Genomic DNA, 108,106 nt, shown 5'->3' with positions numbered 1-108,106 from the left:
GCCGGGCGGCTCCCAAAGGGAGATCCGAACCGTACCATCCGCAAAGGATCTGATCAGATGAGCTTCAAGGTCGCAGTCGCCGGGGCCACCGGCAATGTGGGCCGCGAGATGCTGGACATCCTCGCCGAGCGCGCCTTCCCCGTTTCAGAAGTCGTGGCCCTGGCCTCAACGCGCTCGGTCGGCACCGAGGTCTCGTTCGGTGACAAGACGCTGAAGGTGAAGGCGCTCGAGCATCACGATTTCTCCGACACCGATATCTGCCTGATGTCGGCCGGCGGCGAGATCTCGAAGGAATGGTCCCCCAAGATCGGCGCGCAGGGTTGCGTCGTGATCGATAATTCCTCGGCCTGGCGCACCCATCCCGACGTGCCGCTGATCGTGCCCGAGGTGAACGCGGCCGCCGCCGCGGGCTTCACCAAGATGAACATCATCGCCAACCCGAACTGCTCGACTGCGCAGCTGGTCGTGGCGCTGAAGCCGCTGCATGAGCGCTTCGGCGTCAAGCGCGTCGTCGTCTCGACCTACCAGTCGGTCTCCGGCGCCGGCAAGGAGGGCATGGACGAGCTCTTCAACCAGACCCGCGCCGTGTTCTCGGCCGGCGAGGTCACCACCAAGAAGTTCCCCAAGCGGATCTCCTTCAACCTCATCCCGCAGATCGACGTCTTCATGGAAGACGGCTTCACCAAGGAAGAGTGGAAGATGATGGTCGAGACCAAGAAGATCCTCGACCCCAAGATCAAGCTGACCGCGACCTGCGTGCGCGTGCCGGTCTTCATCGGCCATTCGGAGAGCGTCAACATCGAGTGCGAGAAGCCGGTGACCGCCGAGGAGGCGCGCGAGGTGCTGCGCACTGCGCCGGGCATTCTGGTCATCGATAAGCACGAGCCCGGCGGCTACATCACCCCGCACGAGGCCGCCGGCGAGGATGCGACCTATATCTCGCGCATCCGCGAGGATTCGACCGTCGAGAACGGCCTCGCCTTCTGGTGCGTCTCGGACAATCTGCGCAAGGGCGCCGCGCTCAACGCGATCCAGATCGCCGAGGTGCTGGTCAACCGCAAGCTGATCCAGCCGCGCAAGCAGGCGGCCTGAGACGGTCCGGCTTCGGCCGGTAGCGGACGGGCCCGCGCCGGGCCCGTCCTGTCATCTTCGGTCCTCGGCGGCGGCACGGGGCGCGTGCCGGCCCCGCGCATGCGCGCTGCGCCGAGTTTGCGCAGCGGCTCGCCGGCACAGCGGCTAGATTGCGCGAGCCGATGCGTATCGCTTTGCACCGGCCCGCCCGCCTTTCGCACCCCGGACCTCTCTTTGCCCCAGCCCGATCTGCCCGAGACCGCTGCGCTTGCGCCGCCCGCTTCGCCGAGGCGCGAGAATGCTTTCGTCGGCATGGCGATCATGCTGGTGGCGACGGTGTTCCTGTCGGCGGGCGATGCGGCCTCGAAATATCTGGCCGCGGATGTGCCGGCGCTGCACATCGTCTGGCTGCGCTACATCACATCGGCCGCGATCCTTCTTGCGATCGTCGCCGCGCAACGCGGCCAGGCGCCGCTGCGCACGAAGCGCCCCGGCCTGCAACTGCTGCGGGGGCTGGCCGCCATCGCCGCCTCGATCTTCTTCGTGTCCTCGCTGCGCTCGCTGGCGATCGCCGATGCCACGGCGACGGGCTTCGTCGCGCCGCTGTTCGTCACGGCGCTGGCGATGCCGCTGCTGGGCGAGAGGGTAGGCTGGCGCCGCTGGCTGGCGACCATCACGGGGCTGATCGGTGTGCTCATCGTGGTGAGGCCCGGCGGGAGCGGCTTTCAGCCCGCCTCGCTGCTCCCTGTGCTCTCGGCGCTCGCCTGGGCGCTGTCGCTGATCATCACCCGGTTGATGAGTGGGACCGAGAATCCGCTGGCGACCCTGACGTTCTCCACGGTGTTCGGCGCCGTGGTCGCGACGCTGCTGCTGCCGCTGCACTGGGTGCCGCCGACGGCGCAGATCGCCTCGGTCGGGCTGTTCATCGGCGCGGTCTCGACCGCCGGGCACTGGCTGGTGATCACATCCTTCCGCCATGCGGGCGCCTCGCTGCTCGCGCCGCTCTCCTATATCCAACTGGTCTGGGCATCCGTCTTCGGCTTCCTGCTCTTCGGGAGCCTACCGGATCTGTGGACCTGGGTCGGCGCCGCCATCATCGCCGCATCGGGCCTCTATACCGCGCATCGCGAGCGCGTCCGGGCGAGGGCGATCCTGGGGCGCTGAGCGATGCGCCCGCGCCGGCGCAGCTTCAGTCTATCGTCGATGCTCAAACCGCTCCCAAGGCGATCAAGCGAGCGCGGTCCCGTAGCGGGCCATGAACATCGCGACCGCCGAATCGACCACCCTACCGATCTCGTCCTCGCTGGGCGGGGTAGGTACGGCGTTGAACAGCCGCGGCCGGGTCAGTGTGCTCTGGCACAGATCGAGAAACTGCACCGCAGCGAGATAGGTGTCCTCGATCTCGAGCTGGCCCTCTGCGACCCTGCGGTCGAGATAGCCGGCGAGTTGCAGGGAGCCGAGCATCGGGCCCTTTTCGTAGAACTCCCTGCCGAGCTCCGGCATGCGCTCGGCCACGCCGATCACGACGCGATGGGCGCTGACGGCGAGTTCGCTGTTGATCATGCGGGCGATGCAACGCCCGAAATTGGCGAGGCCGCGCCTGGGGTCCGCATCGTCGTTCAGGGCCTCGACGGCCGTGCGCTTCTGCGCTTCGCGCTCGCGCTGGATCAGCGCGACGAAGAGATGCTCCTTGTCCTCGAAATAGACGTAGAGCGTGCCCTTGGAGACCTGCGCCGCCGCCGCGATGTCGCTCATGCTGGCCGCGTCGAAGCCGCGCGCGGTGAAGACCTGCAAGGCGCCGTCCAGAATCTGCCGCCGCTTGTCGGGATCGGTGCCGGCGATGCGCCGGTTTCGAGCGCCTGTCTTTACGATCGGTTCGGAATTGCTGTGCATGGTCCGTGGGCAGGGTGCGACCGCTCGCCGCAGGCATGAGAAAGAATCGAACCAAGTGGTTCGATCGAGCTTGATATGCGTCAAAGCCCGCGCTAATTCAAGCGCCATCGAACCGCTTGGTTCGAATTGAACGCAGGACGCGCCATGTCTGCCGATACCGTTTCCGAACCGCGCCGCGATCGCCTGAAACTCGTCGATCCCGCGGCCGAGAGCCCGCAATCCGAGCCGTCCATCGCACGCGAGCAGAGACAGGCCCCGGCGCAGGAGCAGTCAGCCCCCGCTGGCGGGACGAAAGCGGAGACGAAGCAGGGGGGCAGCGCATTGAAGCGTGGCGCGCTGATGCTGATCGGCGTGGCGGCGGTCGGCGCCGGACTCTGGTACGGGATCGACTGGTGGCGCAATGGCCGCTTCATCGTTTCGACCGACGACGCTTATGTCGGGGCCGAGATGGCGACCGTTTCGGCCAAGCTCGCCGCCAATATCGCGACGGTCGGCGTCGTGCAGAACCAGGAAGTGAAGGCCGGCCAGCCGCTGGTCACGCTCGACGACGGCGATTGGCGCATCGCGCTCGACAGCGCCCGCGCCAAGACCGCGACGGCGCGCGCGACCCTGGCCCGGATCGACAGCCAGATCGAGGCCGGGCGCGCAGCCCTGCAGCAGGCGCAGGCCCAGCAGGTATCGGCCGAGGCGGCCGTCACCCGGACCAGCGCCGATTACGAGCGTGCCAGCAGCCTGGCGGCCAAGTCCTATGGCTCGCAGGCGACCCTCGATGCCGCCACCGCCGCGCGCGACCAGGCGCAGGCCTCGCTGGTGAGCGCCAAGGCCGGGGTCGCGCAGGCCGATGCCAATATCAAGGTGCTGCAGGCGCAGCATCTGGAGGCCGCGCGCCAGATCGACGAGCTCAAGGTGGCCGAGCAGAAGGCCGAGCGCGATCTCGGTTTCACCCGCATCAACGCGCCGATCGACGGCGTCGTCGCCAATACGAATGTGCAGCTCGGTGACCTCGTCAGCTCCGGCAAGAGGCTGATGTCGATCGTCCCGCTCGATCAGGTCTATGTCGACGCCAATTTCAAGGAGACGCAGATCGCGCCGCTGAAGATCGGCGACAAGGCGACGATCAGGGTCGATGCGCTGCCGGACCAGGTCTTCCACGGCACGGTGAGCGGCATCGCCGGCGGCACGGGGTCGGTCTTCACGCTGCTGCCGCCCGACAATGCCACCGGCAATTTCACCAAGATCGTGCAGCGCGTGCCGGTGCGGCTGACGCTCGACAAGGCCGAGACGGCGCGCCATCTGCTGCGGCCCGGCATGTCGGTCGTGGTCTCGATCGATCCGCGCTCCGAAAAGCAGCGCTGAACGGCGCTGTCTTCGCCCTGTCGGGCGCGGGACGGGCCGGCCGCCAGCGGTTTGAACTGTGCCGGTCGATGCCGGCGAGAATCCGCATCCGCTGCCGCATCGTCTCGGGACGACGGCGCGGTTCGCAACGAGGACAGGCCGCCATGGCCACTGCGACGCTCGATAGCCCCGCCGGACGGCCGGCCCCCGATGCCATCCCGATGCGGCGCATCTTCGCCTTCATCGCCATGGTGTTCGGCATGTTCATGGCGATCCTGGACATCCAGATCGTCTCGGCCTCGCTGGCGGAGATCCAGGCCGGGCTTTCGGCCTCCTCGGACGAGATCGCCTGGGTGCAGACGGCGTATCTCATTGCCGAAGTCATCATGATCCCGCTCTCGGGCTATCTCAGCCGGGCGCTCTCGACGCGGGTGTTCTTTTCGATAGCGGCAGCGGGCTTCACCATCTCCAGCGTGCTGTGCGCCATGTCCTCCTCGATCAACGAGATGATCCTGTGGCGCGCGGTGCAGGGCTTCATCGGCGGCGGCATGATCCCGGGCGTCTTTGCGGCGGCCTTTACGATCTTCCCGCCGTCGAAGCGGCCGATCGTCTCGCCGATCATCGGTCTCGTCGCCACGCTGGCGCCCACCATCGGCCCGACCGTGGGCGGCTATCTCAGCAACGCCTTTTCCTGGCACTGGCTGTTTCTCGTCAATGTCGTGCCCGGCATCGGCGTGACGATCGCGGCCTGGACACTGATCGATTTCGACAAGCCCGATCACGGCCTGCTTAAGCGCTTCGACTGGCTGGGCCTTGGCAGCATGGCGGCCTTTCTCGGCAGCCTCGAATATGTGCTCGAGGAGGGTACGCGGCTGGACTGGTTCGAGAGCGAGGAGATCGTCGTCTTTTCGGTGGTGATGGTGGTCGGGGCGGTGGTGTTCTTCTGGCGGGCGCTCACGCGCGATGATCCGCTGGTGGATCTCTATGCCTTCAAGGACCGGAATTTCGCCTTCGGCTCGCTGTTCTCCTTCTGCATGGGCATCGGCCTTTACGGGCTGACCTATCTCTATCCGGTCTATCTCGGGCGCATCCGCGGCTATGACGCGCTGATGATCGGCGAGACGATGTTCGTCACGGGCCTGTGCATGTTCCTGATGGCGCCGATCGCCGGCCGCCTTTCGGCCAAGCTCGATCCGCGCATCATGATGATGATCGGCTTCAGCCTCTTCGGCTTCGGCACCTGGATCGCCTCGCACATCACCTCGGACTGGGATTTCCACGAGCTGCTCTGGCCGCAGGTGCTGCGCGGTTGCGGGCTGATGCTGTGCATGGTCCCGATCAACAACATCGCCCTGGGCTCACTGCCGCCGCAGCAGCTGAAGAACGCCTCCGGCCTCTACAATCTCACCCGCAATCTGGGCGGCGCGGTCGGGCTCGCGGTCATCAATACCCTGCTGAACACACGAACCGATCTGCACATCACCCGGCTGCACGCGATGGTCTCCGCCGGCCGGCAGGTGGCTGAGGAGGCGATCGCCAACACTGCGCGCAATTTCGCCGATTTCGGCGATGCCGCGCAGACCATGGCGCTCCAGGTGATCAGCCAGCGGGCGCACAAGCAGGCGATGATCCTGGCGTTCGGCGACGTCTTCTTGGCGCTGACGGGCATCTTCGTCGTGCTCGTGGTCCTGACGCTGTTCCTGCGCAAGCCGCCCGCGCCCAAGCCCGGAGCCGCCGGAGCGGGGCACTGACGCCGGAGGCGCCGCAGCACCGCTCGCGCCGATGGCCTGCGACAGGGCTGCGACGTCGTCGCCATTGACTTAACCCGGGCCATGCGTCAAATATGTTAACAATATCAGCAGTTTAGACGATTTCTAAACTGTGGCGCCGGGCGGATGGCGCGAGACGAGGCGTTTGGGAAGGCGTTTGGAATGAGCATGTTGGGCGGAAAGGATCGCGAGCGGCAGGCCGTGGCGGCGGAGCATATTCCGTGGCCGCAGAAGAGCCCGACCTCCTGCCCGATCAGTTCGGTGAAGGCGCGGCTGCGCACCGCCGGCCTGCGGCCGACGCGCCAGCGCATGGCGCTGGGCTGGCTGCTCTTCGCCAAGGGCGACCGACATGTCAGCGCCGAGATGCTCTATGAGGAGGCGCTGCGCGCGCGCGAGCCGCTCTCGCTGGCGACCGTCTACAACACGCTGCGCCAGTTCTCGGAAGCGGGGCTGCTGCGGCAGGTGTCCGTCTCCGGGCCGAAGACCTTCTTCGACACCAACGTCTCCGAGCACCATCACTTCTACAACGAGGATGATGAGACGGTGACCGACATCCCGGGCTCGATGATCCAGGTCTCGGGGCTGCCCGAGGCGCCCGAGGGTATGGAGATCGCATCCGTCGAGGTCATCGTTCGCCTGCGCCAGGCCGATGGCACCATCGTCGAGCGCAAGCGGGTTTCCGGCCAGCACGCTTGACCCCGAAAGCCGGGATGGTCCGCCGATGATCGTCTGTTCCTGCAACGTCATCTCCTGTCGCCAGATCAAGGGCACGATCGCCGCCGATGGCAGCGGTCCCAAGACGGCGGGCGAGGCCTATGACTGTCTCGGCTGCAGCCCCGATTGCGGGCGCTGCGCGCGCGCCGTGAGGGCCCTGCTGGCCGAGGCGCGGGCGGGTTGCGCGAGCCAGTGCGGCAGCTGCGCCAGCCGCGACATCGCCTGCGCCGTCCATGTCAGCGTCGGCAAGATGCTGGACGATCTGCCGCGGCTGGACTCGGCCGCGGCCTGAGGCTTCCGCGCGCCGGTCGGACGGCCCGTGCAGGGGACCTCTCGGCGCCATCCTGCGACGAGCTGCATTTTTTTCTTTCCAATTGTTCAAGTCTCTCTTAGCTTCTCGTCCGTATCATTGGGTAGGCGAGGAGCATTCCCGTGCAGGGTGATAAAAAAGTCATCGAATACCTGAATAGAGGTCTTCGCTCGGAACTCACCGCGATCAATCAGTACTGGCTTCACTACCGGATGCTCGACAATTGGGGGCTGAAGGAGATGGCCAAGACGTGGAAGAAGGAATCCATCGAGGAAATGGTCCATGCCGACCGTTTCGTCGATCGCATCCTCTTCCTCGAAGGTTTCCCGAATTTGCAGACGCTGGACCAGCTGCGCATCGGCGAGAACGTCAAGGAGGTCATCGAGTGCGATCTGGCCGCCGAGGTCGAGGCGCGCGCGCTCTATCAGGAAGCGGCCCGCTACTGCCGCGAGATCGGGGACTATCCGTCGGAAGACCTGTTCAAGGCGCTGATGAAGGATGAGGAAGGCCATATCGACTTCCTCGAGACCCAGCTCGACCTGATCGGCCGGATCGGTCTCGAACTCTACACGCAGAAGCATGTCGGCGGGCTCGAAGGCGACGACGGCCACTGAGCTTGCCGATGCAGGCAGGCGCTGCGATTCAGCCGGTTCCGCCATGCGGGGCCGGCTTTCGCTTTTCAACGGCCGATGCGAGGACGTTCCGGGGGGGGTGCATGACGGCGATGGTGATTTCTGTGAGCGCGGCGAAGGGCCATCGCTTCAGCAAGCCGGTGCTCGGCGCGATATCGCTGCTGAAGGGACTCGGCGTGGCGGGGGACGCCCATTGCGGTGAGACGGTGAAGCATCGCTCGCGCGTCGCCATCGATCCGACGCAGCCCAATCTGAGACAGGTCCATCTCCTCCACGCGGAATTGCTGGAGGAGCTGAACGCTGCGGGCTTCGGCGTCGCGCCGGGTGACATGGGTGAGAATGTCCTGACCCGAGGGATCGACCTGCTCGGCCTGCCGACCGGCGCCCGGCTGCGGCTGGGCGAGACCGCCTGCGTGGAGATCACGGGCCTGCGCAACCCCTGCGCTCAGATCGATGCCTTCCGGCCCGGCCTCCTCAAGGCGGTGCTCGTCCGCGATGGCGAGGGCCGGATCATCCGCAAGGCGGGGGTGATGGGGATCGTATTGGAAGGGGGCGAGGTGCGCCCCGGCGATCCGATCACGGTGACGCTGCCGAGCGGGACGCACCGGCCGCTGGAGCGGGTCTGACACCGCCTCCTCGTTTCCATGAAAAAACCCGCCGGCTTGGCCGGCGGGTGAGAATGCCGTCGTGAGACGGTTTCGTCTCAGATGAAGCTGACGTTCGCCGCTTCCGGGCCCTTGCGGCCGGCACGGATCGAGAAGCGCACGCGCTGGCCGTCCATCGGCGGCTGCAGGCCGCTGCGGCTCAGCGAGGAGACGTGCAGGAACACGTCCGGCCCACCCTTGTCCGGCGCGATGAAGCCGAAACCGCGTTCCGAGTTGAAGAATTTGACGGCGCCGTCATAGGGGCCTTCCAGCGGGCCGCTGTCGCGATCCTGGAAGCCGCCGCCGCCACGCGGGCCGCGATCGCCGCCGCCGAAGCCGCCACGGTCGCCGCCGAAGCCGCCGCGATCACCGCCATAACCCCCGCGGTCACCGCGGTCGAAGCCGCCGCCGCCGAACTGGTCGCGCGGGGGACGGGGCGCGAAACCGCGCGGGGCGGAGGCGCCGCCCGGGGTCGCGGTCGAGGCGTCGATCTCATGGACCGTGACGACCTGCAGGCCGCGGCGACCTTCGCCGAGGTCGACGATGATGGTGGCACCCGGCTGAAGGTCCTGCTGATCGAGCGGGCCAATCGCGGACACATGCAGGAAGACGTCGCCAGAGCCGTCCGACGGCGAGGCGAAACCGAACCCCTTCTCAGGGTCGAACCACTTGATCTTGGCTTCGATATTTTCGTGCGTGACGAAAGGCTGGGCAGCAGCAGGCTTGCGACGATCGAACATGGAGCTTCAGGACTGGAGTGACCGGGAGCCCGCAACTTAGCTCATGCCGGGCGCGCCGTCATCGGGGTGACGATGAAATTATTGCATGGGATTTTCGTGGCCGACAGTGCTTTTTTCCGCGCCGTCCCCAGATCAACGCAGACGAAGAGCCTGCATGATTGCATCAATTCTTGGCAGTCAGGATGGTTCTGCGCCGACAAAAGGCATGACTGCCGTCATTTCGATCTTGGAAAAGCCGCGATCAGACGCAATGTGAGCCTCGCGCACGGCTCCGTCGCGCTTTGCGATGGAGCCGGCCAAGCAAGGCTCTAGGGAAGAACGCCTCCTGTTCGATAGCGCGCTGCGCGGTTCGGGAGATGAGAACGTGAAAGACATGACGTTGACGGCCGCTTCGTTCGGTCGAGGTGAATTCCGCCGGCTCTGGCTCTCCGAGCGCGAAGTGTTCATCGAGCACCTGCTGCGGCTCGACCCGCTGACCCGCAGGCAGCGGTTCGGCACGGCGGTGAACGACGCATTCCTGCAGAATTACGCCGTCACCACCTTCGGGGTCGGCGGCATCGTCTATGCCTATCTCGAAGACGGCATCGTGCGGGGTGCTGCCGAGTTGCGCGGGCTGGAGGATATCGCCGATCGCAGCGGCGAGGCGGCCTTCAGCGTCGAGGGGGGCTGGCGCCGCCGCGGGATCGGCGGCGCGCTGTTCGAGCGGCTGATCACGGCCGCGCGCAATCGCGGCATCCGCACGCTGTACCTCACCTGCCTGCCGCAGAACGCGGCGATGCGGCGACTGGCAGCCAAGTTCGAGGCCGATCTCGTCGGCGGATACAGCGATGTCGAGGGCGTGATCGCCACAGGCGGGCCGACGCCCTTCACCGTGCTCGACGAGGCGCTGGACCACGCGCAGGGCTTCGCGACGCTGGCCCTGACGATTCAGTCGCGCTTCTGGCCGGCGCGGCTGTTCGTGCGCGCTCTGGCCCCCTGAGGCGCCACCGCCTCAGGGGGCCGACCCGTTTCTCGAACGTCGCGATCGCGTGCCTTCGGACACGCGATGGTCGAGGGACTCAGCGGTTCATCGAGAGCGAGGCGCCGGATTTGGTGACGGCGCCGTCGAGCCCACCGCCCGACGAACGCAGGCGGGCGGCTACCGTGCCGCCCTGCTGGTAGAGATAGACCTCGCCGTCGCGATAATCCCAGGCCGAGATCTTCTGCAGATCGCGGTTGGCGCAGCCCGACGCCGAGGCGCGGTAGAGATCGAGCGTCGGCGTGCTGGACAGAACGACGCGGCAGGTGCCGCCGGTCGCTTCGCGCGCCGTCCAGCCGCCGATCAGCCCGTCGCGGCCGCTGGGGCGGGAGCTGGCCGGCGGGCTCGCGGTGGGGGCGGGCCCCAGCCCTGCGACCTGCCCGCCCGCCGCGACCGGCGCCGAGGGAGCGGCCGCGGGGGGCACTCCGGGCTGCCCGGCCAGCGGTGGCTGGCCCGGCGGCATGCCGGGGGCAGGGGTGTAATAGGGGTCCTGCGGCGGGGGCAGAGCGCCGCCGGCCGTGGCCGAGGACGGCGCGGCGGGATAACCGCCCGGAGGCGGCAGCGGCTCCGAGGTTACGGGGGCCGAGCTGATCGCGGGAGCGGGCGGCAGCGGCTGGCTGTAGGACGGCGCGCTCGCAGTTGGACTGGAGAAGCGCTGGGAGCCGGCACAGGCGGTCAGCGCCAGCAGCGGAAGCAGCGCCGCGGTCTTCGCGAACGTGCTCGCAAAGCTCCTGGCCGTTGTCATGCTCTTGGCATCCGTCTTCATGCAGCGCATCCGCTCCCACCCGCCAAACTCTGCGTCATCGTCGCTTCATCCCGATGAACGCGGCATGACAACGCTGTAGCGCACAGCGCCCCGCTTGCGAACCCGCCGCAAGCCCCCGGGTTCCCGTGTCGAAGCGAAAAAGGCGCGTCGCGGGCGGCGCGCCTCGTCTTGCGTGCGACAGGGCTCTGCGGGCTGCCAAAGCCTGGCCGGTGCGGGCGCGTCAGCCGGCCTTGCGCTTGTTCTGGCGGTGCTCGATCAGGTCGTCGACCACACCGGGGTCGGCCAGGGTCGAGGTGTCCCCCAGCGCGCCGAATTCGTCCTCCGCGATCTTGCGCAGGATGCGGCGCATGATCTTGCCCGAACGGGTCTTGGGCAGGCCGGGGGCGAACTGGATGAGGTCCGGAGAGGCGATCGGTCCGATATCCTTGCGCACCCAGGCGACCAGCTCCTTGCGCAGCGCCTCTGTCGCCTCCTCCCCGGCCATCAGCGTGACATAGGCGTAGATGCCCTGGCCCTTGATGTCGTGCGGGTAGCCGACGACCGCCGCCTCCGAAACCTTGGGATGGGCGACGAGCGAGGATTCGACCTCGGCCGTCCCCATGCGGTGGCCGGAGACGTTGATCACGTCATCGACGCGGCCGGTGATCCAGTAATAGCCGTCGGCGTCGCGCCGGCAGCCGTCCCCGGTGAAGTACTTGTTCGGATAGGTGGAGAAGTAGGTCTCCTCGAAGCGCTTGTGGTCGCCATAGACCGTCCGCATCTGGCCCGGCCAGCTCTCGGCGATGACGAGATTTCCCTCTGTCGCGCCCTCCAGCACCTTGCCCTCCGCATCGACGATCTGCGGCTCGACGCCGAAGAAGGGCCGCGTGGCCGAACCGGGCTTCAGGCGGGTGGCGCCCGGCAACGGGGTGATCAGGATGCCGCCGGTTTCGGTCTGCCACCAGGTGTCGACGATCGGGCAGCGATCGTCGCCGACGACGCGGTGATACCACTCCCAGGCTTCCGGATTGATCGGTTCGCCGACGGAGCCCAGCAGGCGCAACGAGGCGCGGCTGGTCGTCTTCACCGGCTCCTCGCCGGCGCCCATCAGCGAGCGGATCGCGGTCGGCGCCGTGTAGAAGGTGTTGACCTTGTGCTTGTCGATGACCTCCCAGAAACGGGAGATCGAGGGATAGGTCGGGATGCCCTCGAACATCAGCGTCGTCGCGCCGTTGGCGAGCGGCCCGTAGAGGATATAGCTGTGGCCGGTGACCCAGCCAACATCGGCGGTGCACCAGTAGATGTCGCCGTCATGATAGTCGAACACGTATTGATGCGTGATCGAGGCATAGACGAGATAGCCGCCGGTGGTATGCAGCACGCCCTTCGGTTTGCCGGTCGAGCCCGAGGTGTAGAGGATGAAGAGCGGGTCTTCGGCATTCATCGGCTCGGGCGCGCATTCGGCCGAAACCTTGGCCGCTTCCTCGTGATACCAGACATCGCGGCCTTCCTGCATCGCGATGGGGCCGCCGGTGCGGCGCACGACGATGATGGTCTCGACCGCGGTCTTCTCGGCGGCGGCATCGACATTGGCCTTCAGCGGCACCTTGCGGCCGCCGCGCAGCCCCTCGTCGGCGGTGATGACGACGGCCGATTCCGCGCCCTCGATCCGGCCCGAAAGCGAATCCGGCGAGAAGCCGCCGAAGACGACGGAATGGACGGCACCGATGCGGGCGCAGGCCAGCATCGCATAGGCGGCTTCCGGGATCATCGGCAGGTAGATGGTGACGCGGTCGCCCTTCTTGACGCCCTTGGCCTTCAGCACATTGGCGAATTTGCCGACCTCGGCATGAAGCTCGCGATAGGTGATGCTGCGGGATTCGGACGGATCGTCGCCCTCCCAGATGATCGCGACCTGGTCGCCGCGCTTGGCGAGATGCCTGTCGATGCAGTTATGGGCGACGTTGGTGATGCCGTCCTCGAACCATTTGATCGAGACGGCGCCGGGCGCGAAGCTGCTGTTGCGGACCCTGGTATAGGGCGTGAACCAGTCGATGCGCTTGCCATGCTCGCCCCAGAAGGCGTCCGGATCGGCGATCGAGGCGGCATAGAGCTCCTGGTATCGGGCGTCGTCCAGATAGGCCTTGCGCGCCCACTCGGCGGGGACGTCGTAGATCTTCTCGGACATGAACGCTTCTCCTCGGCCCTAGTCTTGCGGAGCGCGAGCGAGAGGCGCCGGCTCCATCGTTCTTGCGCGGTCCATCGGCAACGGATCGCTTCGATTGGGCGGCATCATAATCCGCGCGGCCCGACCGGCAAGGCGGAGGGCCATCGCACTTTGGTGTCACAGACTTTCGGCGGTGCAGCATGGACGGCGAAAGCCGCCGGGCACGGCGATCAGAGCCCGCCGAGCTTGCAGACGATGTCCCATTCGGCATCCGTCACCGGCTGCACCGAGAGGCGGAAGGAGGTGACGAGAGACATCTTGGCGAGCTTCGGCTCGGCCTTGACCGCAGCGAGCGGGACCGGCTTCGGCATCGGCTTCACCGCCTTGAAGTCGACCAGCACCCAGGGCGGGCCGGCCTCCTCCCAGGGATAGGCCTCCTTGATCACCTCGACGATGCCGACGACGTCGAGCCCTTCGTTGGAGTGGTAGAAGAAGACCTGCTCGCCCTGCTTCATCGCCATCAGGTTGAGCTTGGCGGTGTGGTTCTTCACCCCGTCCCAATGCGTGCCTTTATCGCCCGCGGCGACCTGCTGGTCCCAAGACCATTTCGACGGTTCGGATTTGATCAGCCAGTGAGCCATCAGGCCTCGTCCTCCTTCAGCGGCACGGGCGGCTGCGAGGCCGCCTCGCCCTGCTCGTTCCAGAACCGCACCATCTCGCGGGTGAGTGCCGCGTAATCCTTCGGGTCCAGTTCGACCCGGACCTCGCCCTCGCCGAAGGGCAGGATCAGCACGAAGCGATGCGTGCCCTCGGCGCGGCGCTTGCGGTGCTGGATCACCGGTGTCGCGATCCGCCCTGCGAGCGGCACGGGTCCGCTTTCGGCGACGAGCTCGGAGCCGGTCGTCTTCTTCACCTCTGCGATGCCGCGGGCGATGCGCTTGCTGAGATCGGAAAGCTCTCCGGCCATGCTGGTCTCCTAGATTTCCGCGCGGATGGGGCGTGCGAGCAGGCCGGCCACGGCCTCGCGCACGCCGGTTTCGCCGGCGATGATCGCGGCGACGGCGGTGGCGATCGGCATCTCGATGTCGCGGCTGCGGGCCATCTCGGCCAGGATCGGGGCGGTGAAGGCGCCTTCCGCGAGTTTGCCGCCGGCCGCTTCAGCCGGGGTCCGGCCCTGGCCCAGCGCCAGGCCATAAGCGAAATTGCGCGATTGGGCGGAAGCGCAGGTGAGCATCACGTCGCCCAGGCCCGAAAGCCCCATCAGCGTCTCCGGCTCGGCGCCATGGGCCTCGCCGAAGCGGCGCAGTTCGGCGAAGCCGCGGGCCACCAGCGCGGCGCGCGCGCTCTCGCCGAAGCCGAGGCCGATGGCGATGCCGGCAGCGATGGCGAGCACGTTCTTGGCCGCTCCGCCGATCTCGACGCCGCGCACGTCGCGGGCATGGTAGATGCGGAAGGCCGCGGAGCTCAGGCTTTCGGCGAGCCTCTGGGCCAGGCCGGGCACGGTGGCCGCCAGCGTCACGGCGGTCGGCAGGCCGCGGCCGATATCCTCGGCGAAGCTCGGGCCGGAGAGGATCGCGGTCTCTACGCCTGGCCAGCTGCGGGCGATGATCTCGGTCGCGAAGAGACCGCTGGCCCGCTCGATGCCCTTGGCAGCGGAGATGACGGGCGCTCGGCGCGGCAGGCTCGCCGCCATGGCAAGGCAGGCCTCCCGCAGGTTCTGGGTCGGCACCGCGACGATCAGCGCATCGCAGACGGAGAGTTCGGCGAGGTCGCCGGTCGGCCGGATGGCCTCGCCCAGCGCCAGGCCCGGCAGGCGCGGCGCCTCGCTCCGCTCGCGCATGGCGGCCACGGCCTGCGGGTCGCGCGCCCAGAGCCGCACATTGCGCCCGGCGCGCGCGGCGGCGATGGCGAGCGCGGCGCCATAGGCACCGGCCCCGACGATGCCGATCTCGGAGAAGGCCGGCGCGTTGGTCATGCCGCGCTCGCCGGCTCCGGCGCAGGCGATGAAGGTCCTAGCATGTCGAGCGGCCAGCGCGGGCGCGCGATCGCCGACATGTCGTCGGTCAGGCCGAGGCGCAGCCGCTCGAGACCCGCCCAGGCGATCATCGCGCCATTGTCGCCGCAGAGGTTCAGCGGCGGCGCGACCATGGGCAGGCCTGCCTCCGTCGCCAGCCGCGACAGGCCGGCCCGGATCGCCTGGTTGGCGGCGACGCCGCCGGCGACGACCAGCGTCGAGGGCGCGATGCCGGCGGTCTTGCAGGCGCGCAGGCCGGCGCGGGTGCGGTCCACCATCACATCCACGATCGCGGCCTGGAAGGAGGCGCAGAGATCCGCCACGTCGTTGTCGGAGAGCGGTGCGATCCGCTCGGCCACCAGCCGCACGGCGGTCTTCAGGCCCGAGAGGGAAAAATCGGGGTTCTGCCGGCCCTGCAGCGGACGCGGAAAATCGAAGCGCTCGGGATCGCCTTTGGCCGCCTCGCGCTCGACGGAGGGGCCGCCCGGATAAGGCAGGCCGAGCATCTTGGCGATCTTGTCGAAGGCCTCGCCGACCGCGTCGTCGATGGTGCCGCCGAGCTTGAGATAATCCCCGACGCCGCGCACGGCGAGCAACTGGGTATGGCCGCCCGAGACCAGCAAGAGCAGATAGGGAAAGGACAGGTTGTCGGTCAGCCGGGCGGTGAGCGCATGGGCCTCGAGGTGGTTGATCGCGATGAAGGGTTTGCCTGTCGCGAGCGCGATGGCCTTGCCGGCGGTCAGGCCGACCATCACGCCCCCGACGAGGCCGGGGCCGGCGGCGGCGGCGACCGCGTCGATCTCGCTCGGCGTCAGCCCGGCCTTGGCGAAAGCGCGTTCGATGATGCGGTCGATCGCCTCGACATGGGCGCGGGCCGCGATCTCGGGCACGACGCCGCCATAGGCGGCATGGGCCGCGATCTGGCTGAGGACTTCGTTCGACAGGATCCTGCTCTCGCCCGAGCGTTCGAGCGAGACGATCGCGGCCGCCGTCTCGTCGCAGGTCGTCTCAATCCCCAATACGCGCATGATCGCTCGGTCTGTCCTGCTGGCGGGCCCGCGCGCAAAAGGCGCGGCCGGCGGTAGCCCGCCGGCATTTCCACCGTATAGTGCCTGCCGAGCCGGAAGGCCAAGGCCCAGGGTGATGCGGGGCCTGCCGGCCGGCCGCCGATGAAGAAAGAGAGGGGTTGCCGCCGATCATCGTTCTGCCGCAATGCGAGATGATCGCGGGAACCGATCCGGTTCGCGGCACGTCCTGTGATTGTCGGCCGCCCGTCAGGAGCTGTGAATGCGCGTTCTCGTCTTTCGCCCCCGGAACGATGCCGAACGGACGGCGCGTGCGATCGCGTCGCACGGGTTCGAACCCCTGGTGGCGCCGCTGTTCGCGATCGCGCGCCTGCCGGTTTCGCCGCCGGAGGGCGACTTCGCCGCGCTGGTGGTGACGAGCGGCAATGCGGTGCCGATGCTGGCCGAGGGGCCGGCCGCGTGGCGCGACCTCCCGGTCTTCACCGTGGGCGCGGGCACGGCGGCCAAGGTCCGTGCCGCCGGGCTGGAGGATGCCCGCAGCGCCGATGGCGATCGCAACGACCTGATCGCGCTGATCGAACGCACGCTGCCGGCGCCCTCCCGTGTGCTTCTGGTCGTCGGCCGCGATCGCAAGGAGGATGTCGCGGATCGGCTCTCCCAGGCGGGGTACGAGGTCGCGCTCTGGGAGGCCTATGCAGCCGAGGCCGTCGAGGCCTTGCCGGACCCGGCGCTCGGCGCCCTGCGTGACGGGCAGGCGGATGCCGCGCTTCACTACTCGGCCCGCGGCGCGGAAACCTTTCTCAAGCTTGCCGGCGCGGCCGGTGTGACCGGTTCGGCGCTCGAATTGACCCATGTCGCGATCTCGGCCGAGGCCGCCGCTCCGCTCATCGCGGCCGGTGCGAGCACCGTGCTCGTGGCCGAGCATCCCGAGGAGGCTGGCATGCTGGCGGCGCTGAAGGAGGTGTCGCGGCGTGGCGATGCTCCGGCGATCGAGCCGCCGCGCGCGAGCCCGCAACGTGTGCCGCCGACGATCGAGCTGAGGCCGGAGGCGAGCGTCCAGGAAGAGCCGCCCGCTCAGACGTCCGCGGCTGACGCAGCCACCGGCGCGGAGGCGCTGGCGCCGAGCGAGGCCTTGCCTCGAGAATTCACTCCGCCGCCGGCGAGCGCCACCGCGGAGGCAGAACCCAAGCCTGCAATGGCTGCCGAGCCGCCGCGCCGGAGCCTGCCCTGGGCGGCGCTCGCGGCCTGCGGCCTGATCGGCGGGCTCGTCGGGGCGGGCCTCGTCTTTTCGGTCCTGCGGGCCAATGCGCCCGGTGTCAGCGCCGACCAGCTGGCGGCCCTTGCAGCGCGGATCGACGGGCTGCAGGGACAGGTGACGAGCAGCGCCGGCAAGAGCGATGCGGCTGCACAGCAGGCGGCGAAGCTCGGCTCCGACCTGCAGGCCCTCTCCGGCCGCATCGGGTCGCCGGGGCAGGGTGCCGATGCCGCCGCCGTGCAAAGCGCGCAGGCCGCCGCGACCGCCGCGGCGCAGAAGGCCGACCAGCTCGCGGCCCGTCTCGCCACGGTCGAGACGGCTGCCCGCTCGGCTGCCGGGCCGAGCGCGGAAGCGATGGCCGCGGCGCGGATCGTGCTCTCAGAGAGGGTCGTCCGGGCGCTGGCGGATGGAAAGCCGTTCGCGGGAGACGTCGCGGCGCTGGCCAAGGCGGGGATCGCTCAGGCCGAACTCGCTCCGCTTTCGGCCGTCGCGGCCACGGGTGCGGCGACGCGCGCCGATCTTCAGGCCGGCTTCCGCAGATACGGCGCGATGTTCCAGCGCGAGGTCACGCCGCAATCGCAGAGCTGGACGGATACGCTCTGGGGGCTGGCGAGCCGCGTCGTCACGGTTCGCCCGGTCGGCGACAATGGCTCCAGCGATCCGGCGACGCTGCCCCTGCGGATCGACGGCGCGATCGCGGCCGGAGACATCGGCAAGGCGGCGGCGCTGTGGGCACAGTTGCCGGAGCCGGCGCGCCGTGCGAGTGCCGATTTCGGCGAAGCGCTGCAAAAGCGCGCGGCGGCGGATGGCGCTATCGCCAAAATCGGTCAGGATGCGGTCGCCGGGCTGGGCGCAGCCGGCTGACGGGGGTAGACAGGTCCATGCTTCGCGTTCTCGTCTATCTCGTCATCTTCGCCGCTCTCGCCGTCGGTGCCGTCTGGCTCGCCGACCGGCCGGGCGAAATCTCGGTGATCTGGCAGGGCTACCGGGTCGATACCAGCGTGGCGATCGGCGCCATCGCCGTGGTTGTCCTCGCCTTCTTCGTCATTCTGATCTGGGCGGTCCTGCGCTTCGTCTTCGGGCTGCCCTCGGCCTTCAACATGTCCTCACGCTCGCGCCGCCGGGCGCGGGGCTTCGAGGCGGTGTCCCGCGGGATGGTGGCGATCGGCGCGGGCGATCCGGTCGCCGCCGGGCGCTACACCAACGAGGCACGGCGCTTCGTGCCGAACGAGCCGCTGACCCTGCTGCTGGAAGCGCAGACGGCGCAGCTCACGGGCAATCGCGCCCAGGCGGAGGCAGCTTTTAAGGCGATGCTCGACCGTTCCGAGACGCGCGTGCTCGGCCTGCGCGGCCTCTTCGTCGAAGCGAAGCGGCGCGGCGACATGGCTGCGGCGCGGGCTTTCGCGGATGATGCCGTGCGCCGTTCGCCCTCGCTCGCCTGGGCGAACGACGCGCTGCTGGATTTTCATACCAATGCGGGCGACTGGCAGGCGGCACGCACCGCCGTCGAGCGGCGCGCAGCGCTGCGGCTCGCGGACAAGGCGGAGGCGCGCCGCCAGCGGGCGGTGTTGCTCGCCGCCGAAGCGATGGAAGCGCGCGACAGCGAGCCCGAGCGGGCTCTGGCGGCGGCGCTGGAGGCGGTGAAGCTCGCGCACGGCCTGACGCCTGCGGCCACGCTCGCCGGCCGGATGCTCTCCGAGCGCGGGGATGTCCGGAAAGCGGCGAAGATTCTGGAGGCCGCCTGGCGCGAGGCGCCCCATCCCGACATCGCCGCCGCCTATCTCGATGTGCGGCCGGGGGATTCCGCGCTGGACCGGCTCAATCGCGCGCAGATGCTGGCCAAGCTGCGTCCGGCCGATCCGGAAAGCGTGATGGTCGTCGCCGGCGCCGCGATCCATGCCCGCGAATTCCAGAAGGCGCGCGACGCGCTCAGGCCGCTCCTCGCCGGCGGCGCCTCCGTGCGCGCCTGCCTGCTGATGGCCGAGCTAGAAGAGGCCGAGCATGGCGAGGCCGGCAGGGTGCGCGAATGGCTGGCACGGGCCACGAGGGCACCCCATGACGCGGCCTGGGTGGCCGATGGGCTGGTCTCGGACCGCTGGATGCCCGTTTCGCCCCTGAGCGGGCGCCTCGATGCCTTCGTCTGGACGGTGCCGCCCGCGACGCTGGGCAGCCGCCCGACGCAGATCGACGATGTGCTCGCCGACCTCGACGATTCAACGCGGCTGATCGAGGCGCGGGCTGAGCCAGCCGCCACGATCGAACCCGCGACCATCGCCACCGAAACCCCCTCCGTCGTTCCTCCGGCAGCCCCCGCGGCCGCTTGGGTGCCGGAGGCGAAGACGGTCGAGGCCGCTGCTGCTCCGCCCGCCTCGCCTGCCCCCGCGCCCGTCAAGCCGCCCGCGGGCGAGGCGTCGCCGGCCGCAGCGCCTGCGGCCGTGGCCGCAGTTCCCAAGCCCATGACTGGTGCAGCCAAGCCGGTGATCTTCCCGGTCGCGCATGCGCCGGACGATCCGGGCCCGGACACCGAAGGGCTGGACCCGGCCAAGAAGAGCGGCTTCAAGCTGTTCGGCTGATCCGCTCGAAAAGGCGTGCAGAGGAGGCGGGCGCGCCGTATAGCGGCGCGATGACCTCTTCCAGCGCGTCGCACGATCCCACCGGCCTCGTCACCCTCACGGTGACGAACGAACAGGCCGGCCTGCGCCTCGACAAGGCGCTGGCGCTGCTCGCCGGCGAGATCTCGCGGGCGCGGCTGCAGCAGGTGATCAAGGAGGGTGGGGTTTCGCTCAACGGCGCCATCGTGACCGATGGCAGCCGCAAGGTCGCGGAGGGAGACCTGGTCGCCCTCGCCATGCCGCAGGCACGGCCGCCCGATCCGATCGGGCAGGACATCCCGCTCGACGTCGTCTACGAGGACGAGCACCTCATCGTCATCGACAAGCCGGCCGGGCTCGTGGTGCATCCGGCCGGGGGGCATGAGGACGGCACGCTCGTCAACGCTCTGATCGCCCATTGCGGAGAGAGTCTCTCCGGCATCGGCGGGGTGAGGCGGCCCGGCATCGTCCATCGGCTCGACAAGGACACCAGCGGGCTGCTCGTCGTCGCCAAGAACGACCGCGCGCATCAGAAGCTCGCCAAGCAATTCGCTGATCACGGCCGCACCGGCCCGCTGCAGCGGGCCTATGTCGCAATCACCTGGGGCTGTCCGCGCCTGCGCGAAGGCACGATCGACGCCCCTATCGAGCGCTCCACCCGCAACCGCGAGAAGATGCAGGTGGTGAAGGAGGGGCGTGGGCGAGAGGCGATCACGCATATCACGCTGATCGAGCGCTATCCGCCGCTGATGAAGGGGCTGGACGAGACCGAGCCGCTGGCGAGCCTCGTCGAGTGCCGGCTCGAGACCGGCCGGACGCACCAGATCCGCGTCCATATGAGCCATATCGGGCATCCGCTGCTGGGCGATGCGCTCTATGGCTCGGGCTTCGCGACCAAGGCCGCCCGCCTGCCGGAGCAGGCGCGGGAAGCGCTCTCTGCCCTCGGCCGGCAGGCCCTGCATGCCGCGGTGCTCGGCTTCGCGCACCCCGCCACGGGCGAAGAGATGCTGTTTCAGTCCGAGCCACCTGAGGACTTTGCGAATCTGCAAGCCGCACTCGCGAGTCTGTGACGCGATCTGGCGTCGCTGCCACCTTTCCGCCAGAGTGGGATCGCATATAATGGGGTTCTCGGATGCGGATGGCCAAGGGGGCGCCGCATGCGGTGGGGCGACGCGGACCTCTCTCGGCTGAACTTTCCAGCCAGACGCGCGTTGGACCTGCTTGCATCATCCGAAACCTGCGCGAAGGTTGATCGCGCGGTGGGCCTGCCGCCCAGCGGGGGCCACGATGAGGAGACACGCGCATGGCGAGTGCTTCGCTGCCCGTCCTGTCCGCCGAAGGCGGGCTGTCACGGTATCTCGACGAAATCCGCAAGTTCCCGATGCTGGAACCGAGCGAGGAATACATGCTGGCCAAGCGCTGGCGCGAGCATGGTGACCGCGATGCGGCCCATAAGCTCGTCACCTCGCATCTTCGCCTCGTCGCCAAGATCGCGATGGGTTATCGCGGCTATGGCCTGCCGATCGGCGAGGTCGTGTCCGAAGGCAATGTCGGCCTGATGCAGGCCGTCAAGCGCTTCGAGCCGGAGAAGGGCTTCCGCCTCGCCACCTACGCCATGTGGTGGATCAAGGCCTCGATTCAAGAGTATATCCTGCGCTCCTGGTCGCTGGTGAAGATGGGCACCACCGCCAACCAGAAGAAGCTGTTCTTCAACCTGCGCAAGGCCAAGAGCAAGATCTCGGCGCTGGGGGAGGGCGATCTGCGCCCCGATCAGGTCAAGCAGATCGCGACCAAGCTCGGCGTCAACGAGCAGGATGTGATCGACATGAACCGCCGCCTCGGCGGCGACGCCTCGCTCAACACCGCCGTTCGCGAGGATGGCGACGGCGAGTGGCAGGACTGGCTGGTCGATGATTCCGAAAGCCAGGAGCGTCGCCTCGCCGATTCCGAAGAGGCCAGCAACCGACACACCGCGCTGCGCGAGGCGCTCGACGTGCTGAACCCGCGCGAGCGGCGCATCTTCGAGGCGCGCCGCCTCGCCGAGGATCCGATCACGCTGGAAGAGCTCTCCGAGGAGTTCGGCGTGTCGCGCGAGCGCGTCCGCCAGATCGAGGTGCGGGCCTTCGAGAAGGTACAGGAGGCCGTCAAGAAGGCCATCACACGCATCGAGGCGCCGCGCGCCGCCTTGCCGGCGGCCTGAGCCGGCGCGACGTATGAGTTGAGAAGGGGCGCCCCGGCGCCCCTTTTTCTTGGGGCTCAGTAAAGCGGCTGCATGGGCTTCAGCGGCAGGCGGAACGGCCCGACGAAGGCGCGGCCGTCGCGGAGCACGATCGGCGGCAGCGGCGTCAGGCCCGGCGCGGAGGCCGCCGGGGGGCGCCCGCCCAGCAGCCCGCCGAGACCGCCGAGCAGATTGCCGATCCGGACCCCGCCGATCTGTTCGATGCCGGCCGCGGAGAGCTGCAGCGTGCCGCCGATCGTGTGCGTGGGGTCGAGCAGGAGCTGCCCGCTGCCGTCGATTCTCGCAGTGCCCTTGGCCGCCGAAAGCCGCGTCAGGTCGAGCGCGCCATTGGCATTGCGCCAGTTCTCCAGCGCATCGGGATTGAAACCGGCGCGGAAGGCTTGCGACTGGGTGAGCGTCGCGGTGAGATCGATCGTTCCGGGGTCCGTCGTGCCCAGCAGCACATCGACGAGAGGCAGGACGGTGCCGGTGGCCGAAACTGCGATGTCGACCGCCTGATCCGCGGCTGCGCGCGTGGGGTTGCGGCGCAGATGCAGCTCCAGCGTCTGCGCCCGCCAGGCCTCGGTGCCGATGCCGGGCGTTGTGAGGGTCAGACTCGGCTCGGAAGCGACGAGGGCGAAGCGCTCCGGCTCGCGCCAGGCGAGGCTGGCATCCAGCTGTTTCCACGTCACGTCGAGGGTGCGGCCCTCCGGCAGGGTCGCCTTGGCAGGGCCCTTCGCTTCGAGAATGACGAGGCCGGGCGAGTAGACCTGCCCCACGACGACCGCCGGGCCGGCTTCGATCCTGACCGCGTCGCCCCATCGCGTGGAGGTGAGGGCCAGCGCGTCGCAGCGCAGTTCGATGCGGAAGGGAAATCCGCCGACGGAGCGATTGGCGCAGCTCCAGGTCCGGCCCTGCGCGGCTTCGCGCGCCAGCGCCTTGTCGAGTTCAGCCACCACGCGGCCATGGACATGGACCCAGAAGCCGGACCAGGCCGCCGCCAGAAGAGCGAGGAGCGCGAAGGGGGCATAGAGCCAGAAGCGGCTGCGGCGGCGCGGCGGCAGGGGGGCGGTCATGCGGCGGGCGTTCCTTGCGCGGATGCGGCCCGCTTGTTAGCTCGCAACATGCGTCGCTGCCAATGCCGAGGCCGTGGTCGGCTCCGCTTGGCAGACGCAGATGGCCAAATGATGGGGCGCCGATGACGGAGAGGAACGAGGCGGGGGATCTCTGGGTCTTCGGCTATGGCTCGCTGATCTGGCGGCCGGGATTCGCATTCGCGGAAAGCCGTCAGGCGCGGCTCCACGGCTATCACCGCTCGCTCTGCATCTTCTCGCACGTCCATCGCGGCACGCCCGAGCAGCCCGGCCTCGTGCTGGGGCTCGATCGCGGCGGCGTCTGCCGGGGTCTCGCCTTTCGGGTGCAGGCAGCGCAGGCGCCGGAGACCATCGCCTATCTGCGGGCCCGCGAGCAGGCGACATCGGTCTATGTCGAGCGGCATGTCACGGTGCGGCTCGATGACGGGCGCCATGTCAGGGCGCTGGTCTATGTCGCCGACCGCAAGCACCTGCAATATGCCGGCAAACTGCCTCAGGAGGAGCTGCTGAGGCTGGTGCGCCAGGGGCGTGGGGAGTCCGGCGAAAACCCGGATTATGTGCTGCAGACCGACGATCATCTGCGCCGGATGGGGATCTTCGACCCGGTGCTCGCCGCCTTGGCCCAGCAACTGGTGCCGGGATTGGGGGCGCCGCATCCGCCGGTCGGCAAGGTCTGATCAGCCCGCTTCCGGCATCAGATCGAGCAAAGCGGCGCGACGGCTCACCCCATCCTCGGCCAGCAGATGGACATGGATCTCGCAGGCGCCGGCCTGCATGATGCTCCGCTGCCAGCGGCCGAGGGCCGCCTCGACGCCGAAGGGGCCGGAATCGCGCGCGGCGATGACGCGCCGATCGGCCGAGACCGCCAGCAGCACCGCATCGGTGAAGCCCAGCGCATGGCTGTCGTCCACGGAAAAGACCGATGCGACATAGCGGCGGCCGGAGCGGCCACGCCAGGCGGTGAAGCGGCGCTCGCCGAGGCTGGCGGCGCTGCGCAGCGGGGCTTCGCGGACATCGGCGACGGTGTCGAACAGATCCGGCGTATAACGATAGGCGAGAGCGGCCATGTCCGTTCCTCCTTTGCTGTGAACAAAATGGGAACGTGGCGGGGATAAGTCAAGCGACGCCGGGGCTGGCGCGGTGCGATGCTGTCAGTCCGTGTCAGGAGCCGGCGAGCGGGTCGATGCCGCGCGCGGCAAGTTCTGCCCGTCCCTGCGCCAGCAGACGGTCGCTCGATTCCTCGATGGCGTCCTGAAGCTGCTGCTGGAACGCGACCTTGTCGAGGCCGGGCATGATCGGCGGCCGGATGTCGATGACGATCGTGCCGGGCCGGCGCAGCACATGCCGCCGGGGCCAGTAGAGGCCGGAGTTCAGCCCCACCGGCAGGCAGGGCACGCCGAGCTCGTGATAGAGATGGGCGACCCCGAACTTGTAGGCCGGCGGCGCGCCCGGCGGGCGGCGGGTGCCTTCGGGAAAGATGATGAGCTGGCGGCCGCGCTCGCCCAGCTCGACTTTGGCGCGGCGGGTGACGTCGGCCAGGGCGCGGGCGCGCCCGCCGCGATCGACCGGGATCATGCGCAGCTTGCCGAGGGCCCAGCCGAAGACCGGGATGCGGGTCAGCTCGCGCTTCAGGATGAAGACCGGATTGTCGAACAGGGTGACGAGGGTGAAGGTCTCCCAGAAGGATTGGTGCTTGGCGGCGACGATGAGGCCGCCGCTGGGGATGTTCTCCAGCCCCCGAACCTCGAAGCGCGTGCCGGCGACCACCCGTTGCAGCCAGAGCGCGCTCCTTGCCCAGCTCTTGGCCACCGCCCAGAGCGCCCGCTCCGGCAGCAGCAGGCAGGGCAGCACTGCGAAGGCCAGCCAGAGGACGAGGTTGGCGTAGAACAGGATGTTGAAGGCGAGGGAGCGCAGCAGCATGGCGCGCAAAGAGCGCGAGACAGGGCCGCGGTCAAGCGCCGCGGCGCAAGGCCGGCGTCAACCCTGCGGCGGCGACGGACCGCGCAGATGGGAGCGCTTTTCGGCGTCGGGTCCGATCAGCTCGGCCGGCTTGGGCGAGACGGGCTTGCGGCCGCCGATGATGACCGACAGGCGCGAGCTCTCCGGGTCGCTTTCGAACAGGCTGCGCAGCCTCGCGACGCGGAACTTCACATATTCGGGGACCATCACCTTGACGCTGGACCAGCGGTGCCACCAGCCGGTGGAGTCCATCTGATCGGTGACGACGGGGTGCGCGACCAGGCGCAGCTCCGGCATGGCGTGGGCGAACTCCGAGAGCACGCGCGGCATGTGGTAATTCGATGTGACGACCAGCAGCGAACGGAACCCATGCTGGCGCACCCAGCGCCGGGTCTCGATCGCATTGCCGATGGTGTTGCGGGCGCGGTAGTCGAGATCGACGCAGCAGGCCAGGAGGTCGCGCGAGGCCGGGTTCAGCCGGGCGAGCTCCTCGCGGCTGGTTCGCTCGTTGACGCCGCTGATCAGGAGGCGGGCGCCGCGATCGGCACCGAGCAGGCCGATCGCATCTCCCACACGCTGCGAGCCGCCGGTCACCACGACGATCGCGTCGGTGCGCGGCGTCGCCACCGGCTCGCGGGCCTCGATGCCCGCGGCGAAGCGCGCATAATCCCAGCCGAGCGTGAGCAGGGCCGCTGCCACGGCCAGGGCAGCCACCAGCCCGAATTTGCGCAAGCGAGCAGCTCCGCCGGTCCTCGCGGCCGGTTCGCGGGCCGTGGCCGCACCGAGATGCTCATTGCCGCTGCCGATCATCACCATGCTGGCCCCGACATAGGCCGACAATCGGGCATGATCGGGGCAATGGGACGCGCTGAGGCGGATCGGGGCCATCTGCGCGGCCTAGCCAGGATCATGCCAGCCGCCATCATGCCAACGCCCGCAGATAGTGACGCACAGTCACGCGGGAGACGATGCCGGCAATGCCCGCCACGACGAGAGCGACGGCAAGGACCGCGCCATAGCCTGCCCAGCCGATCTCGAAGGCGCCGAACAGGGCCTGAAGCTGCTCGGCCTCGGGGGCGCTGCTCCACCAAGATGACACAAGACCCAGCACGGCGATCGCCAGGATCGCGGCGCCGCCGCCGCAGGCGCCGCCGCGCAGGCCGAGCCGGATGAAGCGGCTCTGGAATTCGCGGGCGATGAAATCGTCGTCGGCCCCGACGAAATGGAGCACCTCGACGCTTTCGCGGCTGCCGGCCATGGCCCCGCGCGTCGCGAAGGCGACGGCGAGGGCGGCGGCGGTGAGCACTAGCAGCACGATCATGAAGCCCGAGACGATGATCGTGCTCGCCATGGCCGAAAGGCGTCGGACCCAGATGCGGTGATCGTCGAGGATCGCGGTCGGCACCTCCTTGCGCAGGGCGGGGCCGAAGCCGCCGAGGTCGGGCGTCGCACCGGGCTTGAGCTTGAGCACGATCAGCCGCGGCACGGGCAGTTCGACGAGATCCAGCCCGGTGCCGAGCCAGGGCTCGAGCAGCTTGTCGGATTCGGCGCGGGGCACAGGCCGTACGCTGTCGATGCCGCCCAGATCCTGCGCCATGCGGACGGCGCGGGCGATGTCGGCCTCGATGTCGCGCTGCGAATCGGGCCTGATCTGGATCGTCATCTCGTTCGAGACGGCGCCGCGCCATTGCTCCGAGGCGCGGGCCGCCAGCACGGCCGCGCCGGCGCTGATGGCGGCCAGGAAGGTCAGGATCGCGATCACCGCCATCAGGGCGCGGCCGGCAATGCCATCCACCGGGACGAGCGGCTGGTCGCGGCGCAGATTGGCCGGGAGCGCACGCTCGTTCTCGGCGTCCTCGTCCATTTTCTCAGGCGTCGACATGCAGATGCCCATCGACGAGAACGAGGCGCGGCGCGTCGTAGATCTCCATCAGGTTGAGATCATGCGTCGCGATGACGACGGCCGTGCCGAGCTGCTGAAGCTCCATGAACAGGCGCAGCAGGCGGCGGCCGAGGCCGGGATCGACATTGCCGGTGGGCTCGTCGGCCAGCAGCAGCTCGGGTCGGGCGATCAGCGCCCGGGCGATGGCGGCGCGCTGCTTCTCGCCGCCGGAGAGCACGGCCGGCACCGCATGCATGCGCTCGCCGAGGCCGACCCAGCGCAGCAGCTCGACGACCTCGGCACGGTAGCTCGCCTCGTCCTTGCCGATCACGCGCAGCGGGAGGGCGACGTTCTCGTAGACCGTCAGATGATCGAGCAGGCGGAAATCCTGGAACACCACGCCCATGCGGCGGCGAAAGGCGGTGAGGGTCTGGGCGTCGAGACGCGAGACATCCTGCCCGAAGAGCTCGACCATGCCGCGCGTCGGCTTCAGCGCCATCAGGATGAGGCGCATCAGCGTGGTCTTGCCGGCTCCCGACGGCCCGGTGAGATACTGGAACGAGCGCGGAGCGATGCTGAAGTTGATGTCCTTCAACACCTCCGGGCCCATGCCGTATCGCAGGCCGACATTCTCGAAACGAACCAAAGCTGCCTCTCAGCTGCCGATGCGGAACGCGCCCCGCGCAGGCGCCGCGTCACCTGCGGACCGGCGCGGCCGAGCGATCATGGCGTGGCAAGTCTTCACGAGGCGTTAACCATAAAGCGCGCCAATGCTGGAGTCCGCCTTGCCGTGATCGCGGTAGGCGGGGAGAAGGCCTTCGCCGGGCGCGGCCACAGGCGGCACCGAGGATCATATCGCGTCATGCTGATCGTCTGTCCCTCATGCGCGAGCCAGTACGAGCTGGACGCGGCCAAACTGGGGCCGGAAGGCCGCAAGGTCCGCTGCGCCAAGTGCAAGACACAATGGCATGTCGATTCCAGCTCCGATCTGCCGCCACCGCCCTCGCCGGAGGAGACGCAGGCCCTGCTCGCCAAGGAACTGGAACGCGCGGCGGCCATCGACGCCGAGGTCACCGCCGTCGCGGCCGAGGCGGAGCGACTGATCGCCGCATCCGACGAGGCCCCGCCAGAGCCTCCGCCGGTGGAGCCGCAGCGGCGCAAGCCGGCCAAGGGCAAGGGAAAAGGCAAACTGCCGAAGGCATCGCTGCCGGCGATGGACAAGGCCGTCGCCGTGCCGGCGGCCATTGCCGCTGTCGGCGTCGTGCTGCTGCTCGGCCTGGTCTGGCAGCGCCAGGCCGCCGTGAGGGCCGCACCGCAGCTCGCCGGGCTGTTCGCGGCGATCGGGATGCCGGTGAATGTCCAGGGCCTGACACTGGGCGCGATCGACAGCGGGCTGATCGACGATGGGGCCAATCGCTTTCTCGTCGTCGAGGGCGACGTCACCAATATCGCCAAGGGTAAGACGCAGGTCCCACCGATCCAGGTCGCGGTGCGTGACGAGGCCGGCCAGACGCTCTACACTTGGACGACGGAGCCGCCCCGCAGCACGCTGGAGCCGGCCGAGCTGATGCGCTTTCGCGCGAGGCTGGCCTCGCCGCCCGAGAAGGGCCGCACCGTGCAGGTGCGCTTCGCGGCCGCCAAGGATGCCGCGCCGGCAGGCCACTGAAGCCTCCGCTCCCGCTCGCCAACAGCTTCCTCGCGCACGAGGTTTGCCGCGGGCGTGCGGTGCGGTATCAACCTCGAGGGATCCGACGCCGAGCCCGGGCTGGTGCTGGGACGCGTGCCTCATTGCGAGAAGACGGGACAGGCCATGCCGGAACGGCGCATCAGGGTGCTTTACGACGAGGCGGCGATCGCCCGCCGCAACGAGGAGATCGCGCAGGCCGTGGCGGCCTCGCAGCCGAAGGATCTGCTCGTCGTCGCCGTGCTGAAGGGCAGCTTCATGTTCGCCGCCGATCTGATCCGGGCGATGCACCGGGCCGGGCTCGCGCCCCAGGTCGAGTTCGTGCATCTGTCGAGCTACCGCACCGGCACGGTCTCGACCGGACAGGTTGAGATTTTGCGCGACGTGCAGAGCGAGGTGCGAGGGCGCGACGTGCTGCTGGTCGACGACATTCTGGAATCGGGCCGCACGCTCGCCTTCGCCAAGGATCTGCTGGCGGCGCGCGGGGCCGCGAGCGTCTCGACGGCGGTGCTGCTCGAAAAGCCGAACAAGCGCGCGGTGAATATCCGGGCGGACCATGTCGGCTTCGAATGCCCGGACTATTTCGTCGTCGGCTACGGCATGGATGTCGCGCATTCCTACCGGCAGCTGCCCTTCGTCGGCGTGATCGAAACCGAAGACCAGGCCGGCCTGCCCGGCATCTAGGACGAACCGATGTCGCGTATTCTGGTGGTCGACGACGAAGAGCCCTTGCGCACGCTTGTGGCGCGCGGGCTCGGCATGGACGGCCATTCCTGCGTCATGGCGGCGGACGGGGCGGAGGCGCTCGACATCCTGGTGGCAGAGCAGGGGCATTTCGACCTGCTGCTGACCGATATCCGCATGCCGCTGATGGACGGAATCGCGCTGGCGCTCGCCGCCAAGCAGCAATTTCCCGATCTCACGATCATGCTCATGACCGGCTATGCCGAGCAGCGCGAGCGCGCCAAGAGCCTCGAGGCGATCGTCGAGGAGGTGATGACCAAGCCCTTCACCATCGCCGAATTGCGCGAGACGGTGATGAAGGTCATCGAGCGCTCGATCGGCTGAAGGCTTCGCCTCAGCGGTTCAGCCACCAGATCGAGCCATTGAGGAGCGTCGCGAAGCCCACCCAGGCGAGATAGGGCCAGAGCAGGCCGGAAGCGAGACGGTCCAGCGGCCTGAAGGCCGTGATGGTCGCGACGATCGCGATCAGCAGCGGCACGATCACCAGGAGTCCGCCGACCGGGCTGTTGGCACCGAAGAAGGCGAAGGACCAGCCGAAATTCAGCAGCAGCTGCAGGTGGTAGAGCACCAGCGCCCGGCGCCGGCCCGGCGTGCCGACGGGCACGCGCAGGATGCGGAACACCGCAAAGGCCATCAGCGCGTAAAGCGCCGTCCAGACCGGCCCGAAGATCCAGTTCGGCGGGTTGAAGGGCGGCTTCACCAGCCCGGCATACCAGCTCGGAATCTGCGGCACGGTCGCGGCGCTGCCCGCGATGGATACGGCCACGACCGGCAGGATCGCGATGGCCACAGCCGCCCAGATCGGTGGGCGGCGGTCGAAGAGGGTGGTTCCGGGCAGGGCTGTCATGAGCGGAAGATGTGGGATGTGTGAGCCTGCCGCAAGGCGAGCGGCTTGCGTCCCGCATGCTCCTCGCGCCAGATGGCATGTCCGTTCTTCATGGAACCTTTCCGGATCAGCCCATGCCCCAACGCCCGCTTCATCCCCGCTCCCTGACCGCGCAGGCGATGGGCAAGATCGACCATGAGACCCGGGCGGTGGTGCCGCCGATCCATGTCGCGACGACCTATATCCGCGACCCCGACAACGGCTATTCCTCCGGCTTCATCTATGGCCGGCCTGACAACGAGACCACGCGCGAGACCGAAAGCGTGCTCGCCATGCTGGAGGAGGCCAAGGCCGGCGCGCTGCTCTTCGGCTCCGGCATGGCGGCGGCGACGGCGGTCTTCCTCGCGCTTTCGCCGGGCGACCATGTCGTCGCCTCCAAGGTGATGTACTGGGCGCTGCGCAACTGGCTCCTGACCGAGGCCACCCGCTGGGGCCTCAAGATCGATTTCGTCGAGACCGACGATCTCCAGGCGCTGAAGGCGGCGGTGAAGCCGGGCGTCACCAAGCTGGTCTGGATCGAGACGCCCTCCAACCCGCTCTGGACGATCACCGATATCGCGGCCGCTGCCGCGATCACGAAGGCTGCCGGGGGGAAGCTCGCGGTGGATTCGACCTGCGCCTCGCCGGTGCATACCCGCCCGCTGACGCTCGGGGCCGATGTGGTGATGCATTCGGCGACCAAGGTGCTGAACGGCCATTCCGACGTGATCGCCGGCGTTCTCTGCGCGCGCGAGGACGACGAGTTCTGGAACCGCGTCAAGACGGTGCGCAAGGGGCAGGGCGGCATCCTCGGCCCGTTCGAATCCTATCTGCTGATGCGCGGCCTGCGCACGCTCCATGTCCGGCAGGAGCGGCAATCGGCGGCGGCGATGGAACTGGCGCAGCGGCTTTCGGCGCATCCGCTGGTGGCGCGCGTGCTCTATCCCGGCCTTCCGCAGCATCCCGGCCACGACATCGCCGCCAGGCAGATGGAGAACGGCTTCGGCTACATGCTTTCGGTGCAGGTGAGCGGCGGCGAAAAGGCCGCCATCGCCACCGCCGCGCATGTCGAGCTCTACAAGCGCGCGACCTCGCTCGGCGGCGTCGAGAGCCTGATCGAGCACCGTGCCTCGATCGAGGGGCCGGGCACGCCCTGCCCGGCGGATCTGCTGAGGCTCTCGACCGGGATCGAGGACATCGACGATCTCTATGCGGATTTCGACCAGGCTCTGAAAGCCGGGCACCGCTGAGGGGGCGATCCCGCCGTCGGCGGTTCAGCCGCCGACGGCGACGTATTCGGTTTCGATGGAGGAGGCGTGAACCTCGTGGTCGAAGCCATAGATATGGATCGAGATCGCTTCACCGGGCCCGAAATTGCGCATGCGGTGAATGTTAGGGCCGCTCGGCAGCATGCAGGCGACATAGCCCGCCTGCCGGTGCTGCTCCTCGGTCGGCACCGCCCGTCGCGCATCGATGGCGCGATACCAGGTCTCGGTGACGGTGCCGGAGACGACGCCGAAGCAGCATGAGCAGTGATGGTCATGGATCGAGGTCGTGGCCCCCTCGCCCCAGACGATCGCCCAGACGCTGACGCCTTCGTCACCGGCCAGAAGATTGCGGGTATAGGTGCCCGCCTTGCGCTCCAGCGGCAGGCGCCGGATCAGATCCGGCACGGCGACGAGTTCCCGCAGCACATGGCTGGCGGCGGCTAGATAGTCGCGCGTCTGCGTTCCCTCATTGCTGCGCAGGCTGGCCAGCACCGCATGCTGCCGATCCGCATTGAGAAAACCCTGCATATCTCCAGCCCTTTTCCCTATCCATCGGCGGCGATGGAGGAATCCTAGCTGCGGCGGTGGAGAAGCGGCTTGCGAAGATCGAGATATTTCATCTCTCTTTGGAAACTGATACCCTTTTATCTGCGAAAATAAGATTGAGATTCCCAATCTTGATCTCGCAGGCGCAATCTGATTCTGAATTTCGGGGTTTGGCAATGCCGAAGCTGGACGCCTTCGATCTGCGCATCCTGGCGCGGTTGCAGGAGGATTCCGATCTGCCGCTGGCCGAATTGTCGGCTGCGGTCGGCCTGTCGCCCTCGCCCTGCTGGCGGCGGGTGCAGAAGCTGGAGGAGGCTGGCTACATCAAGCGTCGCGTCGCGCTGCTCGACCGGCAGAAGCTGAAGGCCGGCGTTACGGTCTTCATCGCGGTCAAGACGGCGCGCCATTCGATGGAATGGCTGGAGCGCTTTCACAAGGCGGTCCACGACCTGCCCGAGATCGTCGACTTCTACCGGATGAGTGGCGAAATCGATTATCTGCTCAAGGCCTATGTCAGCGACATCGCCGCCTATGATGCGCTCTACAAGAAGCTGATCTCGCGGATCGATCTCAGCGACGTGACCTCGATGTTCGCGATGGAGGAGCTGAAATCCACCACCACGATTCCCTTGGGTTTCGTCGAGGGCTGACGCGAAAGGGGAGCGGCGCGCCGCTCCCCTTGCTCCCCTGCCGAAGCGATGGCGGCGGTCAGAACTTGTAGGTGACGCCCGCGCCGATCAGCCACGGATCGATCTTGACCTTGCCGGAGATCAGGCCGTTGTTGACCTTGACCTTCGGCTCTAGGAAGATCTTCTTCACGTCGACGTTGATCCCCCAGTGCTGGTCGATCATGTAGTCGAAGCCGCCCTGGAGGGCGAGGCCGAAGCTGTCCTTCAGGTCGAAGGAGGCGAAGCCGCCCTTCGCCTTCTCGTTGAAGAAGACGGTGTAGTTCACGCCCACGCCGACATAGGGCTTGAAGGCGCCGAAATCGGTGAAGTGATATTGCAGGGTCAAAGTCGGCGGCAGCAGCCAGGCGGAGCCGATCCTGGCGCCGGCCAGCACGCCAGCGCCCTTCACATTGTGCGGGGTCACGCCGAGGATGAGCTCGACTGCGATGTTCTTGGTGAAGAAGTAGCTGATGTCGAGCTCGGGCACGACCGAGTTCGAGATGTCGACCTTGCCGCCGACGATCGGCGCGCCGCCGATATTGAGGCTGGCCTTCTCCTGCGGGATCACGGCCAGCGCGCGGCCGCGGATCATCCAGGGGCTCCACTGTGCCAAGGTCGGCAGGACGGGCGCCGCCTTGCTCGAGGGCAGATCGGCCGCATGAGCGGTGGTGAGCGCGGTCGCGCCGAGCAGCGCGGCGGCGAGCGCAAGGCGAATCGAATGTGCAGTCATGGCGTCAGCCCCAGAGGTGATGGGCTGTTCGCGTCGGTTGCGCGATGAAGCCCGTGGCCCCATCAGCGCGCATTCGCCTCTTTGGTGTTTGATGGAGATCAAGAGGTGCAATCTGCCCTCGGCCCTGTCTCCGAAAAGACACAGCCCGCGCAGCCGCACCTCAGGCCTTGGCGACCTTCTGGTAGTCCTTCACATCCGAGAACGTCACGTCGGGCGCGCGCTCGGCGTCGTATTTCAGGGTGAACTGGGATGAGGCCATGAAGACCGGGTCGCCGTCGAGATCGTCGGCCATGGCGGAGGGCTTCAAACCCACGAACTTCGCCAGCGCGGCCTTGTCCTCCGACGAGACCCAGCGGGCGATGGAGAACTGGCAGGGCTCGAAATCGACGGGCAGCGAATATTCCGCGTCCATCCGCTCCTTCAGAACGTCGAGCTGGAGCGCGCCGACGACGCCGACGATGGCGGGCGCGCCGTCATGGGGCAGGAAGAGCTGGACCACGCCCTCTTCGGCCATCTGCTGCAGCGCCTCGCGCAGCTTCTTGGCCTTCATCGCGTCCTTGAGCTTGACGCGGCGCAGGATTTCCGGCGCGAAGCTCGGCACGCCCTTGAAGACGATATCCTCGCCCTCGGTCAGCGTGTCGCCGATGCGCAGCGTGCCATGGTTCGGCAGTCCGACGATGTCGCCGGCATAGGCTTCCTCGGCGATCGAGCGGTCGCGGGCGAAGAAGAACTGGGGGGCGTTGAGCGGCATCGGCTTGCCGGTGCGCACCAGCTTGGCCTTCATGCCGCGCGTGAGCTTGCCCGAGCAGACGCGCATGAAGGCGATACGGTCGCGGTGATTCGGGTCCATATTCGCCTGGATCTTGAAGACGAAGCCGGTCATCTTCGGCTCGCCGGCTTCGACCGGGCGCTTGTCGGCCACCTGCGCGCGGGGGCTCGGCGCGAAGGCTCCGAGCGCGTCGATCAGGTCGCGCACGCCGAAATCGCGCAGTGCCGCGCCCCAGTAGAGCGGGGTCAGATGGCCCTCCCGGAAGGCCTGGAGGTTGAAGGGCTTCAGCCCTTCCGAAGCCAGGAACACCTCCTCGCGCCAGGTTTCGGCGCCGCCGTTGGGCAGCAACGCGTCGAAGAAGGGGTCGTCCCAGCCATTGACGCGCTTGTCCTCGGTGGTCTCGTCGCCCTTTTGATTCTGGCGATAGGTCGCGTTCTTCAGGTCGTAGGTGCCGGTGAAATCGCGCCCGCGCCCGACGGGCCAGGTCATCGGCGCGACCTCGAGCGCCAGCGTGTTCTCGATCTCGGCGATGAGGTCGAAGGGGTCGCGCGTCTCGCGATCGACCTTGTTGATGAAGGTGACGATCGGGATATCACGGAGACGACACACCTCGAACAGCTTCTTGGTGCGGTCCTCGATGCCCTTGGCGGCGTCGATGACCATCACGGCCGAATCGACGGCGGTCAGGGTGCGGTAGGTGTCTTCGGAGAAGTCCTCGTGACCGGGCGTGTCGAGCAGGTTGAAGACATGGCCGCCATATTCGAAGGTCATCACCGAGGTGACGACCGAGATGCCGCGCTGGCGCTCGATCTTCATCCAGTCGGACGAGGTCTGGCGGCGGCCCTGCTTGGCGCGCACCTCGCCGGCGAGCTGAATGGCACCGCCGAAATAGAGCAGCTTTTCGGTCAGCGTCGTCTTGCCGGCGTCCGGATGCGAGATGATCGCGAAGGTGCGCCGGCGCGCATGCGGCGCGCCATCCTGGTTCGAAAAATCGGTCATGGCGCGCTTGAAGACGGATGAGGGCGGGAAGTCAATCGTGGGCCTCGCCACCTCGTCCGTCATTGCGAGGAGCGCAGCGACGAAGCAATCCAGAGGGCGTGGAGCGGTGCCGCTCCTGGATTGCTTCGCTACGCTCGCAATGACGGCCCTGAATGGGCTGCCATTTCAATTCTTCAGCCGGTACCCGGTGTGGAAGATCCAGCCTACCACCGCGATGCAGCCGACGAGGAAGACCAGCGTCATGCCCAGGCTGATCCCGATGCTGACATCGGCGACGCCGTAGAAACTCCAGCGGAAGCCGCTGATCAGATAGACCACCGGGTTGAACAGCGTCACCTTCTGCCAGAAGGGCGGGAGCATCGCGATCGAGTAGAACGACCCGCCGAGGAAGGCGAGCGGCGTCACGATCAGCAGCGGGATGACCTGCAATTTCTCGAAGCCATCCGCCCAGATGCCGATGATGAAGCCGAACAGGCTGAAGGTGGTCGCGGTCAGCACGAGGAACAGCAGCATCATGACCGGGTGCTCGATCCGCAGCGGCACGAAGAAGGCGGCCGTCAGCAGGATGATGAGGCCGAGCGCCATGGATTTCGTCGCGGCGGCGCCGACATAGGCGATCACCGCCTCCCACCAGGCGACGGGTGCGGAAAGCAGCTCAAAGATCGTGCCGGTGAATTTGGGGAAATAGATCGCGAAGGAGGCGTTGGCGATGCTCTGTGTCAGCAGCGAGAGCATGATCAGACCGGGCACGATGAAGGCACCATAGGGCACGCCCTCGATCGACTGCATGCGTGAGCCGATCGCTCCGCCGAAGACGATGAAATAGAGCGAGGTCGACAGCACCGGCGAGACGATGCTCTGCAGGGGCGTGCGCCAGGTGCGCGCCATCTCGAAGCGGTAGATCGCCGCGATGGCGTGAAGATTCAGGCCGGTCATCAGTGGCGGTCCTTCACCAGGCTGACGAAGATATCCTCCAGCGAGCTCTGACTGGTGCTGAGATCACGGAAGCGGATGCCGGCCTCGGTCAGGCCGTGCAGCAGGGTCGAGATGCCGGTGCGCTCTGCCTTGGTGTCGTAGGTGTAGACGATCTCGTCACCGGTGGGGGACAAGGTCAGGCCGAATTCGGCCAGCGAGGGCGGCAGCGCCTGGAGCGGCTGCTGGAGTTGCAAGGTCAACTGCTTCTTGCCGAGCTTGCGCATCAGCTCGGTCTTCTCCTCGACGAGGATGATCTCGCCCTTGGAGATGACGCCGATGCGGTCCGCCATCTCCTCTGCTTCCTCGATGTAGTGCGTGGTCAGGATGATGGTGACGCCATTCTCCTTGAGCCGGCGAACCATCTGCCACATGTCTTGCCTCAGTTCGACATCGACACCAGCGGTCGGCTCGTCGAGGAAGAGGATGCGCGGCTCGTGCGAGAGCGCCTTGGCGATGAGCACGCGCCGCTTCATGCCACCGGAGAGCCGGCGGATCTGGGTGTCCTTCTTGTCCCAGAGCGAGAGATCCTTGAGCACCTGTTCGATCAGGGCGGGGTTCTTCGGCTTGCCGAACAGGCCGCGGCTGAAGCTGACCGTGCTCCACACCGTTTCGAAGGCGTCGGTGGTCAGCTCCTGCGGCACGAGGCCGATGGCGGAGCGGGCGGCCCTGTAGTCGCGCTGGATGTCGTGGCCATCGGCCAGAACAGTGCCGCTGCTCGGTCTCACCAGCCCGCAGATGATGCTGATCAGCGTCGTCTTGCCGGCGCCGTTGGGGCCGAGCAGGGCGAAAATCTCGCCGCGCCGGATCTCGAGATCGACCGTCTTCAGCGCGGAAAATCCGCTGGCATAGGTTTTCGAGAGACCCGAGACCGAAATGATGGGCGGTGCCGACATGGCGGGAACTCGTCCGGTTTCTGGCGCCATTGCGGCGGAACCGTCATGTGGCGACGAAGCGCGATCCTGCAAGGTAGGCGGCGCCGGAACCGTCATGCATGCGGACCATGGCCGTCACGCCATCGTGCATCCGGCTGACACCACGAAAAAAGGCCGGGCAATCGGCCCAGCCTTTGCTCGTGGTCGACAGATCGCCTCAGCGCATGAAGAACCACAGCAGGATGATCACCGGGATCGGAACACCCAGCAGCCAGAGCAGGATCGAACGCATCGCAGCACCCCAGTTTCGGCAAAACAATGCTGCGGCAACGCTGGCACGAGCCGAAAGGTTCCTAGAGCGCCGGCTCGTGGATGGTCGTGTGCCAAAGCGGACGGTATCCGTTCGCGAGCGCCGCCAATGTCGTCGGCGGGGTCAGCACGGCGACCGTGCCCTGCGGGCGCGGCAGCGGCGCGCCATAGCCGGCGGGCGACCAGGGGAAGGCATAATCGCCGCGCAGCGCGACGGGAGCCGGACTCTCCGCGATCTCGACCATGGCTCCGTCCGGCAGAGACCATGCCGGCAGGAGATGCCGGCGCTTGAGAAACCCATCGCGCCGCTCGGCATCGAGGCGCGCATCGATCTGCGGGAACAGCGGCGTGTGCGCGAAGACATGCCCCCGCACCAGCGCCTCGCGATAGGCCAGCGCATCGGCGCGGCGGCATTCCATGCAGGGCCGATGGCCGGCGGCGAGCGCGGTGACCTCGTCGCAGAAGAACAGCTCCGTATATCCCGTGCCCCAGACCTGCCGCCGCCGACCCTTGAAGGAGAGCACGCAGCAGATCCATTGCCGGCTCGCCTGGATGCGACGCGGCAGTGCCCGGGTCGAAGGGTCATGGAAGCGCCCGCCACGATTGCCGAGCAGAAGCCCGCGTGCCGGATCGGCCATGAGAGACCCGTCTGGCCGGATACGGTTGGGCAGCGGCATGTGGCACCTCGTCCCGCGATTCCCGGGGCAAGGCCGCGACATTCCGTGTCAGCAGCGCCCTCTACTCTTCCTTGTAGCCGTATTCGGGAATGCCCTGCTCGTTGCCGTAATATTTGTAAGGCAGGAACTTGCCGGACATGGCGATCTTGACCCGATCTCCCTTGGGGTTGGGCTCCCTCTCGAAGGCGACGTTGAAGTCGATGGCGGACATGATGCCGTCGCCGAATTCCTCCTCGATCAGCGCCTTCCAGGCGGGCCCGTTGACCATCACCATCTCGTAGAAGCGATAGATCAGCGGATCGGTCGGCGGCATGGGCGTGCCCGTGCCGCGATAGGGCACCTCGTTGAGCATGCGCTCCTCGATCTCGCTCAGTCCGAAGAGCTCGCGGGCGGCCTTCGCCAGCGGCTTGGGCAGCTTCATCTGGCCGAGCAGCGCGCCGACGATCAACACCTCGGACATGCCGCCGATCTCGGAGGTGATGTGCTTCCAGCTCCAGCCCTTCTCCCGCTTGATGTCGAGGATCTTCTCGGTGAGGTCTTCGCGCTTCATCAGGGGCTCCCGCTCTCGGCTTGCCTCCGACGAGGACGCAAGGATCGGGCCGCTTCGCCCGGATTCTGCGATCGCGGCAGGCTCCCCTTAACGCTAAGCACAACTCAGGCGCGTCTCCTAAGCTCTCATAAGGATTTCGGCGGCATTGCTGATGCCCGAGACAGCAACGGAACCGACGCAGCCGGATGAACGCCTATATTCCCCTGATCCTCTTCACGGTGCTGACCAACGCGGCAGCACAGCTGATGCTCAAGCGCGGTATGAGCGGTCTCGGCGGTCTCGACATCGCTGCCGACGGGGTGATCGGCACCGTGTTTCGGGTCGTGTTCAACCCCTTTGTCTTCGCCGGTCTTTGCACCTTCGTCATCAGCATGGCCTCGCATCTGGTCGTGCTGTCGAAGGTGCAGATCTCCTATGCCTATCCTTTCCTGAGCCTCGCCTATGTCGTGGTCGCGGCCTACGCCTATGTCGTCTTTCACGAGGATCTGGGGCCCGCGCGCCTTGCCGGCATCGGCTTCATCGTGATCGGCACCATCTTCATCGCACAAAGCTGAGGGCACCATGGATCTGATCGTCCGTCTCTTCCTGCGTCTGGGTGCCATGCTCGAGCCGCCCGCCGCGCCGCAGCCCGTCCCGGTGCGGGTCAGCGAGCGGAGGGCCCCGCGGTGAAGCACGTCATCATCGGTGGCGACGGCTTCGTCGGCGCCCGGCTCGCGGCCGATCTTTCGGCGATGGGCGAGGCGGTGCTCGTCGCCGACATCCAGAAAAGCGCCCATCCCCATTACGCCACGGTGCCGTTCCAGCGCATCGACGTGACGGTGGCCGAAAGCGTGGACAGCCTTCCGCTGGCGCCGGAGGATGTGGTCTACAACCTCTCCGCCAAGATGCTGTCGCCGATCGTCACGCGCGCCGAGCGGCATGAATTCTTCTGGCCTGTGAACTACCACGGCACGCAGAACATCCTGAGCTGGATGGAGAAGAACGGCGCCAACCGCCTCGTCCACTTCACCACGGACATGATCTATGGCCATTCGGTCACGGTTCCGCAGGACGAGACGCATCCCGCCCGGCCGCTCGGCGAATATGGCGAGAGCAAGCTCGCGACCGAGCGCCTCGCCGACGCGTACCGGGCCAAGGGCTTCCGCATCCCGATCTTCCGGCCGCGGCTGATCATCGGCCCGGGTCGGCTCGGCATCCTCGTCAAGCTATTCAAGCTGATCGACATGAACCTGCCGGTGCCGATGATCGGCTCTGGCAAGAACCCCTATCAGTTCATCTCGGTCTTCGACTGCGCCAGCGCCTGCATCGCGGCCTGGAAGGCGGATTTCCCGAACGAGGCCTATAATCTGGGCTCGGACGATCCGCCGCCGGTCCGCAAGCTGCTCGGCGACCTCATCAGGCATGCCGGCTCGAAGTCGATCCTGCTGCCGACGCCCGCGCCGCTGGTGAAGCTCACGCTCGATGCGCTGGATGCGGTGAACATGCCGATCATGGACCCCGAGCAGTACAAGATCGCCGACGAGATCTGCATCCTCGACACGTCGAAGGCCAAGCGCGAGCTCGGCTGGACGCCGCAATATCGCGACGAGGACATGCTGCTCGCCGCCTATACCGAATATCGCAAGGCCAAGGAGGCAACCGCCCCGGCCAGCAGGAGCCTCGCCGCATGAGCATGCCCGCCTTCAAGGATGACAGCCCCGTCGCGCAGCGGCCCAAGCTCTATACGGTGGAGGAGGCCAAGGCCCTCGATGTGGGAACGGTGAAGGACCTCTTCGCCGCCCATATCAATCCGGGCCAGCTGCATTTCCTGAAATTGCTCGGCTTCGACAGGATCCTCGTCGAGCGGGCCGAGGGCATGCACTACATCACCCGGGACGGCCGCCGGATCCTCGATTTCTTCGGCGGCTTCTGCTCGGTCGCGTTCGGGCACAACCATCCGCGCATCGTCGCGGCCCGCAAGCGCTTCCAGGATGAGAACCGCCATGAGATCTGCATGGCGTTCATGTCGCAATATGCCTCGGCACTGGCCGCCAATCTCGCGGCGATCGCGCCGGGCGATCTCGACATGGTCTTTCTCGGCTCGACCGGCTCGGAGGCGATGGAGGCGGCGCTGAAGGTCGCCGAGCAGGCGCAGGGGCCGGACAAGTCCAAGATCCTGCACGCCGCGAATTCCTTCCACGGCAAGACCAAGGGGGTGCTGTCGGTCACCGATTCCACGCTCTATCAGTCGCAGTTCAAGCTGGTGGAACACCGGGTGAAAGTGCCATTCGGCGATATCGCGGCGGTGCGCCAGGCGTTGGAGAGCGACCCGTCGATCGGCATCGTGGTGATGGAAACCGTGCAGGGCGGCGGCGGCATCGTCGAGGCGCCGGCCGGCTTCTGGCGGGAGCTGCGGGCGCTTTGCGACAAGCATGGCGTGCTCTGGGTCGCGGACGAGGTGCAATGCGGGCTCGGCCGCACGGGCCAGTTCTTCGCGTTCGAGCGCGACGGGGTGGTGCCGGATGTGACCGCGCTCGCCAAGGCGCTCGGCGGCTCGAAAGCCGCGATGGGCGCCATGATCGCGCGCCGCGAGATCTATATGAAGGCCTATGGCAAGCCCAAGAGCGCGCTGATCCATGCCCAAGCGACCTTCGGTGGCATGGGTGAGGCCTGCATCTCGGCGATCGAGGCGCTCAACGTCCTCTATGACGAGGATCTGATGGGCAATGCGAAACGTCAGGGCGATTACCTGATCGAGAAGCTCAACGGCCTGCGCGTCAAATACCCGTCCCTGCTCAAGGAGATCCGCGGGCGCGGCCTGATGATCGGCATCGAGTTCCAGGACATCAGCGAGACGATGCCCTTCGGGTTGAAGCACATGGTGGCGCTCCTGGACGACAAGCTGAAGGGCTCGCTCTGCGGCTTCGTCGGCGCGCTGCTGCTGAAGGAGCACGACGTGCTGGTCGCCTTCACCGAGTACAACCGCAACGTCATCCGGCTGGAGCCGCCGCTGATCGTGACGCGCGAGGAGTGCGACCAGTTCATCGCCGCGCTCGACGCGGTGCTGTCGCGCGGGGTCACCGGCATCGTCACCGGCTATCTGCGCAAGGTGGCCGCCTCCAAGGGCTGAGCCAGGCGGCATCCTGCGACAATCGAAAGGCCGGCGCGAGCCGGCCTTTTTGCGTTGCAGGCCTTGGACGGGTCCCTTCGGCGGGCGAAGCCTGTCGGCAAGGTCAGTCGCGTGAGACGCGGCGCCAGAAATCGGAGGTGAAGCCGGGGTCGCATTGGGCGGCGAAGTCGCGCCATTGCGGGAAGGACCGGCGGAAGGTCTCGGCCGGCATCCGGGCATCCTTGTAGGGGTTCACCCGTCCCCCGGCTTCCAGGACGACGATGTCGAGATCCGCCAGCAGCCGGTCGGTGCGCTGACCGCGATAGGGGAAATCGAGGGTCAGGGTCGCGCCTGGGATCGGAAAGGACATGAGGCCAGGCGAAGGCTTGTCGCCGAAGAGTTTCAGCACCGTGAGGAAGGAGGCCTCGCCCGCCCGCAGCGTGCGCCTCAGCAGGGAGTCCACCGCCTCGCGCGCGGCCGCCATCGGCAGGGCGCATTGGAACTGCCGCAGCCCTTTGGGTCCATAGGCGCGGTTCCAATGCCGGATGCCGTCGAGCGGGTAGAAGAACGGGCGATAGGGCACGGCGTGACGCGCGCCCGGCCTGGCCTGGCCGAGGCGATAGGCGCGGTTGAAGAGGCTCAGCGTCGCCCGGTTGATCAGTGAGAAGGGCGGCTGGAACGGCATCGACAGCTTGCCCGGCGCAGTGGTGCCGAGCGATCCGGGCGCCTGCGCATGGTTGGCGCGGAAGAAGAGCCCACGGCCGAAATTCCGTCCGTCCGCCAGGGAATCGATCCAGGCGACGGTATAGTCGAAGCGGCTGTCGGATTGCGCGGCGATCTCGAAGAAGCGGTCGAGGCCCGTGAAGGGCAGCGTCTCCTGCTCCATCAGCGCCGAGCCGATCGGCCTCAGCTGCAGCGTGATCTGGGTGACGAGGCCCGTGAGGCCATAGCCGCCAATGGTGGCGGCGAAGATGGCCGGGTGCAGCTCCGGCGCACAGAAGAGCCGCCGCCCGTCGGAGCGCATGAGCTCGAAGGAGCGCACATGGTGCCCGAAGGTGCCGGCGGCGTGGTGGTTCTTGCCGTGGACGTCGTTGGCGAGCGCCCCGCCCATCGTCACGCAGGCGGTTCCGGGTGTGACCGGCGGGAACCACCCGGCCGGGACCACGATTTCGAGAAGTTTTTCGAAGGAGAGGCCCGGCTCGCAGGTCACGATTCCCGTATCGCGATCGAAAGCGAGAACCGTATCGAAGCGGCTGGTATCGAGCAGAGTACCGTCGCTGACCAGGCAGCTGTCGCCATAGGAGCGCCCCTTGCCGTAAGGCAGGAGCGGCTGGCGAAAGCGCTCGGGCCGCTCCACCCAGTCCCGCGCATCGACGACGCGGGAGTCGCGCCCGGCCAAGCCGCCCCAGGAGCGATGGAGATCGGCGGTTGCGGTCACGGCAGCAGCGTGGCGGCGGCCATGATGGCGGCGACCACCAAACCCATCAGCTGGCTGCGCCAGTCGCGGATCATGAAGACGAGCGGGTCATCCGGCACCTGTCCGCGCCGGGCGAGAAACCAGATCCGCGCCATCTGGTAGAGGATGATGGGGCAGGTAAGCCAGATCAGCTCCGGGTGGCGATAGAGCTGCCTGACGGCATCGCTGTCGACATAGAGAGCCAGGATGAGCGCGCAGGTGCAGCCCGACGCCATGCCCAGCTGCGAGAGCGCCTCGATATCCTCGGCGTGATAGCCGCGGCCTGCCTTTTTAAGCCCCGACTGATCCTGGGTGATGCGCAGCTCGGCATAACGTTTCACCAGCGCCAGGCTCAGGAAGAGGAAGATCGAGAAGGCGAGCAGCCAGGAGGAGAGCGGGATTCCGGCGGCTGCGTTGCCCGCCAGGATGCGCAGCGTGTGCAGGGCGGCGAGTCCGAGGACATCGACCAGCAGCTTGCGCTTGAGAAAGAGCAGATAGGCCAGAGCCAGAAACAGATAGCTCGTCAGCGCGAGAACGAAATGGGCTGGTTTCGGCAGCAGCGCGGCGAGGCCGAAGGCGGCGAGCAGCAGCGCCGGCACGGCCATATAGGCTTGCTTCACCGTGATCTCGCCGGCGGCGAGAGGGCGCTTGCACTTGGTCGGGTGGCGGCGGTCGGCCTCCACATCGCGAATGTCGTTGAGCAGATAGATCGCCGAGGCGAGCAGGCTGAAGGCGACGAAGGCGACCGCGCCCGCGAACAGCGCCTGCAGGTCGAAGACATCGTGGTTGAGAACGATCGGCACGAAGACCAGCCCGTTCTTCAACCAGTGATGCGGACGCATCGCCCTGATCAAGGCGCCTGCTGACATGGCCCGACCCGTCGCTCCCGTGCTGGCGCGCCCGCAGGGTGCGGCGCGCGGCCGGCTGTGCCGGCCCGAGCGGTTATCGGGGCTGAATCCTAAGCCGGGGTGCATGACGACGTCCGAAAAGCCGGATTCGGGCGCCTTGCTTAATGGGGGCTTGTCTCTAAGCCCGAATATCGGGGAATTTCAAGTCTTTGCGGCGCTGGCGGCCGCGTCGATATTCGAGACGAGCTCGGCATCGAGACCCAGGGCGCCGGCCAGACCGGCGAGGAAATCCTTCTCCGCGGGGGTGTCCGGATCGATGGCCAGACGCGCGGCGGCGTAGATCTGCGTCGCCAGTTCCGGGCTTTCCGCGGCCTCGACGAGGTCGTCGATCGAAGCCGGCCGCGCCATCTCGCCCGCGAGCCACTGATGCGCCTCGGCATCGAGGCCGGCCTCCTTCAGCCCGGCCAGGATGGTGCCGCGTTCGGTTTCGTCGATGGTACCATCGGCGGCGGCGGCGGCGATCATCGCGCGGATGAAGGTGAGGGCGGCCGTGTCGCTCGCCGCCTGCGGCTCGAAGCCGGAGCCGGCCGGAGCGGGGACGAGCGTGTGCTGGCCGGCATCGGTCAGCGGCTTGCCGGCCTGGTAGTTCTGGTAAGCCTTGTAGGCGAGGCCGCCGATCAGCGCGATGCCGCCCAGCTTGGCCGCCGACATCGCGAGGGAACGGCCGCTCTTGGAGCCGAGGACAAGCCCGCCGAGGCTACCGAGCGCCGCGCTGGCGAGCTGGGGATTGTTCGCGAAGATCGTCTTCGCCTGCGCCAGCAGCTGTTCGGCATCGAGACCGCCCGCGCCGGGCGCCCGCTGGGTGCCGCCCGGCTGGGCAACAGACCCGCCGCCCTGGCGCGCCTGGCCCAGGATCTGCCCGGCGAGGTTGCCGAGCCCGCCCGAGCGCTGCACCTGGCCGGCGATGTCGCCCAGAACGCCGCCGAGGCCGCCCGGTTGCGTCCCGGCCTGCCCCGTGCCCTGCTGGCCCGCGCGCGCGGCAGCTTGTGTGCCCGCGCTGATGAGAGCGTCGAGCAGCGATTTCGCGTTGAACATCGTCGGATCCCCCTGCCTGACGTCGTACGACCTTCTTCGTGCCGATCACGCATGCAAAAAAGGCATGACGATGACAGGTCGGCCAGCGGGGACTGCTGCTTTGGTTAACCGGCCTTGCCGCTCCCGGGCGGCACCGGGGTCTCCGGCACCGGCGTCCTGGCGCCTTGGCCGGCGAACCATGACGCCAGATTATCGACGACGAGCTGGCCCATCTGCTCGCGCGTATGGACAGAGGCGGAGCCGACATGGGGCAGCAGGACGACATGGTCCATCGCGATGAGCTCGGCCGGCACGCGCGGCTCGTCCTCGAAGACGTCGAGGCCGGCGGAGAGAATGGTCTTGTCCGCCAGTGCCGCGATCAGGGCCGCCTCGTCGACCACCGTACCGCGGCCGACATTGATCAGAATGCCGTCCGGCCCCAGCGCCTTCAGCACCTGCGCATTGATGATGTGATGCGTCGAGGCGCCGCCCGGCGCGACCGAGATGAGCGTATCGACATCCGCCGCCATCTCGACCAGCGAGGGATAGTAGCGGTAGGCGACGTCCGACTGGCGCGAGCGGCCATGATAGGCCACCGGCAGGCCAAAAGCCTCGATGCGATGCGCCACCGCCTTGCCGATCCGCCCCAGCCCCACGATGCCGACCTTGCGCTTGCGCAGCGAGGTCGTCAGCGGATAGGCGCCCTTAAGCCATTTGCCCTCGCGCAGATAGCGGTCGACCTGCGGAATTTGCCGCACCGTCGCCAGCAGCAGGCCGATGGCGAGGTCGGCCACCTCGTCCGTCAAAACATCGGGCGTGTTGGTCACCACCAGGCCGCGCCTGCCGGCCTCGGCCGCATCGACATGGTCGTAGCCGACGCCGAAGCTGGAGACGATCTCAAGCTTCGGCAGTGCGTCGAACAAGGCCGCATCGACTCTGGCATGTCCGCCGCCGGCAGCGACCCCTCGCACGCGCCCCGCGATCTCGGCGAGGAAGGCGTCGCGATCGGCGGCCTTCCACAATTCGTGGACGACGAAGCGCTCCTTCAACTGATCGGCAGCATAGGCCATCAGCGGACCCGTCATCACGATTTCAGGGGCATTGGGGGAAGCCATGGCGAGGATATCCGTAGGTTGCGGCGAAACGAGGAGCTGGCGGCTCTGAACCGATTTAAATGACCTTAGACGCCGGAAAGGTCACTTGTCATCCCGCCTTGGGACTAGCCGGCCCGCTATAAGCCCTGCTCAACTAGTATGTTTAATTCGCAGGATCTTGGCGGCCATCCCCTCGGTGCCGAGCGAGGAGAGGGTCGTGTTCAGACTGTCGATGACGAGGCCGGCCATACGCGCGGCCGCCAGATCGCCGTCGCGTTCGATGATCGCGGCGAGGACATGTTCGTGATCCGGCAGCGATTCGAGATAGGCGGCTTCGTCGCCGGTCTTCAGCAACATCGACCATTGCAGCGTCGCGATCACGGCGCTGGACAGGCAATGCAGGGCGGCGTTCTGGGCCGCGCTGAAAATCGCCTCGTGGAAATCGAGATCGGCGCGGATGGTGGCCTCGGCATAGGGCGGGTTTTCGACCATGGCCCGATAGGCCGCCTCGATCCTCGCGATGTCGGTGGCGGTGCGGCGCTGGGCGGCGAGCCGCGCGGCGCTGGGCTCGACGAACCGGCGCAGCTCGAACAGATCGCGAATGAATTTCTCGTTCGGATCGGCCTCGAAATGCCAGGAGAGCACATCCGGATCGAGCAGGTTCCAGCGCTCCCGGGGGGCTGCGCGCGTTCCGCTCTTGGGGCGCGCTTCCACCAGCCCCTTGGCGGTCAGCACCTTCACGGCCTCGCGATAGGCGGTGCGCGAGACCGAGATCTCGGTGCGCAGATCCTCTTCGTCGGGCAGCAATTCGCCGGCGCGGATGGTGCCGGAGATGATCGACACCGCCAGCTTCTGGGCCACCTGGCCGAAGAGGCGGTCGGAATTCAATGTCGTCGGCCGCGAAAAGTCGCGTATCCGCATCCTCGGCCCGTCCTTCCCCCCGGTCGCCGCAGCTGCGCCCCTAGGCGGCGACGGCGATCCATCTCTTTGCCGGACAACCGGATTTTCGCGAAGGTGAATCCCACGCGCCGGTGCGTTGCCCATCAGGTCCGGGCCCTTGTCGTCAAGCGGCGCAGCGCTTGACAGGCCTTCGCATATCGTATGACTTTATCGCAGCAAAAATGGCAGGCAAACGGGTTCTCATCGTTCGTGCTGCATCGTTCGGTCACAAGAAGCCGAGTAGGATCGCCTTAGCGGCGGTCGGGGAAACGGAACAGGGTTAGGAAGCATGGCGTCAGTCCAGATTGCCGATGTGCGCAAAGCCTATGGCTCGACGCAGGTCATCCATGGTGTCGACATCGATATCGAAGACGGGGAGTTCGTGATCCTCGTCGGGCCGTCCGGCTGCGGCAAATCCACCCTGCTGCGGATGATCGCCGGGCTGGAGAACATCTCCGGCGGCGAGATCCGGATCGGCCCCAAGGTGGTGAACGACGTTCCGCCCAAGGAACGCGACATCGCCATGGTGTTCCAGAACTATGCGCTCTATCCGCATATGACGGTGGCCGACAACATGGCCTTCTCCATGAAGCTGCGGAAGGCGCCGAAAGCGGAGATCGACGAGCGCGTCGGCAAGGCCGCGCAGATCCTCGGCCTCAACAATCTGCTGGACCGGTATCCGCGCCAGCTCTCGGGCGGCCAGCGCCAGCGCGTCGCCATGGGCCGCGCCATCGTGCGCGATCCGCAGGTCTTTCTGTTCGACGAGCCGCTTTCCAATCTCGACGCCAAGCTGCGCGTGCAGATGCGCACCGAGATCAAGGAGCTGCACCAGCGGCTGAAGACCACGACGGTCTATGTCACGCACGACCAGATCGAGGCCATGACGATGGCCGACAAGATCGTGGTGATGCATGACGGCATCATCGAGCAGATGGGCGCCCCGCTCGATCTCTACGACAGGCCAGCCAATCTGTTCGTGGCGGCCTTCATCGGTTCGCCCTCGATGAACCTGCTCAAGGGCCGCATCACGGCGGCGGGTTTCGAGACCGAAGGCGGCGTGGTCTGGCCGATCGGTCAGCGCCCGGCGAATGCCGAGGGCCGGGCTTCGGTCTTCGGCATCCGCCCGGAGCATATCCATCTCGACCCCAACGGGCTCGAGGCGGAGGTGGTGGTGATCGAGCCGATGGGCTCGGAGACCCAGGTCGTGGTTCGCTGCGGCGGCCAGAATCTTACCTGCGTGTTCCGCGAGCGCATCACCGCCAAGCCCGGCGAGCACATCCGGATCACCGCGGATATCGCGGTGACCCATCTCTTCGACGCCGAAACCGGCACGCGCCTTTGACGACTTCGCGGCTCGCCTGGCGGGCCGCGAAGCTGCGACGTCCGATCCGGACAGCGCCTGACGTGAGATCTGCATGCGACCAGGAGCCTGACTCGATTTGCAACCGGGCATGACGGCGAGCCTATGCAGCTCTCCGCGGCCCTCATGGAGGAGACCCCGATATGAGTATTTCAAGGCGTGACGTATTGATCGGCGGCGCGGGCCTGGCGGCCGGCGCGACCCTGCCGTTGGCCCCGTCGATCGCGCAGGCGAATATCGAGCAGGGCGCGACATTGCGCGTGCTGCGCCCGACGAAGTTCGTCGATGCGGACCAGAAGATGTTCGACGAGAACACGGAAGCCTTCACCAAGGCGACCGGCGTGCAGGTGCGCGTCGACTATGCCGGCTGGGAGGATCTGCGGCCGCAGACGGCGGTGACCGCGAATACCGGCGCCGGCCCGGATGTCGTCGTCGGCTGGGCCGACGATCCGCACATCTTTTCGGACAAGCTCATCGATCTCACGCCGATCGCCGAGGATCTCGGCAAGAAATATGGCGGCTGGTATCCGATCGCCGAGAAATACGGCAAGAAGGACAAGACGAACCAGTGGATCGCGATCCCCATGGGCGGCTCCGGTGGCCCGGCCGTCTATCGCGAATCCCATATCAAGGAAGCGGGTTTTGACACCTTCCCGAAGGATCTCGACGGCTTCCTCAGGCTCTGCCGCAAGCTGAAGGAACAGGGACACCCGGCCGGCTTCGCGCTCGGCAATGCGGTCGGCGACGGCAATTCCTTCTGCAACTGGCTCGTCTGGACCCATGGCGGCTACATGGTCGACGAGAACAACAAGGTCTCGATCAACTCGAAGGAGACGATCGAGGCGCTGAAATATGCCAAGGCGCTCTATGAGACCTTCATTCCCGGCACGCTCTCCTGGCTCGACATCAGCAACAACAAGGCGCTGACGGCGGGCGAAATCTCGCTGACGCAGAACGGCGTGTCGCTCTATTTCTCGATCAAGAACTCGAAGGACGAGAAGACCGCGGCGATCGGCAAGGATCTGAACCACGCCACGATGCCGATCGGCCCGCTCGGCCGCCCCTCGGAGCCGGCGCTGGTGATCAACGCCATGGTGTTCAAGCACACCAAATTCCCGAACGCCGCCAAGGAATATCTCCGCTTCATGATGGAGAAGGAGCAGTACGACAAGTGGCTGACCGGCTCGTCCGGCTACTGGGCGCAGCCGCTCAAGGCCTATGCGCAGAGCAAGGTCTGGGAAAGCGATCCCAAGATCGTCGTCTATCGCGACACCTGGGAGCGCGCGCTCTGGAGCGGCTACAAGGGCTCGATCAACGAGGCCGCCGGCACGGTCAACGCCGAATATGTCGTGGTCAACATGGTCGCTTCGGTCTGCGCCGGCCAGGCGACGCCGGAAGAGGCCGCCCGCGAGGCCGAACGCCGCGCCAAGCGCTACTACCGGACCTGACCAGGTCCTGACGAGGCCGCCGGCTCGCCCCGGCGGCCCAGACGCCACCGCACGCGCCTTGCCGGCGCGGCGGTGATCGAATCCCTGTTCTTTCCGTCTTTCCCGGCGGGCGCCTCGCGCCTTGCGGGCGATGCGACAGACGACCCGACCCCGAGGGCGCCATGGCCGTAGCTGCCGCCGATCCCAGAACGGTTCACAGCCTGCAACAGAGCTGGCTAGTGAGATTGTTCGACTACAAGCCGTTCCTGATCTTCATCTGCCTCCTGCCGGCGGCGGCCTTCCTGCTCGTATTCCTCAGCTATCCGCTGGGGCTGGGGATCTGGCTCGCCTTCACCGATACGCGCATTGGCCGGCCCGGCATCTTCATCGGCTTGGAGAACTTCGAATCACTCTGGTACGACCGGGTGTTCATCACCTCGGTCTGGAACACGCTGCTCTATACGGGCTTGGCGACGCTGGGGAAATTCGCGCTCGGCCTGTGGCTTGCGCTGCTCCTGAACAATCACCTGCCGCTGAAATCGCTGCTGCGGGCGATCATCCTGATCCCCTGGATCGTGCCGACGGTGCTGTCCGCGATCGCCTTCTGGTGGATCTACGACGCGCAGTTCTCGATCATCTCCTATGTGCTGGTCGATGTGCTGGGCTGGCGCGACACCTATATCGACTTCCTCGGCCAGCCCTGGCCCGCCCGCTTCTCGCTGATCGCCGCCAATATCTGGCGCGGCATTCCCTTCGTCGCGATCAGCCTGCTCGCCGGCCTGCAGACGATCTCGCCCTCGCTCTACGAGGCGGCGATGCTCGACGGGGCCAATGCCTGGCAGCGCTTCCGGCACGTGACGTTCCCGATGCTGATGCCGATCCTGGCGGTGGTGCTGACCTTCTCGGTCCTGTTCACCTTCACCGATTTCCAGCTCGTCTACGCCATCACCCGCGGCGGCCCGGTCAATGCGACGCATCTGATGGCGACGCTGGCCTTCCAGCGCGGCATTCCGGGCGGGCAACTCGGCGAGGGCGCGGCGATCGCGGTCGCGATGATCCCGTTCCTCATCATGGCGACGCTGTTCAGCTATTACGGCCTGTCGCGGCGCAAATGGCAGCAGGGGGAAGCCAATGACTGATCACGCCGCCACCGCCACCCGCCCCGCGCTCGTCGAGAAGGAGAGCACCGGCGTCATCGACTGGTCGAGCGGGCCGCGCCGGTTCATCACGCTCTATCTTCCGCTGTCGGTGTTCGTCTTCATCCTGCTGTTCCCGTTCTACTGGATGGCGATCACCGCCATCAAACCGAACGGCGAATTGCTGGATTACAAGGTCAACAACCCGTTCTGGGTGCGCTCGCCAACGCTCGAAAACATCAACAAGCTGCTGTTCCAGACCGATTATCCGCAATGGCTCTGGACGACGATGATGGTCGCCGCGGTGGCCACGGTGCTTTCGCTGTTTTCGAGCGTGCTGGCCGCCTATGCGATCCAGCGGCTGAAGTTCAAAGGCTCGCAATATGTCGGGCTAGCGATTTATCTCGCCTACCTCGTGCCGCCTTCGATCCTGTTCATTCCGCTGGCGACGCTGATCTTCCAGTTTGGGCTGTTCGACTCGCCGCTGGCGCTGATCCTGACCTACCCGACCTTTCTGATCCCGTTCTGCACCTGGCTCCTCATCGGCTATTTCAAGTCGATCCCCTACGAGCTCGAGGAATGCGCCATGATCGACGGCGCGACCCGGCTGCAGACGCTGCGCAAGATCACGCTGCCGCTCGCCATGCCCGGCCTGATCTCGGCCGGCATCTTCGCCTTCACCCTGTCCTGGAACGAGTTCATCTACGCGCTCGCCTTCATCCAGTCGTCGGAGAAGAAGACGGTGCCGGTCGCGGTGCTGACCCAGCTGGTTGAAGGCGACGTCTATCATTGGGGTTCGCTGATGGCGGGGGCGCTGCTGGGCTCCATCCCCGTCGCGATCCTCTATTCCTTCTTCGTGGATTACTACGTCGCCTCGCTGACCGGCGCGGTGAAGGAGTAAGGCACGCCGGCGTCACGCGGGCGCTGCCGATCATCCCGGGCATGGCGCGAGCCGTGCCGCTTCTTCGCCGGAGCTGACATGTCCGAACTGGTCTCGACCGTCGCCTTCATCGGCCTCGGCGCCATGGGCGCGCCGATGGCGGAGAACCTCGTCAGGCGCCAGTTCCGGGTGCGCGGCTTCGACATGCGCGAGGCGGCGCGGCAGGCTCTGGAGGCGGCGGGCGGTGCGGGCGCGGCGAGCGCCGCCATGGCGGCCGAGGGTGTCGATGCGCTGGTGCTCATGGTGGTCAATGCCGCGCAGGCGCGCGCGGTGCTGTTCGAGGCCGGGGCGCTGAAGGCGCTGGCGCCGCGAGCCTGCGTCATCCTGATGGCAACCTGCCCGCCCGCAGACACCGAGGCAATCGCAGCCGAGGTGATGGCGAGTGGCCGGCATTTCGTCGACGCGCCGGTTTCCGGCGGCGTCAACGGCGCACGCAACGCGACGCTCACCATCATGGTCGGTGCGCCGCAGGAGAGCTTCGCGCGCGCCAAGCCCGTGCTCGACGCGCTGGGCGACAAGGTCTTCCATGTCGGCGAGAAGCCCGGGCAGGGCGCGACGGTGAAGACCGTCAACCAGCTGCTTTGCGGCGTGCATATCGCGGCCGCGGCCGAGGCGCTGTCCCTCGCCGAAAAGGCCGGGATCGACGGTCGGCTGCTGTTCGAGATTCTGGGCGGGTCGGCTGCCTCGTCCTGGATGCTGAAGGATCGGGGGCCACGCATGCAGGAGGCCGAACCGGGCGTGGCCAGTGCCGTCGATATTTTTGTCAAGGATCTGAGCATCGTGCTCGATGCCGGCCGCTCGGCCAGAGCGGCGCTGCCGCTGGCGGCGGCGGCGCATCAGATGTTCCTGGCTGCCTCCGGTCTCGGCCATGGCGCGCGCGACGACAGCCAGGTGGTGCGCGCCTATCGCGCGCTCAACGCCAGGCCTGCCAACGATGCCTGAGCGCCGCTCAGCGCGGCGGGCAGGTCGTGCCCCTGACGATCAGCTTCGGCGTCAGGGTGAGGCGTTGCAGCGGTGCAGCCGGTTCGGCAATGCGGTTGAGCAGGAACTGCGCCGACTTCGCCCCCATCTCGTTCTGGAAATTATGGACGGTCGTAAGGGCGGGGAACCATTGCGCGGCCTCTCTCACGTCGTCGCAGCCGACGATGGAGAAGTCGCGCCCCGCTTCCCGGCCCCGGTGGCGCAGGCCCAGCATCGCGCCGAAGGCGGCGATGTCGTTCATGCACAGGGCCGCGGTGGGCGGCTCGCCGACATCGAGCACCTGCTGGATGCCTTTCAGCCCGTTCTCGCGCGTGCCGATGCCGAAATAGACCAGCGCCGGGTCGAAGCTCAGCCCATGCCGCTCCAGCACCTCCCGATAGGTGAGATAGCGGTTGCGGCCGGTCGAGATCTCCTCATTGGCGCAGATGAAGGCGATGCGGCGATGGCCGAGGCCGATGAGATGGTCCATGGCCTGCAGCGTGCCGTGACGATCGTCCGAGCCGACAAAATCCAGCTCCAGCCCCGCAAGCTCGCGGGAGAGCTGCACGATCGGAATGCCGGCATCGATGAGCGGACGCAGGCTCTCCAGGGTGCTGCCTGCGGCGGGGCACAGGATCATGCCGTCCGGCCGGTATTCCGCCAGCGTATCGAGCACACGCTGCTGGCGCTCCAGATCCTCGCCATAGGTGCCCAGCAGGACCGAGCGCCCCTGCGCCGTGGTCGTCTGCTCGATGGCGGAGAGGAGTTCGGCGAAATAAGGGTTGGTGATGTCGTGGAAGCCGACGCCGACAATGTTGGTGCGGTCGGTGCGCAGCGCCGCGGCGCCGCGATTGTAGCGGTAGCCCATGTCGCGGGCGAGTTCGCGCACGCGTATGCGGGTCGCTTCCGCCACCAACGGCGAATCTCGCAGCGCCAGCGAGACCGTGGCGGTCGAGACGGCCAGCCGGTCCGCGATGAGCTGCAGCGTCACGCGGCTGCGGCCCGGAACGGCAGGGGCAGCGAGGGTCTTGCCGGCTGGGCCTTCGGTCATGCGCGGTCCATCCTGGAGGCAGGCCGGCGGCGGCAGCGCCGCGGGCTGTCCTTCATGTCGTTGCCCTTTTTCATACAGACAGGCGGGAGATTTTGAAAATGAGCGTTGACCGGGAGAGTGTCGGCTTCATCGGCGTCGGCTTCATGGGGCAGGGCATGGCCCGCAACCTCCTCGACAAGGGCTTTGCGCTGACGGTGATGGGCCACCGCAACCGCAAGCCGGTCGAAGAGCTGGTGGCGGCCGGGGCGGCGGAAGCGACATCGCCCCGGGAGCTGGCGGCCCGCTCGCGCGTCATCTTCCTTTGCGTGACGGGCTCTGCCCAGGTGGAGAGCGTGCTGAAGGGCGAAAGCGGCATCATCGCCGGGGCGCAGCCTGGCACCGTCGTCGTCGATTGCTCGACCTCCGATCCGACCGTGACGGTGAGGCTGGCGCAGGAACTGGAGGCGGCGGGGCTGCACATGGCGGATGCGCCGCTCGGCGGCACGCCGACCCAGGCGGCACAAGGCAAGCTCTCGGCCATGATCGGGGCCACGCCGGAGGTGTTCGCGCGGATCAAGCCGGCCTGCGAGGCCTGGGCGGAGAAGGTCGTCCATATCGGGCCGGTGGGCGACGGCCACAAGATGAAACTTCTCAACAACTTCCTGTCCATGGGCTATGCCGCGATCTATGCCGAGGCGCTGACCCTCGGGCAGAAGGTCGGCATCACGCCGCAGACATTCGACAGCGTCGTCCGGGGTGGGCGAATGGATTGCGGCTTCTACCAGACGTTCATGCAATATGTGCTCGAAAGGAATCGAGACGCCCATAAGTTCACGCTCGCCAACGCGCTGAAGGATGTGCGCTATCTGGAGAGCGTCGCGAATGCGGCGGGCATCGCCAACCCGGTCGGCAATGCGGTGAAGAACAGCTTCGCCGGCGCCGTCGCGAATGGGAAGGGCGAGGACTATGTGCCGATGCTGTCGGACTGGATTGCCGGTCTGAATAGCGTCAGCCTCGTCAAGGAATGACGGTCTCCGGCAGGTCACGCCTGCGCCGATGGTTGTCGGACAAAGCGGCCCGCCCCATCTGCTCTGCTGCCAGGGCATGAGCATGGGAGCGAATCGGCGTGTCGGATGGACGGCAGGAGTTGCGGCAGGCCTTTCGGCGCTTCGAGCAGGAGGTGCCGGGCTGGCTGGGCTCGGCCCTGCGCTGGCTGCGCCATCCGGCGTCGCGCTGGGTGCGCATTCCCGCGGGCATCCTTTTGATGCTGGGCGGCGTGTTCGCGATCCTGCCGGGGCTCGGCATCTGGATGCTGCCGCTCGGGCTGCTGCTGCTCGCCGCCGACATCCCTATCCTGCGCAAGCCGATGGCGCGCTTCACCATCTGGCTTGCCGAGGGCTGGGCTGCCCTGCGCCGGCGCTGGGTGCGGCGCGGCTAGATCTGCCCGAGCCTCGCTCGTCGCGCGCGGGATCCCGAACGACTTTAGCATGTCATGACGACAGCAGGGCGGCTTGCGGGCCGACAGCGCTCGCTTATGACTGACGCTTCTTGCTGCCGGAGACCAGGCGACCGTCATGGCCAATCATCTGTTCGACCTCGTGCGCTCGCGCATGCCCGCGCCCCAGGCCCCCTTCGCCATTCTCGATGACGGGCGAGGCTACAGCTATGCCGACATGCTCGACGTGTCCGCCCGCTTCGCCAATGCGCTCACCGCGCTCGGGGTGAAGCCGGGCGACCGGGTGGCGGTGCAGGTCGAAAAGAGCATCGAGGCGCTGATGCTCTATCTGGGCACCGTCCGGGCGGGGGCGATCTTCCTGCCTCTCAACAGCGCCTATACCCCCGCCGAGATCGAGTACTTCCTCGGCGATGCGGAGCCGGCCGTCTTCGTCTGCGATCCGGCCAAGGAAACCGCCCTGAAGCCCTTCGCCGACAAGGCAGGCGCGAAGCTGGAGACGCTTGGAGTCTGGCGCTCGCCCGAGATCTCGGCCGGCTCTCTCTCGGACAAGGCGTTGGCCGCCGGAACCGATTTCGCCGATGTCGCGCGCGGCCCCGGGGATCTCGCCGCCATCCTCTACACCTCGGGCACGACGGGCCGCTCCAAGGGCGCGATGCTCAGCCACGACAACCTGACCTCCAACGCGCTGACGCTCGTGGATGACTGGCGGTTTACCCGCGACGACGTGCTGCTCCATGCGCTGCCGATCTTCCACACGCACGGGCTCTTCGTGGCGACGAATGTGATCCTGTTCTCCGGCGCCTCGATGATCCTGCTGCCGAAGTTCGATCCCGACGAGATCTTCCGCCATCTGCCGCAGGCGACCACGATGATGGGCGTGCCGACCTTCTATGTCCGGCTGCTGCAGGATGCGCGGCTGACGCGGGAGGCCTGCGCCCATATGCGCCTTTTCGTCTCCGGCTCGGCGCCGCTGCTGGCGGAGACCCATCGCGAATGGCGCGAGCGCACCGGTCACGCCATCCTCGAGCGCTACGGCATGACCGAGACCAATATGAACACCTCCAATCCCTATGACGGCGAGCGGGTGGCCGGCACCGTGGGATTTCCGCTGCCGGGTGTGGCGCTGCGTGTGGTCGATCCGGAGAGCGGAAAGGGTTTGGGGTCGGACGAGATCGGGATGATCGAGGTGAAGGGGCCGAACGTCTTCCAGGGCTATTGGCGCAACCCAGAGAAGACGAAGGCCGAGTTCCGGCCGGACGGTTTCTTCATCACCGGCGATCTCGGGAAGATCGACCCCGCCGGCTACGTTCATATCGTCGGGCGGGGGAAGGACCTGATCATCACCGGCGGCTACAACGTCTATCCCAAGGAGGTCGAGACCGAGATCGACGGGCTCGAGGGCATCGTCGAGAGCGCGGTCTTCGGCGTGGCGCATCCCGATTTCGGCGAGGGGGTGACCGCCGCCGTGGTGGTCAAGCCCGGCGCGAGCGCGACCGCCGCGACCATCGCACAAGCTCTGGAAGACCGGCTGGCGAAGTTCAAGCAGCCCAAGCAGGTCTTCGTGGTGCCCGAGCTGCCGCGCAACACCATGGGCAAGGTGCAGAAGAACCTGCTGCGCGAGCAGTACAAGGACATCTATACGCGCTAGCCGGACCGGTTAGGGCGCTGCGCCCCGCCCGTCCTCGCGACAGGGTGGACGGGCGCGGCTGCGAGGACCGTTGCAGGGTCCGTCTGTCGCGACGAGGGCCGCTGACGTCGCTGCATGGGCCGTTCGCAAGTAAAGGCGAGCATCCATGGCCCGTGAAATCTCAATTTCTATTCTTATTGCAAATGAATAGTAAGAGCATTTCTCATTTCTCTTGACAGCGCGGAAGTATTTGGTCCATCGCAACGCCATCGAAGGCGGCGCCGGCATGCGGAGAGATGGTTTGAAGATCCCCGTTCTGTCCCTCAACCAGATCGCGCTCGGCAACCTCGTCGTCAGCATCGTGGTTCTGGGCGTCAAATACGCGGCCTATGTGCTGACAGGCAGTGTCGCGCTCTATTCCGACGCCCTGGAGAGCATCATCAACGTCGCGACGGCGGGCGCGGCGATCGTGGCGATCCGCGTCGCCGCCACGCCGCCGGACGATGAGCACCCTTACGGCCATCACAAGGCCGAATACATGTCCGCTGTGATCGTGGGCGCGCTGATCATCGTCGCCGCGCTCGCCATCCTGCGCGAGGCCTATTACGCCTGGCTCGATCCCCAGCCGATCGACGCACCCTGGCTCGGCCTGACGGTCAGCACCGGCGCCACCCTGCTCAACGGCCTGTGGAGCGCCTTCCTGATCAAGCAGGGCAAGGCGCACCGTTCGGCGGCGCTGAGCGCCGACGGCAAGCATCTCTTCGCCGATGTGGTCACCTCGATCGGCGTTCTGATCGGTGTCGCGCTGGTGGTGCTGACCGGCATCAAGCAGCTCGACCCGGCGCTGGCCGCGCTGGTTTCACTGAACGTGCTGTGGAGCGGCTGGGGCGTGGTGCGCGACAATGTCAGCGGGCTGATGGACGAGGCCGCGCCGCCCGGCGAACTGGCGCAGATCCGGAAGATCATCTCGGACAACGCCACCGGGTCGATCGAGGCGCATGCGCTGCGCACGCGCCTCGCCGGCAAGGCGACCTTCGTCGATTTCCACCTCGTCGTGGCGGGCACCATGCCTGTCAGCGAGGCTCATGACATCTGCGATCGCATCGAGAATGCGCTGAAGGGCGCCTTCCCGGGAATCTTCGTCAGCATCCATGTCGAGCCTGAGGGCAAGGCTAAGCACAAGGGCATCGTGGTTCTGTGAGGCCGGGCCTCCCGCGGCCTAACTGCTGGCGGCGGCCTCGTCGCACCGGGCCAGCATCCGGGATGCGGCGGTGACCCCGGTCAGTGAGAAGCGGTAGGTGGTGACGTTGCCGCGGGCGGAGCGGGCCTCCAGGATCATGTCACGCCCGCCGCGCATCGCGGCCAGCAGGGCCGGCTCCCGCTCCAGCCGTTCGAGCCAGGCATTGGAGCCTTGCGTCAACATGCGGAAGCTCTCGTCGCCGATCGTCACCGTCACCGTGGAATTCTCGGCGAAGTCGTAGCCGGTCTGGAAGCTCGACTCCGTCGCCGCCTTTTCCTCGCCGGTCTGAACGAAGAAGAAAACTTCGCCATGACGTAACGTCGAAGGTTCCTTGTCGGCGGGCTCGCTCATCACGAAGCAACGGCTTGTTGCGCCGTTCTCATAAATGGCGGCGCTCCAGTCACCGAATTGGCCGAGCGAGCGTGGGCTGGCGGCCTCGACCGTCGCCGGGATCGCGAAGACGATGCCCATCGTCAAAAGAGCAGTCTTGATCATTCGAAAATCTCCTTTCGGCCCGCGAGGGTGGAAAGGAGAAGGTTACTGGGGCGTAAACATGGCCGGGCGATGCGTCGATCCAGCGCAGTCTCCCCGCGCTGAATTCCCTTCTGATACCCCCCGCAGGGCCTCAGGCGGCGCCCTGCACGGGGCTCGAGCGCCTGAACAGCAGCGCGGCCGCCAGAACGGTCGCCGGCACGACGCTCTCTTGCCGCAAATGCCAGTCAATCGCGGTGGAGGAGCGACCGCTCAGCCGGGCGAGTTCGCCCACATAGATCGTCGCGTCGAAATAACGCCCGAAGGTTTTTGCGACTTCTGTGCCGGTCGGAGGACGCTTTTGCCAGCGCTCCGTTTCCATGAAGAGCGAAGCAGGGAAATAGGTCATAACGCGCCTCCACAATAGTCAGATGGCTAAACTTTCGGCAGACGCCCTCGGTTCCGCGCCTTTCGGAGATTGTTTTGCGCAGATGCGGAACGCGGCCGGGGGCTCGGCGTTCTCCGGGCGCCCTCTTCCGGGCGCCATGCCAACGAGGACCTATCGTGGACGCGCTTTCCAACCAGACCGAGCCGCTGCCTCGGGCCGTGCTGACGCCGGCCGATTTCAGCCACCCCGCCATTCTGCTGGCAGGGCCGGTCGATTACGCCATGTACGGCTTCTTCCGTGACCGACTGATGGCCGCGCCCGAATCCGGGCTCGTGGCGATCGAGATCAGCACGCTCGGAGGCGATCCGGAGGTCGCCCGGATGATGGGCGAGGATATCCGCTTCCACAGCGATCTCGATTCCCGCCGCCGTTTCGTCGTGCTCGGCAAGGCGGCGGTCTATTCGGCCGGCGCGACCTTCATGAGTTTCTTCGCGCGCGAGAACCGCTACCTGTCGCGTGGGACGCGGCTGATGATCCATGAGCGCAAGCTACAGGCGCAGGTCACACTCGATGGGCCGCTGAAGAGCTGCATCGCCAGCCTCAAGGCCAAGCTCAACGAGATCGAGCATTCGATCGCGATCGAGAACGAGGGGTTCGAGAATCTCGTGCGCGGGTCGAAGGTCACGCTCGAGGAGGTGCTCAGGCGCGCACCCGAGAACTGGTATGTCGAGGCGCAGGAAGCCAAGGCGCTCGGCCTCGTCGAAGACGTGATCTGAGAGGCGTGCCGATGTCCCTCCTGATCGAGACCAACGAGCAGTACGAGGCCGCCGCGCTCCGGCTCGGGGAGCTCTCACGCGCGAATGTGGAGAGCATCGACCATGCCGAGTTCGAGGCGATCAGCATGGCGATGATGGGGTTCGAGGCAAGCCGGCTGGCTCTGGGCGGCGCCGAGGCGACATCGCTTCCGCCCGAGGCGAAAGAGGCCTGAGCCGGCCCCCCAGATTACTGCCATGCCGGGCCATTGACGAGTGATGCCGCAGCCGGCCGGGGCTACTTCGCCGGCGGGCAGATGATGGAGAGCTTCGCCCTGTAGCTGCCGGTGAGCTTGACGCCATTGGCTGCGGCCAGCTTGGCGACCTCGCCCTTGCCGACATCCTCCTCGCGTCGGCTTTCGCGCGCGAGCGGAACCGTGAAGCTTTTTCCGACCTCTTCCGGCCCGGTGCCGAAGCTGCCGCCGCGCGCCGGTAGTCCGGGGCAGGAACTTCGTGTCGGCGGTGTCGCGCCGAATCGGTCGAAGGTGACCGTGACGTCCTTGCCCCGCGCAGCGACGCTGAGGAAGACATCGCGCGTATAGCCGGACACGGTGCAGTGGGAGCCGTAAGCCCGGATGTTGGAGCCGGCGGCGCTATGGACGCCTTTGAGCTTCACAGACCAGCTGTCGCCGTCATGCTTCGGGATCGCGCCCTTGGCCTGGCGCGTCTTGAAATCATAGGTCGCGCTGAACATGCTGGCCGACCATTGCATATGGGTGTCGTCCTCGAACTGGGCCTCGGCCCCATCGAGTGCCTTGCCCAGCAGGGCCTTGAGACCCTGGATCTGCGCGTCATAGGCCTTGACCTCGTCGCGGGCGAGTTCCGACGCGGAGCGGAAGTAGAAGGCGATGAACCCCATCCGCCTGCAGGTGTCGCGGTGGCTGTTCTCATGGCCGACCAGGAGATCGCCGACCCCTTTGCAGGGGCTGGTCTCCTGTGCGCTTTTTTCCACGGCCGCGGCATCGGCGAAGTCGCACAGATCCTCGCCGGTCTGCGCATGGGATTTCTCGATGGCGTGCGCCTTGGCGGGGTCGACCTCGCTGACCTCGTAGCCATCGCGCTGGACCGTGCGGCTCCAGCCCGAAATCGTGCCGTTCTCGATCAGCCGGGCGCCGCGCGGGACATAGCTGATCGCCGACTGCCTGGACTGGGTCGTCGCGACGAGGCCCGCTCCGGCGCCGCTGCGCGGGTCCTTCTCCCAGGTGGAGTAGTCCTCGCGTAGCCGGCTCGGGCTTTCGCCCGCCCGCTCGCGTCGCTCCATCTCCTCCGCCTTCGCCTTATGCCGGTCACGCAGCATGACGGCGTTGTCGAGTTCCTGCTGCAGCGCCTCGAACTGCTCGCAAACGCAATCGGGAGCCGCCGAAGCGGGCATCGCCGCCAGCATCAGGCCGATGATCGGGGCGCCCAGCCGCTGCATGTGGAAGCCCCCGTCCCGCTGCCTTGCCGAGGTAGAGTATAGATCAGCCCACCTTCGTTCAAGCGCAGGCGAATTCGCTCGCGCCGATAGAGGCAGCCTGTCCAACCGATCCGAAAGCAAGGGATACCCCGCCATCCAGATCAAATGAGATAGGCGGTTTCTTTTCGTAACTGGTAAGAGAATTGCGTCGCGACAAAGTTTAAACCTCAAGGTTCCATCCGAAGGGTACTAGCGGCACGGTTCTCGATCTGGAGCGTCTCTACGATGTCGTGCTCGCTCCAGAAAGCTGGCTGGAGCTGCTGCACGATATCGCCCGGTCCACCAATGCCGTCGGGGCCTGCCTCGCCGCCGGGCTCGGCAGCAAGACCTTGATCGCAAGGCCGGTCTCCCCGGATCTCATCGATCCGATCGACGATTTCATGAAGAATGGCTGGTACCAGCGCGATCTTCGGGGCTTCCGGGCCTGGCCGCTCTTCCGAGAGGGCCGCAAGCTGCTGGTCGAGCACGATGTCTCGACGGAGGATGAAAGACGCCGCAGCGCCTATCACAACGAATGGCTGGGGCCTTGGGATCTGCCCTGGTGGGGGGCTCTCGGCTTTTCGCTGGAAGACCAGCATTACGGACTGGTCGTCCTCCGCAATTCCCGGCAAGGCGCCGTGACGCCCGAGGATATGAGGCCGCTCCTGGCGCTCCGGCCTCATCTGAACCGGGTATTTGCGCTGATCGACCTGCTTTCGATGAAGCGGGCAGAGGCGGTGCTGGACGCGATGGATCTCGTCGAGAAGCCGGCCTTCCTGCTCAACGCTGCCGGCCGCGTCATCAGGTTCAATACCAAGGCGGGCGGGTTGCTCGATCGGCATCTGCGTCTTGCGCATGGTGTCCTGCGGGCCGTTCACGCAGACAGCAGCGACGGTCTCGAAAAACTCATCGCGACGGTGCTGTCCCCTGGTTTCTCGCTGAGTGGGTCGCAGCCGCATTGGACGACGGTTCGCAGGCTCGACGGCCGTCCCTTGGTCGTCAGCGCCCTGCCGATCATCGGATCCTTGTCGGACGTTCTGACCGGGGCCCGGGCTCTCCTGATCGTCAACGACCTGGACGCCAAAAGACTACCGCCCGAGGACAAGCTGCGCATCGTCTTCGGCCTGACGCCTGCCGAAGCGCGCACCGCCATGCGGCTGGCGATGGGAGAGGATGTCGCGCGCGCTGCAGAAGCCCTGGGTATTTCGGCAGGCACCCTGCGCATCCACCTCAAGGCGATCTTCGCTAAGACCGATACGCACCGCCAGGGCGACCTGCTGCGCCTGCTGGAGCGAATGAGCACGCTGTGAATGGCACAGCTTCGCGCTGTCGTGTCACGCAGATCGAGTATTTCGCGAAAAGTGAATGGTGCCCCTGGCCGGGATCGAACCAGCACTCCTTGCGGAACTCGATTTTGAGTCGAGCGCGTCTACCAATTCCGCCACAGGGGCCCTTGCAGGCGGGCGGACTATAGCGATCGGCGGGTGAGGGTCAATCGCTACTGGAACCGGGGTCGATCATGGCCTGCGCCAGGTTCGGGCCAACGATTTTGCGCTGCGGCGATGTTCTTGCGCGCTGCGATGCTCTAGAGGCTCAGGCATCTTCTGCTGACTGACAGGTCCAGCTCCCGATGATCCGACGCCTCTATGAATGGACGATGTCTCTGGCGGCGCGACCGCGGGCGGAGCGCTGGCTCGCCGCCGTCGCTTTCGTGGAAAGCTCCTTCTTCCTCATCCCCGCCGATGTGCTGTTCGTGCCGATGGCGCTGGCCCGGCCGATGCGTGCCTACAGGCTCGCGGCGATCGCCACGCTGTTCTCGGTCCTCGGCGGCATCATGGGCTATGCCATCGGCTATTACGCCTTCGAGGCGCTAGCGCGCCCGGTGCTCGCCTTCTATGGCAAGCTCGGCGCCTTCGACGCGCTGCGGGCCTGTGCCGGGCCCGACACGACGCTGCTCCTGCTCACCACCTCCGGCCTCGCCCATCTGCCGCCGATCAAGGTCGTCACCATCCTGGCGGGGGCGGTGCATATCGGCCTCGTCTTCTTCATCGTCTCCTGCGTTCTGGCGCGCGGGGCCCGCTTCTTCGCGCTGGCCTTCCTGTTGCGGCGCTATGGCGAGACGATCCGGCATTTCATCGAGCGCCGGCTGAAGATCATCGCCGTGGTCGCGGCGGCCCTGCTCATCCTGCTTTATTTCGGCCTCAAGCTGGTCGCAGGATCGGGGCAGCTCCTGTCCTGCTGAGACATCGCCATGACCAGCTCCCCCCTCACCGTTTCGCAAGGCGAGCACAGCCTGCCGCGGCGCCGCTTGGCCATCGCCGCGATCGGCCTCGCCAGCCTCGCGCTGATCGCGGGGGCCTGGTATTTCCAGCTCGTGGTCGGCCTCGTGCCCTGCAAGCTGTGCCTCGAGCAGCGGCTCCCGCATTACGCGGCGATCGGCCTCGCGCTCATCGGCCTGGTCCTCGCCCGTTCGGCGCGTCTGCAAGGGCTGGTGCTGCTGGCCCTGGCCGGCCTGATGGCATGGAGTCTCGGCCTCGGCGTCTATCATGCCGGCGTGGAATGGGGCTGGTTCCTGGGCCCCAGCGATTGTGGCGGGGGAATCGCTCAGGCGTCCGGCGTGCAGGATTTCATGAAACAACTGCAGAGCGTGAAGGTCGTCTCCTGCGCGCAGGCGGCCTGGCGCTTCCTCGGCCTGTCGCTGGCGGGGTGGAACGCGGTCGCCTCCGCCGTGCTGCTGGGTGTGGCGCTGGCCGGTCTCGCCCGGCGCCGCTGAGCGGTCGGCTCAAGCATAGGGCCGAAAAGTGATCCACTTTTCGGAAAAATGGGATGCTCCAGCAATAGCCTAGACATCGTGACCGCGCCCCTTCGAACGCGCGATCTGCCGACGGGCCAAGCGAGGCCCTCAAATCGGAGCGGACGTCGGGTCCTCATCGGCGGCGATCGCGGCTTTCAGCCAGGCCAGGAGTTTGCGGGTCGCGGCCTTCGCCTCGCGGCGCGGATGCGGCAAGGCCACCAGCCCGTCCTCGGTGGTCAGCCGGTCGAGGGGCGCCACGAGCCGGCCAGCGGCCAGTTCGTTCTGCACCAGCCGCATTTCCACCAGCGTGACGCCCAGCCCGCCGACGGCCGCCTCGATGCACATGTGGATGTGAGGGAAGGTCAGGCTGCGACGGGTGACCGGGACCACGATCGCATGGTCGCGGTAGGATTGCTGGATCGTGATCGGCCAGCGCCCGACGAGCTGCGTCTCGGCATGGAGCCGGCCGCTCTCGAGCCGAAACGGATAATGCGGCGCGCAGACCAGCGCGAAGCTGACATCGCCGAGCACATGGAAGGCCTGATCGTCCGGCAGGTCGTAGCCGAGGCGGTTCCAGCTGGTGACGAGGTCGTAATCGTCGATCTCCAGGATCGAAGCCCCGACCATGCTGAGCCGAACCGAAATCTCGGGATGCTCGGCATAGAAGCGCGGCAGGCGCGGCACCAGCCAGCGTGTCGCGAAGCTGGAGCCGATCCCCAGCGTCACGATCTCCTGCTCGGTTGAGGGCCGGATCTGGGAGAGGCAGCGATCGAAGGCCTCGAAGGCGATCCGGGTGGTCGCATAGAGCGTTCTGCCGGCCGCCGTCGGCGTCAGCGGGGTCAGCGAGCGGTCCAGCAGCTGCAAGCCGAGCAGGTCTTCGAGTGTCCGGATCTGGCGGCTGATCGCGCTGTGGGTGCGGCCGAGCTCCTCCGCAGCCAAGGTCATCGAACCCAGGCGAACCGTCGCTTCGAACGCGGGAAGCTGGGCCAGCGGCGGAAGGCGCAGATTCGGAGGTGCCTCGTTCGCAAAGCGCACAGGGCTGTTCGGATTTCGCGTGTGCGTTTCGCCGTCACCGCTTTTATCGGTCGCTGCATCCTGTTCGCGGGGAGGGTGCAATGAACCAGACCTTGGCTGAGCGGCCGATATCCAGGGGCAAGCGTGTCGTCGTGCCCTTCCGGAATGTCAAGCGGCGACTGACCCCTCCGCTTTTGCAGCCGAGCGTGTTGCAGCCGGCTTTCGAGACCGATGAAACAGTCCTGGTTTCGCTCTGGCTCAAGCGGATGATCTATCGGCGCCGGCTGAGCCACATGTTCGGCAGCGAGCCCGACAGTGTGCTGGAGGATTTCGGCCTCACCCGAGAGTCTCTGCGCGGCTTCGTCGCGAAACCCGTCTGGTGCCGCTGAGCCGAAGGCAGGACGATGGAAGCCAGGCAGGGCGCTCGGGGCGGGTGTTCACGGCTCCAGCTCGGAATCCCAGTAGAGATAGTCCAGCCAGCTCTCATGGAGATAATTGGGCGGAAAGAGCTTGCCGTTGCGGTGCAGGTCGTTGATCGAGGGCGCGAAGGGCTTTTGCGCCGGAAACATCTCGACGGCGGCCGGCATCTTGTCGCCCTTGCGCAGATTGCAGGGGGAGCAGGCGGCCACGACGTTCTCCCAGGTGGTGAGACCGCCCTTCGAGCGCGGGATGACGTGGTCGAAGGTCAGTTCTTCCCGGGCGCCGCAATACTGGCAGGCGAAACGATCGCGCAGGAAGACGTTGAAGCGGGTGAAGGCTGGGGTGCGCGAGGGCTTGATATAGCTCTTCAGCGAGACGACCGAAGGCAGCCGCATGTCGAAGGAAGGGCTGCGGACGACGGTGTCGTATTCGGACACGATGTTCACCCGGTCCATGAAGACCGCCTTGATCGCGTCCTGCCAGCTCCACAGCGACAGTGGATAATAGCTCAGGGGCCGGAAATCCGCGTTGAGGACGAGGGCCGGACAGCCGTCCGGCGACGCCATCGGATGCATCACATGCGCCGTCAAATTCGTCGCACCTCCGCTTCGCCGGAGCGTGGACCGATCGGATGCGCGGCGCAACCGATCAGGTCGTGCTCCAACGTCTCAAGGAGACCGATTCGCCGATCAGGTTGCTTCAACCCGATGGATCAGGCCCCAGCGGGACGAATCCCGCCCTGGGATCAATGTAAGCCCGAGACGACAGGAATGTGAAGGGGATGCGTCATCGGGGCCGACGAGCTCCCCGAGGCATATTCTCGCCCGATTGCGGGGCATTATCGCGGGAGACGTCACAGAGGAGGTTCCATCGTGCCGAAGCGCTACGGCTTCGTGCTGCTGCTGGCCGCGCTCCCCGTCGCAGCGATGGCGGCCGAGATACTGCATGTCAGCGGTACCGGAGCGCAGAGGGATATCGCCTGCGCGACCGGCCAGGACGTGTCGATCTCCGGCCGAGGTCACAGGCTCGCCCTGACGGGCCCATGTGGAGAGGTCGAGATCCGAGGGAGCGGCCATGTGGTGTCTTTCGACACCGCGCGATCGCTGATCGTCTCGGGCATCGACAACGAGGCGAGAGGCGGCAAGGCCGGCCGGCTGTCGGTGGACACCACGCGCAACACTGTCTCCGCCTCGATCGGCGTCGATGTGGGCGCGAGCGACATCGCCGTCGCGGGAGCCGATCAGACGGTCGACATCACCCTGACCGGGCCGGCGGCGCTCGCCGTCCACGGCACGCGCAACCGCATCCTGTGGCAGGCGGCTACCGGCGTGCCCGCTCCCACCGTCGAGATCTCCGGCGTCGACAATCGGGCCGCACGCCGCTGAGCGGCGCGCTTCGTCAGCGCGTGGGAACCGGCTTTTCGCCGCGATAATCGTAGAAACCGCGCTTGGTCTTGCGGCCGAGCCAGCCGGCCTCGACATATTTCACCAGCAGTGGGCAGGGACGGTATTTGGAATCCGCCAGCCCGTCATGAAGCACCTGCATCACGGAGAGGCAGGTGTCGAGGCCGATGAAGTCGGCGAGCTGAAGCGGGCCCATCGGGTGGTTGGCGCCGAGCTTCATGGCCGTGTCGATCGCATCGACCGAGCCCACGCCCTCATAGAGCGTGTAGACCGCCTCGTTGATCATCGGCAGCAGGATGCGGTTGACGATAAAGGCGGGAAAATCCTCCGAGACCGAAATCGTCTTGTGCAGCTTGGAGACGAAGTCCTTGGCGACTTCGAACGTGCCGTCATCGGTCGCGATACCGCGGATCAGCTCGACGAGCTGCATCAGCGGCACCGGATTCATGAAGTGGATGCCGATGAAATGCTCCGGCCGGTCGGTGGCGGCGGCGAGGCGCGTGATCGAAATGGAGGAGGTGTTCGAGGCGAGGATCGCGTCCGCGCGCAGATGCGGGCAGATGGCGGTGAAGATCTTGCGCTTCACCTCCTCGCTTTCGGTCGCGGCCTCGATCACGAGGTCGCAATCGCCGAGATCGGGCAGGCCCGGAGCCGGCTCGATGCGCGACATCGCGCCGCGGCGCTCCTCGTCGGGCAGGCCGCCCTTGGCGACCTGGCGCGCCATATTGCCATCGATGGTCGCCAGCGCCGCCTTGATCCGGTCCTCGGCGATGTCGTGCAGCTTCACGTCGAAGCCGGCGACGGCCGCCACATGGGCGATGCCGTTGCCCATTTGGCCCGCGCCGATGATGCCGATCTTCCTGATCGCCTTATCCGCCATGGTCCGTTCCCGATATGATACAGGCTCCCGAAGGAGCGAAGCGGGCCGCCTTCCGGCGGCCCGGACATGGTCGAACCGCCCTATTTGCCGGCCTTGGCCAGTTCCTGGTCGAGTTCGGGGAGGATGGTGAACAGGTCTCCGACGAGGCCGTAATCGGCGATCTGGAAGATCGGCGCCTCCTCGTCCTTGTTGATGGCGACGATGACCTTGGAGTCCTTCATCCCGGCCAGGTGCTGGATCGCGCCTGAGATGCCGACGGCGATGTAGAGCTCGGGCGCGACGACCTTGCCGGTCTGGCCGACCTGCCAGTCGTTCGGGGCGTAGCCGGCATCGACCGCGGCGCGCGAGGCACCCATCGCGGCGCCCAGCCTGTCGGCGACGGGTTCGATCACCTTGGTGAAGGCCTCGGTCGAGCCAAGCGCGCGCCCGCCCGAGACGATGATCCTGGCGGAGGCGAGCTCCGGACGGTCGGACTTGGCGACCTCCTCGCCCTTGAAGCTGGAGAGCGCCGGCTCGTCCGCGGCCGACACCGCCTCGACCGGCGCCGAGCCGCCCTCACCGGTGGCGGCGAAGGAGGCGGTGCGGATCGTCAGCAGCTTCTTCGGCTCGGCCGACTGCACCGTCTGGATCGCGTTGCCGGCATAGACCGGGCGCTCGAAGGTGTCGGGCGAGACGATCTTCATCACGTCCGAGACCTGCATCACGTCGAGCAGGGCGGCGGCGCGGGGCAGCACGTTCTTGCCGGTCGTGGTCGAGGAGGCGACGATCGCGTCGTAACCTTCAGCCAGCTTGACCAGCAGCGCAGCCAGCGGCTCGGCGAGCTGGTGGGCGTAAGCCGCGCCCTCGGCCAGCAGCACCTTCTCGACGCCCTCGAGCCTCGCGGCCGCGTCGGCGGCGGCCCTGGCGCCCTCGCCGGCGACGAGGATGTGGACCGGCGCACCCAGTTGCTTTGCGGCGGTCAGCGCCTTGGCGGTGGAATCCTTGACCGAGACGTTGTCGTGATCGGCGAGCAGCAGCGTGGTCATCAGATCACCCCGGCGGTCTTGAGCTTGGAGACGAGTTCGGCGGCGCTGCCCACCTTGACGCCGGCGGAGCGGCCGGCTGGCTCGGCGGTCTTCAGCACCTTGAGGCGCGGGCTCGCATCGACGCCCAGAGCCTCGGCCGAGGTCTCGTCCAGCGGCTTCTTCTTGGCCTTCATGATGTTGGGTAGCGAGGCGTAGCGCGGCTCGTTGAGGCGCAGATCGGTCGTCACGATCGCCGGCAGCTTCAGCGTCACGGTCTGCAGGCCGCCATCGACCTCGCGGGTCACGTCGACGCTCTCCGCGGCCAGCTCGACCTTCGAGGCGAAGGTGCCCTGCGGCCAGCCCAGCAGCGCGGCCAGCATCTGGCCGGTCTGGTTGCAATCGTCGTCGATCGCCTGCTTGCCGAGAATGACGAGGCCGGGGCTCTCCTGCTCGACGACCTTCTTCAGCAGCTTGGCGACGGCCAGCGGCTCGACCACCCCGTCCACCTTCACCAGAATGCCGCGATCGGCGCCCATCGCGAGGCCCGTGCGGATCGTCTCGGCCGCCTGCTGCGGCCCGATCGACACCACCACCACCTCGGTCGCCTTGCCGGCCTCCTTCAGACGCAGAGCCTCCTCGACCGCGATCTCGTCGAAGGGGTTCATCGACATCTTGACGTTGGCCAGCTCCACACCCGACCCGTCACCCTTCACGCGGATCTTCACGTTGTAGTCGACAACCCGTTTCACGGGCACCAGGATCTTCATCGTCCGATCACCGTTCTGAAGAGATTCGCCGCGTGCCGCGCCGCCGAGACCGGCGAAATGGCGGCATCGCGGCCCTCGGCTGAAATGCGGGGGGGACCGTAGCGATGGGTCTTCGCGCTTGTCAACGCCACGCGCGCGCATGCGACACTGCGCGAAAGCCCCTCAGCCACGCGCCGGCCCACGCCCGAACAGGCGCAGCTCCCGCCGGATGAACAGGGGCGTCAGCGCCGCGCCGGTGGCGAGCCCGCCGAGATGGGCCCACCAGCCGACGCTGCCTTGCGGATCGAACCAGGCCGAGGCCGCCTGGAAGAGAATCCAGCCACTCAGCGTGTAGAGGGCGGGAATGTGGACGGGGATCCATTTGAAGGCGAGGCCCCAGACCCTGACGCGGGGATAGAGCATCAGATAGGCGGCGATCACGCCCGAGATCGCGCCGGAGGCGCCGATCAGAGGCTGGTCCGATTGCGGATAGACCGCCGCATGCGCGAGCGAGCCACCGAGCCCGCACAGGAAGAAAAAGGCGACGAAGCGGCCATGGCCCATCGCATCCTCGACATTGTCGCCGAACACCCAGAGAAACAGCATGTTGCCCACCAGATGCGCGAAGCTGGCATGGATCAGCACGTTGCTGAACAAGGTGAGCATCGCCGGGGCATGGACCAGACCCTCCGGCAACTGCGCCTGGCCGAACAGCACGGAGGGGATCAGGCCGAATCCGGCCATGATCGCGATTTCGCCCTGCTGGCCGGGCCAGCGCCAGAGCGCCAGCTGCAGCAGGACGCAGGTTGCGATCAGCCCATAGGTGACGAAGCCTAAGCGGGTGAAACGCAGCGGCACGCCATCATAGAGCGGGACGAACATGGCGCTTGTCTCCGGCCGGGGCAGCGGCTCACCGGTTCTGGCCGGGGACCCAGAGCACGTCGCCTCCCGCCCTTGCGTTGAGGTAGCGCGAGGCGACGAAGAGAAAATCCGACAGCCGGTTGACATAGTTCAGGGTCGGTTGGCCGACGCTCTCGCCTTCCGTGGCGGCGAGCTCGGTCATCAGCCGCTCGGCGCGGCGGCAGACCGTGCGGGCGAGGTGCAGATGCACCGCAGCCGGGGTGCCGCCCGGCAGCACGAAGGAGCGCAGGGGAGCGAGCGTTTCGTTGAGGCGGTCGATATCGGCCTCGATCCGCTCGACCTGCGCCGCCACGATGCGCAGCGGCTCAAAGGGTAGCGGCTTGCCGGTTTCGGGCGTCGAAAGATCGGCGCCCAGGTCGAACAGATCGTTGCTGATGTGCCCCAGCATGGCATCGACCTCGCCATCCTCCCCCGCGGCATGCAGGCGGGCCATGCCGATGCAGGCATTGGTCTCGTCGATCGTGCCATAGGCGGCGACGCGCAGATCGAATTTCGGGCGGCGGGGGCCGGTGGTGAGACCGGTCGTGCCGTCGTCGCCGGTGCGGGTGTAGATGCGGTTGAGCTTGACCATGTCCCGCCTATAGCGCGGCGGGCGTGATCGGGAAGAGCGGTGACCGCGTGGTCGCGCGCGTCAGAAGGTGTAGCCGATCCGGGCGCCGATATTGGCCGGGCCGCGCGGCGAGGCCGTGCCCGGCTGGCCGGAACAGCCCGCCGTGCTGAAATGCTCCAGCGTGGTCACGAGGCTCCAGCTGCGGGAGAGGCGAAAGCCGAGGGCCGCGGCCTCTCGCGTGCCGGCGTTGCAGCCCACGCTCAGCCGATTTTCCGGCACCACGCCGCCGGTCTTGCCGTCGTTCAGCGCCGCCGCGAGGCTGGCTTCGACGAAGACGTCGCGACCGATGTCGAAGGTCCAGGTCGCCCCGGCATAGGCATAGCGGGTGCCGTTGAGGTTGATGCTCGAGCCCAGGTTGAAGCGCGGGATGAAGGCGGAGGCGATCCGGTCCTGCAGCTGGAACAGGCGGGGCGAGAGCACTTCGCCGCTCAGGTTGAACAGGCCGTTCTCGCGTCCGCCGAGGTCGGCGAAGGCGCCACCGAGGCGCGCTTCCCAGGCGGCGGCGGGCGCTTCGGTCGCCGGGGCGTAGCTGGAGGCGCCGGCCGGAGCCGTCTGCGACTGTGCCGTGCAGGGCAGGGCAGCCAGGCAGCCGGCCAGGGACAACAGCACAACGCGAAGCATGACTGACCGATCGGGTTTCGAGACGGCGTTAGTGAAACACATACACTCTTGTCCGGAATGTGGCGGGCGAGCCGCCGGCCGCGTCCGACTCCCCATCCGGGAAGCCTCGACCTCACGGCGCCGCGAGGCTGGCGCCGTTGGAATGATCGGACCAGCGGGTCCGCCCGGAGAGAGGCCGCCGGGTCAGCCGCCGCTGCGCCACCACAGCACGAAGAGGATGATCAGGATCGCCACGAATTGCAGCTGGACGCGCAGCTGCATCAGCCGCTGCGAGGTGTTGGCGCTGCCGCCCCGCATCATGTTGACGAGGCCCAGGATCAGGACCACGGCGACCGCGACGATGGCAATGGGGACGAGCGTGTTCGACAGCGTCATGGCAGGGAGTTAGACCCTCCGGCGACGCTTGGCCAGCCGTTGCGGCATCTTGTCCCCGGCGCTCTGCCGGTCTCGTCCTGAAGCCGTCCGGGTCAGGTCGCGGCCTGTGCGCCGGCGCGGCTGCGGATCGGCGTAGCCAGATCGCCCGCCAGAGCGCGGGAGAGGGCCGGCAATCCGTCCAGCAGGCTCGGCACGAAGGCTTGCGAGGGCGGGGGCCGCTTGGGCAGCGCGTGGAGCGCGGCCGCCATCACCGCCGGATCGCGCTCGCCCTCGCCGGTCTGGACGGGGTCAGGCAGCATTTGGACGAGGCCGAGTTCGTCCGCACGCCCGGCCCGGATCGCCTGTTCGCGGCGCGGGCGCATCCGCGGCACGATCAGGGCCGGCTTGTCGAAGGAGAGCACCTCGCAGAAGGTGTTGTAACCGCCCATCGCCACGACGCAGTGGGCGCGGTTCATCAGCAGTTCCAGGCGCGGCTCGAAGCCCAGCCCTTCGAGCTTGGGATTGCGGGCGATCCGTTCCGCGAAATCCTTGCGCTTCTCGCGGGACATGAAGGGACCGAAGACGATCAGAGCCGGCAGCTCGATCGTCGGATCGGTCTCATAGGCCGAAATCACCCAGTCGATGACGCCCGCCCCGTCGCCGCCGCCGCCGGGGGTGACGAGGATGAAGGGCTGCTTGGTGATGCGCGGGTAGCGGTTGGGCGGCATGGGGCTGGGCACCGCCCGCTTGAGATATCCCAGATAATTTACCTTGCCGGCAAAGCGCTCCGGCTCCGGCAGGCCGGTCAGAGGCGCATAGACGCTCTCGATGCCGTAGACGAAGATGTCGTCGTAATGGGTGTCGAGCACCTCGAGCGCACCGCTGGCCTGCCATTCGGCCAGCACGGCCGCCGGCTCATCGAGCACGTCGCGCAGGCCCAGGATAATGCGGGCGCCGCGCCGACGCAGCAGGTCCAGAGCCGGCCGGATCTCGCCGCGCAGCCCGAGCGGCTCCTTGTCGACGATGACGACATCCGGGTCGAAGGTGACGACCGTCTGCCGGATCAGCTCCATCCGCAGGGCGATGGTGTCGTCCAGGCCGAGATTGAGGTGGTGCGGCTGATAGCTGCCGTCCGCCTGCTTCTCGATCCCCGGAATGCGGATGTAATCGACGCCGTCGCCGAACTGGAAGCTCGAGATCACCGACGAGCCCGAGACGATCAGCACCGAGATATGCGGATAGCTGGCGACGAGCGCATTGGCGATCGCGCGGCAGCGGCGGATATGGCCGAGGCCGAAGGTGTCGTGGCTGTAGATCAGGACGCGCGGCGCATGGGGACTGCGCGGCGCGCGCCCGGCGCCGGGAAGGTCGACGACGTTGGCATAGATCGGCACGCCGGTCCTCCGGGACAGGTCAAAACGGCCTCCCATGATGCGGAAGGACGGACGATGCTCCAGCTCACTCCTAGAGCATCGTGGCCGCCCCGATGGGGATGCGCGATGTCTACGCGCCGCTTATAGCCGGCCGTCTCGCCCGATCCAAGACCGTCGGCCGGCATCGGCAAGAAGATCGCGCGGATCGGCGACCGAGACGGATGGATGCGCCGCAACGCGCTTGAGCAGGGTGTCCAGGAAGCTCCAGACGGTGTCGTCGTGATCGCGATGATGGAGGAGGACGCCGAGGGTTCCGCCCGCCGCGCTTGCTCCGGTGCCGGCCTCGCGGCGCCGCGCCAGCAGTCCGAGGAGTTCCGCCAGCAGATCGTCATGTGCGCGCCCGACGCGGCCGCGCTTCCAATCCATCACGTCGAGATGGGTGGGGAGCCGGGCGGGTCCCTGCTCCTGCGGGATGACGTCGTCGCGAAAGCAGGACAGTCCGGCGAAGCCGAGCGCCGGAAGCCTTGCGGCATGGGCGGGGTCGATCCGGTTCCAGGGCGGCACGAAGACGGGCAGCAGCGCGTCGGCCAAAAGATCGGTCAGCCTCGCTCTGGCGAGGGCAATCTCGGCATCGACCGCCTCCGCCCCGCGCGCGGCCGGGAATTCGGACTTCTTGGCCCCCGGCGGCGCCTGATTGCGATGGTGGCAGCCATGCTGGCAGGGCAAGAGCGCCGGCATCGAGCGCAAGGCCTGGGCCAGAGCCGGTTCAGCCTGCATCGGGATCACCGCCAGCAGCACCGGCGCGCCGAAGCGCTCGGCGAGCGCAGCCAGCCTGGACAAAGCGGGGGTGGGGGCGATCGCGTCGTCATCGCGCAGCCAGAGCCGCAGGGTCAGGCCCGTCGCGCTCCAGCGATCCAGTTCCGCCACGAAAGCGGGCCAAAGCGAGGCGCTCATGACAGCCGCTTCCCCTCGTCTGGCGCCATCTTGGCCCGCCGGTTTGCGACCGCGACCGCGAGAACTTCCGCCAGATTGTCGGCAGCTCGCGCCGGCGAGCGCTCCGCCATGGCAAAGCGCCGCGCCGCGCGGCCCATCCGCTCCCGGCGGTCCGGATCGCGCAGCAGGGCTTCCAGCGCGTCGGCGAAAGCGGCCTCGTCGCCTTCGGGCACGAGCAGGGCGGTTTCTCCTTGCGCCACCACATCTGCGACGCCGCCGCTGTCGAAGGCGACGACCGGCAGGCCGACCGCCTGCGCTTCGAGATAGACCAGGCCATAGGCCTCGCGCAGCCCCGGCCAGACGAAAAGATCATGGCCCGCGAGTTCGGCGAGGGCGCGTTCGCGCGGGAGCAGGCCGAGCCAGGAGACGCGGCCGGGCGGCAGGCCCGCGAAGGCGGGCTCGATGGTTGCACGCCCGCTTCCGTCGCCGATCACGCTCAGCCGCCAGTCCAAGTGACGGATGCGATCGAGGATGCGGGCGAGCGCGAGATAGCTGTTCTGCTTGGTGCCTGCGCGCATCATGGCGATGGTGACGAGGCGCAGGGGCTGCCGCTGCGTCCGACCGGCCTCGGGCGGCGCGGTGTCGAAAGCGACGAAGGGCGGCAGCTTGATCAGCGCGGTGCCCGGTCTGCGCCAGGGCTCCAGCCCCTGCCGGTCGCGCTCGGTGAAATAGATATGGGCGTCACCGGCCGCGAGCGCGCTGCGCACGAGCTGCGTATGCGGTGCCCATTCGCCCTCGGCCCGGCGGGGAGCATCGCTGGCTTCGGCGGTGACATAGGGGATGCCGAAGCCGGCCGAGAGGGTGGGCCCGAGCAGATCCGGCGCGCGGTAATAGTGATGGTAGGTGAACCAGAGATCGGGCGCGGACCGGTGGCGCCAGTGCGCGGTCAGATCCGCGCAAAGTGTGCGGGCGGTCGCCTGGAGGCCTGCGAGCTCGGCCGGGTCTGCGCTGCGCAGATAAAAGCGCGGTGCCGGCACGGGCTCGACCTCATGGCCGAGGCTGCGAAGCGCGGCGACGAGCTGGCGCGCCATGCGGCGGTCGCCCGAGACGCCGTCATCGTCGAACAGGTTGAGCGGGGTGTGGAAGGCGATGCGCACGCGAGAAAGGGATTGGCCTAGCGATAGGGATCGGCCGCGTCGCGCAGGCCGTCGCCGAGGAAGTTGAAGGCGAGGATGATCAGGATCACCGGCACGACCGGATAGAGCAGCCAGGGATAGAGCGCCACGACATTGATGTTCTGCGCCTCGTTCAGCATCACGCCCCAGCTCGTGATCGGCGGCCTGAGGCCCAGGCCGAGGAAGGAGAGCGCCGTCTCGCCCAGAATGGTTTTCGGGATGGTGATCGTCGCCGAGGCGATGAGATGGCTCATGAAGCCGGGCACCAGATGCAGGCCGATGATGCGCCGCGGTTTGGCTCCCATCAGCTGGGCTGCGACGACGTAATCCTCCTCGCGCAGCGAGAGCAGCTTGGAGCGCACGGAACGGGCGAGCCCCGTCCAGTCCATCAGGCCGAGGATGACGGTGATGCCGAAATAGACCAGCAAGGGGCTCCAGGAGGGCGGCATCACGGCCGCCAGCGCCAGCCAGAGCGGAATATGCGGAAGCGACTGCACGATCTCGATGATGCGCTGCACGACGAGATCGACCCGCCCGCCATAATAGCCGGCGATGCCGCCGATGATGATGCCGAGCACGAAGGAGATGCTGATCCCGATCAGGCCGATCGAGAGCGAGATGCGCCCGCCATAGAGGATGCGCGAAAACATGTCGCGGCCGAGCCGGTCCGATCCCAGCCAGAAGAAGGTGCCGCCCGCCGGCGGGCAGACCAGATGCCGGTCGCCCGGGATCACCCCCCAGAAATCATAGGAATCGCCGCGGCAGAAGAAGCGCAGCTTCTGCGGTTGCGTGCGGTCCTCGGTATATTCGCGCTTCAAATTCTCCATGTTGAGCTGGAGCTTGTAGGGATAGACGAAGGGGCCGAGGAACTGCCCGTCATGGAAGAGATGGACCGACTGGCCCGGTGCGCGGATGAAGTCGGTGTTGCGCGTGGTGTAGTGATAGGGAGCGAGGAATTCGGCGAAGGCCGCCATCGCATAGATCGCGAGGATGACGACTCCCGAGATCACCGCGAGGCGGTGCTTGCGGAATTTCCACCACATCAGCTGCGTCTGAGAGGCGAGATAGACCCGCTCCTGCGCCGGGGTCATTGCCTCGACGGCATAGGGGTCGAAAGGCGCGTCCGAGGCGGCATGCGGCAGCGGCGCGCCATCCGGCGGCAGATCCCCGAGAGCGTTCGCGGTCATCGGGGTCCCCGTCACTTGGTCGCCGCTCCCTGCAGCCGGATGCGCGGATCGAGGATCGCCAGCGCGATATCCGAAATCAGCACGCCGATGACGGTGAGAAAGGAGAGGAACATCAGGAAGGAGCCGGCCAGATACATGTCCTGGCTCTGCAAGGCCCGGATCAGCAGCGGGCCGGTGGTCTGCAGCGAGAGCACGATGGCGACGACCTCGGCCCCCGAGACGATGGAGGGCAGGATGTCGCCGATGTCGGAGATGAAGAAGTTCAGCGACATCCGCAGCGGGTATTTGCGCAGCGCCTTGCCCGGCGGCAGGCCCTTGGCGCGGGCCGTGACATAATACTGCTTCTGCAATTCTTCGAGGAGATTGGCGCGCAGGGCCCGGATCATCCCGGCGGTGCCGCCGGCGCCGATGATGATCACCGGGATCCAGAGGTGCTCCAGCACCGATTTCAGCTTCGCCCAGCTCATCGGCTGGTTGAGATAGGCCGGATCGACTAGTCCGCCGATCGAGGTGCCGAACCAGATATTGGCGAAATACATGAACACCAGCGCCAGCAGGAAATGCGGCACGGCGAGCCCGATCAGGCCGATGAAGGTCAGCCCGTAATCGCCCCAGCTGTATTGGTGGGTGGCGGAGTAGATGCCGATGGGGAAGGCGACGATCCAGGTGAAGACGATGGTGGCGAAGGAGACCAGCATCGTCAGGAACAGGCGGTCGCCGACGATCTCGCGCACGGGGCGCTGATACTCGAAGGAATAGCCCATATCGCCACGCAGCAGACCGGCGACCCAATAGAGATACCGTTCCACCGGCGGCTTGTCGAAACCGTATTCCTTCTTGAGGAACTCGATGCGGCTCATATCGGCCTTTTCGCCCTGGGCCTGCATCTCGGCCGCGAGCGTCTCGAAATAATCTCCCTCGGGCAGGTTGATCACCGTGAAGATCAGGGCGCTGGTCACGATCAGCGTCGGGATCATGATCAGGATACGCTTGAGGATGTAGCGGAGCAGCACGACCCTAGCCCTCGCCTGCCGTCTTGCGGTCAAACCAGAAGGTGTCCGGCATGTAGCGGCCGAGGAAGGCGCCGGGCTCGAAGCTGTAGAGCCCCTCGGCCGGCACGTTGCGCAGCTCGCGCGAACTCACGATCGGCTGCAGCGTGCCGTTGATGACGCCGATGGTGAAAAGCTGGTCGGCGTTGATCGCGAGCATCTCCTCCCAGATCTTGCGGCGCTCGTCGCGCGTGACGCTGACGCGCCAGTGCTGGTAGAGCTGCAGGAGATCGTTCGCCTCCGCCAGCGCGGGTCTTTCCCCCTCGCGGCCATTGCTTTCGAAGAACTGGCCCCAGCGCGGCCATTGGAACTGGGCCGGCGAGGTAGGAGCCAGCGTATCGGGCTCCATGTCCGGCGTGACGAGGGCGTTGTCCATCCCGGCCCAGCCGGACATGATCGTCTGGCCGGCCAGGATGCGGCGGCGGAAGACGTCGCGCTGGCTCGATCGCGGATAGATCTTGATGCCGACCGCCAGGAAATCCTGCTTCAGCAGATCGAGAATGTCGGTTTCCTCGGTGTTTTCCCCGGCGGTCTCGATGCTGAACTCCAGCCTGCGGCCGTCCGGCAGCAGGCGCACCCCGTCATCGTCCCGCCTGGTCAGGCCGATCTCATCGAGCAAGCGGTTGGCCAGGGCCGGATCGTGCTGCGTCCAGAGCTTGGCGAGGCGGGCGTCGTAAAGCGGGCTCTCGGGCAGGGCCGTGTTGCCGCTGACGCGGGCGAGGCCAAAGAAGATGACCTTGTTGACGTCCTCGCGGTTCATCGCGACCGAGAGCGCCCGCCGATAGCGCACATCGCGATTGAGATCGCGCCAGACCGGGTCGATCGCGTTGAGATTGGGCAGAAGCGCGAAAAAGGAGCCTTCCGCCCGCTTCCACAGCCGCACATCGAGATCCATCCGCTTCGAGGCATCCTTGAGGAAGGTGTAGTTGTCGAAGCGCAGATAGCGCGCCTGCAGGTCCGCCTCGCCGGCCGCTGTCTTGGCGGGCACCAGCGAGCTCGTGCCGATCGTCAGCGTCACGCGGTCGGCATAGGGCAGTTGCCGGCCGTTCTCGTCAATGCGGTGAAAATAGGGGTTGCGCTCGAAGACGAACTGCTCGGCCGGCAGCGGTGTCGTGTTGCGCCAGGGCTCGAGCGTCGGCAGATGCGGATTCTCCGGCCGGTACATGCGGGACTGGCGCTCGTGCAGCGCGCCCCAATCGCGCACGCGGTTACGGGCGATCGCATCGGCCAGCTCGCGCTTGTCGGCATAGCGATCGTGGAAGCGCTTGAGATAGCGCGAGGGCATGAAGAGGTAGGTCGGCTGCGCATCGGCCAGCGCGGGCAGGAAAATCGGGTTCGGCGTGGTCCAGCTGTAGCGGATCACGGTTTCGCTGACGATGTCGATGCGCGGCGGATCGCCGCCCGAGAGCAGCGCCGGTGGCGGCCCGCCGGGGAAGAGGCGCCGGTTGTTGGCGACATCCTCCCACCAGTAGCGGAAATCCTCCGTGGTGAAGGGGGACCCGTCCGACCAGCGATGGCCGGCCCGCAGGGTCAGGGTGAAGATCCGCCCCTCCTCGATATCGAAGCGCTCCAGAACGTCGGGCGTCAGCTCGAGGTCGTCGCCATAGACGACGAGGCGCGTGTAGCCGTAGAGGGTCATCATCCGCAGGTCGCGCTGGTCGCCCATCAGCATGCGGATATCGCCGCCATGACGGCCCGGCAGGCGCTCGCGCTTTGCCATGTCGATCAGGCGCGGGGTGTCCGGCAGACGGTCGGCTACGGGGGGCAGGGCGCCGGAGGCGACGCGCTCGGCCAAATAGGGGCTGTCGATGGCGCCAGCCGGCAGGGGCAGCGCCCGCGCAGGGCCGACGCGGCCGAGGGGGGAGAAGGCGGCGGCGCCCATCAGCAGGGCCGTGCGACGTGTCGGCCTCGTCCAGCACCCGTTCACGAGACCAGCTCCCTGATATCGGCATTCGCGCGAGCGAGCACAAAATGCCCCTCGCCGAGCGGCAGATGCGAGAGCGCCGCGCCATCCTCGCCATGACGGAAGGCCGTGCCCCAATGGCGCTCGTCGGAGGCGCCGCCCGTCGCGGTCAGCTTGAAGTCGAGCTTGCGGTCGAGATCGGCGAAGGGCACCGAGCGCAGCAGCGCCCGGGTGTAGGGATGGGCCGGAGCCGTGAAGATGCGGTGGCGCGGGGCGATCTCGACGATCCGTCCATTGGCCATCACAGCGATCCGTTCCGCCATGTAGTTCACCACCGCGAGATTGTGGGAGATGAACAGGAAGGTCAGGCCGCGCTCGGCCTGGAGATCCTTCAGCAGGTTGAGGATCTGCGCCTGCACCGAGACGTCGAGCGCCGAGACCGGCTCGTCGCAGATGATCAGCTCCGGATCGAGCGCCAGAGCGCGGGCGATGCCGATGCGCTGGCGCTGGCCGCCGGAGAAGGAATGCGGGTAGCGGTTGAGGAAGCGGGTATCGAGCCCGACATCCTGCATCAGCTGCCTGACCCGTTCCCCCTGCTCCCGCGCGTCGCCCCGGCCGTGAACCACCAGCGGCTCGCGCAGGATGTTCTGCACCGTCATGCGCGGGGAGAGCGAGGAGACCGGGTCCTGGAAGATCATCTGGACCTTCGGCCGGAAGGCGCGCAGCGCCTCGCCGTCCAGCGCGAGAATGTCGGTGCGGCTGTGGCCATCGTCAAAGACGACCTCGCCCCCATCGGCGGAGACCGCGCGCATTACGATCTTGCTGACCGTGGTCTTGCCGCAGCCGCTCTCGCCAACGAGGCCGAGGCACTCGCCGCGGCGGATGTCGAAGGAGACGTCGTCGACCGCTTTCGTGGCGGTCAGGCTGCCCTTGCCGAAAAAGCCGCGCGAGCCGGTGACGTAGGTCTTGCTCAGATGGCGTACGCGCAGGAGCGGGGTGGCAGCCGCTGCGGAATCCGCCGAGGTCGGCCGCGGCTCGGCCTTCGGGCGAGGCCGCGCCTCGCGCAGCGCCACCAGCCGCTCGCCCTCCTTCATGTCGAAATGCGGCGAGGCGTTGAGCAGAGCCTTCAGATAGGGGTGGCGCGGCCGGCGGAAGACGTCCTCGGCGGTGCCGCGCTCCATGATCTGCCCATGGAAGATCACCACGACCTCGTCCGCCATATTGGCGACGACGCCCAGATCATGGGTGATGAGCAGGATCGCCATGCCCATCTCGGCCTGGAGATCGCGCATCAGGTCGAGCACCTGAGCCTGGATCGTCACGTCGAGCGCGGTCGTCGGCTCGTCGGCGATGAGCAGGGCCGGCCGGCAGATCAGCGCCATGGCCAGCATGGCGCGCTGGCGCAGCCCGCCCGACAATTCGAAAGGGTAGGCCCCGAAGGCGCGGGGCGGGTCCTTGAAGCCGACCCGCTTCAGCATCGCCTCGATCTGCTCGCGGGCCTGCTTCTTCGGCATGGGCCGGTGGAGCAGCAGCGCTTCCTCGATCTGGTTGCCGATGGTGTGGACCGGCGAGAGCGAGGACATCGGCTCCTGGAAGATCATGCCGATCCGCCCGCCGCGCAGGGCCCGGATGCCGGGCCCTTCCGCCGGGAGCCCCGCGATATCCACCACCGTGTCGGGCGCCGCCGGGTCCCGGAACAGGATCTCGCCGCCGGTCACGGCGCCCGAGCGCGGCAGCAGCCCCATGATCGCCTGGGAGATCACCGATTTGCCCGAGCCGGATTCGCCGACCAGCGCCACCGTCTTGCCGGCGGGAACGCGCAGGCTCACGCCCTTCACGACATCGCGAGCCAGCCCGTGGATCGTGAAGCCGATCTGCAGATCCTTGACTCGCAGGATGTCCATGACCCGAAACGACGCCTGCCTTCGAACCCAGCCGGTTATGACCTCAAACCCACTAGACGTCGAAAGTTCCGACTTGCCAATGGCTTTCGCCAATGCGTGGGGCCTTCGTCGTCTGCCCTGCGCGGATGACGGCGGCGCGACGGCACAGGCGCGCGCGGCGGATCAAAGGCAGAGGCCCCTGGATATGGACGGGGGCGCCCGCGATGCATAAGTGAAGGGATCGACTTCCGCCGCGCCGGACAGGATCGCGCCTTGGATTCCAATCTCTTCCGGTACATCTGGCAGAAGAGCCGGGGCGAGCAGATCGTCGTCCTGCTGATCATCCTCGTCTCGATTCCGTTCAACTGGGCCTCGTTCGACGTGCCCAAGCGCATCGTGAACGACGCGATCCAGGGCGGCGCCTTCAAGAACGGCAAGACCAGCGCCACGCTGTTCGAGATGTCGTTCCATCTGCCGGACTGGGCCGGGGGCTGGGGCTTCAAGCTCTTCGACGGGTTTCAGGTCGATCAGCTCGGGCTGCTGTTCGGCCTGTCCTTCTATTTTCTGCTGCTGGTGCTCATCAATGGCGGCTTCAAATATGTCGTGAACGTCCGCAAGGGCATTCTCGGCGAGCGCATGCTGCGCCGCATGCGCTACGACCTGTTCAGCCAGCTGATGCGGTTCCGGCCGGAAGAGATCCGGGCGGTGAAGCCGGCCGAGATCGCGAGCATGATCAAGGACGAGGTGGAGCCGATCGGCGCCTTTGTCGGCGATGCCTTCATCCAGCCGGTCTTCCTGCTGAGACAGGCCCTGACGGCGCTGGTCTTCATCATGGTGCAGAGCGTTTGGCTGGGCTCGATCGCGCTGCTGATCGTGCTCGCGCAGGCGATCATCATTCCGATCCTGCGGCGCGAACAGCTGCGGCTGGGGCGCGAGCGGCAGATCGCCTCGCGCTCGCTGGCCGGGCGCATCGGCGAAATCGTCGATGCCGGGCCGATGATCCAGGCCCACGGCGCGACGGCCTATGTGCAGTCCGACATCGCCGGGCGGCTGGGTACGCTGTTCGACATCCGCTACGCGCTCTACAAGCGCAAATTCGCCGTCAAATTCCTCAACAATCTGCTCGCCCAAGTCACGCCGTTCTTCTTCTACGCGATCGGCGGCTTCTTCGCCCTGCAGGGGCGGCTGGATATCGGCCAGCTCGTGGCGGTGATCGCCGCCTATCGCGATCTGCCGCCGCCGATCAAGGAACTGATCGACTGGGACCAGCAGCGCAACGACGTCACCATCAAATACGAGCAGGTGATCTCGCAGTTCAATAGCGACGACGTGCTGCTGCTCGGGGACGGGGCGGCGATCGCGCCGCTGCCGGACAAGGGCGAGATCCGCATCGAATCGTTGCAGATGCTCGACAATCGCGGGCAACCGCTGCTCATGCCGTTCTCGCTGTCGCTGCCGCGTCCCGGCCTGGTCGCTCTCGTCGGCCCCCAGGGGGGCGGCAAGGACGTGCTGGGGCGCGTGCTCGGCCGGCAGGCGACGAACTACACCGGCAAGGTGCTGATCGACGGCGAGCCGCTGGCCGACATGTCCGTCGAGCGGGCGAGCCATCTCATCGGCTATGCCGGCGACGAGCCGGAGCTGATCGCGGGGACCATCCGTGACAACATCCTGCTGCCGCTCAAGCGCCACCGGCCAGCGATCAAGCGCGAGGGCCGGGTCGGGGAGGGCGAGCACCGGCGTTTCGTGGAGGCGATCCGCTCAGGCAATTCGCCCTTTCCCTACGAGGCGGACTGGACCGATTACGAGGGCGCGGGGGTGGCCGATGCGGCGGAGCTCGCGGCCCGCGTGCGCGAGTTGCTCGACGTGTTCGGCTGCACCGAGGACATCTACCAGCTCGGGCTCGGCGGCAAGGTGATGCCGCCGCTCAGCGAAGGCGCTGTCGACCGCATCATCGCCGCCCGGCGGGCCGTGGCGGCCGAGCTCGCCCGGGTCGACCGCGGCAATCTCATCGAACCCTTCGTGCTCGACCGCTACAACGAGAACGGCACGCTCGCCGAGAATCTCATCTTCGGCACACGCACCAGCCCGCGCTTCGACAATGCGAGCCTGCTCTTCGAGCCCTATGCCCATGCGATCCTGAAGGCGGAGGCGCTGGTCGAGCCGCTGGCCGAGATGGGCGCGCGCATCGTCGCCACCGTGGTCGAGATTTTCACCGGGCTGCCGCAGGGCCATGCCCTGTTCCAGCGCTATTCCTTCGGCGTCGGCTTCGATTTCGAGCGGCTGAACGAACTCGCAGAGGTTCTCGCCAAGCAGGACATGCGCGCACCGCTGGACGCGGTGACCGAGCGCGACCTCGTGGCGCTGGCGCTCGGCTATATCGAGCCCAAGCACCGGCTCAACCTGATCGACGACCGGCTGCGCCGGCGTATCCTGCGGGCGCGGGCGAGCTTCCGGGCGCATCTGCCGGCGAATGCCGCGGAGGATGTCGATTTCTACGATCCGGACAAGGTGATGATCGGTGCCAGCGTGCGCGACAACCTGCTCTTCGGGCGCATCGGCTATGGTGTCGCCGATGCCGAGCAGCGGGTCGCCGAGGTGATGCATCAGGCGCTGGAGCGGTCGGGGCTGGAGGAGTCGCTCTATCGGCTCGGGCTGAACACCGAAGCCGGCATTCGCGGGCGGTATCTGCCGGCGAAGCTGCGGCAGGCGATTCCGCTGGTGCAGGCGCTGGTCAAGGCGCCGCAGATCGCGGTGCTCGACATGGGTGGGCTGCTCGCGCTCTCGGACGAGCCGGCCGAGATCCTGGGGCGGCTGCGTCGCCACTGCCAGGACGCAACCCTTTTCCTTCTCGCTCGCGATGCGCATCTCCTGGAAGATGCCCCGATCCGCGTGACGTTCCACGGCCCGGCGGGCACGATCCAGAATCAGGGGCGGGACGAAACCGACGAGATCGACGAGAATGGGGCGGGGCGGGCCCCGGAAAGTCCTGCCCTGGAACGGATGGAGGCGAGGTCATGACGCTCGAGACCGATATCGGTTGTCTGAAGAGCCTGCCGCTCTTCCAGGAGATGCCGACCTCGCGGCTCAAGCTGCTCGCACTGATGGGCGAGCGGCTGCGCTTCGCGCCGGGCACGGTGCTGGTCGGCGATGCCCAGCGCCCCGACGGGGTCTATGTCGTGCTTCAGGGCGAGGTCGAATACTCGCAGGACCGGGACGACGGCGCCGGCACGCGCTTCCGCACGGAGGCGGGCAGTCTCTTCGGCGATGTGGCGCTGCTGAGCGGCGAGCGCTTCCGCGGCCGGGTGAGCGCCCGCACCGAGGTGCAGGCGCTGCGCATCCCGCGCGACCTCTTCTTCGAGCTGCTGCAGACGGTGCCCGAGTTCAGCCTGGCGATCTGCCGGGATCTGGCGACGCGCGTCGCCCGCCTCGCCAATGTCGTGCTCGGCGATGCCGAGCCGGTCGCCTGATCGGATTCGCGGATGAGCGCTACCCCCGTTTCCGGCTCCGGCCGCGCTGGCATGGGCGCCGGGATGGAGCAGGTCTCCTCCTGGAGCCGGGATATCCGCCTCGTTTCGGGGGTGATTCTGCTCGTCTTCGCGACGACGCATTTCCTGAACCATGCGCTCGGCATCTTCGGCGTGGCGGTGATGGAGGAGGCGCAGGCCTGGCGCTATGGCGTGTGGCACAGCTGGCCGGGCACCATCGCACTTTATGCGGCGATGATCGTGCATCCGCTCTTCGCGCTGCTGCGGGTGGCGCAGCGGCGCACCTTCCGCATGCCCGCCCGGGAAATGATCCAGATCGCGCTCGGTTTGACGATCCCCTTCCTGCTGGTCGACCATGTGATCGCGACGCGGGTGATGGGCTCCTATTTCCAGATGGATGAGAGCTATCACTCCGTGCTGCGCCGGCTCTGGCCTCGCTATGCGCCGGCCCAGTCGCTGCTGCTGCTGCTGGTCTGGGTGCACGGCATGATCGGCATCCATTTCCTGCTGCGCGGGCGCGAGAGCTACCGCCATTGGCGGGACGTGTTCATGCTCGGCGCCGTGCTGGTGCCGCTGCTGGCGCTGATCGGCTTCTCGGTCGCGGCCCGGGAGGCCCAGCTGATGGCGCTGCCGGATGAAGCGATGACGCAGGCCCAGATCGCGATGGCGGATTTCAACGTCACCTGGGCCAAGAGCACCTTCTACGGACTGGTCGGCTGCTTCGTTCTGTTCGTCGTGGTCCGCGAGGTGCGGGTGCGGACCACGCGGCAGATCACGCTGCGCTTCGTCGGCCATGGCACCCGCCGCACTGCGCCCGGGCCGACGGTGCTGGAGATGTTCCGCCGCTTCGGCATTCCCCATGCCGCGCTCTGCGGCGGGCGGGCGCGCTGCGCCACCTGCCGGGTGCTGGTGATCGACGGCGCCGACACGCTGCCCCCGCCCGGTGCCAACGAAGCAAGGCTGCTGCGCCGCATCTCGGCGCCGGAGCGCGTGCGCCTCGCCTGCCAGATCCGGCCGCGCGACGATCTCCAGGTGCAGATCCTGCTCGCCTCGCGCCTGAACGCGGCGCCGGGGCGCACGCTGGAGCCCGACGCCATGATGGGCAAGCGCGGCCTCACCGTGCTGGTCGCGGATCTGCGCGCCTTCTCCGCGCTGTCCGAGCGGCAATTGCCGCAGGAGCTGATCGGCCTGCTGAACCGCTTCTACGACGAGATGGGCCAGGCGATCGCCGCTCATGACGGCCGGATCGACGCTTTCTACGGCGACGGCTTCATGGCGGTGTTCGGACTGGAGGGCACGCCCGCCCGCGCCGCCCAGGCCGCGATCACCGCCGCGGCCGATATCGTGCGGGCCGTCGAGGCGCTGAACCGCGAATTCGGCGCCGCTTTGCCACTGCCGCTGCGCATCGGGATCGGCATCCACACCGGCGAGACGATCACCGGGGCGGTCGAGAACGACAATCTCGGGCGGCGGGACATCACCGTCGGCGAGACCGTGATGATCGCCGCGCAGCTGGAGGCGGCGACGCGCCGCGTCCTCGCCGATGTCGTGGTCTCGGAAGAGACGATCCGCGTCAGCGGCCGCAGTTATGCCGGTACAAGCTCGCTGAAGGTGCCGGTGAAGGGCCGGGAGAAGCCGCTCCACGCTTTCGGCTTCGTCAGCGCGCCCGAAGAGCGGAGCAAACGCGACCGGCGGGATGGGGAGATCGCCCCGGCCTCCGTCGAACCGGAGCCCGGGCCGGTCGCCGCGCAGGCGCCCGAGGCAAAGGACGCCTCCTGAAACCCGTGCGTGGCGCTGGCCTTCGCCGGCAGGCCTGCCTATGGTCCGGCGCCCTCGCTCTCTCTGCCCCGATCGAAACCGATGAAGCCAGAACCGCCCGTGGAGGCCGTCCACGATCTGTTGCGCGGCATGGCCGCCTTGTCCGGCCATCCGATCATCGCCGATGTCGCCCGCCTTTATGGCAAGGGCGCGCCGGCCGATCTCTCGATCGCCCTCAACCACAAGCAGATCGCGTCCAAGCAATGGCTGGTCGAGACGCTTGCCGAGGTGATGCCGCGGCCCGAAGGGCCGGTCTGGGTGCTCGGTGCCTGGTATGGCGTGCTGGGAGCGCTGTTGCTCGCGGATGAGCGGCTCGGGATCGGGCAGGTCGTCAGTCTCGACATGGACCCGACCTGCGCGCCCATCGCCGAGACGCTGAACCAGCGCCATGTCGAGACGGGGCGCTTCCGGGCGGTCACCGCCGACATGACCGGCCTCGATGTCGGGGCGATGGAGACGACCCCAGGCCTCGTGATCAACACCAGCTGCGAGCATCTGCCGGATGTGCCCGGGTGGCTGGCGACGCTGCCGCCGGGCCTGCCGCTGTTGCTCCAGTCGAACGATTATGATCGCGAGCCGGATCATCGCAGCTGCGTGCCCTCACTCGAAGCATTCCGCGAACAGGCGGGGCTGTCGGAGATCTGGTTCGCGGGCGCGCGGCCGACCAAGAACTATACCCGCTTCATGCTGATCGGACGGCGATGAGCGCATCGCAGCCGCAGGCCGGCGAGCCCGTGCGCATCGCCATCGCGATGAAGGGCTATCCGCGCCTCTCGGAAACCTTCATCGCGCAGGAACTGCTGGGGCTGCAGCAGCGCGGCGTCAGATTCGAGATCTGGTCGCTGCGGCATCCGACCGATCCCGACAGGCATCTGATGCACCGGCAGATCGCTGCGCCGGTGCGCTATCTGCCGGAATATCTGCACGACGAGCCAGCCCGGGTCGGGCGGGGGCTGCGTTCAGCGCTGCGACGGCCGGGACTGTTTCGGTTGTTGCCGGTCTTCCTGCGGGACCTCGCGCGCGACGCGACGCGCAACCGTTGGCGCCGCTTCGGCCAGGCCTGCGTGATGGCGCGCGAGCTGCCGGCCGGTATCCGGCATCTGCATGTGCACTACCTGCATACGCCGGCTTCGGTCATCCGCTATGCGGCGCTGCTGCGCGGGCTGACATGGTCCTTCTCGGCCCATGCCAAGGACATCTGGACGACGCCGGACTGGGAGAAGCGCGAGAAGATCGCCGATGCCGCCTGGGGCGTGACCTGCACGCAGGACGGGCACCGGGAACTCGAACGCCTGTCCGACCGGCCGGGCACGGTTTCGCTGGTCTATCACGGGCTCGATCTCACGCGCTTTCCCGCCCCGCCTGAGCGATCCCGGCGCGATGGCTTGCAGCCGGTCGATCCCGTGCGCCTCGTCACCATCGGCCGGGCGGTGGAGAAAAAAGGGTTCGACGATCTGCTCGCCGCGCTGGCGCTTCTGCCGATGGGGCTGCACTGGCACCTGACTCATATCGGCGGGGGCGAAAAGCTCGCTGCGCTGAAGCGTCAGGCCGAAGAACTCGGCCTCTCCGACCGGATCGTGTGGGCGGGGCCGAAGGCGCAAGGCGAGGTGATCGCGGCGCTGCGAGAGGCCGATCTCTTCGTCCTGCCCTCCAAGCAGGCCGGCGATGGCGACCGTGACGGGTTGCCGAATGTGGTGATGGAGGCGGCGAGCCAGGCCCTGCCGATCGTGGCGACCGATTTCGCCGGCATTCCGGAATTCGTGCGGCAGGGCGTGGAGGGGTTGCTGGTGCCGCCCGGCGATGTCGCGGCTCTCGCCGAGGCGCTGGCGGCGCTCGCAGCCGGCCCCGAGCGCCGGGCCGGGATGGGCGATGCGGCCCATGCTCGACTCACCGGCGCGTTTTCGGCTGGGGCCGGGCTCGATGCGGTGGCGGCGCAGCTGCGCCGCTCGGCGGGCGCGGCGCCATGAGTGGCCGCGTCCTCATCGCCGTCACGCATCTCCTCGGCAGCGGGCATCTCGTGCGCGCGGTGCAACTCGCCCGGGCGCTGGCGCGGGCGGGTTTTTCCGTGACGCTGGCGAGCGGCGGCATGCCCCTGTGGGCGATGGAGGATGAGCCCTTCGCCTTCCTGCAACTGCCGCCGGTCCGCACGGAGGGTGTCGATTTCCGCCGCCTGCTCGACGAGACCGGCCAACCCGTCACACCGGAGCGGATGGCGGCCCGCATCGCGATGCTGGAGCAGGCGGCGGCGCGTCTCGCCCCCGATGTCGTCCTCACCGAGCATTTTCCGTTCGGGCGCCGGCAGATCGCGGACGAGTTTCTGGCGCTGATCGCGGCGGCCCGGCGGGCCAACCCTTCGGCCCTGGTGCTGTCCTCGATCCGGGACGTGCTGGTGACGCCGAAGCCGGCCCGCATCGCCGAGGCGCAGGAGCGCATCGCGCGACTCTTCGACGCGGTGCTGGTGCATGGCGAGCAGAGCGTTCTGCCGCTCTGCCGATCCTGGCCTGTGACGGAAGAGCTCGCCGCCAAGCTGCTCGATGTCGGCTATCTGGGCGCGCCCGCCGCAGTCGCAGCCCTGGCTCCCGGCGCGCCGACGATGGCAGGGCATCCCGATGGCGAGGCCGAGATCCTGGTCTCGGGGGGCGGATCGGCCGCGGCCCTGCCGCTCTTCGCTTTGGCGCTCCAGGCGGCGTCGCTGCTGCCTGAGCGGCGCTGGCGCGTCCTCGTCGGACGTGGCGTGGCACAGGCCGATCTTGAGAACCTCGCCGCGAAAGCGCCCGAAAACGTCGTCGTCGAGCCGGCGCGTCCCGATTTCCCGGCGCTGCTGGCGGCTTGCGCGCTCTCGATCAGCCAGGCGGGCTACAACACCGTGCTCGATCTCGCGGTCGCGCGACGCCCGGCGATCCTGGTGCCCTTCGATGCCGGCGGCGAAACCGAGCAGGGCATCCGTGCCGAGGCCTTCGCGGCCGCCGGGCTGGCGACCTGCCTCAGGTTGGAGGGGCTGACGCCGCAGCGTCTGGCCGATGCGGTGCGCGACGACATCGGCAAGCCGGTGCCGCGCTGGCCCGTGCCGGTCGACGATGGCGGGCGGGCGGCGGCGGCGGTGAGGGGGCTGCTGGACGCGCGGCGGCGGGTGTCGGGTCCCTGAGCCGGCATGCCCTTCGCGAGGGCCGGGTTGCAGCTTTGCGAATTGCCGCTTCCGGGCTTTCGCTTTAATGAAGACCGATCCGCCTCCCTCCTCGGTCGGCACTGGGCAACCGGTTCATCCGGACAAGGCCCCGCGCCCGGAGACTTGACGATGACGACGACGACTGCGCCCGGCCTGCCCGACATGAAGCTGTCGGTGCGTCAGACCTTCGGGATCGAGTCCGATCTGGAAGTGCCGGCCTTTTCGCAGACCGACCCGCATGTGCCCGATCTCGATCCGGATTACCGCTTCGACCGCGACACCACGATCGCGATCCTGGCCGGCTTCGCGCATAATCGCCGCGTGATGATCTCGGGCTATCACGGCACCGGAAAGTCGACCCATATCGAGCAGGTCGCGGCCCGCCTCAACTGGCCCTGCGTGCGCGTCAACCTCGACAGCCATGTCTCGCGGCTCGATCTGGTCGGCAAGGACGCGATCGTGCTGAAGGAAGGCAAGCAGATCACCGAGTTCCAGGACGGCATCCTGCCCTGGGCGCTGCAGAACAACATCGCCCTCGTCTTCGACGAATACGATGCCGGCCGCCCCGACGTGATGTTCGTGATCCAGCGCGTGCTGGAACAGGCCGGCAAGCTGACGCTGCTGGACCAGAAGCGCGTCATCCGCCCCCACGGCGCGTTCCGCCTGTTCGCCACAGCCAACACGGTCGGCCTCGGCGATACCTCCGGCCTCTATCACGGCACGCAGCAGATCAATCAGGGTCAGATGGACCGCTGGTCGATCGTGACCACGCTGAACTATCTGCCGCATGACAACGAGGTCGCGATCGTCCTCGCCAAGTCGAAGCACTACCAGAAGACCGCGGATGGCAAGGACATGGTCAACAAGATGGTGCGCGTCGCCGATCTCACCCGCAACGCCTTCATGAACGGCGATCTGTCGACCGTCATGAGCCCGCGCACGGTGATCACCTGGGCCGAGAACGCGGCGATCTTCGGCGATATCGGCTTTGCCTTCCGCGTCACCTTCCTGAACAAGTGCGACGAGATGGAGCGCACGCTGGTGGCCGAGTTCTTCCAGCGCTCTTTCGGCAAGGAACTGCCGGAGAGCGCGGCGAACGTGGTTCTCAGCTGAGGGCGGCACGCATCATGGCCACCCTCCAGCGCGAGACCGATGTCGCGGCGACGAGGGAAGCCGTGGTTGCGGGGCTCAGCGCCCATAACGCCTCCCGGGTCGGGCCGCGCAACGGCGAGCCGCTCGCGCTCAGCCTGCGGGATGAGGCGGGCATCATCGTCGGCGGCCTCATCGGCGAGCTGAAATGGCAATGGCTCCATGTCGATCTTCTCTGGATCGACGAGAGCCAGCGCGGCGCGGGTCATGGCGAAGGGCTGATGGCGCTGGCCGAGGCCATGGCGCGCGACCATGGCGCGCGCGGTGTCTATCTCTCGACGATGAGCATCCAGGCGCCGGGCTTCTACCCCAAGCTCGGCTACAAGCCCTGCGGCGAGATGGCGGACTATCCCGTCGCCGGGCAGACGCTGTTCCATTTCGCGAAGGCGCTATGAGCATCTCGAACCGCAAGCCCGGCACGCCGAAGGAAGCCCCGTCAGAGCCGCTGAAGCGCGCGGTCTCCGGCGCGATGAAGGCCATCGCCCGCAAGCCGGAGATGGAGATCGTCTTCGCCTCCGACAAACCCTCGCTCGTCGGGGAGCGCGCCCGTCTGCCCGAGCCGCCGCGCAAGCTGACGGCCGGCGACGTCGCGATCCTGCGCGGCCATGCCGATTCGATGGCGCTCAGGCTCGCCTGCCACGACGCTTCTGTGCATCGCCGGGCCGCGCCGGAGGGCGACGCCGCGCGCGCGGTGTTCGATGCGATCGAGCAGGCGCGGGTGGAATCCATCGGCTCGCGCCGTATGTCCGGCATGGCCGGCAATATCTCGGCCATGCTGGAGGATAAATACCACCGCGGCGGCCGCTACGAGGAGATTACCGACCGAGCGGATGCGCCGCTGGAGGATGCGCTGGCGCTGATGGTGCGCGAGCGGCTGACCGGCATCAAGCCACCCAAAGCTGCCGAGAAGCTCGTCGATCTCTGGCGCGAGCAGATCGAGGCCAAGGCGGGCGCCGATCTCGACCGGCTCTCGAAGACGATCGAGGACCAGCGCGGCTTCGCCCGCACGGTCCGCGACCTGCTGGCCTCGCTCGACATGGCCGACCAGTCGGCCCAGGGCGACGAGGCCGAGGAGGACGACGACAATCAGGACCAGTCCTCTGAGGACCAGGAGCAGCAGGAAGGCGAATCCGAGCAGCAGAGCGGCCAGGATCGCTCCGAGGTCGAGGTCAGCGAGGATGCGACGGAGGAGCTGGAAGACGGCGCCTCCGAAGCCAGCGACGCGCCGGCCGGCGACTGGGAGGAGGAGGACGAGAACTCCGAATCCGAGGAGGCCGGCGAGGCCCCGCGCCCGCGAGAAGCCAAGAACGACGGCCGGCAGGCGACCGACTACAAGGCCTATACCCAGAAATTCGACGAGATCGTCACGGCCGAGGAACTCTGTGACGCCGAGGAGCTGACGCGGCTCAGAGCCTATCTCGACAAGCAACTGGCGCATCTTCAGGGCGTGGTCGCGCGCCTCGCCAATCGCTTGCAGCGCCGTCTGATGGCGCAGCAGAACCGCACCTGGCAGTTCGACCTGGAAGAGGGCGCGCTCGATCCGGCCCGGCTGCCGCGCATCATCCTCGATCCGTTCCAGCCGCTTTCCTTCCGGCAGGAATCGGACACGAACTTCCGCGACACGGTGGTGACGCTGCTGATCGACAATTCTGGCTCGATGCGCGGCCGGCCGATCACGGTGGCGGCGACCTGCGCCGACATCCTCGCCCGCACGCTGGAGCGCTGCGGCGTCAAGGTCGAGCTGCTCGGCTTCACCACCGGCGCCTGGAAGGGCGGGTTATCACGCGAATCCTGGCTTCAGACCGGCAAGATGGCCAATCCCGGCCGCCTCAACGATCTGCGCCATATCATCTACAAATCGGCGGACGCACCCTGGCGGCGTGCGCGCAAGAATCTCGGTTTGATGATGCGCGAGGGGCTGCTCAAGGAGAATATCGACGGCGAGGCGCTGGATTGGGCGCATAAGCGCCTGCTGGCGCGGCCAGAGCAGCGCAAGATCCTGATGGTGATCTCGGACGGCGCGCCGGTCGACGATTCGACCCTGTCGGTCAATGCCGGCAACTATCTGGAGCGGCATCTGCGCCATGTGATCGCCGAGATCGAGACCCGCTCGCCGGTCGAGCTGATCGCCATCGGCATCGGCCACGACGTCACGCGCTACTACCGGCGCGCAGTCACCATCGTCGATGCCGAGGAACTCGGCGGGGTGATGACCGAGAAGCTGGCGGAGCTCTTCGAGGAAGACGGCGCCGCCGGCGGAACCGGGGCGCGGCGCCGCTGATGCGCTTCCACCGCCGCCAGGTGCTGGCAGGGCTCGCGGGCCTGGCCTGTCCGGGCGCGGCGCAGGCCATCGAGCAGACGCGCTTCCCGGTCGACCTTTCGGCCCGGCGTATCGCGGCCTTCGAGCCGCGCAGTCCCGAGAAGCGTCGCTTCGGCGCCCTGCAATTTCGTGGCGGGCTGGTGCTGAGCTGCGGGCATCCGCGTTTCGGCGGATTCTCGGCGCTGTGGCGCTCGGCCGATGGACGCGAACTCGTCTCGCTCACAGATCGCGGCTATTGGCTGACGGCGAAGGTCGCCACGGCCGATGGTCGCCTGGCGGGGCTTGAAGCGACCGAGATGGCGGCGATGCTGGATGCGGCGGGGCGCCCCCTCGCCCGCTCGAAATCCTTCGACACGGAAAGCCTCGCCATTGCCGGCGGACATGCCTATGTCGGCGTCGAGCGCACCCATGAGATCCTGCGCTTCGACTGGGCGCGCGACGGCGTCGAGGCACGAGCCCGCTCGCTGCCGGTACCGGCGCCGATCAAGAAGCTGCCGCGCAATCGCGGGCTGGAAGCGCTGGGGATCGTGCCTGCCGGACCGCATAAGGGCGCCATCGTCGCGATCTCGGAGCGTTCCGGCAAGGAGGACGAGCCGACGCTGGGCATGCTCATGGGCGCCGGCGCGCCGGGCTTCGTCCAGGTCGCGCGGCCGGGCGGCTACGACATCACCGATCTCGCCTTTCTTCCGGGCGGCGACATGCTCGTTCTCGAGCGCTGGTACCGGCCCTGGCGCGGCGTGGGGATGCGAATCCGGAGAATCGCGCTGGCCGATCTGAAGCCCGGCGCGGTTCTCGACGGTCCGGTGCTGATCGAGGCCGATCTCGGCTGCGAGATCGACAATATGGAGGGGCTGAGCGTCCATCAGGAAAATGGCCGCACGGTCCTGACGCTGATCTCCGATGACAATTTCTCGGCGATCCAGCGCACGCTACTGCTGGAATTCGAGCTGGTCGCGTAAGGCTCCGCATCGTCATTGTGAGCAGTGTAAACGACGAAGCAATCCAGAAGGACTGGATGCGAGGTTCGACCCGGTCACTCTGGATTGCTTCGCTTCGCTCGCAATGACGGATCCGGCGTGAGCGTTCGGTCCGAACGAAAAAAGCGGCCTCGCGGCCGCTTCCTTCAAACCCGAAAAGGCCGAACCGCTCAGTTGGCGGCGAGCTTCTTCTCGAGGTCGCGCTTCAGCGACAGGGCACCGGTCGAGAGGTCGCCGGCCGCAGCCTTGAGCAGGAAGGCGTCGAGGCCACCGCGATGCTCGACCGAACGCAGGGCGTTGGCCGACACGCGCAGACGAACCGAGCGGCCGAGGGCGTCGGACTGCAGCGTCACGTTGACGAGGTTCGGACGGAAGACCGTCTTCGTCTTGCGGTTCGAGTGGCTGACGAGGTGGCCGGTCTGAGTGGCTTTCCCGGTCAGTTCGCAACGGCGGGCCATGATATCGTTCCTTACGTCTCCGGTTCGCTCAAACAAAAATGCCGACACGCGACGTGCCGGCCGTCTGAGCACCGGAAGTCAAATTGAAGTGGCGTGTCCATAGCCAAGCCCGAAGCCGGCGTCAAGGCGAAGGCGTCGGCTTTCTCCGGGGCCGTCAGCGTTAACGGATCGTAAAGCGGCCGGCGGGATGCTGACCTCACCATACACGGATATGGAGCGATGCGGCCACGATTCGGGCCGAATCGCAGTGCATCTGCTCAAGGCATCGCGCCGCCCCGGAGAATTTGGATGAAGCCCGCCGTCGCCGCGTTCCTGGCCTCTGCGACCCTGGTCTCCGCGACAGCCCTCGCCGCGCTGCCGGCGGCGGCTGCGTCGATCGATGCGCGCTACGACGTCTCTCTGCTCGGCATCAGCTTCGGCACGGCGGGGCTCGCGGGGACGATCGACGGCGCGGCCTACAAGATCGACATGGTCGCCAAGCTCACCGGCATCGTCGGTGGCGTCACGGGCGGGCGCGGTTCGGGCGCCGCCACCGGCGCGATGGCGGGCGGCAAGCTCTCGCCCAAGACCTTCGCCGTCAGCTCGGCCAGCAGCAGCGAAAGCCGCACGGTCCGGATGGCGCTCGCCGACAATGCCGTGGCGGGGGTCGATATCGAGCCGCCGATCGACGAGAAGCCGGACCGCGTGCCGCTCGACGACAGCCACCGGCGCAACATCATCGATCCGCTCAGCGCCTTCCTGATGCCCGTCAACGGCAAGGGCAAGGACGGCGCCTGTAACCGCACCCTGCCGATCTTCGACGGCGCCGCCCGCTACGACATCAAGCTCAGCAGCGCCGGCACGCGGCAGGTCAAGCTGGAGGGCTATTCCGGCCCGGTCTCGATCTGCCAGGCGCGCTATGTGCCGATCGCCGGCCACCGGGCGCTGCGGCCCAGCACCAAGTTCATGGCCGAGAACAAGGACATCACCACCTGGCTGGCGCCGGTGGCGGGCACCGATGTGATGGTGCCGGTGCGGATCTCGGTGAAGACGATGGTCGGAACGGCGGTGATCGAGGCGTCGAGCTTCAAGGTCGATCCGGGAGCGACGGCGAGCACGGCGCGGAATTGACGGATTTCGGCCGTCCTTGCGAGGAGCGTAGCGACGAAGCAATCCGGGGGGATTGCGTGCAACGTCTCACCCGGTCTTCCTGGATTGCTTCGCTCCACTCGCAATGACGAGGCAGCCTCCGGCTCAATGCGCCGAAGCCTTCGAGAACAGGTTGATCACCACCACGCCGGAGACGATCAGCGCCATGCCGATCAGTGCCGGCGCGTCCAGCGTCTGGCCGAAGAGCACGAGCGCGATCAGGCTGATCAGCACGATGCCGATGCCGGACCAGATGGCGTAGGCGATGCCGACGGGGATCGTGCGCAGCGTCACCGAGAGGCAGTAGAAGGCGATGGCGAAGGCGACGACCGTGATCAGCGAGGGCACCAGCCTCGTGAACTCGTTCGACGCCTTCAGCGCCGACGTGCCGATGACCTCGCTGAGGATCGCGCCGGCGAGCCACAGATAGCCCGAGAAGTCCTTCACGCCGCGGCCGGCTTTTCGAGGAAGGCCTTCATCCGCTCCAGCGCCTTCTCGATATTCTCCAGCGAGTTGGCATAGGAGAGGCGGATATAGCCCTCGCCATGCACGCCGAAATCCGGCCCGCCGATCGTCGCGACCCCTGCCTCCTCGAGAAGGGCCGAGGCCAGTTTCTTGGCCTTCCAGCCGGTCTTCGAGACGTTCGGGAAGGCATAGAAGGCGCCTTTCGGCGTGATGCAGGAAACGCCCGGCAAGCCATTCAGCCCCGCCACCACCGCCTTCCGGCGCCGGTCGAATTCGGCGACCATGGCATGGACCGCGTCCTGCGGGCCGGTCAGCGCCGCCAGCCCCGCCCATTGCGCCGGGGCATTGACGCAGGAATGCGAGTTCACCGCCAGCTTGCGGGCATTGTCGTAGAGGGGCTTGGGCCAGATCGACCAGCCCATGCGCCAGCCTGTCATCGCATAGGTCTTGGACCAGCCATTGAGCAGGATCAGCCGGTCGCGAATTTCGGGATAGGAGAGGAGGCAGACATGCTCCTCCCCGTCATAGACCATCTGGTCGTAGATCTCGTCCGACATGATCGCGACGTCGGGGAAAGCGGCGAGACCCGCGACGAGCTTGTCGATCTCGGCCTTGGGGGTGACGCCGCCGGTCGGGTTGGCCGGCGAGTTGATGATCAGTAGGCGCGTTTTCGGCGTGATCAGCGAGAGCGTCTCTTCAGCCGAGAAGGCGAAGCCGTTTTTCTCGCGGATCGGCACAGGGATCGGCGTCGCGCCGGTATATTCGATCATCGAGCGATAGATCGGGAAGCCGGGGTCCGGATAGAGGATCTCGGCGCCAGGCTCTCCGAACATCAGGATCGCCATGAACATGGTGACCTTGCCGCCGGGCACGATCATCACGCTCTCCGGTGAAACCTCGACGTTGAAGCGCTTGTGCAGATCGGCCGCCACCGCCTCGCGCAGGGGCAGGATGCCGTTGGCGGGCGTGTAGCCGTGATGGCCGTCCCGCAGCGCCTTCACCGCGGCCTCGACGATGTGGTCCGGCGTCGCGAAGTCGGGCTGGCCGATGCCGAGATTGATGATGTCCTTGCCCTGCCGCTGCAATTCGGTGGCGCGCGCCAGCACGGCGAAGGCGTTCTCCTCGCCGATGCGGGAGAAGGAGGGGACGACGTGCAGGGTCATGGCAGCCTCGGGATGCTCGCTTCCGGCGGCCGTCTCTCGGAGCGGCCTTGGGCCAGTCTTCGCCGGAAACGGGGCTGTCCCGCAAGTCCGCGCAGCCCTGGCCTTCCCGGTTCCTGTATGCAGATAGCGCATGATAATTAGTATGATTTTTCGCGCCCGACCTCTTGCGGCGCGCAGGGCAGGGTGGATAATTCGCGAACCGTTTCAAAGAAAAGGCAGCCGTCCCATTTCGAGGCCGGCGCGGGAGAGGAGCGAGGGATGGCCAAGACCCCGGAAAGCAATGTGCCGCGCGAGGATCGTCCGGTCGCGACCACGCGCAAGAAGGCGCCCCGCCGCATCAAGCCGGAGCAGCTTCGCTCCAAGGCCTGGTTCGACAACCCCGCCAATGCCGACATGACCGCGCTCTATATCGAGCGCACGATGAATTTCGGCCTGTCGCGCGAGGAGCTGCAATCGGGCCGCCCGATCATCGGCATTGCCCAGACCGGCTCCGACATCGCCCCCTGCAACCGCCACCATATCGAACTGGCGGCGCGGGTGCGCGACGGCATCCGCGAGATGGGCGGGGTGCCCTTCGAATTCCCGATCCATCCGATCCAGGAAACCTGCAAGCGGCCGACCGCCTCGCTCGACCGCAACCTGCAATATCTCTCTCTGGTCGAGATCCTCTACGGCTACCCGCTCGATGGCGTCGTGCTGACCACGGGCTGCGACAAGACAACGCCTGCGCAGATCATGGCGGCCGCGACCGTCGACATTCCCGCCATCGCCCTGCCGGGCGGACCAATGCTCAACGGCAATTTCCGTGGCGAGCGCACGGGGTCTGGCACCATCGTGTGGAAGGCGCGCCAGATGATGGCGGCCGGCGAAATTGACTACAAAGGCTTCGTCGATCTGGTGGCCTCGTCCGCACCCTCCGCGGGTCACTGCAACACGATGGGCACGGCTTCGACGATGAACTCGCTGGCAGAGGCGATGGGCATGACCCTGCCGGGCGGCGCGGCGATCCCGGCGCCTTATCGCGATCGCTACGAGATGGCCTATCTCACCGGCAAGCGCATCGTCGACATGGTCTGGGAGAACCTGACCCCGTCGAAGATCCTGACGCGAGAGGCGTTCGAGAACACCATCGTGGTCAATTCCGCGATCGGCGGCTCGACCAATGCGCCGATCCACGTCAACGCCATCGCCAAGCATATCGGCGTCGCGCTCGACAACGAGGACTGGACCAAGATCGGCTATGATATTCCGCTGCTGGTCAATCTGCAGCCTGCCGGTGAATATCTCGGCGAGGATTACTACCGGGCCGGCGGCGTGCCCGCCGTGGTGGCGGAGCTGGTCGCCAAGGGCAAGATCAAGCCGGCGATCACCGCTAACGGCCGCACGCTGGCCGAGAATTGCGAGGGCTTCTTCTCGGGCGACCGCAAGGTCATCAAGACCTATGACGAACCGATGAAGGCGCAGTCGGGCTTCCTGAACCTCTCTGGGAACCTGTTCGATTCCGCGATCATGAAGACCAGCGTGATCACGCCGGAGTTCCGCCAGCGCTATCTGGAGAATCCCAAGGACCCCAACGCCTTCGAAGGCCGGGCGATCGTCTTCGACGGGCCGGAGGATTATCATCACCGCATCGACGATCCGGCTCTCGCCATCGACGAGCACTGCATCCTGTTCATCCGCGGCGTCGGTCCGATCGGCTATCCGGGCGCGGCCGAGGTGGTGAACATGCGCCCGCCGGATTACCTCATCAAGAAGGGCGTCTCGGCGCTGGCCTGCATCGGCGACGGGCGCCAGTCCGGCACCTCGGGCTCGCCCTCGATTCTCAACGCCTCGCCGGAAGCGGCAACCGGCGGCGGGCTCGCGCTGCTGAAGACCGGCGACAAGGTGCGGATCGACCTCACCAAGCGCAGCGCCAATATCCTGATCTCGGACGAGGAACTGGCACAGCGCCGGGCCGCGCTGAAGGCGGCCGGCGGCTACAAGTATCCGAAGAGCCAGACGCCGTGGCAGGAGATCCAGCGCAAGATCGTCGGCGAGCTCTCCGAGGGCATGGTGCTGAAGCCGGCGGTCAAGTACCAGAAAATCCACAAGAAGTTCGGTGTGCCGCGCGACAATCACTGAGGACGAGGACCGAAAATTCATCCTCGACGTCATCCCGGGCTTGCCCCCCGGGATCCATCGTAGAGCTCGACGCCCTTTGATGGATCCCGGAGTTCCGCTTCGCTTCATTCGGGATGACGTAGCGGATAGGGCGGACCTTATCGCCATTCCGCACGCGCATTGGCGCTGGCCCGATGATGCGCGCATTCGGGGCTGACAAATTCCGGCCGTGCCGACACTATGCCGCGTCGTCGCCCGAGTAGACTTGAAACGATTTAAAATGGCGCATTCTCCCCAGGTCGAAGCCTTTCGCGCACTGCACCACAGCGGCTGCTTCGTCATGCCCAATCCCTGGGATATCGGCTCCGCGCGCTGGCTGCGCGGGCAGGGCTTCAAGGCGCTGGCGACCACGAGCGCCGGCTTCGCCTTCAGCCAGGGCCGCGCCGATCAGGACGTGCCGCGCGACATGATGCTCGCCCATATCGCCGAGATGGTGAAGGCCGTGCCGGATCTGCCGGTCAACGCCGATTTCGAGAATGGCTATGCCGATACGCCCGATGGTGTCGCCGCGAACGTCAAGCTCTGCGTCGCGACGGGCGTGGCCGGACTCTCGATCGAAGATGCGACCGGCCGCGAGGCCGACCCGCTCTATCCGTTCGAGCTTTCGGTCGAGCGGATCAAGGCGGCGCGCAGGGCGATCGACGAGACGGGCTCCGGCGTGCTGCTGACCGCGCGGGCGGAGGCCTTCCTCACCGGCCATCCCGATCCGCTGCCCGAGGTCACAAGGCGTATCGCCGCCTTCGCCTCTGCCGGAGCCGATGTTCTCTACGCGCCCTGGGTGCGCACGCCAGACCAGATTTCCGCCATCGTTCGAGCCGCCGGCGGCAAGCCGGTCAACGTCGTGGTGTATGCGGATTTCGGCCTGACGGTGACGGATTTCGATGCGCTCGGTGTCCGGCGGCTGTCGACCGGCGGCGCCTCGGCCAGGTCCGCCTGGGCGGGCTTCATCGAGTCTTCGCGCCTGATCGCGGAGGAAGGCAGCTTTGCCGGCTTCGGACATAACGGACTGAGCAAGGGTCTGGAGCCGTTTTTCCGTGACGATCTGAAGGCGCGCTCATGAGCCAGCATCTTCTGATCGCACCGGCCTGGCTCGGCCGCAGCGGCCTGTGGACGCTCGATGCCAAGGGCCGGCGCAAGGCCGTGGATGCCGAGGATATCGGGCTCTCGGACGAACTCGCGGACCGGCTGGAGAGCTGGATGGACACTTTCGACGGCATCTATGAGGAGGATGACGAGGCGCGGTCCCGCTTTCCCGATGCCGTCGAGCAGCTCGCCTGGGAGGCGGAAGGGGTCGCCATCGCCGAGGCCGCCCGTGCCGAGCTCGGCGCCGCCTGGACCGTGACGACCGACCTCAACGGCTGGCAGGAGATGACCAAGCCATGACGACCCCGCTGATGCCGCCGATCGCGCCTCCGGCTGGCAACCCCCTTGCGCCCGACTGGGCCGCGCCGCCCTTTCCTCCGGCCAAGGTGCTCGAGGGCCAGTGGTGCCGGCTGGAGCCGATCGACCCGGCGCGCCATCTCGACGACATCTGGGCCGTGAATGCGGGGCACGAGCACATCTGGGATTGGATGCCGGCTTATCCGCCGAACACGAAGGACGAGTACCGCGTCCTTCTGGAGACGATGGCGACGAAGGCCGGCATCGTGCCCTATGCCGTCATCGACAAGGCTGACGGCAAGGCCAAGGGGCATCTCTGGATCATGGAGATCCGGCCCGAGCAGGGCGTCTTCGAAGTCGGCTACATCACCTATTCGCCGGTTCTGCAAAGGACGCGCGTGGCGACGGAAGCGATCCATCTGGTCGGCGAATACGGCTTCTCCCTCGGCTATCGCCGCTATGAATGGAAGTGCAACAATCTCAACGAGCCCTCGAAGCGCGCTGCGCAGCGGTTCGGCTTTCGATTCGAAGGGCTGTTCCGCCAGCACATGGTGGTCAAGGGGCAGAACCGGGACACGGCCTGGTTCTCGATCCTCGACGCCGAATGGCCGACCGTGTCGGCGGCGTTCCGGGCCTGGCTCGCGCCGGAGAATTTCGACGAGGCCGGCCGGCAGAAAGCCCGGCTCGACAGCTTCAGGCCCGGCGCGGCCTGAGCGAATTTCTTCATAACGACAACGAACGACAGGGCGAGGATGGCATGGCAGGGCGTTTGAAGGGCAAGGTTGCGGTCGTGACGGCTGCGGGGCAGGGCATCGGGCGCGCGATCGCGGAAGCCTTCGTCGCGGAAGGCGCGACCGTCTGGGCGACCGACAAGGACGTTGCTCTGCTCGAGGGCATTCCCAAGGCGAAGAAGCGCAAGCTCGACGTGCTCTCGACCAAGGCCGTCACGGCTTTCGCCGAAAAGGTCGGCGCCGTCGACATCCTGGTGAACGCCGCCGGCTTCGTCCATCACGGCACCGCGCTCGACACGGACGAGAAGGCGATGAGCTTCTCCTGGGATCTCAACGTCGTCTCGATGCACCGGACGATTCAGGCTTTCCTGCCCGGTATGCTGGAGAAGGGCAGGGGCTCGATCGTCAACATCGCCTCGGGCGCCGGCTCTGTGCGCGGCATCCCGAACCGCTATGCCTATGGCACGACCAAGGCCGCGGTGATCGGCCTGACCAAGTCGGTCGCCGCGGACTTCATCAAAAAGGGCATCCGCGCCAATGCGATCTGCCCCGGCACGATCCAGTCGCCTTCGCTCGACCAGCGCATCAAGGATCTCGCCAAGCTGCAGAATGTCAGCGAGGAGGCGGCGCGGCAGGCCTTCATCGACCGGCAGGCGATGGGCCGGCTCGGCACGGCCGAGGAGATCGCCTGGCTGGCGGTGTATCTGGCCTCCGACGAGGCAAGCTACACCACCGGACAGATCCATCTCGCCGATGGCGGCTTCGCGCTCTGAGCGCGCCTCTTATCCAACGATAACATTCAGGGAGGTCAGCGGTGCATATTCTCGTTCTCGGCGGCGCCGGCATGGTCGGCCGCAAATTCATCGAGCGGCTCGCGCGCGAAGGCGGTCTCGGTGGCCAGGCTGTGACGCGCGTCACGGCGCAGGACGTGGTGGCGGCCGCCCCGCCGGCGGCCGCGCCCTTCGATTTCGAGGCGGTGGTGTCCGACCTCTCGCAGCCGGGCGAGCCGGAGAAGCTGATCGCAGCGCGGCCCGAGGTGATCGTCCATCTCGCGGCGATCGTCTCGGGCGAGGCGGAGGCGGATTTCGACAAGGGCTATCGGATCAATCTCGACGGCACGCGGGCGCTGTTCGAGGCGATCCGGCTCGCGGAAGGGTATCGGCCCCGGCTGGTCTTCACCTCCTCCGTGGCGGTGTTCGGCGCCCCCTTCGACGACAAGATCGAGGACGAGTTCTTCACCACGCCGCTGACGAGCTATGGCACGCAAAAGGCGATCGGCGAATTGCTGCTCAGCGACTACAGCCGCCGCGGCTTCTTCGACGGCATCGCCATCCGCCTGCCGACGATCTGCGTGCGGCCGGGAAAGCCCAACAAGGCGGCGTCGGGATTCTTCTCCAACATCATCCGCGAGCCGCTCAATGGCGAGGAGGCCGTGCTGCCGGTGTCCGACCAGGTGCGGCACTGGCATGCGTCGCCCCGCTCGGCCGTCGGCTTCCTGTTCCATGCCGCGACCATGAACCTCTCCGCCGTGGGGCCGCGCCGCGCGCTGACGATGCCGGGCTATTCCTGCACCGTCGCCGAACAGATCGAGACGCTGCGCAAGGTTGCGGGCGACACCGTGGTGAAGCGCATCCGCCGCGAGCCGGATCCGGTGATCGACAAGATCGTCGAAGGCTGGCCGCGCAATTTCGATCCGCAGCGGGCGCTGGCGCTGGGCTTCAGGGCCGAGAATGATTTCGAGGAGATCATCCGCGTGCATATCGAGGACGAGCTGCACGGCACCTTCGTGAAGTAGCGGGTCCAGCCCGGCTCAGCTCCGGGCCGGCCAGCCGCAGAGCGGAGCCAGCGCGGCGCCGCGATCGGGCCGGACCCGGTTGCGCCCGGCGCGCTTGGCCTCGTAGAGCCGTTCATCGGCATGCCGGAGCATGTCGCGAAAGCGCTGGGCCGGCAGCTGCCCCTCATGGACGCCGAAGCTCGCCGTGACGGCGTGGCCCTGCAGGCTCGGCAGGGTAATCGCCGCGATCTCGCCGCGCAGTCTTTCAGCGATCGCATGGGCGCCGCGCTGGTCCGTACCGGGCAGCAAAGCGCAGAACTCCTCGCCGCCGATGCGGGCCAGCAGGTCATAGGGGCGCAGGATGCGGCGCGCGGCCTCAGCCACGGCAATGAGCACTTCGTCGCCGGTTTCGTGCCCGTACTCGTCATTGATGCGCTTGAAGTGGTCGAGATCGAAGGCGATCACCGAGAGATGGGCCCTCTCCCGCTTGGCACGGGCGATTTCCGTCGCGGCGTTCTCGGCCAGCCAGCGGCGATTGCCGAGGCCGGTCAGTGCGTCGGAGAAGGCCTGACGCCGCAACCGCGCCATACGATCTTCCAAAGCGCCGATCAGATCGCGGATCTCGTCGGTGAGCCGGCCGATATCGTCGGCGCGGGTCCGAGTCAGGGCAGGCAGCTTTCCCTCCTGACGGTAGCGCCGCAGGTCGCGGGCGAGCTGCCCGATGGGCGCCAGCAGATGGTTCATGACGAAAAAAGCGATCGCCGTGCCCAGCACCGTCGCCATCAGCACGATGAGCAGGACGGCGCGGGCGCCGACCTGTCCGCCGCCCGCGAGATAGGCCATCAGGGCGATGATCGGAACATGCGTCGCGACGAAGCTTCCGGCAAAGGCGCGAGCGAGCAAGGAGGTTCTGAGGGTGGTCGCGATGCTGGCGGGACGGAGATTCATGGGCTGCCCTGTTGCTGACGCAGCCGAGCTAGCAAGGAGAAAATTCATGATTTGTGAGCGCGATCGACCGCATTTGAGCGATTTGCATGCCGAGCGGTTTTTCGATTTCTTGCCAATAGCTTAAGCTTGGCTGCGTCCGTTTCGGACGCCGGTGTGCCGCTGCGGAGCCGGGTGGGGGGCGACAGCTCTTCGGATCCGGCCTTCTTTGCCCTCGCGGTGCTCAGCTTGCCGGGAGCCCGCTCGGCCGTATCGGAGCTGCGGGCGGCAGCAGCCGGGCGGTGGCCGCGAGGATCGTGCGGGCGAGCGCGCGCGGCGCCTCCTGGTGGCTCTCTCCGCCGATGACCACGAAGGCGATGGACCCCAGCTCCGGCAAGGGGCGGGCGGCCTCGATCTTGGCGAGGCCGGCGGGAATCAGCCTCGCCGAATGGGCGGTGATGCCGAGGCCGGCGACGGTCGCGGCGCGCAGCCCTGCCAGGCTCCCGCTGGTGCAGGCGACGCGCCAGGGCCGTCCGGCCCGTTCCAGCGTCTCCAGCGCATGAATGCGGGTGATGCTCGGCGGCGGATAGAGGACCAGCGGCACGATGTCGGCATCGGCCACGCGCGATCCCGGCCGCCCCACCCAGACCAGTTTCTCCTGCCAGGCAATGGTGCCCCGCTCATCGCCCGCGCGCCGCTTGGCGAAGATCAGGTCGAGTTCGCCGGCATCGTAATGTTCGTAGAGGCGGCCGCTGAGCCCCACGGTCAGTTCGAGGTCCACCGCATGGTGCTGCATCGCGAACTCCGCGAGGATATCGGGCAGGGCCGTAAAGGCGAAATCCTCCGAGACGCCGAGCCGCAGCCGCCCGCGCAGGGTCGAGCCCTTCAGAAAATGCTCGATCCGGCTGCCCGCCTCCAGCATCTGCCGGGCGAAGGGCTGGATGGCGTCACCATCGGGCGTCGGCTGCACGCCATGGGTGTCGCGCGCCAGAAGGCGACGGCCGACACGCTGCTCCAGCCGCGCGACATGCTGGCTCACGGAGGATTGCTGCAGTCCAAGCTGACGCGCCGCTTCGGTGAAGCTGCGCGTTTCGCAGACCTTGAGGAAGCTACGCAGCAGAATGGGGTCGAGCGGCCTGGGTTCCAGCATGCATCATGATTCATGATGAGCCATATCATGTCCAGCGTGGATCAGTATGGCGGCTGATCTGTTATCGAGGGCCGCCACCGAGGAACCCGACCATGCTGCGCCGTACGCTCGCCCGCTTCGGCATCGACCCCTATCTCATCGCGCTGATCGCGACCGTCGCCGTCGCCGCGCTGCTGCCGGCTCGCGGCGTGGCCGCGATCGTGGCCGAGGATGCGGTGAAGGTCGCCGTGGCGCTGCTGTTCTTCCTGTATGGCGCCAGACTTTCGCCGCACGCGGTCTGGGAAGGGCTGCTGCACTGGCGGCTGCAATCGCTCGTCTTCGCCAGCACCTATGTGCTGTTTCCGTTGCTCGGCCTCGTCCTGACGCGGCTCAGCGCGCCCTGGTTGGCGCCCGAACTGGCGCTCGGCATCATGTTCGTCTGCGTGCTGCCCTCCACGGTGCAGTCCTCGATCGCATTCACCTCGATCGCGCGCGGCAATGTGCCGGCCGCGCTGTGCAGCGCCTCGGTCTCCAACCTGTTCGGCATGGTGATGACGCCGCTGCTGGTGATGCTTCTGCTGGGATCGAAGGGCGGCGACTTCAGCACCAAGGCGGTCGAGGATATCGCCCTGCAGCTGCTGCTGCCCTTCCTGGTCGGGCAGGTGTTGCGGCCGCTGATCGGCGCCTTCCTGCTCCGGCACAAGGCGGTGATGTCCCTGGTGGATCGCGGCTCGATCCTGCTCGTGGTCTATGCCGCCTTCAGCGAGGGCATGGTGGCCGGGATCTGGTCGCAGGTCACCTTGCGCGATCTCGGGCTCGTCATCCTGCTCGACATCGTGCTGCTGGCGCTGGTGCTGGTGACGACCACGGTGCTGAGCCGCCGCTTCGGCTTCTCCAAGGAGGACGAGATCGCGATCGTCTTCTGCGGCTCCAAGAAGAGCATGGCGAGCGGCATCCCGATGGCGAATATCCTGTTCACCGGCCAGGCGATGGGCCTCATCGTCTTGCCGCTGATGCTCTTCCACCAGGCGCAGCTCTTCGCCTGCGCGACGCTGGCGCAGCGCTATGCGCGTCGGCCGGAGCCTGCTGTCCAGCTCACTCCGGCGCAGACCGCCGAGGCATAGGGCGCCTCGCTGCGGTGGCGGAGCCTGGGAACCCGCCGCGTCTCAAGCGGGTTGACCGACTGAGCAGCCTGCCAGCGACATGCGGGAGCGGTCGCTCCCCGGTGCCGGCTGCTCCCCTCAGGAGGATGCCATGACCAGCGACGACAAGTCCCTGCGCGAGATCCGCAAGATCGCCTACGGCCTGTGGATGCAGGATGGACAACCGGACGGGCGCGACCGCGAGCATTGGGAAGCGGCAAAGGAGATCTGGGCGTTCAGAAGCCATGACCAGACCAAGGCGGAGAGCGATACCAGCGAAGAGCGCCAGCAGGGCGCCGAGATGGGGAATGTTCGCAAGGATATCGGGTGACGGACGCCCGCAATGAAAAAGGGCCGGCGGCTGCCGGCCCTTGCGCATCAATCAGCCGTGAACAGCGTCAGGGGCAGGCGTAGCCCATGGCGCTGGGGGCGCAGCGAGCGCCGGTCGGCAGCACCAGCGCACCGCGCTCACGGCGCACGTAATCACCGTTCGGGAGCAGAAATCCGCCTGTCGAATCGGGGGTGACCCTGGTCCCATCCGGCAGCACGAGCTGGGCGCCGTCGCGCAGGATCTGCTTCGGGGCGCCCGTCACGGGCACGGCAGCAACCGGCTGCGGCTGGGGCCGGCTGGCGACGCACCCGCCCAGCAAAAAAGCCGCCGCAGCGGCCGCAATCATCATCCTGACCATGGTCTCGTCTCCTTCCGCATCGGCGTGCCATCGGCCCGCCCCGCCTCGCGCGCTTTCGATAGCATGAAAGAGGGGCCTTGCGGCCCCTCTTAACTGTCCGGTCTCGACGGTCTCAGTAGAAGACGGTCCGGCAGACGCGCACCGGGCGGCCGAAGCGGTTGCGCGTCACGCGGCACACCTGGCGACGGCGGCGCGGGCCGCGGCGATAGCGCCGGTCACGATAATATTGCGCCTTCTCGATGGGCGTGCCGTCCGGCAGCGTCGC

Annotated in this window: 110 protein-coding genes and 1 tRNA gene; 57 read left to right on the top strand and 54 right to left on the bottom strand. The window is 67.2% G+C overall.

The window, feature by feature from the left end; translation table 11 throughout:
• The first annotated feature begins 57 nt into the window (after positions 1-57).
• Complete coding sequence (locus ACOJTB_RS00600) at positions 58-1,092, top strand: aspartate-semialdehyde dehydrogenase (RefSeq protein WP_420100566.1); 1,035 nt, start codon at positions 58-60, stop codon at positions 1,090-1,092.
• A gap of 291 nt (positions 1,093-1,383) precedes the next feature.
• On the top strand, positions 1,384-2,235 hold the full coding sequence (locus ACOJTB_RS00595; protein ID WP_420100565.1) for a DMT family transporter: 852 nt from the start codon (positions 1,384-1,386) through the stop codon (positions 2,233-2,235).
• A 63-nt stretch (positions 2,236-2,298) separates the two neighbouring features.
• Here ACOJTB_RS00595 and ACOJTB_RS00590 read toward each other — a convergent pair whose 3' ends face one another.
• Positions 2,299-2,964 carry a TetR/AcrR family transcriptional regulator gene (locus ACOJTB_RS00590; RefSeq protein ID WP_420100564.1) on the bottom strand — a complete coding sequence of 222 codons (666 nt, stop codon included), beginning with the start codon at positions 2,962-2,964 and terminating at the stop codon, positions 2,299-2,301.
• A 144-nt stretch (positions 2,965-3,108) separates the two neighbouring features.
• Here ACOJTB_RS00590 and ACOJTB_RS00585 point away from each other — a divergent pair, with 144 nt between their 5' ends.
• From ACOJTB_RS00585 to ACOJTB_RS00560, 6 genes are all read left to right on the top strand, one after another.
• Positions 3,109-4,320 (top strand): efflux RND transporter periplasmic adaptor subunit, encoded by a 1,212-nt coding sequence (locus ACOJTB_RS00585; RefSeq protein ID WP_420100563.1) that lies wholly within the window; start codon positions 3,109-3,111, stop codon positions 4,318-4,320.
• A gap of 143 nt (positions 4,321-4,463) precedes the next feature.
• Positions 4,464-6,050: a DHA2 family efflux MFS transporter permease subunit gene (locus ACOJTB_RS00580; protein ID WP_420100562.1), complete on the top strand. Its 1,587-nt coding sequence runs from the start codon at positions 4,464-4,466 to the stop codon at positions 6,048-6,050.
• 180 nt (positions 6,051-6,230) lie between these two features.
• Positions 6,231-6,764, top strand: coding sequence for an iron response transcriptional regulator IrrA (irrA, locus tag ACOJTB_RS00575; protein WP_420100561.1), 534 nt, complete (start codon positions 6,231-6,233; stop codon positions 6,762-6,764).
• A 25-nt stretch (positions 6,765-6,789) separates the two neighbouring features.
• The gene (locus ACOJTB_RS00570) at positions 6,790-7,074 is read left to right on the top strand and encodes a (2Fe-2S)-binding protein (RefSeq protein WP_420100560.1); all 285 of its coding nucleotides are present in this window, start codon (positions 6,790-6,792) and stop codon (positions 7,072-7,074) included.
• A gap of 140 nt (positions 7,075-7,214) precedes the next feature.
• Entirely contained in the window at positions 7,215-7,706 is a 492-nt protein-coding gene (gene bfr, locus ACOJTB_RS00565) for a bacterioferritin (RefSeq protein WP_420100559.1), read from the top strand.
• A gap of 101 nt (positions 7,707-7,807) precedes the next feature.
• Positions 7,808-8,350 (top strand): MOSC domain-containing protein, encoded by a 543-nt coding sequence (locus tag ACOJTB_RS00560; protein WP_420100558.1) that lies wholly within the window; start codon positions 7,808-7,810, stop codon positions 8,348-8,350.
• A 77-nt stretch (positions 8,351-8,427) separates the two neighbouring features.
• Here ACOJTB_RS00560 and ACOJTB_RS00555 read toward each other — a convergent pair whose 3' ends face one another.
• The gene (locus ACOJTB_RS00555) at positions 8,428-9,108 is read right to left on the bottom strand and encodes a cold-shock protein (protein WP_420100557.1); all 681 of its coding nucleotides are present in this window, start codon (positions 9,106-9,108) and stop codon (positions 8,428-8,430) included.
• A 286-nt stretch (positions 9,109-9,394) separates the two neighbouring features.
• Between ACOJTB_RS00555 and ACOJTB_RS00550 the strand changes: the two genes are divergently transcribed.
• Positions 9,395-10,087: a GNAT family N-acetyltransferase gene (locus tag ACOJTB_RS00550; RefSeq protein ID WP_420100556.1), complete on the top strand. Its 693-nt coding sequence runs from the start codon at positions 9,395-9,397 to the stop codon at positions 10,085-10,087.
• A 79-nt stretch (positions 10,088-10,166) separates the two neighbouring features.
• Here the strand turns inward: ACOJTB_RS00550 and ACOJTB_RS00545 are convergent, their stop codons facing one another.
• From ACOJTB_RS00545 to tsaD, 6 genes are all read right to left on the bottom strand, one after another.
• Positions 10,167-10,871, bottom strand: a complete 705-nt coding sequence (locus ACOJTB_RS00545; protein ID WP_420100555.1) for an AprI/Inh family metalloprotease inhibitor — start codon at positions 10,869-10,871, stop codon at positions 10,167-10,169.
• A 241-nt stretch (positions 10,872-11,112) separates the two neighbouring features.
• Complete coding sequence (acs, locus tag ACOJTB_RS00540) at positions 11,113-13,059, bottom strand: acetate--CoA ligase (RefSeq protein ID WP_420100554.1); 1,947 nt, start codon at positions 13,057-13,059, stop codon at positions 11,113-11,115.
• 209 nt (positions 13,060-13,268) lie between these two features.
• Positions 13,269-13,679 (bottom strand): EVE domain-containing protein, encoded by a 411-nt coding sequence (locus ACOJTB_RS00535; RefSeq protein WP_420100553.1) that lies wholly within the window; start codon positions 13,677-13,679, stop codon positions 13,269-13,271.
• Positions 13,679-14,005: a hypothetical protein gene (locus ACOJTB_RS00530; RefSeq protein ID WP_420100552.1), complete on the bottom strand. Its 327-nt coding sequence runs from the start codon at positions 14,003-14,005 to the stop codon at positions 13,679-13,681. Before ACOJTB_RS00530 ends, ACOJTB_RS00535 begins: the two co-directional genes overlap by 1 nt.
• A 9-nt stretch (positions 14,006-14,014) precedes the next feature.
• A complete protein-coding gene (locus ACOJTB_RS00525; RefSeq protein ID WP_420100551.1) occupies positions 14,015-15,013 on the bottom strand; it encodes an NAD(P)H-dependent glycerol-3-phosphate dehydrogenase in 999 nt (332 codons plus the stop codon).
• Entirely contained in the window at positions 15,010-16,080 is a 1,071-nt protein-coding gene (tsaD, locus tag ACOJTB_RS00520; protein ID WP_420100550.1) for a tRNA (adenosine(37)-N6)-threonylcarbamoyltransferase complex transferase subunit TsaD, read from the bottom strand. Before tsaD ends, ACOJTB_RS00525 begins: the two co-directional genes overlap by 4 nt.
• 259 nt (positions 16,081-16,339) lie before the next feature.
• Here tsaD and ACOJTB_RS00515 point away from each other — a divergent pair, with 259 nt between their 5' ends.
• From ACOJTB_RS00515 to rpoH, 4 genes are all read left to right on the top strand, one after another.
• Positions 16,340-18,196 carry a uroporphyrinogen-III synthase gene (locus ACOJTB_RS00515; protein WP_420100549.1) on the top strand — a complete coding sequence of 619 codons (1,857 nt, stop codon included), beginning with the start codon at positions 16,340-16,342 and terminating at the stop codon, positions 18,194-18,196.
• A 17-nt stretch (positions 18,197-18,213) separates the two neighbouring features.
• Entirely contained in the window at positions 18,214-19,905 is a 1,692-nt protein-coding gene (locus ACOJTB_RS00510; RefSeq protein WP_420100548.1) for a heme biosynthesis protein HemY, read from the top strand.
• Positions 19,906-19,955: 50 nt separating this feature from the next.
• The gene (locus tag ACOJTB_RS00505; RefSeq protein WP_420100547.1) at positions 19,956-20,993 is read left to right on the top strand and encodes an RluA family pseudouridine synthase; all 1,038 of its coding nucleotides are present in this window, start codon (positions 19,956-19,958) and stop codon (positions 20,991-20,993) included.
• A gap of 233 nt (positions 20,994-21,226) precedes the next feature.
• Entirely contained in the window at positions 21,227-22,123 is an 897-nt protein-coding gene (gene rpoH, locus ACOJTB_RS00500; protein WP_420100546.1) for an RNA polymerase sigma factor RpoH, read from the top strand.
• A gap of 56 nt (positions 22,124-22,179) precedes the next feature.
• Here the strand turns inward: rpoH and ACOJTB_RS00495 are convergent, their stop codons facing one another.
• Complete coding sequence (locus ACOJTB_RS00495; protein ID WP_420100545.1) at positions 22,180-23,217, bottom strand: DUF2125 domain-containing protein; 1,038 nt, start codon at positions 23,215-23,217, stop codon at positions 22,180-22,182.
• Between the two features lie 122 nt (positions 23,218-23,339).
• Between ACOJTB_RS00495 and ACOJTB_RS00490 the strand changes: the two genes are divergently transcribed.
• Positions 23,340-23,912 (top strand): gamma-glutamylcyclotransferase, encoded by a 573-nt coding sequence (locus tag ACOJTB_RS00490; RefSeq protein WP_420100544.1) that lies wholly within the window; start codon positions 23,340-23,342, stop codon positions 23,910-23,912.
• Here the strand turns inward: ACOJTB_RS00490 and ACOJTB_RS00485 are convergent, their stop codons facing one another.
• The 5 genes from ACOJTB_RS00485 to ftsE all read right to left on the bottom strand — a co-directional run bounded on the left by ACOJTB_RS00485 (position 23,913) and on the right by ftsE (position 27,686).
• Complete coding sequence (locus tag ACOJTB_RS00485) at positions 23,913-24,302, bottom strand: hypothetical protein (protein ID WP_420100543.1); 390 nt, start codon at positions 24,300-24,302, stop codon at positions 23,913-23,915.
• Between the two features lie 94 nt (positions 24,303-24,396).
• On the bottom strand, positions 24,397-25,155 hold the full coding sequence (locus tag ACOJTB_RS00480; RefSeq protein WP_420100542.1) for a lysophospholipid acyltransferase family protein: 759 nt from the start codon (positions 25,153-25,155) through the stop codon (positions 24,397-24,399).
• A gap of 57 nt (positions 25,156-25,212) precedes the next feature.
• Positions 25,213-26,082 carry a YdcF family protein gene (locus tag ACOJTB_RS00475; protein WP_420100541.1) on the bottom strand — a complete coding sequence of 290 codons (870 nt, stop codon included), beginning with the start codon at positions 26,080-26,082 and terminating at the stop codon, positions 25,213-25,215.
• A 34-nt stretch (positions 26,083-26,116) separates the two neighbouring features.
• Complete coding sequence (locus tag ACOJTB_RS00470) at positions 26,117-27,076, bottom strand: cell division protein FtsX (RefSeq protein ID WP_420100540.1); 960 nt, start codon at positions 27,074-27,076, stop codon at positions 26,117-26,119.
• The gene (ftsE, locus tag ACOJTB_RS00465; RefSeq protein WP_420100571.1) at positions 27,063-27,686 is read right to left on the bottom strand and encodes a cell division ATP-binding protein FtsE; all 624 of its coding nucleotides are present in this window, start codon (positions 27,684-27,686) and stop codon (positions 27,063-27,065) included. The genes ACOJTB_RS00470 and ftsE overlap by 14 nt, the downstream gene beginning before the upstream one ends.
• Before the next feature lie 252 nt (positions 27,687-27,938).
• Here ftsE and ACOJTB_RS00460 point away from each other — a divergent pair, with 252 nt between their 5' ends.
• From ACOJTB_RS00460 to ACOJTB_RS00450, 3 genes are all read left to right on the top strand, one after another.
• The gene (locus ACOJTB_RS00460) at positions 27,939-28,742 is read left to right on the top strand and encodes a zinc-ribbon domain-containing protein (RefSeq protein ID WP_420100539.1); all 804 of its coding nucleotides are present in this window, start codon (positions 27,939-27,941) and stop codon (positions 28,740-28,742) included.
• A 144-nt stretch (positions 28,743-28,886) separates the two neighbouring features.
• Complete coding sequence (hpt, locus tag ACOJTB_RS00455; protein ID WP_420100570.1) at positions 28,887-29,444, top strand: hypoxanthine phosphoribosyltransferase; 558 nt, start codon at positions 28,887-28,889, stop codon at positions 29,442-29,444.
• 9 nt (positions 29,445-29,453) lie between these two features.
• A complete protein-coding gene (locus ACOJTB_RS00450; protein ID WP_420100538.1) occupies positions 29,454-29,828 on the top strand; it encodes a response regulator in 375 nt (124 codons plus the stop codon).
• 10 nt (positions 29,829-29,838) lie between these two features.
• On the opposite strand, the gene ACOJTB_RS00445 is transcribed toward ACOJTB_RS00450, so the two are convergent.
• On the bottom strand, positions 29,839-30,351 hold the full coding sequence (locus ACOJTB_RS00445; RefSeq protein ID WP_420100537.1) for a TspO/MBR family protein: 513 nt from the start codon (positions 30,349-30,351) through the stop codon (positions 29,839-29,841).
• A gap of 113 nt (positions 30,352-30,464) precedes the next feature.
• On the opposite strand from ACOJTB_RS00445, the gene ACOJTB_RS00440 reads away from it, so the two are divergent.
• A complete protein-coding gene (locus ACOJTB_RS00440) occupies positions 30,465-31,619 on the top strand; it encodes a trans-sulfuration enzyme family protein (RefSeq protein ID WP_420100536.1) in 1,155 nt (384 codons plus the stop codon).
• A 24-nt stretch (positions 31,620-31,643) separates the two neighbouring features.
• Here the strand turns inward: ACOJTB_RS00440 and ACOJTB_RS00435 are convergent, their stop codons facing one another.
• Positions 31,644-32,165 (bottom strand): cysteine dioxygenase, encoded by a 522-nt coding sequence (locus tag ACOJTB_RS00435; RefSeq protein ID WP_420100535.1) that lies wholly within the window; start codon positions 32,163-32,165, stop codon positions 31,644-31,646.
• A 194-nt stretch (positions 32,166-32,359) separates the two neighbouring features.
• On the opposite strand from ACOJTB_RS00435, the gene ACOJTB_RS00430 reads away from it, so the two are divergent.
• Positions 32,360-32,833, top strand: a complete 474-nt coding sequence (locus tag ACOJTB_RS00430) for an Lrp/AsnC family transcriptional regulator (RefSeq protein ID WP_420100534.1) — start codon at positions 32,360-32,362, stop codon at positions 32,831-32,833.
• A 58-nt stretch (positions 32,834-32,891) separates the two neighbouring features.
• Here ACOJTB_RS00430 and ACOJTB_RS00425 read toward each other — a convergent pair whose 3' ends face one another.
• The 6 genes from ACOJTB_RS00425 to cynS form a co-directional block, all read right to left on the bottom strand.
• Positions 32,892-33,581, bottom strand: coding sequence for an OmpW/AlkL family protein (locus tag ACOJTB_RS00425; protein ID WP_420100533.1), 690 nt, complete (start codon positions 33,579-33,581; stop codon positions 32,892-32,894).
• A gap of 160 nt (positions 33,582-33,741) precedes the next feature.
• Positions 33,742-35,349 carry a peptide chain release factor 3 gene (locus ACOJTB_RS00420; protein ID WP_420100532.1) on the bottom strand — a complete coding sequence of 536 codons (1,608 nt, stop codon included), beginning with the start codon at positions 35,347-35,349 and terminating at the stop codon, positions 33,742-33,744.
• A 165-nt stretch (positions 35,350-35,514) separates the two neighbouring features.
• Positions 35,515-36,276, bottom strand: coding sequence for an ABC transporter permease (locus ACOJTB_RS00415; RefSeq protein ID WP_420100569.1), 762 nt, complete (start codon positions 36,274-36,276; stop codon positions 35,515-35,517).
• An 8-nt stretch (positions 36,277-36,284) separates the two neighbouring features.
• Complete coding sequence (locus ACOJTB_RS00410; RefSeq protein ID WP_420100531.1) at positions 36,285-37,217, bottom strand: ABC transporter ATP-binding protein; 933 nt, start codon at positions 37,215-37,217, stop codon at positions 36,285-36,287.
• Between the two features lie 332 nt (positions 37,218-37,549).
• Positions 37,550-38,182 (bottom strand): hypothetical protein, encoded by a 633-nt coding sequence (locus ACOJTB_RS00405; protein WP_420100530.1) that lies wholly within the window; start codon positions 38,180-38,182, stop codon positions 37,550-37,552.
• Positions 38,183-38,243: 61 nt separating this feature from the next.
• A complete protein-coding gene (gene cynS, locus ACOJTB_RS00400; RefSeq protein ID WP_420100529.1) occupies positions 38,244-38,732 on the bottom strand; it encodes a cyanase in 489 nt (162 codons plus the stop codon).
• 185 nt (positions 38,733-38,917) lie between these two features.
• Here cynS and ACOJTB_RS00395 point away from each other — a divergent pair, with 185 nt between their 5' ends.
• The 3 genes from ACOJTB_RS00395 (at position 38,918) to ACOJTB_RS00385 (ending at position 41,841) form a co-directional block, all read left to right on the top strand.
• The gene (locus ACOJTB_RS00395) at positions 38,918-39,286 is read left to right on the top strand and encodes a DMT family transporter (protein WP_420100528.1); all 369 of its coding nucleotides are present in this window, start codon (positions 38,918-38,920) and stop codon (positions 39,284-39,286) included.
• Between the two features lie 111 nt (positions 39,287-39,397).
• Positions 39,398-40,402, top strand: coding sequence for an NAD-dependent epimerase/dehydratase family protein (locus tag ACOJTB_RS00390; protein WP_420100527.1), 1,005 nt, complete (start codon positions 39,398-39,400; stop codon positions 40,400-40,402).
• A complete protein-coding gene (locus tag ACOJTB_RS00385; RefSeq protein WP_420100526.1) occupies positions 40,399-41,841 on the top strand; it encodes an aspartate aminotransferase family protein in 1,443 nt (480 codons plus the stop codon). The genes ACOJTB_RS00390 and ACOJTB_RS00385 overlap by 4 nt, the downstream gene beginning before the upstream one ends.
• A 103-nt stretch (positions 41,842-41,944) precedes the next feature.
• Here the strand turns inward: ACOJTB_RS00385 and ACOJTB_RS00380 are convergent, their stop codons facing one another.
• The 5 genes from ACOJTB_RS00380 to ACOJTB_RS00360 all read right to left on the bottom strand — a co-directional run bounded on the left by ACOJTB_RS00380 (position 41,945) and on the right by ACOJTB_RS00360 (position 47,213).
• The gene (locus ACOJTB_RS00380) at positions 41,945-43,258 is read right to left on the bottom strand and encodes an FAD-binding oxidoreductase (protein ID WP_420100525.1); all 1,314 of its coding nucleotides are present in this window, start codon (positions 43,256-43,258) and stop codon (positions 41,945-41,947) included.
• The gene (locus ACOJTB_RS00375) at positions 43,255-44,145 is read right to left on the bottom strand and encodes a UbiA family prenyltransferase (protein WP_420100524.1); all 891 of its coding nucleotides are present in this window, start codon (positions 44,143-44,145) and stop codon (positions 43,255-43,257) included. The genes ACOJTB_RS00380 and ACOJTB_RS00375 overlap by 4 nt, the downstream gene beginning before the upstream one ends.
• A gap of 180 nt (positions 44,146-44,325) precedes the next feature.
• Positions 44,326-45,219 (bottom strand): tellurite resistance TerB family protein, encoded by an 894-nt coding sequence (locus ACOJTB_RS00370; RefSeq protein ID WP_420100523.1) that lies wholly within the window; start codon positions 45,217-45,219, stop codon positions 44,326-44,328.
• 104 nt (positions 45,220-45,323) lie between these two features.
• A complete protein-coding gene (locus ACOJTB_RS00365) occupies positions 45,324-46,313 on the bottom strand; it encodes a 2-hydroxyacid dehydrogenase (protein ID WP_420100522.1) in 990 nt (329 codons plus the stop codon).
• Positions 46,314-46,442: 129 nt separating this feature from the next.
• The gene (locus ACOJTB_RS00360) at positions 46,443-47,213 is read right to left on the bottom strand and encodes a FadR/GntR family transcriptional regulator (RefSeq protein ID WP_420100521.1); all 771 of its coding nucleotides are present in this window, start codon (positions 47,211-47,213) and stop codon (positions 46,443-46,445) included.
• A 307-nt stretch (positions 47,214-47,520) separates the two neighbouring features.
• On the opposite strand from ACOJTB_RS00360, the gene ACOJTB_RS00355 reads away from it, so the two are divergent.
• The 5 genes from ACOJTB_RS00355 (at position 47,521) to ACOJTB_RS00335 (ending at position 53,036) form a co-directional block, all read left to right on the top strand.
• Positions 47,521-48,573: an ABC transporter ATP-binding protein gene (locus ACOJTB_RS00355; protein WP_420100520.1), complete on the top strand. Its 1,053-nt coding sequence runs from the start codon at positions 47,521-47,523 to the stop codon at positions 48,571-48,573.
• A 161-nt stretch (positions 48,574-48,734) separates the two neighbouring features.
• Complete coding sequence (locus ACOJTB_RS00350; RefSeq protein WP_420100519.1) at positions 48,735-50,039, top strand: ABC transporter substrate-binding protein; 1,305 nt, start codon at positions 48,735-48,737, stop codon at positions 50,037-50,039.
• Between the two features lie 161 nt (positions 50,040-50,200).
• On the top strand, positions 50,201-51,157 hold the full coding sequence (locus ACOJTB_RS00345; RefSeq protein ID WP_420100518.1) for a carbohydrate ABC transporter permease: 957 nt from the start codon (positions 50,201-50,203) through the stop codon (positions 51,155-51,157).
• On the top strand, positions 51,150-52,055 hold the full coding sequence (locus tag ACOJTB_RS00340) for a carbohydrate ABC transporter permease (protein WP_420100517.1): 906 nt from the start codon (positions 51,150-51,152) through the stop codon (positions 52,053-52,055). Before ACOJTB_RS00345 ends, ACOJTB_RS00340 begins: the two co-directional genes overlap by 8 nt.
• Positions 52,056-52,133: 78 nt before the next feature.
• The gene (locus ACOJTB_RS00335) at positions 52,134-53,036 is read left to right on the top strand and encodes an NAD(P)-dependent oxidoreductase (RefSeq protein WP_420100516.1); all 903 of its coding nucleotides are present in this window, start codon (positions 52,134-52,136) and stop codon (positions 53,034-53,036) included.
• A gap of 7 nt (positions 53,037-53,043) precedes the next feature.
• On the opposite strand, the gene ACOJTB_RS00330 is transcribed toward ACOJTB_RS00335, so the two are convergent.
• The gene (locus tag ACOJTB_RS00330) at positions 53,044-54,105 is read right to left on the bottom strand and encodes a LacI family DNA-binding transcriptional regulator (protein WP_420100515.1); all 1,062 of its coding nucleotides are present in this window, start codon (positions 54,103-54,105) and stop codon (positions 53,044-53,046) included.
• A 92-nt stretch (positions 54,106-54,197) separates the two neighbouring features.
• Here ACOJTB_RS00330 and ACOJTB_RS00325 point away from each other — a divergent pair, with 92 nt between their 5' ends.
• The 4 genes from ACOJTB_RS00325 to ACOJTB_RS00310 all read left to right on the top strand — a co-directional run bounded on the left by ACOJTB_RS00325 (position 54,198) and on the right by ACOJTB_RS00310 (position 58,368).
• The gene (locus ACOJTB_RS00325) at positions 54,198-55,112 is read left to right on the top strand and encodes an NAD(P)-dependent oxidoreductase (RefSeq protein WP_420100514.1); all 915 of its coding nucleotides are present in this window, start codon (positions 54,198-54,200) and stop codon (positions 55,110-55,112) included.
• 98 nt (positions 55,113-55,210) lie between these two features.
• Positions 55,211-55,522, top strand: a complete 312-nt coding sequence (locus ACOJTB_RS00320; protein ID WP_420100513.1) for a hypothetical protein — start codon at positions 55,211-55,213, stop codon at positions 55,520-55,522.
• A 136-nt stretch (positions 55,523-55,658) separates the two neighbouring features.
• Entirely contained in the window at positions 55,659-57,188 is a 1,530-nt protein-coding gene (locus ACOJTB_RS00315) for a malonate--CoA ligase (RefSeq protein WP_420100512.1), read from the top strand.
• Positions 57,189-57,468: 280 nt separating this feature from the next.
• On the top strand, positions 57,469-58,368 hold the full coding sequence (locus tag ACOJTB_RS00310) for a cation diffusion facilitator family transporter (RefSeq protein ID WP_420100511.1): 900 nt from the start codon (positions 57,469-57,471) through the stop codon (positions 58,366-58,368).
• Between the two features lie 18 nt (positions 58,369-58,386).
• Here the strand turns inward: ACOJTB_RS00310 and ACOJTB_RS00305 are convergent, their stop codons facing one another.
• Both ACOJTB_RS00305 and ACOJTB_RS00300 read right to left on the bottom strand, forming a co-directional pair.
• On the bottom strand, positions 58,387-58,902 hold the full coding sequence (locus ACOJTB_RS00305; RefSeq protein ID WP_420100510.1) for an invasion associated locus B family protein: 516 nt from the start codon (positions 58,900-58,902) through the stop codon (positions 58,387-58,389).
• A gap of 130 nt (positions 58,903-59,032) precedes the next feature.
• A complete protein-coding gene (locus tag ACOJTB_RS00300) occupies positions 59,033-59,287 on the bottom strand; it encodes a hypothetical protein (RefSeq protein ID WP_420100509.1) in 255 nt (84 codons plus the stop codon).
• Positions 59,288-59,442: 155 nt separating this feature from the next.
• Here ACOJTB_RS00300 and ACOJTB_RS00295 point away from each other — a divergent pair, with 155 nt between their 5' ends.
• Together ACOJTB_RS00295 and ACOJTB_RS00290 are read left to right on the top strand one after the other, a co-directional pair.
• Positions 59,443-60,042 (top strand): ATP-dependent Clp protease proteolytic subunit, encoded by a 600-nt coding sequence (locus ACOJTB_RS00295; RefSeq protein WP_420100508.1) that lies wholly within the window; start codon positions 59,443-59,445, stop codon positions 60,040-60,042.
• An 11-nt stretch (positions 60,043-60,053) separates the two neighbouring features.
• Positions 60,054-60,254 (top strand): hypothetical protein, encoded by a 201-nt coding sequence (locus tag ACOJTB_RS00290; protein WP_420100507.1) that lies wholly within the window; start codon positions 60,054-60,056, stop codon positions 60,252-60,254.
• Between the two features lie 62 nt (positions 60,255-60,316).
• Here the strand turns inward: ACOJTB_RS00290 and ACOJTB_RS00285 are convergent, their stop codons facing one another.
• Entirely contained in the window at positions 60,317-61,495 is a 1,179-nt protein-coding gene (locus tag ACOJTB_RS00285) for a hypothetical protein (RefSeq protein ID WP_420100506.1), read from the bottom strand.
• 269 nt (positions 61,496-61,764) lie between these two features.
• Here ACOJTB_RS00285 and ACOJTB_RS00280 point away from each other — a divergent pair, with 269 nt between their 5' ends.
• Positions 61,765-62,823 (top strand): helix-turn-helix transcriptional regulator, encoded by a 1,059-nt coding sequence (locus ACOJTB_RS00280; RefSeq protein ID WP_420100505.1) that lies wholly within the window; start codon positions 61,765-61,767, stop codon positions 62,821-62,823.
• Between the two features lie 56 nt (positions 62,824-62,879).
• Here the strand turns inward: ACOJTB_RS00280 and ACOJTB_RS00275 are convergent.
• Positions 62,880-62,964: transfer RNA gene (locus ACOJTB_RS00275), tRNA-Leu, on the bottom strand.
• Between the two features lie 179 nt (positions 62,965-63,143).
• Here ACOJTB_RS00275 and ACOJTB_RS00270 point away from each other — a divergent pair.
• Together ACOJTB_RS00270 and ACOJTB_RS00265 are read left to right on the top strand one after the other, a co-directional pair.
• Positions 63,144-63,755 carry a YqaA family protein gene (locus ACOJTB_RS00270; RefSeq protein WP_420100504.1) on the top strand — a complete coding sequence of 204 codons (612 nt, stop codon included), beginning with the start codon at positions 63,144-63,146 and terminating at the stop codon, positions 63,753-63,755.
• Between the two features lie 9 nt (positions 63,756-63,764).
• Positions 63,765-64,286: a disulfide bond formation protein B gene (locus ACOJTB_RS00265; protein ID WP_420100503.1), complete on the top strand. Its 522-nt coding sequence runs from the start codon at positions 63,765-63,767 to the stop codon at positions 64,284-64,286.
• A gap of 129 nt (positions 64,287-64,415) precedes the next feature.
• Here the strand turns inward: ACOJTB_RS00265 and ACOJTB_RS00260 are convergent, their stop codons facing one another.
• On the bottom strand, positions 64,416-65,342 hold the full coding sequence (locus ACOJTB_RS00260) for a LysR family transcriptional regulator (RefSeq protein WP_420100502.1): 927 nt from the start codon (positions 65,340-65,342) through the stop codon (positions 64,416-64,418).
• A gap of 80 nt (positions 65,343-65,422) precedes the next feature.
• Here ACOJTB_RS00260 and ACOJTB_RS00255 point away from each other — a divergent pair, with 80 nt between their 5' ends.
• A complete protein-coding gene (locus ACOJTB_RS00255; protein WP_420100501.1) occupies positions 65,423-65,710 on the top strand; it encodes a hypothetical protein in 288 nt (95 codons plus the stop codon).
• Between the two features lie 48 nt (positions 65,711-65,758).
• Here the strand turns inward: ACOJTB_RS00255 and ACOJTB_RS00250 are convergent, their stop codons facing one another.
• Positions 65,759-66,316: an HNH endonuclease gene (locus ACOJTB_RS00250; RefSeq protein ID WP_420100500.1), complete on the bottom strand. Its 558-nt coding sequence runs from the start codon at positions 66,314-66,316 to the stop codon at positions 65,759-65,761.
• Between the two features lie 297 nt (positions 66,317-66,613).
• Here ACOJTB_RS00250 and ACOJTB_RS00245 point away from each other — a divergent pair, with 297 nt between their 5' ends.
• A complete protein-coding gene (locus ACOJTB_RS00245) occupies positions 66,614-67,126 on the top strand; it encodes a DUF3060 domain-containing protein (RefSeq protein ID WP_420100499.1) in 513 nt (170 codons plus the stop codon).
• A 13-nt stretch (positions 67,127-67,139) separates the two neighbouring features.
• On the opposite strand, the gene ACOJTB_RS00240 is transcribed toward ACOJTB_RS00245, so the two are convergent.
• From ACOJTB_RS00240 to ACOJTB_RS00175, 14 genes are all read right to left on the bottom strand, one after another.
• On the bottom strand, positions 67,140-68,024 hold the full coding sequence (locus ACOJTB_RS00240) for a 3-hydroxybutyryl-CoA dehydrogenase (protein ID WP_420100498.1): 885 nt from the start codon (positions 68,022-68,024) through the stop codon (positions 67,140-67,142).
• Between the two features lie 80 nt (positions 68,025-68,104).
• Positions 68,105-69,049 carry an electron transfer flavoprotein subunit alpha/FixB family protein gene (locus ACOJTB_RS00235; protein WP_420100497.1) on the bottom strand — a complete coding sequence of 315 codons (945 nt, stop codon included), beginning with the start codon at positions 69,047-69,049 and terminating at the stop codon, positions 68,105-68,107.
• On the bottom strand, positions 69,049-69,795 hold the full coding sequence (locus ACOJTB_RS00230) for an electron transfer flavoprotein subunit beta/FixA family protein (RefSeq protein WP_420100496.1): 747 nt from the start codon (positions 69,793-69,795) through the stop codon (positions 69,049-69,051). Before ACOJTB_RS00230 ends, ACOJTB_RS00235 begins: the two co-directional genes overlap by 1 nt.
• A gap of 162 nt (positions 69,796-69,957) precedes the next feature.
• A complete protein-coding gene (locus tag ACOJTB_RS00225) occupies positions 69,958-70,656 on the bottom strand; it encodes a rhomboid family intramembrane serine protease (protein WP_420100495.1) in 699 nt (232 codons plus the stop codon).
• 28 nt (positions 70,657-70,684) lie between these two features.
• A complete protein-coding gene (locus ACOJTB_RS00220; protein WP_420100494.1) occupies positions 70,685-71,266 on the bottom strand; it encodes a cob(I)yrinic acid a,c-diamide adenosyltransferase in 582 nt (193 codons plus the stop codon).
• Between the two features lie 60 nt (positions 71,267-71,326).
• Positions 71,327-71,926, bottom strand: a complete 600-nt coding sequence (locus ACOJTB_RS00215; protein ID WP_420100493.1) for an acyloxyacyl hydrolase — start codon at positions 71,924-71,926, stop codon at positions 71,327-71,329.
• 183 nt (positions 71,927-72,109) lie between these two features.
• On the bottom strand, positions 72,110-72,301 hold the full coding sequence (locus tag ACOJTB_RS00210; protein ID WP_420100492.1) for a twin transmembrane helix small protein: 192 nt from the start codon (positions 72,299-72,301) through the stop codon (positions 72,110-72,112).
• 92 nt (positions 72,302-72,393) lie between these two features.
• Positions 72,394-73,674 (bottom strand): glycosyltransferase family protein, encoded by a 1,281-nt coding sequence (locus ACOJTB_RS00205; RefSeq protein WP_420100491.1) that lies wholly within the window; start codon positions 73,672-73,674, stop codon positions 72,394-72,396.
• Between the two features lie 120 nt (positions 73,675-73,794).
• Complete coding sequence (locus ACOJTB_RS00200) at positions 73,795-74,607, bottom strand: polysaccharide deacetylase family protein (protein WP_420100490.1); 813 nt, start codon at positions 74,605-74,607, stop codon at positions 73,795-73,797.
• The gene (locus ACOJTB_RS00195) at positions 74,604-75,743 is read right to left on the bottom strand and encodes a glycosyltransferase family 4 protein (protein ID WP_420100489.1); all 1,140 of its coding nucleotides are present in this window, start codon (positions 75,741-75,743) and stop codon (positions 74,604-74,606) included. Before ACOJTB_RS00195 ends, ACOJTB_RS00200 begins: the two co-directional genes overlap by 4 nt.
• A 17-nt stretch (positions 75,744-75,760) precedes the next feature.
• Positions 75,761-76,948: an ABC transporter permease gene (locus tag ACOJTB_RS00190; RefSeq protein ID WP_420100488.1), complete on the bottom strand. Its 1,188-nt coding sequence runs from the start codon at positions 76,946-76,948 to the stop codon at positions 75,761-75,763.
• Positions 76,949-76,959: 11 nt separating this feature from the next.
• Positions 76,960-77,958 carry an ABC transporter permease gene (locus tag ACOJTB_RS00185; protein WP_420100568.1) on the bottom strand — a complete coding sequence of 333 codons (999 nt, stop codon included), beginning with the start codon at positions 77,956-77,958 and terminating at the stop codon, positions 76,960-76,962.
• A 7-nt stretch (positions 77,959-77,965) separates the two neighbouring features.
• On the bottom strand, positions 77,966-79,879 hold the full coding sequence (locus ACOJTB_RS00180) for an ABC transporter substrate-binding protein (RefSeq protein ID WP_420100567.1): 1,914 nt from the start codon (positions 79,877-79,879) through the stop codon (positions 77,966-77,968).
• Between the two features lie 41 nt (positions 79,880-79,920).
• A complete protein-coding gene (locus ACOJTB_RS00175) occupies positions 79,921-81,804 on the bottom strand; it encodes an ABC transporter ATP-binding protein (protein ID WP_420100487.1) in 1,884 nt (627 codons plus the stop codon).
• A gap of 252 nt (positions 81,805-82,056) precedes the next feature.
• Between ACOJTB_RS00175 and ACOJTB_RS00170 the strand changes: the two genes are divergently transcribed.
• The 10 genes from ACOJTB_RS00170 (at position 82,057) to ACOJTB_RS00125 (ending at position 94,680) form a co-directional block, all read left to right on the top strand.
• Entirely contained in the window at positions 82,057-84,801 is a 2,745-nt protein-coding gene (locus ACOJTB_RS00170; protein WP_420100486.1) for an ABC transporter transmembrane domain-containing protein, read from the top strand.
• Complete coding sequence (locus ACOJTB_RS00165; RefSeq protein ID WP_420100485.1) at positions 84,798-85,250, top strand: Crp/Fnr family transcriptional regulator; 453 nt, start codon at positions 84,798-84,800, stop codon at positions 85,248-85,250. Before ACOJTB_RS00170 ends, ACOJTB_RS00165 begins: the two co-directional genes overlap by 4 nt.
• Positions 85,251-85,262: 12 nt before the next feature.
• Positions 85,263-87,047 (top strand): adenylate/guanylate cyclase domain-containing protein, encoded by a 1,785-nt coding sequence (locus tag ACOJTB_RS00160; protein WP_420100484.1) that lies wholly within the window; start codon positions 85,263-85,265, stop codon positions 87,045-87,047.
• Between the two features lie 81 nt (positions 87,048-87,128).
• Positions 87,129-87,791, top strand: a complete 663-nt coding sequence (locus tag ACOJTB_RS00155; protein ID WP_420100483.1) for a class I SAM-dependent methyltransferase — start codon at positions 87,129-87,131, stop codon at positions 87,789-87,791.
• Positions 87,788-89,053: a glycosyltransferase gene (locus ACOJTB_RS00150; RefSeq protein ID WP_420100482.1), complete on the top strand. Its 1,266-nt coding sequence runs from the start codon at positions 87,788-87,790 to the stop codon at positions 89,051-89,053. Before ACOJTB_RS00155 ends, ACOJTB_RS00150 begins: the two co-directional genes overlap by 4 nt.
• Entirely contained in the window at positions 89,050-90,231 is a 1,182-nt protein-coding gene (locus ACOJTB_RS00145) for a glycosyltransferase family protein (protein WP_420100481.1), read from the top strand. Before ACOJTB_RS00150 ends, ACOJTB_RS00145 begins: the two co-directional genes overlap by 4 nt.
• 150 nt (positions 90,232-90,381) lie before the next feature.
• Complete coding sequence (cobS, locus tag ACOJTB_RS00140; RefSeq protein ID WP_420100480.1) at positions 90,382-91,365, top strand: cobaltochelatase subunit CobS; 984 nt, start codon at positions 90,382-90,384, stop codon at positions 91,363-91,365.
• A 14-nt stretch (positions 91,366-91,379) separates the two neighbouring features.
• On the top strand, positions 91,380-91,796 hold the full coding sequence (locus tag ACOJTB_RS00135) for a GNAT family N-acetyltransferase (protein ID WP_420100479.1): 417 nt from the start codon (positions 91,380-91,382) through the stop codon (positions 91,794-91,796).
• Positions 91,793-93,682 (top strand): cobaltochelatase subunit CobT, encoded by a 1,890-nt coding sequence (gene cobT / locus ACOJTB_RS00130; protein ID WP_420100478.1) that lies wholly within the window; start codon positions 91,793-91,795, stop codon positions 93,680-93,682. Before ACOJTB_RS00135 ends, cobT begins: the two co-directional genes overlap by 4 nt.
• Positions 93,682-94,680 carry an esterase-like activity of phytase family protein gene (locus ACOJTB_RS00125; protein WP_420100477.1) on the top strand — a complete coding sequence of 333 codons (999 nt, stop codon included), beginning with the start codon at positions 93,682-93,684 and terminating at the stop codon, positions 94,678-94,680. Before cobT ends, ACOJTB_RS00125 begins: the two co-directional genes overlap by 1 nt.
• Positions 94,681-94,868: 188 nt before the next feature.
• On the opposite strand, the gene rpmB is transcribed toward ACOJTB_RS00125, so the two are convergent.
• A complete protein-coding gene (gene rpmB, locus ACOJTB_RS00120; protein ID WP_291659159.1) occupies positions 94,869-95,156 on the bottom strand; it encodes a 50S ribosomal protein L28 in 288 nt (95 codons plus the stop codon).
• Between the two features lie 288 nt (positions 95,157-95,444).
• Here rpmB and ACOJTB_RS00115 point away from each other — a divergent pair, with 288 nt between their 5' ends.
• Positions 95,445-96,266 (top strand): DUF3108 domain-containing protein, encoded by an 822-nt coding sequence (locus tag ACOJTB_RS00115; RefSeq protein ID WP_420100476.1) that lies wholly within the window; start codon positions 95,445-95,447, stop codon positions 96,264-96,266.
• A 123-nt stretch (positions 96,267-96,389) separates the two neighbouring features.
• Here ACOJTB_RS00115 and ACOJTB_RS00110 read toward each other — a convergent pair whose 3' ends face one another.
• Positions 96,390-96,731 (bottom strand): DMT family transporter, encoded by a 342-nt coding sequence (locus ACOJTB_RS00110; RefSeq protein ID WP_420100475.1) that lies wholly within the window; start codon positions 96,729-96,731, stop codon positions 96,390-96,392.
• Complete coding sequence (locus tag ACOJTB_RS00105) at positions 96,728-97,912, bottom strand: pyridoxal phosphate-dependent aminotransferase (RefSeq protein ID WP_420100474.1); 1,185 nt, start codon at positions 97,910-97,912, stop codon at positions 96,728-96,730. Before ACOJTB_RS00105 ends, ACOJTB_RS00110 begins: the two co-directional genes overlap by 4 nt.
• Before the next feature lie 258 nt (positions 97,913-98,170).
• On the opposite strand from ACOJTB_RS00105, the gene ACOJTB_RS00100 reads away from it, so the two are divergent.
• The 6 genes from ACOJTB_RS00100 (at position 98,171) to denD (ending at position 103,978) form a co-directional block, all read left to right on the top strand.
• Positions 98,171-100,033 carry an IlvD/Edd family dehydratase gene (locus ACOJTB_RS00100; protein WP_420100473.1) on the top strand — a complete coding sequence of 621 codons (1,863 nt, stop codon included), beginning with the start codon at positions 98,171-98,173 and terminating at the stop codon, positions 100,031-100,033.
• 259 nt (positions 100,034-100,292) lie between these two features.
• Entirely contained in the window at positions 100,293-101,132 is an 840-nt protein-coding gene (locus ACOJTB_RS00095; protein ID WP_420100472.1) for an isocitrate lyase/PEP mutase family protein, read from the top strand.
• Entirely contained in the window at positions 101,129-101,455 is a 327-nt protein-coding gene (locus ACOJTB_RS00090; RefSeq protein ID WP_420100471.1) for a hypothetical protein, read from the top strand. Before ACOJTB_RS00095 ends, ACOJTB_RS00090 begins: the two co-directional genes overlap by 4 nt.
• Complete coding sequence (locus tag ACOJTB_RS00085) at positions 101,452-102,165, top strand: GNAT family N-acetyltransferase (RefSeq protein WP_420100470.1); 714 nt, start codon at positions 101,452-101,454, stop codon at positions 102,163-102,165. Before ACOJTB_RS00090 ends, ACOJTB_RS00085 begins: the two co-directional genes overlap by 4 nt.
• A gap of 44 nt (positions 102,166-102,209) precedes the next feature.
• Positions 102,210-102,956, top strand: a complete 747-nt coding sequence (locus ACOJTB_RS00080) for an SDR family oxidoreductase (protein ID WP_420100469.1) — start codon at positions 102,210-102,212, stop codon at positions 102,954-102,956.
• Between the two features lie 41 nt (positions 102,957-102,997).
• Entirely contained in the window at positions 102,998-103,978 is a 981-nt protein-coding gene (denD, locus tag ACOJTB_RS00075) for a D-erythronate dehydrogenase (protein WP_420100468.1), read from the top strand.
• A 15-nt stretch (positions 103,979-103,993) separates the two neighbouring features.
• On the opposite strand, the gene ACOJTB_RS00070 is transcribed toward denD, so the two are convergent.
• Positions 103,994-104,905, bottom strand: coding sequence for a GGDEF domain-containing protein (locus ACOJTB_RS00070; RefSeq protein ID WP_420100467.1), 912 nt, complete (start codon positions 104,903-104,905; stop codon positions 103,994-103,996).
• 220 nt (positions 104,906-105,125) lie between these two features.
• Positions 105,126-106,031, bottom strand: coding sequence for a LysR family transcriptional regulator (locus tag ACOJTB_RS00065; protein ID WP_420100466.1), 906 nt, complete (start codon positions 106,029-106,031; stop codon positions 105,126-105,128).
• 92 nt (positions 106,032-106,123) lie between these two features.
• Between ACOJTB_RS00065 and ACOJTB_RS00060 the strand changes: the two genes are divergently transcribed.
• Both ACOJTB_RS00060 and ACOJTB_RS00055 read left to right on the top strand, forming a co-directional pair.
• Positions 106,124-107,134, top strand: a complete 1,011-nt coding sequence (locus ACOJTB_RS00060) for a bile acid:sodium symporter family protein (RefSeq protein WP_420100465.1) — start codon at positions 106,124-106,126, stop codon at positions 107,132-107,134.
• Between the two features lie 130 nt (positions 107,135-107,264).
• Positions 107,265-107,483 carry a DUF2934 domain-containing protein gene (locus tag ACOJTB_RS00055; protein WP_420100464.1) on the top strand — a complete coding sequence of 73 codons (219 nt, stop codon included), beginning with the start codon at positions 107,265-107,267 and terminating at the stop codon, positions 107,481-107,483.
• Between the two features lie 67 nt (positions 107,484-107,550).
• Here ACOJTB_RS00055 and ACOJTB_RS00050 read toward each other — a convergent pair whose 3' ends face one another.
• Positions 107,551-107,841: a hypothetical protein gene (locus tag ACOJTB_RS00050; RefSeq protein WP_420100463.1), complete on the bottom strand. Its 291-nt coding sequence runs from the start codon at positions 107,839-107,841 to the stop codon at positions 107,551-107,553.
• Positions 107,842-108,106: the final 265 nt, after the last annotated feature.

It is taken from the genome of Allobosea sp., assembly GCF_048595345.1.
GTDB lineage: Bacteria > Pseudomonadota > Alphaproteobacteria > Rhizobiales > Beijerinckiaceae > Allobosea.
Note: the sequence above shows the minus strand (reverse complement) of the source record. Positions and strands in the feature narration are given on the sequence as shown.

Excerpts from the sequence above, each read along its gene's own strand:
- ACOJTB_RS00600 (WP_420100566.1), top strand. The coding sequence starts at position 58 with ATGAGCTTCAAGGTCGCAGTCGCCGGGGCCACCGGCAATGTGGGCCGC.
- ACOJTB_RS00595 (WP_420100565.1), top strand. The coding sequence starts at position 1,384 with ATGGCGATCATGCTGGTGGCGACGGTGTTCCTGTCGGCGGGCGATGCG.
- ACOJTB_RS00590 (WP_420100564.1), bottom strand. The coding sequence starts at position 2,964 with ATGCACAGCAATTCCGAACCGATCGTAAAGACAGGCGCTCGAAACCGG.
- ACOJTB_RS00585 (WP_420100563.1), top strand. The coding sequence starts at position 3,109 with ATGTCTGCCGATACCGTTTCCGAACCGCGCCGCGATCGCCTGAAACTC.
- ACOJTB_RS00580 (WP_420100562.1), top strand. The coding sequence starts at position 4,464 with ATGGCCACTGCGACGCTCGATAGCCCCGCCGGACGGCCGGCCCCCGAT.
- irrA (WP_420100561.1), top strand. The coding sequence starts at position 6,231 with ATGAGCATGTTGGGCGGAAAGGATCGCGAGCGGCAGGCCGTGGCGGCG.
- ACOJTB_RS00570 (WP_420100560.1), top strand. The coding sequence starts at position 6,790 with ATGATCGTCTGTTCCTGCAACGTCATCTCCTGTCGCCAGATCAAGGGC.
- ACOJTB_RS00560 (WP_420100558.1), top strand. The coding sequence starts at position 7,808 with ATGACGGCGATGGTGATTTCTGTGAGCGCGGCGAAGGGCCATCGCTTC.
- ACOJTB_RS00555 (WP_420100557.1), bottom strand. The coding sequence starts at position 9,108 with ATGTTCGATCGTCGCAAGCCTGCTGCTGCCCAGCCTTTCGTCACGCAC.
- ACOJTB_RS00550 (WP_420100556.1), top strand. The coding sequence starts at position 9,395 with ATGGAGCCGGCCAAGCAAGGCTCTAGGGAAGAACGCCTCCTGTTCGAT.
- ACOJTB_RS00545 (WP_420100555.1), bottom strand. The coding sequence starts at position 10,871 with ATGACAACGGCCAGGAGCTTTGCGAGCACGTTCGCGAAGACCGCGGCG.
- acs (WP_420100554.1), bottom strand. The coding sequence starts at position 13,059 with ATGTCCGAGAAGATCTACGACGTCCCCGCCGAGTGGGCGCGCAAGGCC.
- ACOJTB_RS00535 (WP_420100553.1), bottom strand. The coding sequence starts at position 13,679 with ATGGCTCACTGGCTGATCAAATCCGAACCGTCGAAATGGTCTTGGGAC.
- ACOJTB_RS00530 (WP_420100552.1), bottom strand. The coding sequence starts at position 14,005 with ATGGCCGGAGAGCTTTCCGATCTCAGCAAGCGCATCGCCCGCGGCATC.
- ACOJTB_RS00525 (WP_420100551.1), bottom strand. The coding sequence starts at position 15,013 with ATGACCAACGCGCCGGCCTTCTCCGAGATCGGCATCGTCGGGGCCGGT.
- tsaD (WP_420100550.1), bottom strand. The coding sequence starts at position 16,080 with ATGCGCGTATTGGGGATTGAGACGACCTGCGACGAGACGGCGGCCGCG.
- ACOJTB_RS00515 (WP_420100549.1), top strand. The coding sequence starts at position 16,340 with ATGCGCGTTCTCGTCTTTCGCCCCCGGAACGATGCCGAACGGACGGCG.
- ACOJTB_RS00510 (WP_420100548.1), top strand. The coding sequence starts at position 18,214 with ATGCTTCGCGTTCTCGTCTATCTCGTCATCTTCGCCGCTCTCGCCGTC.
- ACOJTB_RS00505 (WP_420100547.1), top strand. The coding sequence starts at position 19,956 with ATGACCTCTTCCAGCGCGTCGCACGATCCCACCGGCCTCGTCACCCTC.
- rpoH (WP_420100546.1), top strand. The coding sequence starts at position 21,227 with ATGGCGAGTGCTTCGCTGCCCGTCCTGTCCGCCGAAGGCGGGCTGTCA.
- ACOJTB_RS00495 (WP_420100545.1), bottom strand. The coding sequence starts at position 23,217 with ATGACCGCCCCCCTGCCGCCGCGCCGCCGCAGCCGCTTCTGGCTCTAT.
- ACOJTB_RS00490 (WP_420100544.1), top strand. The coding sequence starts at position 23,340 with ATGACGGAGAGGAACGAGGCGGGGGATCTCTGGGTCTTCGGCTATGGC.
- ACOJTB_RS00485 (WP_420100543.1), bottom strand. The coding sequence starts at position 24,302 with ATGGCCGCTCTCGCCTATCGTTATACGCCGGATCTGTTCGACACCGTC.
- ACOJTB_RS00480 (WP_420100542.1), bottom strand. The coding sequence starts at position 25,155 with ATGCTGCTGCGCTCCCTCGCCTTCAACATCCTGTTCTACGCCAACCTC.
- ACOJTB_RS00475 (WP_420100541.1), bottom strand. The coding sequence starts at position 26,082 with ATGGCCCCGATCCGCCTCAGCGCGTCCCATTGCCCCGATCATGCCCGA.
- ACOJTB_RS00470 (WP_420100540.1), bottom strand. The coding sequence starts at position 27,076 with ATGTCGACGCCTGAGAAAATGGACGAGGACGCCGAGAACGAGCGTGCG.
- ftsE (WP_420100571.1), bottom strand. The coding sequence starts at position 27,686 with ATGGGCCCGGAGGTGTTGAAGGACATCAACTTCAGCATCGCTCCGCGC.
- ACOJTB_RS00460 (WP_420100539.1), top strand. The coding sequence starts at position 27,939 with ATGCTGATCGTCTGTCCCTCATGCGCGAGCCAGTACGAGCTGGACGCG.
- hpt (WP_420100570.1), top strand. The coding sequence starts at position 28,887 with ATGCCGGAACGGCGCATCAGGGTGCTTTACGACGAGGCGGCGATCGCC.
- ACOJTB_RS00450 (WP_420100538.1), top strand. The coding sequence starts at position 29,454 with ATGTCGCGTATTCTGGTGGTCGACGACGAAGAGCCCTTGCGCACGCTT.
- ACOJTB_RS00445 (WP_420100537.1), bottom strand. The coding sequence starts at position 30,351 with ATGACAGCCCTGCCCGGAACCACCCTCTTCGACCGCCGCCCACCGATC.
- ACOJTB_RS00440 (WP_420100536.1), top strand. The coding sequence starts at position 30,465 with ATGCCCCAACGCCCGCTTCATCCCCGCTCCCTGACCGCGCAGGCGATG.
- ACOJTB_RS00435 (WP_420100535.1), bottom strand. The coding sequence starts at position 32,165 with ATGCAGGGTTTTCTCAATGCGGATCGGCAGCATGCGGTGCTGGCCAGC.
- ACOJTB_RS00430 (WP_420100534.1), top strand. The coding sequence starts at position 32,360 with ATGCCGAAGCTGGACGCCTTCGATCTGCGCATCCTGGCGCGGTTGCAG.
- ACOJTB_RS00425 (WP_420100533.1), bottom strand. The coding sequence starts at position 33,581 with ATGACTGCACATTCGATTCGCCTTGCGCTCGCCGCCGCGCTGCTCGGC.
- ACOJTB_RS00420 (WP_420100532.1), bottom strand. The coding sequence starts at position 35,349 with ATGACCGATTTTTCGAACCAGGATGGCGCGCCGCATGCGCGCCGGCGC.
- ACOJTB_RS00410 (WP_420100531.1), bottom strand. The coding sequence starts at position 37,217 with ATGTCGGCACCGCCCATCATTTCGGTCTCGGGTCTCTCGAAAACCTAT.
- ACOJTB_RS00405 (WP_420100530.1), bottom strand. The coding sequence starts at position 38,182 with ATGCCGCTGCCCAACCGTATCCGGCCAGACGGGTCTCTCATGGCCGAT.
- cynS (WP_420100529.1), bottom strand. The coding sequence starts at position 38,732 with ATGAAGCGCGAAGACCTCACCGAGAAGATCCTCGACATCAAGCGGGAG.
- ACOJTB_RS00395 (WP_420100528.1), top strand. The coding sequence starts at position 38,918 with ATGAACGCCTATATTCCCCTGATCCTCTTCACGGTGCTGACCAACGCG.
- ACOJTB_RS00385 (WP_420100526.1), top strand. The coding sequence starts at position 40,399 with ATGAGCATGCCCGCCTTCAAGGATGACAGCCCCGTCGCGCAGCGGCCC.
- ACOJTB_RS00375 (WP_420100524.1), bottom strand. The coding sequence starts at position 44,145 with ATGTCAGCAGGCGCCTTGATCAGGGCGATGCGTCCGCATCACTGGTTG.
- ACOJTB_RS00370 (WP_420100523.1), bottom strand. The coding sequence starts at position 45,219 with ATGTTCAACGCGAAATCGCTGCTCGACGCTCTCATCAGCGCGGGCACA.
- ACOJTB_RS00365 (WP_420100522.1), bottom strand. The coding sequence starts at position 46,313 with ATGGCTTCCCCCAATGCCCCTGAAATCGTGATGACGGGTCCGCTGATG.
- ACOJTB_RS00360 (WP_420100521.1), bottom strand. The coding sequence starts at position 47,213 with ATGCGGATACGCGACTTTTCGCGGCCGACGACATTGAATTCCGACCGC.
- ACOJTB_RS00355 (WP_420100520.1), top strand. The coding sequence starts at position 47,521 with ATGGCGTCAGTCCAGATTGCCGATGTGCGCAAAGCCTATGGCTCGACG.
- ACOJTB_RS00350 (WP_420100519.1), top strand. The coding sequence starts at position 48,735 with ATGAGTATTTCAAGGCGTGACGTATTGATCGGCGGCGCGGGCCTGGCG.
- ACOJTB_RS00345 (WP_420100518.1), top strand. The coding sequence starts at position 50,201 with ATGGCCGTAGCTGCCGCCGATCCCAGAACGGTTCACAGCCTGCAACAG.
- ACOJTB_RS00340 (WP_420100517.1), top strand. The coding sequence starts at position 51,150 with ATGACTGATCACGCCGCCACCGCCACCCGCCCCGCGCTCGTCGAGAAG.
- ACOJTB_RS00335 (WP_420100516.1), top strand. The coding sequence starts at position 52,134 with ATGTCCGAACTGGTCTCGACCGTCGCCTTCATCGGCCTCGGCGCCATG.
- ACOJTB_RS00330 (WP_420100515.1), bottom strand. The coding sequence starts at position 54,105 with ATGACCGAAGGCCCAGCCGGCAAGACCCTCGCTGCCCCTGCCGTTCCG.
- ACOJTB_RS00315 (WP_420100512.1), top strand. The coding sequence starts at position 55,659 with ATGGCCAATCATCTGTTCGACCTCGTGCGCTCGCGCATGCCCGCGCCC.
- ACOJTB_RS00305 (WP_420100510.1), bottom strand. The coding sequence starts at position 58,902 with ATGATCAAGACTGCTCTTTTGACGATGGGCATCGTCTTCGCGATCCCG.
- ACOJTB_RS00300 (WP_420100509.1), bottom strand. The coding sequence starts at position 59,287 with ATGACCTATTTCCCTGCTTCGCTCTTCATGGAAACGGAGCGCTGGCAA.
- ACOJTB_RS00290 (WP_420100507.1), top strand. The coding sequence starts at position 60,054 with ATGTCCCTCCTGATCGAGACCAACGAGCAGTACGAGGCCGCCGCGCTC.
- ACOJTB_RS00285 (WP_420100506.1), bottom strand. The coding sequence starts at position 61,495 with ATGCAGCGGCTGGGCGCCCCGATCATCGGCCTGATGCTGGCGGCGATG.
- ACOJTB_RS00270 (WP_420100504.1), top strand. The coding sequence starts at position 63,144 with ATGATCCGACGCCTCTATGAATGGACGATGTCTCTGGCGGCGCGACCG.
- ACOJTB_RS00265 (WP_420100503.1), top strand. The coding sequence starts at position 63,765 with ATGACCAGCTCCCCCCTCACCGTTTCGCAAGGCGAGCACAGCCTGCCG.
- ACOJTB_RS00255 (WP_420100501.1), top strand. The coding sequence starts at position 65,423 with ATGAACCAGACCTTGGCTGAGCGGCCGATATCCAGGGGCAAGCGTGTC.
- ACOJTB_RS00250 (WP_420100500.1), bottom strand. The coding sequence starts at position 66,316 with ATGCATCCGATGGCGTCGCCGGACGGCTGTCCGGCCCTCGTCCTCAAC.
- ACOJTB_RS00240 (WP_420100498.1), bottom strand. The coding sequence starts at position 68,024 with ATGGCGGATAAGGCGATCAGGAAGATCGGCATCATCGGCGCGGGCCAA.
- ACOJTB_RS00235 (WP_420100497.1), bottom strand. The coding sequence starts at position 69,049 with ATGACCACGCTGCTGCTCGCCGATCACGACAACGTCTCGGTCAAGGAT.
- ACOJTB_RS00230 (WP_420100496.1), bottom strand. The coding sequence starts at position 69,795 with ATGAAGATCCTGGTGCCCGTGAAACGGGTTGTCGACTACAACGTGAAG.
- ACOJTB_RS00225 (WP_420100495.1), bottom strand. The coding sequence starts at position 70,656 with ATGTTCGTCCCGCTCTATGATGGCGTGCCGCTGCGTTTCACCCGCTTA.
- ACOJTB_RS00220 (WP_420100494.1), bottom strand. The coding sequence starts at position 71,266 with ATGGTCAAGCTCAACCGCATCTACACCCGCACCGGCGACGACGGCACG.
- ACOJTB_RS00215 (WP_420100493.1), bottom strand. The coding sequence starts at position 71,926 with ATGCTTCGCGTTGTGCTGTTGTCCCTGGCCGGCTGCCTGGCTGCCCTG.
- ACOJTB_RS00210 (WP_420100492.1), bottom strand. The coding sequence starts at position 72,301 with ATGACGCTGTCGAACACGCTCGTCCCCATTGCCATCGTCGCGGTCGCC.
- ACOJTB_RS00200 (WP_420100490.1), bottom strand. The coding sequence starts at position 74,607 with ATGAGCGCCTCGCTTTGGCCCGCTTTCGTGGCGGAACTGGATCGCTGG.
- ACOJTB_RS00190 (WP_420100488.1), bottom strand. The coding sequence starts at position 76,948 with ATGACCGCGAACGCTCTCGGGGATCTGCCGCCGGATGGCGCGCCGCTG.
- ACOJTB_RS00180 (WP_420100567.1), bottom strand. The coding sequence starts at position 79,879 with ATGGGCGCCGCCGCCTTCTCCCCCCTCGGCCGCGTCGGCCCTGCGCGG.
- ACOJTB_RS00175 (WP_420100487.1), bottom strand. The coding sequence starts at position 81,804 with ATGGACATCCTGCGAGTCAAGGATCTGCAGATCGGCTTCACGATCCAC.
- ACOJTB_RS00165 (WP_420100485.1), top strand. The coding sequence starts at position 84,798 with ATGACGCTCGAGACCGATATCGGTTGTCTGAAGAGCCTGCCGCTCTTC.
- ACOJTB_RS00160 (WP_420100484.1), top strand. The coding sequence starts at position 85,263 with ATGAGCGCTACCCCCGTTTCCGGCTCCGGCCGCGCTGGCATGGGCGCC.
- ACOJTB_RS00155 (WP_420100483.1), top strand. The coding sequence starts at position 87,129 with ATGAAGCCAGAACCGCCCGTGGAGGCCGTCCACGATCTGTTGCGCGGC.
- ACOJTB_RS00150 (WP_420100482.1), top strand. The coding sequence starts at position 87,788 with ATGAGCGCATCGCAGCCGCAGGCCGGCGAGCCCGTGCGCATCGCCATC.
- ACOJTB_RS00145 (WP_420100481.1), top strand. The coding sequence starts at position 89,050 with ATGAGTGGCCGCGTCCTCATCGCCGTCACGCATCTCCTCGGCAGCGGG.
- cobS (WP_420100480.1), top strand. The coding sequence starts at position 90,382 with ATGACGACGACGACTGCGCCCGGCCTGCCCGACATGAAGCTGTCGGTG.
- ACOJTB_RS00135 (WP_420100479.1), top strand. The coding sequence starts at position 91,380 with ATGGCCACCCTCCAGCGCGAGACCGATGTCGCGGCGACGAGGGAAGCC.
- cobT (WP_420100478.1), top strand. The coding sequence starts at position 91,793 with ATGAGCATCTCGAACCGCAAGCCCGGCACGCCGAAGGAAGCCCCGTCA.
- ACOJTB_RS00125 (WP_420100477.1), top strand. The coding sequence starts at position 93,682 with ATGCGCTTCCACCGCCGCCAGGTGCTGGCAGGGCTCGCGGGCCTGGCC.
- rpmB (WP_291659159.1), bottom strand. The coding sequence starts at position 95,156 with ATGGCCCGCCGTTGCGAACTGACCGGGAAAGCCACTCAGACCGGCCAC.
- ACOJTB_RS00115 (WP_420100476.1), top strand. The coding sequence starts at position 95,445 with ATGAAGCCCGCCGTCGCCGCGTTCCTGGCCTCTGCGACCCTGGTCTCC.
- ACOJTB_RS00105 (WP_420100474.1), bottom strand. The coding sequence starts at position 97,912 with ATGACCCTGCACGTCGTCCCCTCCTTCTCCCGCATCGGCGAGGAGAAC.
- ACOJTB_RS00100 (WP_420100473.1), top strand. The coding sequence starts at position 98,171 with ATGGCCAAGACCCCGGAAAGCAATGTGCCGCGCGAGGATCGTCCGGTC.
- ACOJTB_RS00095 (WP_420100472.1), top strand. The coding sequence starts at position 100,293 with ATGGCGCATTCTCCCCAGGTCGAAGCCTTTCGCGCACTGCACCACAGC.
- ACOJTB_RS00090 (WP_420100471.1), top strand. The coding sequence starts at position 101,129 with ATGAGCCAGCATCTTCTGATCGCACCGGCCTGGCTCGGCCGCAGCGGC.
- ACOJTB_RS00085 (WP_420100470.1), top strand. The coding sequence starts at position 101,452 with ATGACGACCCCGCTGATGCCGCCGATCGCGCCTCCGGCTGGCAACCCC.
- ACOJTB_RS00080 (WP_420100469.1), top strand. The coding sequence starts at position 102,210 with ATGGCAGGGCGTTTGAAGGGCAAGGTTGCGGTCGTGACGGCTGCGGGG.
- ACOJTB_RS00070 (WP_420100467.1), bottom strand. The coding sequence starts at position 104,905 with ATGAATCTCCGTCCCGCCAGCATCGCGACCACCCTCAGAACCTCCTTG.
- ACOJTB_RS00065 (WP_420100466.1), bottom strand. The coding sequence starts at position 106,031 with ATGCTGGAACCCAGGCCGCTCGACCCCATTCTGCTGCGTAGCTTCCTC.
- ACOJTB_RS00060 (WP_420100465.1), top strand. The coding sequence starts at position 106,124 with ATGCTGCGCCGTACGCTCGCCCGCTTCGGCATCGACCCCTATCTCATC.
- ACOJTB_RS00055 (WP_420100464.1), top strand. The coding sequence starts at position 107,265 with ATGACCAGCGACGACAAGTCCCTGCGCGAGATCCGCAAGATCGCCTAC.
- ACOJTB_RS00050 (WP_420100463.1), bottom strand. The coding sequence starts at position 107,841 with ATGGTCAGGATGATGATTGCGGCCGCTGCGGCGGCTTTTTTGCTGGGC.